This window comes from Bacillus cereus group sp. BfR-BA-01350, assembly GCF_022663775.1.
GTDB classification, from domain to species: Bacteria; Bacillota; Bacilli; order Bacillales; family Bacillaceae_G; genus Bacillus_A; species Bacillus_A paranthracis.
Genome location: NZ_JAKUGD010000001.1, coordinates 692,057 through 807,399, shown reverse-complemented (window position 1 = coordinate 807,399; position 115,343 = coordinate 692,057). Strand labels below are relative to the sequence as shown.

The following is a 115,343-nucleotide window of genomic DNA, read 5'->3' as shown; positions in this document are numbered from 1 at the left end:
GCATTTCATTTTAATTTTATAAAAATATGTGCTAGCCTATCTATAAAGGAGATGAATAAATATGAGTTTATTGCATAACGGTTTAACTTTTTTAAACTTTGATGATACGTATTTATTACAAAATAAACTACATTCTTATTCACATGAAGATATTGATTTTACTCATTTAGAACACGCAAATCTATATTGCGAAAACACTTCTTTAATGCATATAAAAAGAGCATTAAATCGTAGAAAGAATAAAGGAATTACTTTTATAGGTTCTGGAAATTATCATTATGTATCTCATTTATTATTAGAAGAAATAAACAAGCCTTTTACCCTTATACTATTTGATCATCATACTGATATGAACTTACAGGGAGCGAATGAACAGACTCTTATTTCCTGTGGATCTTGGGTATCATTTTCTCTTCGAAATAATGATAATTTAAAGAAGGTAATCATTATTGGGCCTTCTTCTCTTACAATTCATTCTAATGATTGTCCATACGTAGAAATTTTTCCAATTGATATATCACATGAAGTATCCATACATACAATACTTTCACATATTCATACAGAAACAATATATGTAAGCATTGATAAAGATGTTTTAGATCCAAAAGTTACTATTACCAATTGGGATCAAGGGCACATGAAATTATCTAGACTTTTACAATTTATTCATTCTCTAATTATGAATAAATCTATTTATGGTATTGATATTTCCGGTGAACTCCCAGTTTATCCTTCTCAACTTTTCTTACCTAAATATAAAAATGCTATTCATAAAAATGAACAAGCAAACTTACAAATTTTAAAAACAATTTATGAAACGAACTTACATATTCAATATGCATAAAAAGAACGAGTACCTTATAAGGTACTCGTTCTTTTTATGCGCGATTTTCTTTTAACCACTTCGTAATCGCATCTAATCTCGAAACATCAAAACGACTCTCTTCACACACATGTAAACTGTTTAAGTTATTTACAATTTCTAGTTCATTCGTTTTTACACTTTTTGCCTCAATTAATTTACAGTACCCGTCTGTAACGGTATTTAAATTTTCATAATAACGTTGAAACGCTTTTGATATATGTAAATGCTTTTCAAAGTTTCTTCTTCTTTTTGTCTCGTCAGATTCTTTCCGTTTTCTAAGTTCTTCATCATTCGTATATAAATAAAAATATTGATCAGGAAAACCAATTTCCCTATGTATCAGCTTTTCTTTATAAAAGTTTTCTATTAAAGATAATGGCTGATCAAATATTTCAAAATGGAAACACCAATTATAACTAAGCGGCTGATAAATGTCTCCATCAAGTATTATTAATTTATATTGCTCTGACTTCTGCATTGCTATTTTCCAGCGCTCTACTTGTTTTTCAAAATACCATGTTCTATGTTCATTTTTTGGTCTTTCAAATAATAAATTCACTTCAGGTATAATATAAGCACCATAATTCTTTTCTAACTCACGACACGTTGTGCTCTTACCAACCGCACTTGCTCCCTCGAACGCTATAATCCCCATAGTTTCTCCCTCTTTCATTAACTAAAATCTCTTTGTTTCGCTTTTCTCCCCCATAACTGTTTCCATAAAACAATTGAAGCGATGGAGAGCATTATTGTTGTAATGATACTGCCTTCAATACCAAATTTGCCTCCATGCAATATTTCTGGTCCATTTGTTATAGACTTAAAAATCGGAGTGGAATACACATTTGTACCACTAACGGCGAAACCATATACATTATATTGCGCCCAATTCCAAATTGAGTGCCATGCACATATTCCCCATAGACCATCTTCTTTTAATACGTATAAAGCTGCGTATACTCCAACTAATATTATATTCGATATAGATAATATTGTAATTCCCGGATTAAGGAGATGAAGAAATCCAAATAAAAAAGAAGTAACAATTATTCCAACCCATATACGACCTCTAATAGAAAGAACCGGAAATAACCAACCTCGCACAATAATTTCTTCAGTTGCCCCTTGTATTAAAAATGCAACTAAGGATCCTAATATACCTACTATTACTGTTGAGGTAATATGTTGTACTTGTAATTTTACACTTCCCATTAGTAACAGCAAAATAACTGGTATTGAAATAAATACAAACCCTATTAACGCACCTTTTAAATACTTTCTCATCCATTTCTCTTTCCAAAAACCAATGGATGAAAATGGCCTTTTTTCTACAAAACGAATCCATATAAATAAAATGAGTATAGCTCCTCCAAATGTTAACAACATTCTAATATTATCATAAATCCCTTTCATGAATGTTGTTTCAACTTTCGGTAAAAATAACATAAACAACATAAATAGTTCACCTAAAGTCAAAAATATAATGGCTAATATTACGGCAAAGATTGGATGGACTTTTTTTCTCCCTGTTTTTGCTGCTTCAATTATTTTAAATGAATTATTTTTCACTCTCTTTCCTCCTTTTCCTTTATTAATATTTAATTCCCACCAGTTAACAACCATATTTTACCACAAGTGACCTATTAATAATATTTCACTCCATTTTTTACATGATTTTGCATAAACCAAAATTAGGAATAATATATAAATAAAAGAGATGTTTTTGTGTCTTTTACCATCCTATTTCAGACTGGTATTACCAGCACTTGCTATTTCCCACCATTTGTTGTAAGATAGTAATTAAGGTCAATTTAACAGTATATTTTCTTTGCATATTATCAAGTATCAATCAGGAACATTTTATATTCCTTATGGGTTTTTGATAATATGTGAAATTTTATTTTTCATTCAAATAAGGCCGAACATATTGTAATCTTTTTAATTTTTAGGAGGCATTACCATGACATTAACAGGTAAAGTAAAATGGTTTAACAGCGAAAAAGGTTTCGGTTTCATCGAAGTTGAAGGTGGCAACGACGTATTCGTTCACTTCTCAGCTATCACTGGCGACGGCTTCAAATCTCTTGACGAAGGTCAAGAAGTTAGCTTCGAAGTTGAAGACGGTAACCGTGGACCTCAAGCTAAAAACGTTGTAAAGCTATAATTCAAACAATAAAAAGGTTGTTACCAGCACGGTTAACAACCTTTTTAATATATAACTAAATTTTTTTACATAAAAGGAGTGGTTACATGTATCGCAATCGAAAGAACGATGTAGCAGAAGTACCACCAGAACAAACCCCTGTTTGGGAATGTGAAGCAGAGGATTGTTTAGGATGGATGAGAAAGAACTTTTCATTTGAAGAAGAGCCTAAATGCCCTTTATGTAAAAGTAGCATGAAAAGCGGAGAACGTTTATTACCTAAGTTAGGTTAATTTTTACTTAACCCCTCTTATTTAAGAGGGGTTTTTTATTATAAATTTAAATCTTCAACATCCGTTCGAACTATAGAATACAATAATGCATCATGTTGCTTATTTCCTTGATGAATATATCCACGTAATAATCCTTCTTTATGAAAACCTATTTTACATAACATTTTACAAGAAGTAACATTTTCAGGGTATGTAATAGCACCAATTCTAAATAAGCCTAAATCTTGAAATCCATAACGAATAATTTCCCTGGCTGCTTCTGACGCATAACCATTCCCCCAATAACGAGGATGTAAGTCATATCCAATTTCAGATCGTTTACTCCATAATTGTAAATTATTTAATCCAATTGTACCTATTAAAGTATTTGTTTCTTTTAATACAATCCCCCATCGTATTGCCTTTTTCTCAAAGTAATTTTTTGAAAAAGATTCAATCATACGTGAAGCTTGTCCAAACTCTGTAAAAGAATTCATACCGTAATAACACGTTACCTCATCCAATGAAAAGATTTCATATATTTTTTGACAATAAGATTGTTCTATTTCAACTAAACGCAAACGTTCTGTTTCTAATATAGGAAATGCCATAGGATCACTCCTTTCTTTCTACTTATTCATTATAGCAGAAAACATATTTATAATTAGGAAAGTCCTCAATGTCCCATTAATCAAATATTTCAAGAGTAGCCTACCCTCTTAATTCAATACGAACTAAGAGTAACCCTTCTTGCATTTACATGATGCGAAAAATAAAGAGATGATCATAGTACACTGATCATCTCTTTATTCCATACTCACTTTTCCCTTCTAAAACAACACCCTACCCCATACATTTATGGTAAAATATAGTTAAAATAAATTTTGTTATGGAGGTGATATTTTCTATGTATATATTCATCGGTTTATCCCTCTTACTCATATTACTCATATTTTTATTCGCAAAAAAGTTCACTCCAAACTCATTCATGATGACTAGTTTTAAAGGCAATAGCTTTAAAACATTTTTAATCAGCATTTTTATCGCCGCTACTCTTTCTCTTTCATATGGAATCTATCACGCAGCAACATATCAACCTAAACATCTAGATATCACATTACAAAATCAAAACTTTACTGTTTTCGGTAACGTTGGAGAGCTTGGATATTTCTCAGAAGAATTACTAAAAAAAGATACAGAAGTTAAGCTACATTTTGCCTCTTGGAAACCAATGCAATTAAATAATCCAGAAATAATAGTAAACTATCCTTCAGGTAAACAGGAAACATGGAAACCGAACATAACATTACTTCCTGCCAATAAATTAAAAGAGAAACATGGTATAAAAGAGCTTTACCAACTCTCATCATATTCATTTAAAGAATCCGGTAACATAACATTAATGATTACTGAGAATCATACAACGAATAAAAAGATCTCAATTCAAGTGAAATAAATAAAATGTCCCTCCAGCATAACGGAGGGACATTTTATTTATATATGTATGCTATATTAATTTGTCGGTTCATTTAATGTTGCAATGATTTCATTTGCAATGTTCTTTCCATTTCCAATACACGCACCAATACCGACACCGTAATATGAGGCACCTGCTAAGTATACATTAGGATATAGATCCGTCATTTTTTCTTGTAATGTTTGAACTGCTTGATTATGTTCTAAATGATATTTCGGCATTAAATCTTTCCATTTTGTCACTTCAACTACTTCTGGTTCACCTTTAATTCCGAGACTCTTTTCAATATCATATAAAGCGACTCGTACTAGTTCTTCTTCATTATAATTTTTAATCGTTTCATATACCGGATTAGTACTCTTATAAAACATTCTCACTAATAGCTTTTGGTTTCCAGATGTATGTTTCCACTTCCGGCTTGTCCATGTACAAGCATCACAATGTAAATCACTGTTTTCTGTTACGATAAATCCTGTGCCGTCCGCTGGTAATTGTTCATCTAGTATGTCAAATCCTAAGTAAATACTTATAAGTGATGAATTTTTAAATGTATGAAACTGCTCGTTTAACTCATTAGACTGTAATAAAGTTTCTGCGATATCATGCGGAGTTGCTAAAACAACATAATCAGCTTGGATTGATTCTTGATTTGCAAAGGAGACTTCATAGCGATTACCTTGTTTACTTACAGCTGTCGTTACAACACCCTTCTTAACAACCGTCTCAGTCAGCACTTCTTCTAAACGATCAATAATCGTAGATAATCCACCTTTAAATGATACGAACTTTTTATTTCCTGCTGATTGAAACTGCTTTTTATTCTCTTCAAAACCTTTAATAATACTTCCATATTTATTTTTATAATCCAGTAAATACGGTAGTGTAGACGCCATAGTAAGCTCATTCAATTTACCAGAATATACACCTGAAAGCACCGGAGCAATTTGTCTTTCTACTAACTCTTTCCCTAAAAAGCTTTCTAAAAATACAGCAAGAGAAGTATCCTTCGTAAACTCTTTATTTTTCGTTATGAAATCTTTTAAAGCAACAATTTTCCCTTTCGTTGATACTAGCGTACTGCTAAACAACGACTGGACACTCATCGGTATCCCAAATATAGTATCAGAAGGAATTGGATGTAAAGTATTATCAGAATATATGTAAGAAATACCCGTTTCGTTATACACCATTTCTTCTTCTAAATTTAAATCCTTTATAAGCGGCATGACATGTTCATTACGAGCAACGATAGAATCTGCTCCGGATTCCATAATAAAATCCTTTTCTTCTACACTATGGATTTTCCCACCTAAGTACTCTTCTTTTTCTACAAGGATTAAATTTAAATCTATATTATAATCCTTTTTTAATTTTTCTAAATAAAACATAGTAGAAAGTCCCGTTATACCTCCACCGATAACAACAACTGTTTTCATATGTATTGCGCTCCTAACCGATACAATTAATAATTCCTTTATTATTATACCCAAAAGTCCTTATATTCGACTAGCAACTTGCGCATTCTGTAAGAAATTAGACAATATATCCGAATAAATTTTCGGTTGATCATTATGTACTAAATGATCGGCAAACGGAATAACGGCAATATGAATATTTCCGTTTAATTGTTTGAACGTTGTAGCAGCTGTAACTTCATCTTCTGAATCTCCCCCAACAATACAGAGTGTAGGTATTTGAAGATTCGCTACATCACCAGTTTCATCGAAAGGATACCAATCTTTAACTTGCCACGATTCAAGCAATGCTTTCCAATCACTTTTTTCATGAATTTGATTCATATACGTTATAACTTCTTCATTTTTCATCAATTGCTGATGACACTTCGCTTCATACTCCAGAGACTCTTCCCAATTATCCCTCTTAACTGGAAATATACCTGAAAAAGTTAATGTTCTCACTTTCTCTGGATACTTTTTTGCAAATAATAAAGCGACTAATCCTCCTAGTGAAACACCAGCTATATGACATCTATCAATTTGTAGATGCTCTAACGTATCATATAAATCCTGTGCAGAACGTAGGAAATAATTCTCCAATGTCCCCCCTGATTTTCCATGCCCTCTTAAATCAGGACGAATAACTTGATAATTTTGTTCTCCAAAAAGTGCTGCCTGCTCTTCATATTCTACTAAACCTGTCATACCTCCAGAGTGTAAAAGTACAATTGGTTCTCCTTCACCTGAAATGTGTGCATGTAATATCATATATTCCCCTCTCATAAAACAGAATATTCCATCTATTATTAGTATATAGAATATACATCTGAATTTCCAAATAAAAAAGAACTATAACATTTTCACATCATGTCATAGTTCTTCCTATTTTAAAAACATAAAGTAATTAATTAATTTGTCTATTTCTTGACTTAATGCCAATACTTTTTCATGTTGAATTCCGTAATCTGATACTAAATATAAAAGTTCTTCTTTCTTTATTTCAATTACTTTTTCCAATTTCACTAATTCCATGTCGTTTTACTTCTCTCTCCAATACTAAAATGTATGTATTTTAGTATAGCCTATTTACATAATTAGTAAAAGTAAAATACTCATGTAAAATCTTACATATTTTAAAATAATATACTAACAACAAATAAATTTATATTTTTATACCTTAATACAGACCATTAGGCTTCATTACGTATTCATAACAAATCGGAATTTCTCTAAGGTTATATCTTTATATTTTGGAGCCCTCTTAATATGATCAAAGTAACTATATGAGAATTTAAAGACATGTCCAAAATCCCAATCAATTGACAAGCCACCTTTTAAAACAGTTTTATTTTCCATCTTTTTATTCCCCGTAATAAAAATCACTTTATACTCATCCTAAAGATGGCGTCAATACAAATAAAATATGATTGGATTCATCACTTTTATTCAAAAAACGATGTTTCACATTTGGCGGGATACGTACAACATCTCCTTCTTCTAAGAAGTACTCTTTTCCTTCTAACTCCACATAAACTTCTCCTTTCATAACAACAGCAATTTCTTCTTTATCTTCATGTGAATAGTGATTTTCCGTTGTATTTGCTTGTTTATTTAGGTCCATCATTAACATTTCAATACGCGCTTTCATAAAATCAGGTGTTAATACATCGTATACGATGTGATCGTTATTTTCTCGATATACTTTCTTTCTATCTTTCTTCTTAGAAATGAGTGAATCTGTATCAATCTCATTAATAAATAGTGTAAATAGCGGTACATTTAACGCTTTCGCTATTAATTCCAATACACTTAACGAGGGATTCGCATGTCCTCGTTCAATTTGACTAATTAATGAAGTACTAATTCCTGCATAATCCGCAAATTCGCGAATTGTCATCTTATTTTTCTTACGATAACTTAATACAGTTTGTCCAAGCCTATCATGTATCATAGTAAATCCTTCCTTCGTCCATCATAATATATATTTCATCGCTTTTGTGTTGACTTACTAAACAAAGGCAAATAATCCTTTTCTATCGTCTCCGAGACTTATATACTTACCTTTGTACATTTTATCGTATTTAGTTAATTATAATAGACAATCTATCGGAGGGACAAACTTTGAAATCACCTATTCTTTCATATTGCATCTTATTTTTCGGTGTATTCGCCTTATCAACTTCAGCGATTTTTGTAAAATTGGCAGATGCTCCTGCAACTATCATTGCTTTTTATCGATTATTTTTCGCTGCATTAATTCTGTTGCCATTATTACTTTTTAATCGAAACAATCGAAACGAACTAAAAACAATAACAAGAAGACAATGGGGATTCGGATTCATTTCTGGGCTATTTTTAGCTGCACATTATGTACTATGGTTTGAATCGTTACAATATACTTCTGTAGCAAGCTCTACTGTTATCGTAACGTTACAACCTTTATTCTCAATGATTGGTGGTTATTTTTTATTCAAGGAAAGGTTTACGAGAGGCGCGATTATCGGTTGTCTCATTGCTATTTCAGGAAGTATCATCATTGGCTGGCAAGATTTCCAAATTAGCGGGGAAGCCTTATACGGAGATATTTTAGCATTTATTGCGGCAGGAATTATTACCGCATACTTTTTCATTAGCCAATATGTTCGTAAAGATTTGTCACTTATACCGTATTCGCTCATTAGTTATGGAAGTAGCGCCTGTTTTCTTGGTATATTTGCTTATATGAAACACGAATCTTTTATCCATTACTCTACACAAACTTGGCTATGCTTTATTGGTTTGGCGTTTATTGCTACGATTTTAGGGCAAACGATTTTTAATTGGTTATTAAAATGGATGAGTGCTACTGTAATCTCCATGAGCATTTTAGGAGAAACAATTGGGACTTGTATACTAGCGTACTTTATATTAAATGAGACTATTTCTTTACAACAAGGACTAGGCATTACAGTTATTTTTATTGGTCTTGCATTATTTTTATTACAACCAAATTCTAATAAAAAAGCATGACATTATACTGTCATGCTTTTACTATCCATTATGTACAATTAAACCATCAGGTCTAAAACGACTCATCATAATTTCATTAATAAACCTTCCGTGAGCTTTCAAATTTCCTATCTTTACTCCCTCTTCTACAAATCCGAATTTTTCATATAGAGTTTTCGCTTTAGGATTCGTTTCTAAAACACCTAGTTCTACTCTCTCTAACATTAACCAATTATCAGCCAAATCAAGCATTTTTGTAAGAAGTGCTTTTCCAATGCCTTTATTATGATATTCACTATCTACCCCTATAAACAAATCACCCGAATGAGATCTACGTCCAGGATTTTGGGTTAACCCAACAAATCCTACAACTTCCCCATCATACTCTGCGACAAATTCAAATTGATTTGGTGCTAAATTTCGAATTCTATTTTCCATCGCATCTACACGCATGCTAGGTAAGAAAACCATATAAGGTAAAACGTCATCTTGTATGCATATACGGTGAATCGCTCTGGCATCTTGTATTTCTACTGCTCTTACTTTGATCGTCATATTTTCTTCCCTCCATATTCTTAACAATACATATATTCATTCTAGCCTCCTGCATGAAACCCCTTCTCTCCTTTATTTCTTTATGTTATTTTTATATAATTATTTCGGCATAATATTAGATTTGCGAACAAACTTATCTACATTAGGTTAACTTTTTACTTTATTATATAATGCAAGCAGCTTTTCCATTGGAATACCATTTACTTTCATACCGGCTATATCACAATTTTCTATTTCAATATTCTTCAAGTTACTATTATGTATTACACTACCTTGTAAATCACAATTATCAAATAAAATAGGTTCCTTCTCATCTCCAAGACTTGTATCTTTAAATTGAACTCCACCTAAAGTCACCAAACTAAATTTACTGCCAGAAAGATTTAAATCTGCAAATAAAGATCTTTTAAAATTTATATTTCTAAACTTAGATTGGCTTACATTACAATTACTCATATTCATATGCATTATATTACTACCAATAAATGCACTGTTTTTTAAATTCACTTGATAATACTCTGTATTTGCTAAATTACAGTTTTCATATTGGCTGTTTTTTATATTTTTATTTTTTATTAGGTTCTCTTCAGCTGACTCTACAGTGATTCTTTTTACATAACAATACTCATCATCAGATTTAAAAATTATTTCATAGCCCATTTTTTTATAAAAATGATGATTATTAAGTTGTCTACTAGATGTTTCAAGATCCCAAATCCTTATGCTTGGATATTCCTCTTCTATTAATTTAATAACATTCGATCCAATTCCTTTCCCTTGATAAACAGGCTCTACAAAAATACGATCAATTCGGCCATATGACTTACCTGAGATCGTAACTATAATTCCCCCGATTATTTTTCCATCCATTATCACTTTGTAACAATTCAATTCTTCGATTGAATATCTCATCATTTCTACTGAAGAATACCCTGGTGGTTGGATGTTATAGTCAATAACATCACCTTGACCACATAACCATCGTTCTGCTTCTTCATCAAATGTTCTTGTCATTATTTCTGTTAACTTTTCTGCATCTAAAATTGTAGCTTTTTCTATAGATATTATTGTCATTTTTGTTTTCCCCTTTATTATTACAAGATAATATTTTTGTAAACAATACAGTTATAAAATAAAGAAAATTAAAATTAATCACTCTACTTATTATTAAACTACAAATCAACCTATATTTTCCACTGTTCTTTAGATGAATAAAAAAGAGACCATGCAATATAAACATGATCTCTTCTATTATTTATTTTCACTTGTATATAATTTAAAATTAGTTTTTATTTCAGCCACTCGTTGCAACTATTACTTAAATCCTGTAAATCCTCTATAAATCGACTTGCATGATATCCATCACAAACCGAATGATGTACTTGCAATGAAACTGGTAGCATAACCTTGTTTCTTTCGTTAAAATATTTCCCACAAGTTATAATTGGCAATAGAAAATCAGCATCATTATTAATATTAAGGTTAAATCCAGTAAAACTAGTCCAAGGTATACTAGAAATCGGAAATACATTAGGCGGAAAATTTTCTTTCGTGAAAAGACCATGAACACTAGCATAGCATCTTATATCTTCTTCATAATTTTTATAGAAAATGCGAAAATCACTTGAATAATCCGTCCATATACTTGAAAAAGACTTATCATCTTTATGAAAGATTGTATAACTCGGGATCATTTCCTCCCAATAGCCTAAAACTCCTACATCGTTAAAACATGTTCGAAATTCTTTATGTTTATTTATTATTCTCGAAATTATATAAATAAAAGTCGGATAAAATTTAATTCCCTTTTGATGTACTTTCTTTATCAAAAGCGTAATATCAACATTTACTGTCATACTAAACGTACATTTTAATTCTAAATAGTGTTCAAAATACTGCTCTCTATTCCAATTTTCTCTATCAATTACGTGAAACTTCATTTTAATAGCCTCCTAAAATTTTCTTTTTATTTTAGAAGGCTAATTTTCTTGCTTTCACCATAATTGTTCACTCCTAACTGTTTATATTTCACCCTAATTATTTATTTAATTATATAACATCTGCAAGAGTCAATTCACATATTTCTGGAAATCAATCCACATACTATAGGTAAATCAAATGAAATTTGGAGGATTCACACATGAATAACAAAAATGTAAATAAAAAAGAAAATGTTACCGAAAACGCTACACCTATTCAAAATGATAATACTGCAAATCTTACTATCGAAGAACAAGCAATGAATGGCTTATATGGAATGCCAGAAACAACAATTGAAGATGCTGATCACGCCGCAACTGATGATTTGACTTCAAAAAATTAATTACATTGAAAAAGCCAAGGAAAATATCCTTGGCTTTTTCAACTATGCATCCACTTTTTGTATTTCTTCACTCTTTCTTGAAAGTTTTCCTGGCCAAAAAGCAAAGCGGCCTAACACAACTGTGATTGCCGGTACAAGTAATGGTCTTACAATAAACGTATCTAGTAATACGCCAATTGCTGTTACAATACCAAATTGAACGAGCACTTGAATTGGAAGTGTACCTAACACTGCAAAAGTTCCTGCTAAAATTAAACCTGCAGATGTAATGACACTACCTGTTTGTATAACACCATTTTTTACTGCATCCAAATGATTTTGTGTTTTTCTATTTTTCCATATTTCTGAGACCATAAAGATATTATAATCTTCCCCTAAAGCAACTAAAAATACGAATGCGTATAACGGTATCGCACCTTGAATGGCCGGAGCTCCCATACCATAATGAAGTAGTAGCCACCCTGCTCCTAGTGCCGAGAAGAACGATAATACAACAGTTACAATTAAATAAATCATCGCAACAATTGATCGTAAGTAAACAAGTAATAATAAAGCTATAATGCTAATCATTACTGGAATAATAACCGCTTCATCACGTTCTGTAATTTGCTTTGTATCATATAATGAAGCTGTTTCTCCGCCAATCCATAGTCGATCTTCTGCATTACTAATCCCAGCATCTTTGAATACTTTTTCTACACTGTTTTTCAATTTAGGTATTTGATCTAACGCTTCAATTGAGTATGGATTTTCAGCTAAGGAAACCTCATACATTTGTATTTGCTTATTTTCTTTACCCTCTTTTGGGTCTTTAACTGTATTTACAAAAGAAAATTTCTCTAGTTCTTCTTTTATAGGAAGCTCTTTTCCTTTCGTGTCAACAACAACTTTTACTGGCGCTAGTTCACCAGCTGAGAAATGATTACTAATTAACGTAAACCCTTCGCGTGAAGGCATATCTTTAGGAAACGATTCTAATAAGTCGTATGTGTATTGAATACGTGGTACAAATGATGCCAATCCACCTAATACAAATACAGTGAGCATAATGATTGTCCACGGTCTTCGTACTACAACATCTCCAAGTTTTTTACTAAAGGCGCCTTTTGATTTTTTAATTTTTACTACTTTCTTTTTCCTTCTTGCTAATTCTTCATTCATCGAAGTTGTTCTCGGTATAAATGGGAAGAATGCAGTTCTACCGAAAATTAATAAAAATGCTGGTAAAATCGTTAAAGCAGCAATTCCCATTATAAATACAGCTACACTAAATGGCACTGCAAATCGATGAAAGGCACCATAATGAGCAAGTAATAATGTTCCTAATCCAAGTACAACTGTTAACGCACTCATTATAATTGCTCCGCCAGAAGCTTTAATTGCAAGTTGCAATGCCTTATATTTACTTTCTTCTTCTAGCAAGTATTCCCGATATCTCGAAATTAAAAATAAGCAATAATCCGTTCCAGCACCAAACAATAGTACAGTCATAATTGATATCGCCTGTGCATCTACTTTAATCCATCCGTGATCAGCTAAAAACCCAAGCGTCGGACTAATAATACCGTATGCAAAGCCAACAACAAGTAAAGGTAAAATTGCTAAAATTGGCGAACGGTACAGTAAAATTAATAGGACTAATACGAGTAATACAGTTGCAATTAATAATTTCACATCTGCTTGACTAAACAAACTAACTGCATCTGTTTGAATGCCTACTGGTCCAGATAATCGAACATGTAATCCAGAATCACTTATTTTTTGTTTAAATGGATCTACATCCACCTTACTATTCACTATCTTTCTTAAATCATCAAGATTTCCTTTTAATATATCTGTTCCAGCTGACTTGTTAAAGAATACTGGTGTAACAAATGATGTACCATCTTTTGATGCACTTTTTGATAATACTTGTTCCGGGATTGTATCAAATGGTGGTAACGTTGATTGTTCCTTTAAAGGACTAGCTTTTAACTCTTTATAAACGTCTTGTATGAGTTTATAATCCTGCGACTGTAATCCACCATCTCTATACCATACTACTAATAAAGGATTCCCTGCATTATTCGGAAACTCTTTTTTCATAAGTGCTTCCGCTTGCTGCGACATAGCTGTTTCGGGTAAATTTTTCGGGTTCGGTTCTTTCGTACTATTTACTTGTGGTAACGTAAATGAAAGTAATAATGTAATAAGAATCCATACCGATAAAGTGATCCATTGCGTATTTTTCCCTGCTACAAGCCTCCCTAACATATGTAACGGGTGCTTTTTCATAAAAAACCCACCTTCCTTTTTTCCTCCACTATTAATTATATATACTGGTCGGTTAATTAATCAAGAATGAATAAAAATTATGTTATAATTATCTAAACAATACATGTCAGGAGCGAATGGATTTGGAACAAAAACAACGCCCTCTTGGAAGGCCTCGTCAAAATAAAAATACAAAATCTACAAAAGAAACCATTTTAGAAGTTGCAACTCGGTTATTTCTTACTCAAAATTATCAAGTCGTTTCTATGGAGGAAGTAGCAAAAGTTTGTGGTGTTACGAAAGCAACCGTCTACTATTACTATTCAACAAAAGCAGATTTATTTACCGCTACTATGATTCAAATGATGGTACGTATACGTGAGAATATGTCGCAAATCCTTTCTACAAATAAGACTTTAAAAGAAAGATTATTGGACTTTGCTAAAGTTTACTTACATGCCACAATGGATATCGATATGAAAAATTTTATGAAAGATGCAAAACTATCTTTATCTGAAGAACAATTAAAAGAATTAAAAAAAGCTGAAGATAGCATGTATGAAGTATTAGAAAAAGCACTCGATAAAGCGATGCAACTTGGAGAAATCCAAAAAGGAAACCCTAAATTTGCCGCTCATGCATTCGTATCTTTATTATCAATTGGGAATTTTAAAGATGAAAATGACAATCCTATTCTTACAAATATAGATGAATTAGCACAAGAAATCGTTTCTTTTTATTGGAACGGATTAGGACGTTAAAATTACATGGGTTTCCTTTAATAAAAAAGCATGTTTGTATTTCTTCAAACATGCTTTTTTATCATTTTTTACAAATTTTGAAGTTGAATCTTTATATTCCCCTTACTTAATCCCCCGTGGTAACAAACTACAGATTCAATATCTAGATTTAAATACTTCTTCAAAGACTGCCGTGCTTCCATAATATTTAAAGTTGTTGGAGCATGAACTCCTCCTAACTTTCCATTCACACTATACATCGAGTCTCCAGCGACAAGAATTTTGCTTCGTTTCAAATATAAACTAATATGCCCCGGAGTATGCCCTGGAGTATGGAGAATTAGTATCCCACCGCAATACGGAAGTTCTTGCCCGTCAATCACTGTGTCACTCACTTTTCCTTTTGGTGGATTCTCTACATGTACATCTTTCAATAAAGGTAAATCTCCCTCAATATATGACTTATCTAACTCGTGCGCATATACTTTAATATCGCTTACACCATTCTCCAATACATTAGGAAGGCTACCTATATGATCTATATCCTGGTGTGTCAAAATCACAACTTTTAGCTTATCAACAGATACCCCAACTCTCTCCATCTCTACTTGTATATCTTCAAATTGTCCAGGGAAACCAGTATCTATTAAAACTGCCATTTCATCATCCCATAAAAGAATTGGGTGAATGATAAATTCTTGAAACTCAAGCTGTAACATTTCTACTCCTTTAGCAATCTCCATACAGCAATTCTCCTTTATAACTGAAGTTTGAAAATATGTACGAGTAAACTGAAAATATAAAGCACCGCTATCTCATAATATGTTTTGTCATCCCAATAGAGAATGCTTCAAACCCTATAGATTCATAATAAGATTGCAATTTTTCCACACACATAAGTTGCGGAATAACCTTGTTTTGTTCGCAGTGATGGATTAATCGTTTCACTATGTCTTTTCCAATACCAATATACTGATACTCCGGCATTACACATACACCACAAATAACGCCTGTTATTACTCCATCGGATATAACACGCCCCATCCCAATTAATTGTTCCTCTTTAAATGCATATATTGCATACCAACTTTGTTTACACATTTGTTCTAATTCATTCACTGTTAATTTAAGAGAATTCCATCCTAAAGATTCATATAAAGCTAATAATTCATTAAATTTTGTAGGATGTTCACTTGTGTAGTGTATACTATTTTTCATGTAAATACTCCTTATTCTATAGTTTGTTAATGTTCCATAAAATGCCCCTTATGAAAATTGCGATTGACGTGAAAATAACTAGAACAAACTTCAATAAGAAAAATAGAATTCCTTCTCAACATAAAATAAAAAGAAGTTATCTCACTTGAGATAACTTCTTTTATATAAGACTCTCATTATATTATTAACCAAAAATTATACAACTACATACGATAAGCACAAACAAAACTAATAAACCATTTGAGAAATACCCCATTGAATACTACCCCTTTATTAAATTATGTAAAAGATTTTATCATAAAATGATTTACAACTTAATAACTGAAAAAGACATTGTATTCATTAGTTACGTATATTTAGTAATATTTTAATTTCTATTCATATTCTCCTTACTTTATTGTACTAGAAACTAAAAAGAATTCTCTTTCCCTTTTCATCCCTCAACTAAAATTCAATAATACAAATTTCAAAATGTTAATATATGATAAAATAAATTTAACAACACTTTACTTACAATAATAAGGGGGCCTGCTCATGAAGGCGAATCTAGGAACAATAAAAGAACACTTAAACAGTGAAGAAGATATTCTTTCTACACTCTACTGCGTAATAAATTTTGGTTATATCAGTAGATCTGGCATTTTAGCTGCTACAAATAAAAGATTATTGTTCTGTTCTGATGCTATGTTTGGAAAAGGACTAAAATGGGAATTCAAATATACTGAAATAGAAGATTTCAGTCATACGGATGGGGTTGTATTAGAGATGTCTGCAATTCCCTTTATCAAAAAAATAACCATGAACCATGGAGACGATTTTATTGTCTTTGATAATTTTTCAAGCCCACAAAACGTACAATCCTTTTTTAAGTTGGTTCAATCCAAGCAATAAACCTATCAAGACTCTTACATATACCATATTCTTTGGCACGGTAAAGCTTATAGAATGTAAAAAGAGGGTTGCATTTGCACCCCTCTTTTTATATGTCACTGTTTTACTTTAAAATCTCTTTTTCACACATAGCTCTACTTATATTTTTTTGACTCATAATACCTTCTTAATTTTCATAATGTTTTCACCTAACTAAACGTATGATTTAGATTATCTTCATTATGCATGCTACAATCTTTCAATAGACCACATTTAACATTATATAATTTTTATAATTAGATAATACAAATTTATTTACGCTACTTTTACAGCTTTATTCTTCAAAATAAACTTTCCAAATAAGAAACGCACAAGCGGCCCCATAATAATTAATTGTAATGGATACGCCATAATGAAGTTTTTAATAAAAATCGAGAAATACATTGAAACAAAAGATTCACCATGTAATCCATTATGAAAATACATCATTGCCATTCCATAAAACGACATGAAGAAAACCATTCCAATAACCATAGCTGTCGCCATCGCAATAATAATATTTACTTTTTTCGATTTATCAAATGGCAACATGAATACAATTTTTTTCGCACAAGGTCCAACGATACATATTTCAATTAATAGCGCAATAATAAATCCAATTAGTAGTTCTAATGCAATCTCCTTAATATGAATTGGCCCTCCTGATCCATTCGTTAGTAAATTGTAAAACGTCATTACGATAACCATCCCAAGGCACATCATCATACCAAATTGGAGGTTTTCCTTTCTTGTTGTTGGCAAAATTCATCATCCTTTCTCTTTGAGTCTTTGTCATTATATCGATATTGGAAACCTCTTCGTAAGTGAACATTTTGTGAACAAATTTAAAACGTTTTCATATATTTTCTTTGCTTTCAACTCAAATTCTCACTTTTACTTATAAAGGTTTTATATATTTCAATGTTGAATTACTAAATTGAAACATTACTACTAGGAGGAGAACCATGAATGAACAAGGATTTTTCGTATATCATATCGTAACAAGGAAAAAAATGAAGATCGGACAAAACATTCAATTTAATAAAAATCAAACTAATACGCTATTCCACTTCTTTTTTGAAAGAAAACATTTAAATTCTAGTGGTGAAGATTCTATACAAATTTTAAAAGAACATTATACAAATGAAGAATTACATATAAAGAATGAAAATGCTACAGTCGTTATGAATTACATGGATCAAACAATTAGAGCCATTAGAGAAACGATTGTGGAAATGGTTAGACTACAAGAATATCCTAATTATCCGTCAAGATTGTCTTGTTTATATGCTGCTAAAAGCTATGAAGATGCTTTAAAATGGAAAGCATTATTTGACTCTTACAATCGAGAAGTTTTACAAATTGTTAAACTACGAGTAATTGGAAGTTCTTTTGAAGGTGACGGTAACCTTTTACCGAAAGAAGATGGGATTCCTTTCTCTCAAAAAATAGAACAAGCTAGAGAGTATTGGAAAGGAAATAGCAAAAACGAATTACCTGAGCTATTGATTAATGGAAAAATTGAGGTAGTAGAAATAATCAATGATTTTTCCAAAATGAAAATTTAATTTCTAGTTAAATATTAGAGAATGGAGATTACAATGATGAAAAAAGTGTACTTCAATCATGATGGTGGTGTAGATGATTTAGTTTCACTATTTTTATTACTCCAAATGGATAATGTAGAACTTACAGGTGTTTCAGTTATCCCAGCAGATTGCTATTTAGAACCAGCAATGTCTGCAAGCCGAAAAATTATTGATCGCTTCGGCAAAAATACTATTGAGGTAGCAGCTTCTAATTCTCGTGGAAAAAATCCGTTTCCAAAAGATTGGCGGATGCATGCATTTTATGTAGATGCTTTACCCATTTTAAATGAGTCTGGAAAAATTGCAACGCACGTAGCAGCAAAGCCTGCGCATCATCATTTAATTGAGACTCTTCTACAAACTGAAGAGAAAACAACTTTATTATTTACAGGTCCTCTTACCGATTTAGCCCGTGCACTATATGAAGCACCTATAATCGAAAATAAAATTAAACGTTTAGTTTGGATGGGCGGTACATTTCGTACTGCAGGCAATGTACATGAACCTGAACATGATGGAACAGCCGAGTGGAATTCATTTTGGGACCCTGAAGCAGTAGCTCGCGTATGGGAAGCAAATATAGAAATCGATTTAGTAACTCTAGAGAGTACAAACCAAGTTCCCCTAACTATAGACATACGTGAACAATGGGCAAAAGAGCGAAAGTATATCGGTATTGATTTCCTTGGTCAATGTTATGCAATTGTTCCCCCTCTCGTTCACTTTGCAAAGAACTCTACCTACTATTTGTGGGATGTATTAACTGCTGCCTTTGTTGGGAAAGCTGACCTAGCAAAAGTACAAACGATCAATAGTATCGTCCATACATACGGACCAAGCCAAGGACGTACAGTGGAAACTGATGATGGGCGGCCGGTACATGTTGTTTATGATGTAAACCACGATCAATTTTTCGACTATATAACTCGGTTAGCAAAGAAAGTCTCTACTTAAAAGCTTCTGTATATAAACAACAAAAAAATGGTGTAGCTTCAAATTGTACGTAGTAAAAAATAATTGGAAATTGGTTGGAACTTAATATTAAAAAGAGTATTGAATTAACTTTCAATACTCTTTTTATGTAGTCTAAAATTATTTGATTAAAGTTGTATTTTATAGATTCACCATTTCATAACCATTGACAAAATACGTTATTGTTTCTAATTCATCTTCATTTAATTCTCTATCTAGCTCTTGTTTATATGCTGCCTTTATCTTCTCTTCATCGCCTTTATGAGCTTCTGTATAAGTTCCTACTGTTTTTAGCAAATGAATTTCTTGTAAAAATTCAGCTCGATCTATTGCTTCCCCATGAGAAAGAATATAAGTTTCAGCATCGAATTTCTCCAATTCTTCTATTAATTTAAACGTTCTTTTCGTCGTATAGTTCCACTTAGAAGAAAAAATATCTGCATATAGACAGTCTCCTAAAAACAATATCTTTTCTTCTTTTATATACATAACAACTGAATCATGTGCATGATCCCCGCCCACATGTTTTAACACGCAGGTCACTTCACCAAGGTCCAATTCAAGTTGATTCTCGAATGTTAAAGTTGGAGGGATAATTTTAATATTTCTCGCTTTTTCATTAAACTCTTTTTTGATACAATCCGCACAAAACTCAATTTCAATACCTTTTTTTACACGTGCATCCAATGCTTCATCTGTCCATTCATAAGAAACAAGTGTACTCATCTCTTTTTTCGTTTCAGAATGTGCAATGGACAATGCATCTTGTAGTATAGACAATCCAAAAATATGATCCCAATGCCAATGCGTTAATGCTACGAAATCAGGATGTGATACATTTTTTTCTTTTAACATTTCTAAAAATAATTGTGCATGTTCCTCTGAATTCCCTGCATCGATCATTAACGTTTTTTCTTTTCCAATGACCATTCCTAATATAGGTCTATCTGTTTCAGAAACTGGTGTCATATACCAAAATGAGTTTCCTATTTTTTTAATTTGCTGCATAACAAATCCCTCCATTTAAAAACACTCTCTTCAATTATTATCTTTTTAAATTTTTTTCATCTAACATATTAAATACTTTACACTCATACTTTTAAACCATTCTATTATTTCTTCCGGCAAACAACTACCATTGAATAGCAATCTTCCCCTAACTCATTTCCTTCCCAATCATTATATATATGTAATAATTCAAAACCATTCGCTACTAGTAATCTTTCTAACTCCTGAGGATACGTATAGCGAAGATCAATCGGTGTTTTTAGTTCTTCTACTAGCGTATCCCCCTCATAAAACTTTCTTGTTGTTATGTAGTGCTGTATTTGCTGAATTGAATCATATGTCATTTCAGTATATAGATCACATTTCCTCCCCTTTTCATCACTAATTGTTGTCCAATATTCTTCTGTAGAAGGCTGTATTAATTCTTCTTTTGAAGGAAAGCGTGTATCGAATATAAATATACCATTCTCTGCTAACACATGATGAATAGATGTTAATAACTTATTTTGATCTGTATTCGTAAGGAAATGCTGGAATCCGTGCCCCACCATAAATGCAAACGGAATCGTTTCATTCATGCTTAATTGTAAACAGTCTTGTTGTAACCATTTTACCTTCTTACAATCCGTAGTTTTTTTCTTCGCTTCAGCAAGCATACCTTCATGTATATCTACACCAATCGTTTGATATCCTTTCTCTATAAAGGGAATTGTAACCCTTCCTGTTCCACAGGCAATATCTAAAATCCATTCATTTTGTATATGTAGTTTTTGTGCCCATGATAGTAAGAACGGAAAATCTGACAGACTCTTATTTTCTATATCATATCGTTTTGGATTTTCGTATTCAGATAGACTCCATTTTGTTTGCAAAATTATTCCTCGTTTCATATTTACACTTAAATTTAATATATAAATTATAACGAATCGTTAGTTTTTTCTCTATAATCAAACACAATTACTTGGACTAATCTAACTTTCCTTTTCGTAAGCTAAAAATAAGGTGGAAGAATCGGAGTGTGATACGATGGAACGATTATGGATTCCAATGATTGTTACGTTTTTTTCATTTAGTGGATTACTATTAGGCGGTGCTGTTGGCATTGCTACACGCCAGCTAATTGAAGAAAAGATGCACCGTTTATACGCATTATGTGGAGGGATTTTGCTTGGGCTTTTATCCCTTGAAATTATTCCTGAAACATTTTTAAGCTATGAAATAATTGGTCCTATACTTGGTATAGCTATCGGCATTTTAGTTATGAGCTTATTAGATAACTATTGTCATCATCCAATGATACATAAAAAAGATCAACAAGCTTGGCAAACTTTCCTTTTCCTCTCTTTCGCTATATTTATTCATAATTTACCAAGTGGCTTTGCTTTAGGTACAGCTTTTATTAATTATGCAGACTCTGCCATTCCCTTTTTAATGGCAATCGTCATTCACCATATTCCAGAAGGATTAGCTTTAATTATCCCCTTTCTCTTTACAAAGCATAAATATATTTCCTTTTTATTAACAACTTTATTACTTTCTCTTATTCTCGGTACTGGTACAGTTTTTGGTATTTTGATGGAAGGAAAAGCTCTTCACCTGCAAGGACTCATTATGGGAAGTGCTATCGGTTCACTTGGCTATGTTACAATTCATGAAATGCTTTGGAAGGCAAAGAAACAGCTATCTTTCTTTTCATTTCTAACGTGGGCAACAGGTGGATTTTTACTAATAACAGTATTTACACTATTCACTGGTCATCATTAAAACTAAAAATATTATCAATTGTATATTTTTCCTTTTTCTTCAAAACATAATAGTATCTACCTAATTATAAGGAGGAAAAATTATGTTTGGGAAAACAGCCGGTGAAGCACTAGTTGACCTATTAATTGACTGGGGCGTAGAACACATTTACGGAATGCCTGGAGATTCTATCAATTCTATAATTGAAGCTTTAAGAAAAAAACAAGATAAAATCAAATTTATTCAAGTACGCCATGAAGAAGCTGGCGCACTAGCAGCAGCTGCCTATGCTAAGTTAACAGGAAAACTCGGCGTTTGCATGGCAATCGCAGGGCCCGGTGCTATACATTTATTAAATGGTTTATATGATGCGAAACTCGATAAAGCCCCTGTTCTAGCAATTTCAGGTCAAGTAGAAACCGATTTACTCGGTACGGATTTTTTCCAAGAAGTAAACTTAGAAAGATTGTTCGATGATGTCGCGGTTTATAACCAGCGCATTATGTCGGCAGAACAGCTACCTGCTGTCGTGAATCAAGCAATTCGAATGGCTTATACGAAAAAAGGTGTATCTGTTCTTACAATTCCGGATGATGTTCCGAAATTCGAAGTAAAGAATGGTGCTCGTGTTACAAATACTTCTTTTACATTACCTGAGTTATTTCCGCAAGAAGAAGATTTACATGCTGCCATACTCGCAATAAATGAAGCGAAAAAGCCTGTTATTTTAGCTGGAAAAGGTGCGAAACATGCAAGAGAATCTTTACTTACATTTGCAGAACACATTGGTGCTCCAATCGTACTTACATTACCAGCTAAAGGGATTATCCCTGATGAACATCCACTTTGTATCGGTGGGTTAGGATTAATTGGAACGAAACCTTCTTATGATGCAATGAAACATGCAGATACTTTAATTATGGTTGGTACTTCCTATCCTTTCACCGGTTTCTTACCTGAAAAAGCAAAAACAATTCATATCGATACTGATCCTGCCCAAATCGGAAAACGGTATGTAACAGATATCGGCTTAGCTGGTGATGCTGATAAAACATTACGATGGTTAATTGAAAATGTTGAAGAACACACAGACCATTCCTTCTTAGAACATCACCAAGACATGATGAAAAAGTGGGAAGAAAAATTACACGATCAAGAAGAAGACTCTTCCATTCCAATTAAACCACAACGCGTTATGCATGCTCTGCAGCAAGTAGCACATGATAACGCAATTCTATCAGTCGATGTCGGAAATGTAACAGTATGGACCGCAAGGCACTTCCGTATGACAAACCAGCAATTTGTCATTTCTAGCTGGCTCGCAACACTTGGTTGCGGTTTACCTGGTGCTCTTGCTGGAAAAATTGCATTCCCGGATAAACAAGTATTTGCAGTTTGTGGTGATGGCGGATTTGGAATGACGATGAATGACTTCGTAACAGCTGTAAAATATAAATTACCAATCGTTGTCGTCGTATTAAACAATAATAAAATTGCGATGATTAAATTCGAGCAAGAAGTGATGGGTAATATCGAATTCGAAACAGACTTAACGAACCCTGATTTTGCAAAATATGCAGAGGCTTGTGGAGGTATTGGATACCGTGTTGAGAATTTAGATGAACTACTTCCCGCTTTCGAAAATGCAGTAAAACAAAATAAACCGTGTATTATTGACGTAGTTGTAGATGCTAACGAAGCACCAATGCCAGCAAAAATCACATTTGGTCAAGCCGCTGGTTATACGAAGCATATGATAAAAGAATTATTTGAAGAAGGTAAGATTGATTTACCACCACTATAAACAGAAAAAGATAGCTGAAAACAAGTTGCTTTCAGCTATCTTTTTATTTTTGTATCTCTCTATAAAAAGAAAAGTCATTCGTAGTTGGTTGTACTTGTTTCTCTGCTTGCACTTCTCTACCTTTCCGCTCTGGCCTTCTCGTATTTCCTAACTTAATCGCATCTTGCATACTATTACTAACTAGATTTCCTGCGAGAATTGTCATACTATAAAAAGCAATCGGTATAAGTACAATCCATGTATGTGTAGTTAAATGGCGGAAGTTTTGACCAATTAGGCCAGTCCATTCTTTTGTTACACTATCTGGATCCATTCCACTGAAGGTTATTGTTCCGCCAAAAAATAATTGTAACAAACCAAGATGTAAAAGAAGTAATAACGTACTTACAAATTGTTGTGCTACTAATAAAAGAAATGGTGGTAACATATGAGGCCATATATGGCGCTTCAACCTCTGCCACTTACTACCGCCGAGCACAGTGGCTGCCAACATAAATTCTTCTTTCTTAATACGTTTTACTTCTTGCGCTACATACAACATCACTGTTGGTACAGCGAGACATACAAGAACTATAATTTGAAATGCCACACGCAAATATAACGGCACAACTTCTGCTCCACTATCAAACGTTAATACTTCATTTAACATAAAATAAGAAATCATAACCATCGGTACAATACTAAAAGGATCAAAAAAGGATGAAATAACTGGAAAAGAACGTTTACCATACATACCAAGAAATAAACCAATTCCCCCTCCAACTATAACTCGTAAAATCGCTATAATTATACTTGCACCAACTGTCCATTTTGCACCTTCTATTATTAATTGAACAAGGTCACGACCTTTCACATCACTTCCAAACCAAAATTTACTTGATGGTGCAAATGGAGCTGCCTCTAGTTCCCCTTTTTCGTTATACATCATCGTAAGTTCACGAATAGTCCCATCAAAAAACACCGTATATCCAATACTAACAATCATTAGTACACTCAAAAAAGTAATACCTATCCAAAATCTCACATCTCTTTTTACAACTTGCCACATGTTACACACGCTCCTTTATAACATTTTGTAAAAGCGTATGTAATATACGAAATAGTATAAAAAGCGGTACGTATAATATTACTAGACTCACCGTAAATATTTCTAATTTTGAATTTTCTTTCACAAAAACAAACATACCATATGTATTAAATATCCATTCAATAATATATAAATTGGAAAGCATAAATAAAATATTTGTTTTCGCGTAATAAATTGTCGTTAATAAAACATTTCTTGAAATATGATGTGTCAAAATATACCGTAAGCTTAGCCCTTTACTCTTGGCAAACAAACTATAATCTTTCTCTAATTCTTCTTTAAACCGTAATAACAACAGTTTAATAAACAATAATGTTGTTGGTATTGTAAGACATATAATTGGTAACAAACGTATCCTTTCTTCCCCTAATCCAGCCAGTTTGATCGGCATAAATCCTGTTTTTTGAAACATAATTACGACAAGAAGTTGCGATAATAAAATAAGTAATATATCTGGTATACTCTCAAGCGTAAGAAAAATCCCGTTCCACATTTTCTGTTTCATATGAGAACGCTGTAATACCCAAACGACAAGTATATACGCTATAAGCAACGAGAATAAAAAAGCTGAAAGAAATACAATCATCGTTTCAATATAATGAATCCATATTTGCGGAAATAATTTTCTTGAGTCCCGAAATCCATATGTAATTTCACCCGGTTGAAGTAACTTTCCTCCAAGAAATACAATCGTGTTCCAAAAACCGATTAAATCAATTTGCAACCCCTTAAATAAACGCGGTAGTGCACCTAGGCAGAGTATACATAAGATTGCAGCTACTAGTTGTAAACAAGTAATCCCACACCACTTAACCATTCGCATCAACATAACAATTTCCCCTTACCATACGGTAGAATATTCAGAAATAAAAAACTAAATATATCACATCTCTTTAGCTACTGCATGTACTTGCTTTTGCCCACTTGGTAGAATAGCTTGATATAAACATGTAACAAACAATAATAAACCAAATAAAATAATATACAATGTATCTGCAAGAATCCATTTTGGGAATAACATCGCTATCGCACCGAGAGATAAAAGCTGGAATCCTGTCGTTAATGGACTAAGCAAGCTTTGTACACGCCCCATGAATGACTCTTCTACAATTTCATACATCCAGCCCGATATTGCAACATTAATAAACGGTAAAAAGAAAGTCGCTAAAGCGATACATACATAAAAAGACCATACGTAATTTACAAAGTAACACATACCAAAGAAGACTCCTGAGCCTGCCATACCAAAAACTATAATAGATTTTGGTGCATATTTCTTACCTATACTCGTTGCTACTATGCTTCCAATTAGTAATGAAATACCCCCAACTACACCACCCACCATTGCTAAACTTTCATACGTTGCTGGTGCCAATTTGTATTTTAATATGTAGGTAGTAGATACGCTTAAAATACCATTTAATAAACCAAATACGATAAATCCTAAAAGTAATTTTTTTAAAGTTTCATTTTGGTATATATACTTGATCCCTTCTTGAAACTCTGTTATTAACATTTTCAAATTAACTTCTTTCCATTTTGTTATACCGTTTGGCAAACGCACTTTTTCTGGAATGGAGATTGTTTGAATTAAAATACCACTCATAATAAAAGTGAGCGTATTTACTAAAATACTCCCGTATATTCCAAAAGTCCAGTACACTATCGTTGCAATTCCTACACCAAACAAAGCATACAAACTATTCACCATTTGATTCACACCTGCTGCTGCACCGTATTGGTCGGATTCAACTACACCCTGTATCATCGACTGTTCTGATGGAGAGAAAAATTGTATACATGCATTTTCCAAAAATAAAAATATAAAGACGAGTATAATCATCCCGTAATAAAGCGAAATTAGGATTCCAATATTACAGAGCGAGCAACATATGTTACTTACTGTACATATACGTTGTCTATCAAATCGATCCACTACTGTTCCTACCAATAGAAAAAAGATTAATGCAGGTAATGCAATCATAATTTGTGTCATCGTTGCGTAAACTGGTTGTTTTCCGTATTGATCTAGCAAATAAAACATTAAAGAAATTCCAGCAATCATAGAACCGAGTCGCTCTAAAATATTTGCTAGAAAAAAGCGTGCATACACTTTGTTGCGAAATAACTGTAGCATTTCTTTCATCCTTCGTATCCTTTCTCTCGACAAAATAGTATTATTTCAGTCATTTCTTGGAAGTTACATTATATTTTTCGACCATTATCCAATCTTTTCCTTCTATATAAAGAACAATAAAAAAAACTCTTGTTATCTATACAAGAGTCTTTTTTATTTAACTTCGCTTCATGTAATGATATATCTCGCTAACTTTTTAATTCTCTATAGTTTGGATACACTTTATTTATTTTACAAATGTATCGGACATCCACTCATAAAACTTTTCCTTCTCTTCAAATTGCGGATAATGCGCGGATTTTTCAAAAGTAATAAATTCTTTTTTCTCTGCTTCAATCGTATCAAAATATGCTTTTGCCGCATGAAATGAAGTATTATAGTCATATTTCCCCATAAGGAAATAAAACGGTAACTTCAGTTTCTTCACCTTAGTAGGTAGTAGAAAAACTTAATCACATGTATTACAAATATAGAAAAAAGCCCTTGTTTTCAAACAAGGACTCTTTTCATAAACTATTTAGCTACTTCTTCTTTCGGCATTACCATTCCTTTATACAATTGAACTGTTATCCAGTAATAGATGAAATAAATGACTAAGAAAATCCCAATTGGCACCCACACTTTTACAAACGGGTCAACTAATATGAAGCTAAATAAGTTTAGCCCTACTAACACGTGGGAAATTCCAATAATTGCTGGGAAGATAAATAAATATGAAATTTCTTTATATATACTTTTCGTTAACATACTACGTCTCACACCGATTTTTCGTAACATTTCATAACGGCGTACATCACGAGAAGCACCTGTTAATATTTTGAACATAAGGGAACTTGCCATCATTGCTAAAAAGGCAATTCCGAGGAAAAATCCCATAAACATCGTTCCGCTCATGAAACTGTTCATAAATTGATAAATTGTCATTTTCGTAAATAAGTCTACTTTTGCACCTGTTGTTTTTTCAATTTGTTCTTTTTGTCTCTTATCTATTTCGATCAACAACGGTTTATACTTTTTCATATCATCTACTTTTGCTAATATTACAGTGTGTTCTGTTCCTTGAATTCCTTTATAATGTGCTTCATCTGCAATTCTTACAGGTTTTCCGTTAAATTGATTATGTGTAATTTGTATTTCTCTTACAATTGCATCTTCCCAATCTCTCGGCATACGAGGGAATTTTGCTAATTCAGGAGCCTCTAAAGCAGAATATACAGGTTCAGTTAAAGGTTCAGTCACACGTTTACGAACAGGCTCTTTTAAAGTTTTTGTATCAAAGTGGTCTGAAACAAGTGGCGGTTTCGCAGTTAAATCGTTACGTAAGTAATAAACCGCTTCTCCATCTACTTTATACTTGTACTTGCTTTCTTCCACAATTTCCATTTCTTTTAATGCAGCTGTATCTTCTTCATTTGGATCATGAATTACGACATCATACACACGTGAGAAGTCTGTCATAATACCTACATTTTTTTGGAACGCCATACCTGCTGTCATCGCACCTGCTCCTAATGCAATTAACATTGCTACAGTACCTAATACTCTCGATAAACTATTTACTCGAAAGCGTAGCTGTGCATATGTAAAACTATTTAAGCCCGTTTCATTTCGCTTTTTATTCCCTTTAATTTTCATCACAAAAAATGGGAGCAATGAACTAAAGATAAAATATGTTCCAAGCGTTGTAACGATTGTCGCTATTATAAAACCAAATTCAGCATATATTTTTACGTTAATCATAAAATAGTACCCTGTACTTACTAGTAATACACCAAGTACAGTCATTATAATAATGCGAGTTTTACTTTTCTTCACTTCATCTAGTGTTTCATCTTCACGTATTAATTCTAATTCTGTTTTACGTAATAAACGGATGCTATTCATTAAACCAGTAATAAAAAATAGTACTAAAAAGAAAATAGCTGTAACTATGATTGCTGGTGTATATACAGATGAATAACTACCCTTTGCTGAAATTTCCATACCATTCATTAAAAAGTTTCCTGCTACACTTGCTAGTAACATCCCTACTAAAATCCCGATAATAATACTAACAATACCCATACCGAATGTTTCAATAAATAATAATTGTGCTACTTTTTTCTTTTTCGCACCAAGCATCATGTACATACCGAGTTCTTTTCTTCTTAATGTGAGTAAGAAAGAATTGGCATATATAATATAAAATACAGTAATGAAAGATAATAGTATTGCACCTACCCAAAATACGAGTCTAATACTACTAATGAGACTATTATCTTTCGTAAATTCACTATTCATCGCCATCGTTTGGAACATGTAGAAAATACTAATGCTAATAACGAGACCGATAAGTAAAACCATATAATCTTTTAACATCTTTTTCATACTATGACGTGATAATTTGAATAACATAGTCTCGCCCCCTACTTAGACTCAGCAGCTGAGCCCATATGAGCGAGCACACCTAAAATGTCTTGATAGAAACTTTCTCGCGTTCCTTGACGCTTTAATTCTTTATATAAAAGACCATCTTGAATAAATAAAATACGTTCACAATAACTGGCACTAAATGCATCGTGTGTCACCATCAAAATACTTACATTGTGATTTTCATGTAAATCTTGCATCGCTTCTAATAAGCTTTTTGCATTTTTACTATCAAGCGCTCCTGTCGGTTCATCTGCTAATACGATTGCTGGATTATGTACTAAAGCTCGTGCTGCCGCTGTTCTTTGCTTTTGCCCACCAGAAACAGCAGTTGGATATTTTGTTAAAATTTCAGTAATCCCTAATTTCTTCGCAACTTCGTCCACCTTTCCAGTAATTTCACTTGAAGGTACGCCTTGCAGAGAAAGTGGTAAAGCGATATTTTCATAAATTGATAAGTTTTCAAGTAAGTTAAAATCTTGAAAGATGAATCCTAATTTTTGAGATCGAAAATCTGACAATGCATTCCCCTTCATAGAAGTAATATTTGTACCAGCTATTGTCACACTTCCACCTGTCGCTTGATCCAATGTACTAATCACATTAAGTAAAGTCGTTTTTCCAGACCCAGAAGGACCCATAATCCCGACGAATTCCCCTTCTTTAATATTTAATGATACGCCCCTTAATGCTTTTGACTGATTCTCATTTCTTTTCCCATACGTTTTTTCTACACTTTCTACAGTAACTACATTTGTTGACATCTCTTTCACTCCATCCCTTTTGTATAAATTTAATTTCTCACACATTTCTTATCTTTTTCTCATGTAAATTCTTAAGAATTTTTTAATTCTTCAAACTAAAAAGGTTATACAGATAACATGAACCTATTTCCTACTTCATATTCTCATCTTTCTACAACTCGTTCCTTCGATTTCGCTTACATTTACCTTACATTTTTGTAAGGTAAAAAAGAAAACACACCATTATGAATTGGTGTGTTTTCTCTTTAAACTCTATTTCCGATTATTTATTTCCTCTTTCATACTTTCCACAAATCCATTTAGTTCAACAACTTCTGATTTTTCTTCCCCATATTTACGTACATTTACAGCTCCGTTCTCCATTTCCTTATCCCCAATAACAAGTACATAAGGAATTTTTTGCATTTGTGCTTCTCTAATTTTATATCCTAATTTTTCATCTCGTACATCTCGTTCGACACGAACACCAGCTTGTGCTAATTTATCCGCAACCTCATCTGCGTATTGTACATGGACTGCATTCGAAACTGGAATGACCTTCACTTGAACTGGCGCTACCCATGCCGGGAATGCGCCTCCAAAGTGCTCAATTAATATCGCTAAGAAACGATCTAAAGATCCTAATACTGCCCTGTGAATGACAACTGGTCTTTTCTTTTCATTCTTCTCATCTATATAATTTAAATCAAACTTCTCTGGCATTTGGAAATCTAGCTGGATTGTTCCGCACTGATGACTTCTATTTAAAGCATCTTTAATATGGAAGTCAATTTTCGGCCCGTAAAATGCACCGTCACCTTCATTTAGTCTATATTTATAATTTAATGATTGTAATACGTTTTCTAATGACGCTTCTGCTTGCTCCCATAACTTATCATCACCCATTGAATCTTCTGGACGAGTAGAAAGTTCTACTTCATATTCAAATCCAAAAGTTTTATATACATAATCGATTTGCGCCATTACAGATTTGATTTCATCTTCAATTTGTTCTGGAGTTACAAATAAATGTGCATCATCTTGGCAAAAAGTACGAACTCTTAATAATCCATTTAATGCACCGCTAAATTCATGTCGATGCACTTGACCGAACTCACACATACGGATTGGCAATTCGCGATAAGAGTGTAATTTATTTTTGAACATTAACATATGGCCAGGACAGTTCATTGGCTTTAATGCAAAGCTCTTATTATCTACTTCTGAGAAATACATATTATCTTTATAATGTCCCCAGTGCCCTGATCTTTCCCATACTTCTTGGTTCATCATGAATGGAGTGCGTACTTCTTGATAATTATATTCTTTTTGAATTTCTCTTAAAAAAGCTTCTAATTCATTACGAATAATTTGGCCTTTCGGTAAATAAAACGGCATTCCCGGAGCCTCTTCAGAAAACATAAATAACTCCAGTTCATTGCCTAACTTACGATGGTTTCTTTTGGCTGCTTCTTCAACGAAATGTAAATACTCTTCTAATTCTTTCTGGGAAGAGAATGCAACACCATATATACGCTGAAGCACTTGATTATTACTATCTCCTCGCCAATATGCACCGGAAACGTGAGTTAATTGAAATGCTTTCAAATAACCTGTAGATGGTAAATGTGGCCCTCTACATAAATCTACAAATTCACCTTGCTTATATAGTGTTACACTTTCCTCATCAGGGATTGCTTCTAAAAGTTCTAATTTCAAACGATCATTCATTTCTTGAAATAGTTTTGCTGCTTCTTCTCGAGAAACCTCAACTCGTTCTATTTTTAAATTTTCTTTTATAATATTTTTCATTTCTATTTCGATTTTTCGTAAGTCTTCTACATTTACACTACTTGGAAGATCCATATCATAATAAAACCCATTTTCAATAACCGGTCCTACACCAAGGTTTACATTACCATAAATTCTTTTTATAGCTTGCGCTAAAATATGTGCCGCAGAGTGCCTTGCAATTTCTACACCTTCATCTGAATCTAAAGTAATGATTTCTACTTCCGCATTTTCTTCAATATTACGGCGTAAATCATATAACTCATCATTTACTTTCCCAGCGACTGCTTTCTTTTTTAAACTATTGCTAATGGATCCCGCAATTTCTTCTAAAGTAATTCCTTTTACAAATTCTTTCACACTACCATCTGGAAATTTAATTTCAATCATTTGTTCTTTCATTTTTCATCTCTCCATTTCATAATAAAAAGCACACTCATCCCTAAAATAGGGACGAGCGTGCTTATACCCGTGGTTCCACCCAGATTCCCATCATAAAAAACATAATGGCTTCATTTACGGTAACGTCGTTTACACGGCACTAGATACTTCATTTCCCCAGTGCAGCTCTAAGGTGGTAAGTTATTTTTCTGCGTTAGGAAGTTCTCAGCTTTCCTTCCTTCTCTGTATAACCGGGGAAAATAACTCGTGTCCTTTTCTTCGCTTATTATGAAATTGAATGCAAAAAAGCATATTCATCCCTAAAATAGGGACGAATATGCTTATATCCGTGGTTCCACCCAGATTCCCATCACAAAAAACATAATGGCTTCTTTTGCGATAACGTCGCTTACACGGCACTAGATACTTCGTTTCCCTAGTGCAGCTCTAAGGTGGTAAGTTATTTTTCTGCGTTAGGAAGTTCTCAGCTTTCCTTCCTTCTCTGTATAACCGGGGAAAATAACTCGTGTCCTTTTCTTTGCTTTTTTTAAATACATCCATTAATTGTTATTTACTATATCTTATTCATTTTATTTTTGCAAGTGTTTGGAAAAGATTTTTTATTTAATAAAAAAAGAAACCAAAAAATGTTTTTGGTTTCTCCTTCTCAATTTTACCACTCTTGTGGTTCGTAATTTAAGTCTGCAAATAGACGTCGTTTCTCTTTCTTCGTTAAATCTCTCCACTGTCCAACAGGTAAATTATTCAATTCAATATTCATAATTCTCGTACGTTTTAACGTGTATACTTGATAACCTAAAGCTTCACACATACGACGAATTTGGCGATTCAACCCTTGCGTTAAAATAATTTTGAACTCATATTTTGATAACTGTGTGATCTCACAAGGAAGTGTTTTTGTACCTAGAATTTTAACACCCGCTGCCATTTTTTCTAAGAAATCAGGTGTAATTGGCTTATCTACTGAAACGATATATTCTTTCTCATGTTTGTTTTCAGCACGTAAAATTTCATTAACAATATCACCATCATTCGTTAACAAAATTAAACCATCTGAGTCTTTATCAAGACGTCCAATATGGCTAATTCGTAAAGGGTGATTCACTAAATCGATAATATTACCTTTTACTGATTTTTCACTCGTACATGTAATACCTACTGGTTTATTTAAAGCGATATATACGTGATCTCGAGCAATGCGAAGTTGCTCTCCATTTACGCGTACATCATCACCTGGATTCACTTGGTCACCAATTTTTGCAACCTTACCGTTAATAATTACTCTTCTCTCATTAATTAATTTATCTGCTCCACGTCGAGACGCTTTTCCAGCTTCACTAATAAATTTATTGATACGCAAATTAGGCACATCCTTTTCTAAAAAAATTTCAAGCTCACACTGCTTCTACCGTACAATACAAAAGGGTAAGCCTCCTATTATAACTTAAATATATTAACATGAAAGGGCATATAACGTCTTCTATTAATTACTTATTTATAAGAAAATATCTTTATTATACATTCATTTATGCACTTTTTCCGTGCTTAATATACAAGCCATTCTTCCTTACATACAGCTTGTTTTCCTCTTATATCTTCTATATCTTCATGAATATTAGCTAGTTTATACAACTCGGGGAAATTTTCTTCTACATAATGCTGATGCGCTTTTTCATCTTTCCAATAAGTTAACACGATGTAACGGTTTTCATTTTTTAAAGACTTCCCAACTACTCCACCTAGCATGCCTTTTATATTTTCCATTCCTTTATTCCAAATTGTTTCTTGTTTATGTAAAAATTGCTTTTCTTTTTCTTCCTTTACATCACATACAGCCGCCCTTACGAAGGATCCTTCTGTAACAACGTCTTTCAAAGACACTTCTGCTATATCATACAATGTTTGAAATAATTCGATTTCACATGAAAGAAACGTATCCTCTTGATTACTATTTACATAAATGGTATCGTGAGCACCATTCATAAATGATTGATATGTATTTCTATCTTCCCATAAAGTAAATACACATGCCTCATTTTCATTCCATCCACCAAATTGTCCATAAAAACCATCTAGGTGCTGTATATCACGCCATTTTTCTTGTGCCATTGAAAATAACTCTTTTTTCTCTTCTTCTACTTTACAATAGATTGTTTTTAGTAGCATTTTTAATTTCCCCTTTAGCATATAATTTATCTCCTTCTCACAATAATTAGTTCACATAATATTTTTATAATCACCCTAATACTCTTTATAGATATATAGAACTAATCATATTTAGCACTACATCTATCAAAACATCTATCGAATTTAATTTCAAATAATTCAGAATGCAAAAAAGATGTAACTCTTAATGAATTACATCTTTAGCTAATCTCCCTTATTCATCTTTTTCTCAAATAAATAATACGTAATTTCTCCCGGATAATGTAATACAGTTACCTTCCGCTCCCCTTTTTTAAAACTAACAGTATGCCCGTTTTCACCTAATTTCTCCCATCCACTTACCTTTGTAATAGGCATTACACTTATATATTTATAATCCTCTTCCTTATCATCGTTAATATGTATTGCTGACATTGGTACTGGAAAATCTTTAATTTTAGATTCTTTATTCATAAATATGAATGCAATTAAACCAACTAATAACATAGCCATTGAAATATTTGAAACTAGTTTTCTTCTATTCATTTCTACTAAAAATCCTCTTTTCTTACATATTACTTTCATCATTTTACTAACTTTAATTATTTATGTATATAAAATATATATATATTTTATACTTTCTAACCTATTTTCTCTACTTAAAACAATATTATTGTTATATATTATAATTATAAGTTTTTAATTTTGGAGGCGTTACATATTGCAAAAATTACTTTTTACTAAATGGACAGTTGTTATTTCTATTTTCATCATTTTCGGTACAATTTTCTACGTTACTAATGTTAAAAATAACAAAGAAAAAGCACCTGTAGAAACAACGGATACAAAAACTTTCAAAACGAAATTACAGCCTAAAATTAATGAATTGACTACTAATTATAATGATATCATCGAAAAAGATTGGTTGCCTGCCTGGGAAGAGATTAACACGAACGGTGATTCAGTAGACAGAGATAAACTATTAGTTACAATGAATGCTGTTTCAAAACAATATGAAAACATTATGAATGAAATAGACATTTTGAAAATTAAAGAAGATATATCAGAAGTACAAATACAAGAACAACTTCTTTATTTCACAACTGAATTTAAGGCTGCTTCTAAATTTATGAAAAACGCGGCAGATTTAATTATAGACGGAGCCACTAACTCTACTCCAAACAGTGCAACAATTGAAAATACGAAACATGCTTTAGGGCTTGCAGATCAACATATTGTCATCGCTTTATCTACTTTAACTGAAGTTGAAGAGAAATTAGGACTTTCGAAAAAATAGAATTCTTTACTATTTTAAAATAAAAAATGATTGCATTTCATTAATTGTATATCTATAATGTTTTTATTGATTCTATACACATTCAATGCGTATAGGTTATTAATTTTATAATTCGGATGAACCATTCAGGAGAAGGTCTATTGATCTACCGACGGGGCAAAAAGTTGTTAACCGACTTTGAAACTCTCAGGTCTTGTTTACAAGTAGAACTGCATGGGGACGAATCTCTGGAGAGACTCCCTCCCGCTTTAAATAGCGCGGAGGAAAACGAGCACCGAAGGAGCAAATCCGCTACTATAGCGGATAATCTCTCAGGTAAAAGGACAGAGACAAGCGAAAGAAAATGCCGATTTGTATCGGTTTATTTTTCTATCCCTTGTTTCTCCAGAGACCATTTCATTTACTTGAAGTGGTTTTTATTTTTTCTAAAAAAGGAGAATAAAGATGGAGACAGTAAGTAAAGTATTAGAACAAATCAATCACTATGTGTGGGGATTACCAACGTTGTTGTTACTCGTTGGTACTGGTATTATTCTCACAGTGCGTTTAAAAGGTTTACAGTTTAGTAAACTATTATACGCTCACAAACTAGCTTTTAAAAAATCAGAAGATACATCTTCCTCTGGAGATATTAGCCACTTCCAAGCACTTATGACAGCTATGGCGGCAACGATCGGTATGGGAAATATAGCTGGTGTTGCAACTGCTGTGACGATTGGTGGACCCGGTGCCATCTTTTGGATGTGGATTACTGCTTTGTTCGGTATGGCAACAAAGTATGCCGAAGCAATTCTTGCGGTGAAATACCGTGTTAGTAATGAAAATGGCGAATATTCAGGTGGACCCATGTACTATTTAGAACGTGGTTTAGGTAAGAAATGGCTTGCAGTTTTATTCGCTATATTCGGTACAACTGCTTCTTTCGGTATCGGGAATATGGTGCAATCTAATTCAGTGGCAGAGGCAATGCGAATTAATTTCTCTTTCCCTCCTGCTTTAACTGGTATAGTAATGTCATTTTTAATCGCTATCGTTATTTTAGGCGGTGTAAAAAAAATCGGGAAAGTAACAGGATATGTTGTTCCTATTAAAGCTTTCTTTTATATCATTGCTGGTCTTATTATCATTTTCTATCACTACGATCAAATTCCTGAAGCATTTTCACTTATTTTTTCTGGTGCGTTTAATGGTACTGCAGCTGCTGGTGGTTTTATCGGTGCAACAGTTGCATCAGCTATTCAAATTGGAATGGCGCGCGGCGTATTTGCGAACGAAGCTGGTTTAGGGAGTGCCCCTATTGCCGCGGCGGCTGCAAAAACTGATTCCCCTGCAAAGCAAGCTTTAGTTTCAATGACTGGTACTTTTCTAGATACGTTTATTGTATGTACAATTACAGGGCTAGTATTAATTACTACAGGTGCATGGAAGTCTGGTAAAACTGGGGTTGAAGCTACAACACTTGCGTTTCAATCTGTATTCGGTACTGCTGGTAGTATGATTCTTGGTATCGCAATTATTTTATTCGCCTACTCTACTATTTTAGGCTGGTCGTATTACGGTGAGAAATGCGTGGCTTATTTATTTGGAGAAAGTGCTGTTAAATATTATAAAGCAATCTTTATTGTCATGATTGCTATTGGTGCGAATTTAAAATTAGGCATCGTATGGACATTTGCGGATATTGCAAATGGACTTATGGCGATTCCAAACTTAATTGGTCTTATTGGGTTAAGTGGTATTGTTGTTGCTGAAACGAATCACTTTTTACAAGCAGAGAAATTGAAAGAAAATAATAAAAAACAGGCAAGTTAATCTATGAAAAAAGGAATGACTCATACATGATGAGCATTCCTTTTTTCATCCCCTCTTTTACTTTATTACTATCATTAAAAATATATTTATATCAATGTTTACTCCTTTTTATTCCTCCAAAAGTTTTTCACATAAATGTCATAAATCGTATGGTCTAACTATATAGTTGAAAAGGAATGCGACATTAAAGTGTCGCTGAAAAACTCATCCAAGAAAAGGGAGGAAAAATCTTTTGAAAAACAAAATCATTGTTTTCCTATCTGTTTTGTCATTTATTATTGGTGGTTTCTTCTTTAACACGAATACTTCAAGCGCTGAAACATCATCTACTGATTACGTTCCTAACCAATTAATCGTTAAGTTCAAGCAAAATGCATCTTTAAGTAATGTGCAATCTTTTCATAAATCTGTCGGAGCTAATGTCTTATCTAAAGATGATAAGTTAGGTTTTGAAGTCGTTCAATTTTCAAAAGGTACTGTAAAAGAAAAAATAAAGAGTTATAAAAATAATCCAGATGTGGAATATGCAGAACCGAATTATTACGTTCACGCCTTTTGGACTCCAAACGACCCATATTTTAAAAATCAATATGGATTACAAAAAATTCAAGCTCCACAAGCTTGGGATAGCCAACGAAGTGATCCTGGTGTAAAAGTAGCCATTATTGATACAGGAGTTCAAGGCTCACACCCTGATTTGGCTTCGAAAGTAATTTACGGGCATGATTATGTTGATAACGACAATACATCTGATGATGGGAATGGTCATGGTACACATTGCGCTGGAATTACTGGAGCACTTACGAATAACAGCGTCGGAATTGCTGGTGTTGCCCCACAAACTTCCATTTATGCTGTTCGCGTATTAGATAATCAAGGAAGTGGTACTCTCGATGCTGTAGCGCAAGGTATTCGAGAAGCTGCTGATTCGGGTGCAAAAGTAATTAGTTTAAGTTTAGGAGCTCCAAATGGTGGTACTGCATTACAACAAGCCGTTCAATATGCATGGAATAAAGGCTCTGTTATAGTTGCAGCTGCTGGAAATGCTGGAAATACAAAAGCTAATTACCCTGCTTATTACAGCGAAGTGATTGCAGTTGCTTCTACAGATCAATCAGATAAGAAATCTTCATTTTCTACTTATGGTAGCTGGGTTGATGTTGCAGCACCAGGTTCAAATATATATTCCACATATAAAGGAAGCACGTATCAATCATTAAGTGGTACATCTATGGCAACACCTCATGTCGCAGGAGTTGCTGCTCTTTTAGCAAATCAAGGATATAGCAATACACAAATCCGCCAAATTATTGAGTCAACTTCTGATAAAATTACTGGTACAGGTACGTACTGGAGAAACGGTAGAGTCAATGCATATAAAGCTGTACAATATGCGAAGCAATTACAAGAAAATAAAGCTTCTTAAGAAATAAAGTAAAACTTTAATCAGTTGATCTACCATTCATGCGGAATAAAATAGAAGGAGAGACTTCTACAATGAAAGCCTCTCCTTCTTATAAATAATATTACTCTTTCTGCTTTTTAACCATATGTAAATACAATACAAAATCCATCATTGTCGACGAATGACCAAGTTGACGGATCATCGCTGTTATATTTCCTCTATGATATGTACCATGATTTACAACATGTTGTACTAACTCTAAAATTGAAGTTTCTAATTTTCCTACATATGGATTCTCGATAACAAATACAGCATTCACATCTTGTATTGTACTTAAAAAGTCTTTATATTGATTTGCCATGTTTTCAAACATTTTTTCTAATTCATGTAACGATTTGTTTTCCATTTGTTTTCGTAAATCTTCTCGGCCTTGTATTGCTTCATTCATACTTTTACCATGCAATATGTGTAACCACACTTGATCTGTAATATAAATATGGGCAAACGTATCCTTGATTGATGGAAATACACTCTGCATCTGTTCAGTAAAAATCATCTCATAGTTTGGTAATTCTTTTAGTCGATTGAATAATCGTAGATTAGCCCAAGCATGGTAATCCACTTGTTTTAACATGTACTCTTTCAATCGAAATCGCCTCCTTATTGTATGAAACGAATAGTTTGTTTCTTTATTTCTGATTCTCTATCAGCTTTTGCAATTCCTTTTTCTTCAATTTCTTGTTTATTTATAGTTTTATATTTTACATACGTATGAAATTCCGTTTGAAATGGAAACGGTGTAATCCGAATTGTTTCCTTGTCCACCCATTCAGCTTGTATAGGTTTCTCCTCCTTACTATTAAACATTTCTGTTCCTTCAAAACCATCTTTAAACAAATCAATTTCCTCTTCCTTTTCTACACCCGGTTTATTCATACAGACATATAAAGAAAGTTCATCGCAAAACTTTAATAATCTATAATGTTTATCGAACATCGCAAATTGTTCTTTTGTTAGCGTCGTCAATATTCTTTTTTGTCGTTCCAATTCCCCTGTATAAAATGACATCATCTCTTCATCTTCCTCATTTAATGGAAATGATAAAAAATGCTTACTACAAAGTAATGCTCCGTATGGATTGGAATCTTCAATTTCATTCAAACCAATCGTATAAAAGACAAAACGTAATGAACTTGGACAATCCATAAATGTATATGGGATATTTTTAGCATCATTTAAAATTGGTACTTTATCAAGTTCTATCCATCCTCTATCATGCTCATATATTGCATCAATTGTCTCTTTTAAATATGTGTCATCTTCAAAAAAATCTTCTTTTATATGCTTTGCAATCTCTCCAGCTAAAAAACCATGATCATGTTGACGAATTAATGTACTTTCTTTCTCATCCTTTTCACGAAAAATCATCCGTATACTCCCCCTCATCCTCATATTATAGCGTTTTGTATGCATCATTTCTTAATTAATCCCTAATTATTAGCAGGGATTCAGTTTCCTGCAACGAAATTAACATAACTATATAGCATTCTTTCTAACAATATAAATAGCTTTATCTTTACTATCTATTATACTAAATCATTCATTCCAAAAAATTTTTTTATGAGGTGAAAACATGAACAAAACAGAATTAATTAAAAATGTCGCACAATCAGCTGATATTTCTCAAAAGGATGCTTCTGCAGCTGTACAATCTGTATTTGACACAATTGCTACTGCATTACAGTCTGGCGATAAAGTTCAATTAATCGGCTTTGGAACTTTTGAAGTGCGTGAAAGATCTGCTCGTACAGGACGTAATCCACAAACCGGCGAAGAAATTCAAATCGCTGCTGGTAAAGTTCCTGCATTTAAAGCAGGTAAAGAGTTAAAAGAAGCTGTGAAATAAACAAGAAACCAGCCATTTTATAGGCTGGTTTCTTGTTTTAATTTAGTAATTGCTTTATATTTTCTGCATGATACACCTCGCAAATATAAAATATGCATCTGCAGTTACTTACAATTTGATATTTTCTTGTTGGATACACATGCGCCGAAACAGAGCATCCATCAAATAATTCAATAATATTCCCAGAAGGCTGATATCCTTCATATAATACGTTCCTTCTTACTTCCATCTTTTCTATAAGTTTTTCAACTGGAATGTTTCCACTCTCTAGCTCCCTCTTTATTGTATTTGGTAAAAACGAGGTATCCGCAAAAATGAGATTTTCAGATAATACTTTCCCTTTATAACTAATATTGGATACACGGTAAAGAAATGTTCCGTTTTTATCAAAGAAACTCTTTGCTTCTTTCGGGATATACTGTCTATCCAGCACCTCTTGTTCTAGAACATCAAACTGAACTGTATCATTCAATAACTTTTCTAAAGCATGAATAGATGATGTATCTCCAGAAAATAAAATATTTTTAATTGCTTGTACATTATAAGTGGATTCATTTGTTCTATTTTCCGCTACTAGCATGAGGAACACCTCTTCTATAAAATATTTTATTAAACTTATTTATAATTTAAAAGCGCTACTGCATCCAGCTGTATGATTTCGGTGACTTCTTTACTACATATTGCAATTGAAGCTATATAATCTATACTTGGCCTTAAATCTCTCATCACTGTATTTTCTACTAACTCTTGTCTATCCTGAAAAACTAACAAGTTTGGAGGATCATTTGGAGCTGATATAGTAATATCCACTGGTGGAATCATTAGACCTTCACCTGTCGCTTTGAGCACAGCTTCCTTTCTAGTCCAATATGTTAAAAAACCTTCTATTTTTTGTTCATTAGGTAACTTCATAACTTGCGCTATTTCAATGTCGGTTAATACGCCTTCTGCCATTTTCATAACATCAACATCTGGATTCATTTGTTCAACATCAACGCCTACAGGTGCAGACTTTGTAAATGCAACTACAACCCACTCACCCGAATGTGAAACCGATAACTGCGGCATCCCCTCTGGTAATTGTGGTCTACCATGTTGTAGCTTACATACTGGGCACATTCGATTAATTGGAACTTGAACTGGCGACATAGAAAGCATTTTACCTAGAACTAATCTACTAATTACACAGCCTATTATAAAACGGGCACGATCTGCCGAATGATGATATGAATTTGCTTTTTCTCGTTCAACATCATTTAGTAAATTGTAATGCCATGATTGTAAATCCGAAATCCTTCCCCACCATATTTGACAATCATTCTCATTCAAAATTGGTATAGAATCTACAACTTTACTTTCTATCATGTAAACTCTCTCCTTCTAGATACCCAATGTAGATTAATTCCAAAATACTATTACCAAACTTATTCATTGACAATTTCTTTCTCTTTTTGTAATACAGGTAACGGTTTTTTCTTCTTTTTTGACATTACCTCTTTATCAGAAATACGTAAAGAAAATAGTAATGCTACGAGTAAAAATATTGCTGATCCAATTAATGCTGCTTGATATGGCAATAAATCTGAATGAGTATTATGTTGTACACTGCTATTTCCAAAACCGGCTAGTATACTAGCTAAAACAGCAACTCCTATCGCTGAACCTAATCGATTTTGCACATTAAATATAGTAGTTGCTCTCCCCATAGAAGGCGGCGTTATATTGTTAAATGCAGAAAATTGAACTGCTCCAACTGATTGACCTAAGAAAATACCTATGCCAAACAATAATACCCGTATTTGCCAAGGGTTCGTATCGTGATTTACAAAACTTAATAAAATAAAGATAATCGCCGTACAAATTAACCCTATAGAAATTACCTTACGAGCTCCTAATTTCTTATATGACCATGGTACGATCTGTGACGATATCATTAATCCAATGGCCTCTGGGAATGTAGTAAGGCCTGATTCCAGTGCGGATACCCCTATTACATTTTGATACATAAGCGGAAAAACAAATAACATTCCTAGTAAACCAGCTGAAGAAAACAATGAAATAAGACTCATTTTTCTAAAGACTGGTTCTTTTAATAAGTGTAAATCTAGCATCGGTTGCTTTACTTTAAGTTCTACAATGATAAACAGTGTAATAAATACAATCCCAGCTATTCCAGTACTTATAACCTCTGTAGAAATCCAGTCTCTTGATGGCCCTTGACTGAGCGCATAGATTAGCATCGCAAACCCTGGTGCTGAAAAAACAAAACCAAGGTAATCAAAGCGACCAGCTGATTTTTCAATATGCTCTTTTAAAAATAGAAGACCGAATAGTAACGCCATAATTCCAAATGGTAAATTAATATAAAATGCCCAGCGCCAAGACATTTGATCTACAAAAAAGCCCCCAATAATTGGTCCTACTGCCGGTGCAACAGCAATTGGCAACACAATAAACCGAGAAATTTTCGGCCTTTCCTCTGGTGAAAATGTTCGGAATAACATCGCCATCCCAACTGGTGTTAAAAGCCCCCCACCAGCACCTTGAATAATACGAAAAATATTCAATGAAGTAATATCGTTCGCTATCCCACATAACGCAGATGCGGTTGTAAAAACGAAAAGAGCAGTTAGAAATATCCTTTTCGTACCGAATCGATCTCCTAGCCAACCAGAAATCGGAAGGAAGACAGCTAAGCTAACTAAATACCCAACATTAACTGTCCCCATCGCAGATGGTGGCACTTGCAGTTCCTTACTTATCGTTTGTAGTGCTACATTTACAATCGTTGCATCCATAGCAGCCATAAACATCGCTGTTATATATACGATGCTTACAACTACTTTTGGATTTATTTTTGCTTTCATTATCGTTTTCCTACTACTATTTTTTCACCAGCTTGATTACTTTTTGGATTCAAATCTGTCCAGGTATTTTCAACATATTGTAAGCAATCGTGCCTGCTAGCTTCTTCATGTACGACATTCCACCCAATAGGTACATCAAGAAAGACAGGCCAGAGAGAATACTGGCCCTCCTCATTTATTAATACTTTATATGTGTAATTATCGTTTTCAAATGGATTCGTCATACTCTACTTACCCCTTTCTTATTCTGCAAATATTTCGCTAATACTTGTCCAATTTCCGTAAGTGGACCTGGCTGACATAGATCTTTATGTCTACAGTCAATATCATGCTGCACAATTTTCCCATCTAAATAATTTAGCCATGTATTTGGAGAAATAGGATCAAACCAGTCTGGTATAACAGTAGATCTAAAGAATAAAATATCTCCATTATAAACTTTCGGTACGTATCTCCCTAATAATCCTACCGAATTTACATATGTTTCTTTCAAGTTCAGTATAGTCTCTTCTTCAAGACTTGCTAATGCACTTCCATCTTTACGAAGGATTTCAACTGCACTTTCCATCGTAAGTGGTTTACCATCCATGTTATCTGGGTCATATCCGCCTAAAGCAAGTAATGCGATTAACGCTTCTTCTTCAGTAGGCGCTTCCGTATTCGGTAGGAAGTGACCAGGATAAGAATCTAGCATAACGAGTAATTCTACTTCTTCCCCTTCATTTTGTAGTTGCGCTGCCATTGCATGCACAACATTTCCTCCGAGCGACCAACCGAGTAAACGATATGGTCCGTGAGGCTGTACTTCACGAACGTGTTTTAAATAATCCGCTGCCATTTCCTCTAAACTTCTTGGAAGTTCTTCATTTTTAGCGATACCACGTGCTTGCACGCCGTAGATTGGATAATCTGTTCCTAAAGATTTCATAAGTCCTGCATAGCACCAACTTAATCCACCTGCTGGGTGTACACAAAATAGTGGCAATTGGTTTCCGCTTGCTCGTAACGGAAGCAACACATCGAGTGCACTTTGTCCATTTCCCACTTCAAGTCTTTCAGCAAGGCCTGCAACAGTAGGTGCTGCAAATAAAGTTCCGATATTTAATTCGATCCCAAGTGCTTCTTTAATACGGCTCATAAGCTGCACTGCAAGGAGTGAATGACCACCTAAATCAAAGAATCCGTCATCAATTCCAATTTGAGGTACACTTAGCACTTCTGTAAACAAGTCACATAACATTTCTTCTTGCGGTGTTCTTGGTCCACGACTAGAAGATGATACGATAAATTCTGGAGCTGGCAATGCCTTTCTATCTAACTTACCGTTCGGAGTTAAAGGCAACTCATTTACTACTACAAAAGCGTATGGAACCATATAATCTGGTAAACTACCACTAGCAAACTGACGCATTTCATTCGTATCAATCGCTTCATTATTTGATGCGACGATATAAGAAACTAATCGTTTATCCCCTGGTTGATCTTCCCGTACAATAACTGCTACTTGCTCAACTGTAGGGTGTTTCATTATGACCGCTTCTATTTCTCCTAATTCAATTCGGAATCCACGAATTTTTATTTGATGATCTGCACGTCCTATATAATCTAGCGTCCCATCTTGACGCCAACGTGCTAAGTCTCCAGTACGATACATTCTTGTACCTGGCTTGCCAAATGGATCTGCAATAAAACGTTCTGCAGTTAAACCTGCCCTTCCTAAATATCCACGAGCAAGCCCTGCACCTGCAACATACATTTCTCCAACTACTCCAGGTGGCACTGGTTGTAAATAATGATCTAATACGTATACTTTAAGATCAGGTATACTGCACCCAATTAAACTATTTGCTCGTAAAGAAACGGTACTCTCATCTAGCTCAATATAACTAACATGTACTGTCGTCTCAGTAATACCGTACATATTAATAAGCTTCGGTGCGTTATGAGGATGTCGACTATACCAATCTTCTAATCGACTTAGCTCAAGTGCTTCACCTCCAAAAACAACATATCGTAAAGATAATTGTTGGCCAATCTCTTCATTTTCACGATCTGCTTGCATCAATTGATAGAACGCTGATGGAGTTTGGTTTAAAACAGTTACCTTTTCTTTAACAAGAAGCTGTAAAAATTCTTTCGGCGAGCGACTTACAGTATGTGGAACTACAACTAAACGCCCTCCGTATAATAAAGGTCCCCAAATTTCCCAAACCGAGAAATCAAAAGCATATGAATGGAACATCGTCCACACATCATTTCCATCAAACTGGAACCAATGATCAGTTGCTCCTAAAAGTCTTACTACATTTTGATGAGGTATCATAACGCCTTTCGGTCTACCTGTTGAACCTGATGTATAAATAACGTAAGCAATATGTGATGGAGTTAATGGCTTCACGCGCTCCATTTCATCAATATTGTCTTCACTATGTTTCTCAATTTCTTCTATTACTTTTACATTATCAACTAAAACTTTTAGTGCCTCATTACATTCAATTTCCACTTCTGAATTCGTTAAAACACATGATGGTTTCGCATCGTGTAGCATAAACGAAATACGGTCTGCTGGGTAATCTGGATCTAACGGAAGGTATCCAGCACCAGCTTTAAGAACAGCTAATAAGCTTACAACCATGTTTAATGATCTTGGCATCGCTAAAGCAACGAGTTGATCAGGACCAATTCCTTTTGCTATTAGGAATCGAGCTATTTTATTTGCTTTTCTATTTAACTCTTCATAAGTTAATTTCTTATTTTCAAAGACGACAGCAATAGCATTTGGATTAATATGAACCTGCTTTTCAAATAATTGTGGCAATGTCATTTCTGGTGCAATTTGAAAACCACCATTCCACTTTTCTAACACTGTATTTTTCTCTGCTAAAGTTAATATTTCTAATCTGCCAATGGATTGATCTGGATTTGTCGCCGCATCATCTAATAACAAAATGAATCGTTCTATTAGTTTTTGAACCGTTTCATGTTTATATAAATCGGTACTAAACTCTAGTAATCCATGTAAACCGTTCGGAGTACCATCAACCCCGTTACTCTCACTAATTTCAAATGTTAAATCAAACTTCGCAGAGCCAACACTTTGAATTTCAAGGCTCGCTTCTATATCCGGGACATCAAAGATTGCTTCTGGCGTATTTTGGAAAGCTAACATAACTTGAAATAGCGGATGACTATTTCGAGTACGCACCGGGTTTAACACTTCAACGAGTCGTTCAAATGGAACATCTTGATTTTCATAAGCTGCAAGATTTGCCTGCTTCACTCTATTTAATAATTCTTTAAAACTTGGATCTCCTGAAGTATTTGTACGTAACACTAATGTATTTACAAATAAACCAACAATATCTGAAAGTACATCATCATTTCTTCCAGCAATCGGACTTCCAATTGGTATATCAGTGCCTGCACCTAATCTTGTAAATAGCGCACTTAGTCCTGCTTGCAATACCATAAACAAACTAACTCCGTTTTTCCGTGCGAGCTCTACTAACCTACTATGCATACCTGCATCTATATGAAAATGAATTGTTTCTCCTCTGTAACTCGTTTCCATTGGACGCTGATAATCTGTAGGTAACTCCAATTGATCTGGTAATCCCTTTAACTCTTTCTTCCAAAAATCTAATTGTGTTGAAATGAGACTTTCTTGTGTAGTTTCATCCCCTAACAATTGCTGTTGCCAAAGTGCATAATCTGCGTATTGAACCGGAAGTGTCTCCAGCTGTACTTTGTTCCCTTGACATCGCGCTTTATACGCCGCTGTAAAATCTCTCGTTAACGGTTGTAACGACCAGCCATCCCCTACAATATGATGCAATAGAATTAGTAATACATGTTCGTTTTCATTCACTGTAAATAGTTGCAAACGAACTGCTGGTTCAACATCGAGGTTAAAGCTATATCTTACCGCCTCCGCAAGTACACTTTCTAATTCATTTTTACATGTATTTGTTATAATCATTTCAAGATTTAAGTTTTCCATATGTAAAATTTCCTGGTAGGAACTACCTAATACGTTAGGGAAAATTGTTCTAAGTGTTTCATGTTTCTCGACTACATCATAAAAGGCACCTTGTAATGCTCCCTCGTTCAACTTTCCAGACAAACGAATGACTAACGGAATATTATAAGTAGGACTTGGACCTTCTAAACAATGTAAGAACCATAATCTACGCTGTGCAAATGAAAGTGGAACTTCATTTGGCCTACTTACTTTCTTAATCGCTGGTCTTGCAGTTTTTGCTCGATCCAATTGTTTCGCTAATTCAGCAACAGTTGGCGATTCAAATAGTTTTCCAATTCCTAATTCGACACTTAACGTTTCACGAATTCTTGCCATTAAACGCGATGCAAGAAGCGAATGTCCACCCATTTCAAAGAAATTATCATCAATGCTAATGCGAGAAACACCAAGTACTTCTGCAAATAAATGACATAATATTTCTTCTTTCGGATTTCTAGCAACCCTCTCATTGTTCATTTCATTAAAATCAGGAGCAGGTAATTTCTTTCTATCAACCTTTCCATTTGGCGTTAATGGTAATTCTTCTAGCAATACAAATGCTGATGGCACCATATAATTCGCTAAACTTTCTGAAACATAAGAACGAATTTCTGAAAGATGAATCGTTTCCTTCTCTCCGGCAACAATATACGCAATGATTCGTTTATCATTTGGACGATCTTCTCGTACCATAACCACTGCTTGCTTAACATTTTCATGTCGTTGTATTACCATTTCAATTTCAGCTAATTCAATTCGGAAACCACGAATTTTAATTTGATGATCTGCGCGGTTCATGTACTCTAAAACACCATCACTGCGCCATTTTACTAGATCACCTGTACGGTACATGCGCTGCCCTGGTTTTCCATAAGGATTTGCAACAAACCGTTCAGCTGTTAACTCTGGTTTTCCTAAATATCCGCTTGCAAGTCCTTCCCCTGCAATATATAATTCACCAATAACTCCAGGTGGAACTGGTTGTAACCCTGCATCCAATACATACACTTCTGTATTGCAAATTGGCTTTCCGATAGGAGGTATCCCCTTTTCACTTTCATCAATGTTCATGAAGGTAGACCAAATCGTTGTTTCAGTTGGTCCATATAAATTAGTTAATGAACAACCTAATTCTTTTAATTTATTTGCTAAATGCGCTGGAAGAGCTTCACCACCAACTAGTATGTTTAGCCCTTGTAGCTTCTCTGGATAATCAGTTACTAACGCCTGCCAAAGCGTCGGTGTAGCCTGCATAATGGTCACTCTTTCTTCCTGTAAAAGTGTCGTTAATGCAGAAGGCTCTTGAATGTCTTCCTTTTGCGCAATTGTTAAACTTGCACCACTAATAAGAGGTAAATAAATTTCTAGAGCAGAAATATCAAACGCAAATGTTGTAACTGCTAATAAATGATCATTTTCATGTAATGACAACATATCGTCCATGGCCAATAAAAAGTTACTTAAAGCTTTCATAGGAACAATTACACCTTTTGGGTTACCCGTTGAGCCTGAAGTATATATTGTATAGGCTGGGTTTAAAAGTGATACATCATTCTTACATTCTATATTCATGCGAGAATATGTATGTAATGCTAGTTTCGTTTCTTCGTCATCTAATACAATTTTTTTCATATCATTTTCTATAACTAACTTAGATGAAACAGATGAATGCGTTATGATACAAACTGGTTTTGCATCATTTACTATATAATTTATTCGCTCAGCTGGGTATTCTGGATCTATTGGTAAATACGCTGCACCAGCCTTTAAAACTGCTAGCATACTAGTTACCATTTCTATTGATCTTGGAAATACTAAAGCTACAAACTGATTTGGTCGTATTCCTTCTTCTACTAAATAATGTGCTAGTTCATTCGCTCGTTCATTTAGCTCTTTATACGTAAAGTTTACACCGTCACAAGTAATCGCTAGTTTATTTGGAGTTTTTTGCACTTGTTTTTCAAATGATATAGGTAGACTGATTAACTCATCGTCTTCCTTCGTTTCATTCCATTCCAATAAAACTTTATGATTTTCTTCAGGAAGAGTAATATTTATTTTTCCAATCGACTCGTCTTTTTGATAAGCATTTATCATTAATTCTAATAATTGCATAAATCTTTCTTTATGCAATGCTAGCTCCACACCATTATATACTTCCGGATTCGCATCAAAATGAATCATTAGCTCATTTTGATCAAAACGTTTATATACATTTATTGATAAATCATCGACAGGTCCTGCTGATAAATTATGTGTAATACCACGATTCCCACCAAAGTTAAGCCCGTAATCAAAAGGCATAACATTCACTAACGGTCCAAATAATCTTTGATTTTCACCTAATAACTTTAAGTCTCTTCTTAATTCCTCATGACGGTATTTATGATGGCGACGTACATCTTGGATTTCTTTAGAAACTTGCTGTAATAATTCTACGAGAGTTATATTTGGAGTTACAGTAAGACGAAGTGGTACTAAATTCATTACCATACTCGGTGTATGAATAGATGCAGAACCTAGACGCCCCATCATCGGTAAACCTAAAACAATATCATTTTCACCTGTTAATTTATGCATATAAATACTTGTTACAGCGACAATGAATTCCGGCCAACTTGTTAACGAAATATTGATATTTTCTAGTAAAGTTTTCGTACTAGAACTAGATAAATAAGCTGTTTCACGTAAAAATCCATTCGATGTTCTCGGTGCTCGTTCTGCCAAACTTACAACTTCTGGTTCATCCGCAAATTTTTCTAACCAAAAAGCACGATCTTCCTGAAATTGTTTAGACTCACGATACTCCATATCTTCTTGCACAACTTTTGCAAGAGAACCAAATGTCTTTTCATTCTTGTTTGTTTCTTCTATAAGTGATGTATACTCATTCGCTACCTTTTGGCTAAGAAGTGAAAATCCATAGCCATCCATCACAATGTGATGGATGCGCTGATACCAAAAGAAACGGTTATTTTCAACTTGAATAAGTGCTTCAATAAATAAAGTATCTTTTTTCAAATCGACTGGCATAGATAAATCATTTTTCATCCATGCTTTAGCAGCCTCTTCAGGATTTTCTTCTTTACGAACGTCAATAAAATGCATATGAAACTGTGATTCTTCAATAACTTGCCATGGGCCAATTTCATCCTCTTCGAAGCGAACATGAAGTGCTTCTGCTTCCATTACAACTTTACGTACAGCTAATTCAAAAATGTCTTGATGAATATTTCCGTTTATTTCTACATATTCCCCAGTATTATAAATTGGATTAAGTGGATCTAATTTTTGCGCAAACCACATACCAGACTGCGCAGATGATAACGAATGACGAACCTTTTGACTATTAGGCATTCTTCACTACCCCTTTATTATGTAGTCTATATTAAAGTACACGTTCTGTTTGCAGAGATAATAAGCGATGCCAATCAACAACCGTTGGGTTCTCTGCTAAATCCGCAAAAGTAATCTCCTTTCCTTCGCGACGCCACTTCTCTACTAAACTCATAATTCTGACCGAATCAAGTCCTCTATTTAATAAATCTTCATCAGTCCCAACACTCTCTACTGGTTCACGAAGTAATTGTGCAACTAGTTCATGTACTTTTTGTAAAGTGATTTCATCATCATCTTTTAAACCTTGTAACTCTGTTAACAAACTGTTAGTTGATGTCGTTACTGCACATCTATTTGACGCATACTCCAACGCTTGTTTATGATGTTCTAGTGAAAAATCAGCAACTGCATCCGCTACAAAGAACGGCTGAATTCCATCCATAAATGCTTCACAAGCTGTTAAAAGGCAGCCAATATGCGCATAAATACCGCAAATAATGAGTTGATCTCTTCCTTGTTCGTTTAAAATTTCTAATAGATTTGTCTTTTTAAATGCACTATATCTCCATTTTGTTAAGAATATATCATCCTCATCAGGAGTAAGTTCATCGACAATTTTCTTTTTATCTGGTCCAGCAGGAATACCGTCCCCCCAAAAATCTTGTAATAACCCTCGTTGTTCTAACGTTTGTCCACCTGGTTGAGCTGTATAAACAACTGGTATACCAAGTTCCTTACATTTTTCTCTTATCACCTTAATATTTGAAATGAGTTCTACTTTCGGTGACTCTTTATCGCTATATGCATCAAGAAAATATTCTTGCATGTCATGGATTAGAAGAACCGCACGTTTCGGATTTGGTTTCCAATCCACTTTATTTTTTGGTAGTTCTGATTCAATTGGCATTTTATATACTGAAATAGATGGGATAGCCATCCAATCACTTCCTTCCGGTTTTTATTATTGTTTTACTGTAATAAGTTTTTCAGCAATGACTTTACGTAATTCTTTTTTGCTTACCTTTCCAACGCCTGTTTGCGGGAATGATTCAATAAATTCAATTCGATCTGGAATCTTATAAGCCGCTATACCACGCTCTCTTAAAAATTTTTTTAATTCACTTACTGCCGGAGCTTGTCCGCGAGCTATAACAAATGCACAAGTACGTTCTCCTAAATAATCGTCAGGCATAGATACAATCGCTACATCATGTACTGCATCATGTGCTAATAGATGATTTTCAACTTCTTCCGCGGCAACTTTCTCACCACCACGATTAATTTGATCTTTATCTCTTCCTTCTACAATGATGTAACCTTGTTCATTTACTTTCACAAGATCTCCTGTGCGATAAAATCCATCCTTTGTAAACGATTGTGCATTATGCTCTTCTGCTTTATAATAACCACGAATTGTATATGGCCCTCTTGTTAATAAACTACCTACTTCGCCAGGTTTTACATCGTTGTCATTTTCATCAACAACTCGTACTTCATCGAGTGCAGACATTGGTCTACCTTGTGTATGAATAATAATTTCTTCAGGATCATCTAATCTTGTATAGTTCACTAATCCTTCCGCCATACCGAATACTTGCTGTAATGTACATCCAAATGTAGGGCGTATACGTTTTGCAACTTCAGCACTAAATTTCGCGCCACCTACTTGAATCACTTCTAGACTCGATAAATCGTTATTACGTGAAGATGCAGCATCAAGCCATATCATTGCTAATGGCGGTACGAGAGCAGTAATCGTAACTTTTTCTTTTTCAATAAGTGCAAATGCCTCATCTGGACTACCTCCAGTTGCCAGCACTACTTTTCCACCCGCATAGAAAGTTCCAAATGTTCCAGGAGAGCTCATCGGGTAATTATGTGCTACTGGAAGAACGGCCATATAGACACTCTTTGCACTTAAATTACAAATTTCAGCGCTAACACGTAAACTATAAATATAATCATCATGCGTTCGAGGAATTAATTTAGAAAGTCCTGTTGTCCCCCCTGATAATTGGAGAAACGCAACATCACTCGGCTGAACTTCTGGTAATGGAACGGGATCTATATATAAATCACTTATGTTCACAAATTCTTCTTCTTCTCCCACTACAATTACATGTTGTAAAGTTGGCACTTTCTCTTTCACTTCTCTTGCTAGTTTTCGATAATCAAAACCGAGAGCTTTATCTGAAATAACGTAAGCACTCGCCTCACCAAACTCACAAAAATAACTAATTTCACTACTTCGATGTGAAGGTAATGCAAAAACAGGAAGTGCCCCAATTCGAAATAGCGCAAAACATACTTCGAAAAACTCAATAACGTTAGGTAGCTGGATTACAACTCGATCCTCTTGCTTTATTCCTAAATTCAGTAGCCCTGAAGCTAATCGATCTACTTTTTTATCAAACTCACTATACGTAATATGCGTATTACCACTTACAACTGCAATTTGATCGCCATATTTTTCAGCTCGCTCTCTTAACATCCCGCCAAATGTTTCCCCAAGCCAACACCCTTCCTCTCGATAACGATCAGCAAATTCTTTTGGCCATTTTGTATAACCTGTTAGCATTCTTTCTGCCCCCTACTTTTCATTAAGTGAACTATCATTTAATCCTAATGCTTTCAACATTGTTTGGAACTTAGCTGATGTTTCTGCTAATTCATCTTCTGGTTTTGACTCAGCAACAACGCCCGCTCCTGCATATAAACGGAGTGTATTTTCTTGTACTTCAGCACAACGAATTGTAACAATCCATTCACCGTCTCCATTTAAATCACTCCACCCTAGCATTCCTGTAAAGAATTCACGGTCAAATGGCTCAATTTTTTGAATCGCCTCTCTCGCTTCTTCCATCGGTGTGCCGCAAACTGCTGGCGTCGGATGAAGAGCAATTGCTAATTCCAAAGAAGTAGTATTCGGATCCTTTAGTTCACCTTTCACTTCAGTAGATAAATGCCACATCGCTTCACTATGAATAACGGATGGCTTTTCCGGAACATGTAATGTATGACAGTACGGACGAAGCGCTGTAGCAACTGCTTCTACTACTACCGCATGTTCATGTAAATCTTTTGGAGAAGAAAGTAATTCCTCTGCTCTTCTCTTATCTTCAACTGAATCCTCACTACGTGGCCTTGAACCAGCTAACGGATTAGAAATAACTTGCATACCATTACGTGAGACGAGTAATTCAGGGCTCGCTCCAATTAACGTCTTACTATTCTCATTTTCATCTTTCGATACATTCACAGCAAATGTATATCCATGCTTATTATGCGCTGCTAATTCTCGAAGAAGTTTTTGCTTATCAATCTTTTCGGAAGAATTAACATCTAACGATCTGGATAGAACGATTTTCTTTAAATCCCCGCCCTTTATTTTTGCAATTCCTTGCTTCACACCATTCATATACACTTCAGGCGCTGGTACAGGCGTCATTTCGAATGTTAAGTTCTCATTTATTTCAAGCTGATTTGTTGTATCCAATTGTAATCGCTCAGAAGTCCTACTATATTCTGGTACGATAAGTTGGACTTCTTTTCTACGATCAAATGGCAAAGCACCGACAACGATAGGATTCGGATTTCCGGCTTGTTTTGCATTACATAATACTGCTTGTACAAGTTTTGGGAAACTTTCAATTTCATGATGCTTTACTGTAGTAAACTCTCCTTCTGCTAATATCGTTCGAGTTGGTGAAGCGAAAAAGAATGAAGATTCAGTCTTATAATCTTCTAGTAATTTTTCTGACAGTTCCTTTACAGCCGTAAATTCCTTCATTGTATAGTAACCCCCTGAATTTTTTATTAAACGCCTAATGTAGCTCCGCCATCAACACATAAATTATGCATTGTAATATGACTAGCTTTATCTGAAGCTAAAAACAATACTGCTTCAGCAATTTCTGAAGGCTGTGCAATTTTTTGTAACGGTATACCGAGTCTATATGTACTTTGAGAACCAGCAATTATATTTTTTTCTCCATTCTCATCAGCCCATAGTAGCCTTTGCATTTCAGTTTCAGTAGAACCTGGAGAAACTACGTTACAGCGAATGTTATACGCTGCAAGTTCTAATCCTAAACATTTCATAAACATCGTCGTAGCAGCTTTTGATGCAGCATATGCAGCCATCTCCATTCTCGGCGTATTTGCTGCATTTGAACCAACTGTAACAATTGCCCCTGACTTTCTTTGCATCATATGTTTACTTACTGCTCGGGACATATAGAAAACTCCTGTAGAATTTACAGAAAACGTTTTATTCCAATCTTCATCACTTAACGAGTGAATCGCTCCCATACGTAAAACCCCTGCAACATTTACTAATATATCTATTGGCGCTATTTCATTTTCAATATCATTTACCATCTGTTCAACTGCGGTACTATCACTCACATCTAAGCAAAACGTTTTCAAATGTATTTCATTTAAGAGTTCGTTTAATCCCTCTTCATTTTGATCAACCGCAATAACTGTAGCTCCTCTTTCTAAAAACATTTTAGTAACAACACTACCTATACCTTGAGCTGCACCTGTTACTAAAACAGTTTTCCCATCAAATTCCCCTAAGTTCATTTCCTCTATCCTTTCATTTAAAAATCAATCTAATTAAACAAAAATAATAATGATTATCATTATCAATGTAAAAAATAATACACTTACTAAACTAATTGGTCAAGTGTACTTTTCATTAAAATATTATTCATTGATAATGTTTTTCATTTAACGTTCTTACACCGAAATGATAATCTTTCTCAATAAACTTGTCAACCTATTTTTATTTTTCAGATAAAAGTTTTAGTGCTTTTCAATACAATTACATCTAAAAGTATTAATAAATACTTACATTAATACTTACATTAATACTTTAATTCTTACTCCTCTTTGTAAAAATTGAAGATGATAAACTGAAGGTCTCTTCAGTTACAAAGCCTTAACAAAAAATCGAGCATTTATTTTCTCAATATTTGTCTGAAAATATATCTTGCAAACATCAATTCATATTTTCTTTATTATTTAAGATTTAATACATATTTCGAATACGATGTATCGATTTATTATATTCCAATATAATCCAAACGGATATTTCACTCACTTTTATATCAAAAAAATAAAAAGTAATTTAACCTTGTTAAAATAACTCAAAAAAGCACCCTATTTAACAGGATGCTTTTTCGTAACTATAGTGTTATAGAAGATTTATATACTTATGCTACGCTGCGATACTCTTCTTCTTGTTCTTTTTTCTGTTTAGGTGCTCGAATTAAAATTGCGATAATGAATGACACGACACATAGTACGCCAATCACCATAAAAGTTGGTTTGAATCCACCTAGAAGTGCACCGATAAAGGAACCTGCAAGCGCTCCAAATCCAAATCCTTGATACACAATTCCGTAATTCTTACTATGGTTTTTCATACCGAAGAAATCACCAACAATAGCTGGGAAAATAGTAATATTTCCACCAAAGCAAAACGCTACACTTGCTACACATACGAAGTAGATACCGTAATTCAAATCTACGAAACTTAGAACTAATACCGAACTCGCCATAACCACAAAAGTACCCGTAACGATTTTCAAACGACCAATTTTATCTGATAACGGTCCTAGAATAATACGACCTAATGTGTTAAATATTGCAACCATAGCTACCGCATTAGCTGCTGTCGCTGCACTAAGCCCTACAAGTTGAACACCAATGTCTTTTACCATACCAATTAAGTATAAGCCACTCATACATGATGTAAATAACATGATGAATAATAAGTATACTTGTTTTGTGCCTAACATTTCTTTCACTGTATATTCATGAGTGTTTGTTTCCTGAACTGCACCTTGATCAGCAGCTTGATGGATTAAACAAGCTCCAAGGACAATCATAGCTGTAACAATTAAACCCCAATATATAAACGCTTGCGATACACCAACGGAATCGATTAACTTTGCATTTATATATTTGAAAATTAAGCTACCTGTACCATATGCAGCTACAGATATACCAGAGATTAAACCTTTACGTTCAGGGAACCACTTAATTAAATTAGATAGTGAAGTAATATAAGCTGTACCATCTGCGTAACCTACAACAACTCCTGCTAGTACATAAAGCAATATTAACGAAGAAGCTTGTGAACTAAGTACTAATCCTAGTCCTAATGCTAGTCCAGCTATCATAATAAGTTTACGAAGTCCCCATTTTTCTTGCAATTTACTTGCAAATAAAGTTGAAAATGCTAAGGAAAGACTAGTAATTGAGAAAGTTATCGCAACCGCGTTAAGACTCCAACCGTATTTACTAACTAAAGGCTGATTGAATAAACTCCATGTATATATCGTTCCAAGTCCCATTTGAACTATGACTGTACCAAGGACAACAAGCCATGGATTAACCTTTGATTTTTTCATACCTTTCTGCCTCCTCTTTCTATTTCAATGCTTTTCGCTAAGTCTTGTTTTTTATGTTCATTTTGGTCATCTCTTTTGATTTAACACCTTCATTGTATAAGATGTTTTCAGTTATGTAAGCACTTACAAGACAGGACGTCAAAAACATGGAATCAGTTACAGAAAACGAAGGATGAAATACAAAAAATGTTTTTTAAATACGTAATAGTTGTTCATATTGTTTTGTATAAGTTAAATTTACATATGTTTTTGAATCCTTTTTTCAATAGTAAAACAATAAAACCGTCTCTTTAATAAATATTAAAGAGACGGTTTTATTAAATTAATTCATAAGCCTGACTTTCTTTATACATTTATAATTGTTTCTTGAAATGTAATAATTGGCTCTACAAATTCCATCATAATAAAAGCATTTTCAATACGTCTTGGTGAACTACCCACCACTTAGTACCTCTTACGAGCTTACCCAAAGTAGGGGCTTCTCGGTTCATCGCTACTTTTGATAGCTAACGAATTTGTCCTAGGACAGCCGAGCTAACTCCCTTGTTCCAAAGGTTATTTTATTACTATTTATGCCAACACTAATAAGCGGATGGCTTCCTTTTTGATATTGATGGCTGATTATAATCACGGCCAATTGTGAGTCCACACAAACACGCATACGTGCGTTCGCGTAATGGCATTTCTTTTTTATTTCCACAATTACTACACATCTTTGTAGAAGGAAACCATTTATCTATTTTTACAAGCTGTTTTCCTTGTTCTTGTAGCTTATATGCTAAAAATGTCGTGAACATCCTCCAACCGTTGTCCGCTACACTCTTACCAAATCTAAATGCTCGTGACATTCCTTTCATATGTAAGTCTTCGATTGCTACAACGTCAAAACTCGTAGCTAATTCTTTAGACTTATGATGAAGAAAATTTTTACGTTGATTGGCGACCTTTTCATGCAATTTCGCTACACGAATGCGTTGTTTATTCCAGCGCTCTGAACCTTTCACACGTCTTGCTAATACTCGTTGTGCCTTCGCTAATTTCTCTAACATCTGACGATAAAAGCGAGGATAATTTGCTTTCTCATCTTCGCTACTCACGTACAATTCAGCCATTGAGAAGTCTAATCCAACTACACGTTCTACTTCTTTTGGAGTGATTTCTTTTTCATATTCGGTCAAAATAGACACGTAATACTTACCAGTAGGTGTCATCGAAATCGTACACGATTTGATGATATGTTTTGGCGGGATTTCTCTATGTTGCTTCAGTTTCACCATTTTCAATTTTGGTAATTTGATATAACCATGAAATAACATAATATTTCCGTTTACTCGATTCGTTGTATAGGATTTTCTACTCTTTTTACTTTTGAATGTAGGAGAATCACTTTGACCACTAAAAAAATTCTTATAAGCAGTTTGCAAGTTTAATTGCGCGTTGGCTAATGCCAATGAATCAACTTCTTTCAACCATTCATACTCCGATTTGTATTTTGCAGGAGTAGGAAATTTTTGCTTCTTCAGTTCTTCCTTATTCGCTTTGTGTTTTTCATATACTTCCTTTCGTTCAGCCAGCATTTTATTATATACAAAGCGCACACACCCAAACGTTTTGCGTATGAGATGTGCTTGTTCTTCTGTTGGATACAGACGAAACTTGTACGCCTTATTCTGCTTTTGCATATCCATTCACCTCATTTTCTGCTTCATTTCCCATAAGCTATAACGGTGATTACACAACCTGAACACTATAAGATTGTTATCTACTTTCATTGTTATACCAAAATTCCCCTCTTATAAGACTGATTATATCAGAGGCGAAATAAATAGAAAAAAAAAGTTTGGCTACGCCAAACCGAAATTCATCTCCCACCTGCCGCTAGACTATCGTCCTTCACACGCCTGAGGAAGGAGACTTCTTTCGGATAATATGTTAAAACTTCTTTTAATTCTGCACACATAGACTACAAATATTTTTTTGATAAATAAAACTAAATATTCACTAATATACTTATACGTGGTTTAATATATATAATAAAAAATATTTCTGTCTTTAATGAGGAGGTACTATGAAAGCAAACGTAGGGGATACTATACTTTTTCAACGAAACAATTTAAAGATTACAGGATCTGTATTAAAACTTTATACTGAATCGGTCTTAGTTGAAATTACAAATGTAAGCGGTGGTACTTTTGAATTTGATCGAACAATTGTAAATCATAAAAACTATAAAGTTTTAAATGCAAATACATAAAACAACACAAAATAGCCCCTGCTAAACAGCAGGGGCTATTTTATATAAAAATATTTCACTAGTTTATATACCCTAAAACATTAACAATCTTACTCGCTTTTAAATTGTTAATATGATAATAAATTTCTAAACCTCTTCTCTCTGCTCGTAACACTTTACCCTTCATTTTTGATAAATGTTGTGAAACAGTAGATTGCGGGATGTTCAGTAACTCGGTTAATTGTGTTACATTACAAGTTTTTCTTGTACTTAATTCATTTACAATTTGCAGTCGGATTGGATGCGCCATAATTTTTAAAATATCTACATCTTCTTCTGAAACTAAAGTTTTTTTCATTTCACTTGTATATGTTGTCATAAGACATTCCCCTTTTATATGAATTCCATTTTTATAAGATCTATTTCCAAAATTTTTAAAACCCTCGATTAAAACTTTCATATAGAAATAAAAGGATTTTAAATTTTTGAAAACAGAACTTACATTCACTTTATTTATTTGGTACATATACATAATACAATGTTAATATGTGCTCTATGTGAAGTTAGCATAAATTTATAATGAAGATTTTTCAAATAATTCACATCTAACTATATACTCCCTCATAACACTATCCAGTGATTTTAACATATTTTAGGCGTTTGTATATACTATCTACAAAATAAATGTTATTTAGGGGGAATTCAAATGCCTACAATGTTACAAGAAGAAGTTGAAGAAGCGCGCGAAACATATGTCAGTCGTATCATTTTGGTCGGTGGATCGGCTTTATTTTTAGTAGGCGGTGTTATCTCGGCAATTTCGGCTTTTAAAGCTTATAATCGTTTGGAAAATACGCCGTCTTCTACAGATAACTCATAGGTGAATTATCTAATTTTGAATAACAAATAAAGAGGCTGTCCCAAAAGATGCTTTTTAGCCAAAATCGTATAAAAAGTGAAAGGCAGAAATGTTTATTTTATAACATTTCTGCCTTTTCGATTTCATGTGATCTTACTTCGAAAGAGACTTATGAGACAGCCCCTTTATTTTATCAAAAGTTCTATACTAAAGAATCGCAAATAATATGAATTACAATTGAACTTACTTCACCACAAACCGTGTCTGACTACAACCATCCTTCTGCTTCGTTACTTCTAATACAGCTGGCATTGCGTTTTTCAGCTCTTGAACGTGTGAGATTACACCAATAAATCGACCTGATTTTTGTAAGTCAATTAAGGCGTCAACCGCTTTTGTTAATGACTCCTCATCTAATGAACCGAATCCTTCGTCGATAAACATCGTTTCGATTGAAATACCGCCTTCATACGCTTGAATAACGTCTGCCATGCCGAGCGCTAAGCAAAGTGAGGCATTGAATTTCTCGCCGCCAGATAATGTTTTTACATCGCGTGTTTGGCCAGTATATGCGTCGTATACATCTAACCCTAATCCACTTTGACGATTTCTCTTTTCAACTCGTTCACTTCGTTTTAAATAAAATTGTCCATTTGATAATTTACGTAATCGTTCGTTTGCAATTTGAACAATTTGTTCTAAATACTCAATTAAGATGTAACGTTCAAATGATATACGGCTTTCGTTATCACCTTTCATTACTTCATATAAGTCAACAAGTTCTTGGAAAGCTTTTTCTTCCTCATGAATTTGCTCATCAATACGTCTAATATTTTCATGTAAATCAGAAATATATGTTACCGCATTTTGCGAACGTTGACGTTTTTCTTTAATGATATCAAGGTTAATTTCTAGTTCTTTAATGTGTTCACCTAACGCCGTAATATCCATATACTCTTTATCTTTTAATTCAGCATGTAACTCTTCAATTTGTTTTGCAAGTACTTCAAGAGATGAATAATAGCTTTGAATTTCTTTTTGTAACATATCCATCTCGGCATCACTTAATTTCGCTTCTTTATACGTAATTTGATCTGTAAATCCACTCTGTTCAAGCTCTTTCATAAAGCGCGTGAAAGTCTCTTCTTTCTTCGATTTTGCACTTTCAAATTGATTAGAAGCACCTTCCTGTTCTGCTTGAATACGTATATTTTCATTTTGCCAATGTTGATACGCCTCCTGCACTTTCTTCCATTCGTCCTCCATTAATTTGAGCTCATGCATAGCTTGGTCAAACTGGACTTTCCAAGCTTGGACTGTTTGTAAGTTTTCAGGAATGTTTTTCTTATCATGTTCATATGACGTACGAAGCTGCATACAATCCATTTCTATACGGTGCTGTTCTGTTTCTACCTCATGTTTTTGTTTCTGAAGTGCATCTACTTTTTCTTCTATGCTTTTTATTTTCACAGCTGTTTGCTTACGCGTTTCTTCACTTGCTTTTAACATATTCACTTCAGTTGCTAATTGTTTTCCTTTTTGAACAAGCGCACTATATGTTTCAGCTAATTCTTCTGAGCGATAACCTCGCTTCTTAACCTCTTCTATTACTTGTTCATATTGAAGATGATAGAAATTCCATTTCTCCTCTACTTGCACATGTAATTTTTCAGCAATATTCTTCTTGTCTCTTAAATCATTTAACTCTTTTTCATTGATGGCATCACTTTGCTCTGAAGCTTTTTTCGGATGGTTCGTGCTGCCACATACTGGACAAGATTCACCATCATGTAGATGAAGAGCTAATATACCAGCTTGTTCACTTAACCAGCGACGTTCCATATTCTCATATGCACGAACTGTCTCTTGCATCTTAATAAATGCAGTTTCTTTTTCTTGCTCGAATTTTTGTTTTTCTTGCCATACGTCATATGCTTGCTTTAAAACTTTTGCATCTTCTCGCATATTCGTTAGTTCTTCTACTTTATCTACATATCGTTCAAGCGCTCGCTCTAATTGCTGTAATTCACCAGACATTAGCTGTTTTTGATTTGTATGCTCTTCTAATTGTCGATCTAAGTTTTGCATACTTTCTTTTAATTTTCCTAGTTGAATTTCTGCATTTTGTAAATTCAACTGTTTCTCAGCTAATGATGCAATAATCGGTTGTAACTCTTCTAATCTTTGAACAAGTTTTTTTGCATTTTCTCTCTCAGGTTCTTTATTCTTTACTGCTTCATATTTCTCCTGAGCAAGTTCAAAATTATTCATTATATTTTCTTTTTTAGCGATAATTTGTTTTAACAAACTTTCAGCTTTCTGCTCATTTTGCATTGCTTCTTCGTACCACTGTTCAAATGGTAATAAGCGCTTCGCTTGTTCCGCACGCTTAAAAGATAGTTCTTTCATTTCAATTACTGAACGTTTTTCTTGTAAAGTATTATATTTCTCATTCTTTTGTTGTAAATCTATAAATTTCTCATTTACAGACTTCGCTGCATGAAAACGTGTTTCAGCATCCTTTAATTGCTTCGTTTGAATATCTTGTTCTACTTGTAATTGCTCCACCTCTGCCTTATACGCAGCTGTCTCTTGTTCTAATGCCTCTACTACTTGATGCGTATTTACATGTTCTTGTTCCACTAATGTCTCTAATAATGCTCCATCACGAATTGGTAATTTAAAAACATTACGGAAATATAACTCTCGCTCTTTCTGTTTTTCTTGTAAGACGTCTTTCCATTGTTTTCGTTTTTGGTCAAGTAACTCACGCATTAACTTATAACGATCTGTTTTAAAAATACGACGCAAAATTTCTTCTTTGTTTTCTGTCTCAGATGTTAATAGTTTTCGGAATTCCCCTTGCGGTAACATAACAATTTGACTAAATTGATGTTTACTTAAACCAATTAAATCTTCTACTTTTTTATTTACATCCGTTACATGGAAACGATCAACAGCCGGAATCTTCTCTTCATCAATTACTTCATATAATTCTACTGCATGTCCCGTAACCGTCTTGTTCCCTTGTTTTTTATGTCCCAGTTGTCGTTTTATTTCATAACGTTTCCCTTTTAACTGAAAGGTTAATTCTACGCTTGTATACACATTATCATCAGCAAATTGACTGCGGAGCATGCTCGTATCACTTCGTTCTTCTCCGCTTGCCTCACCATATAAAACATAACAAATCGCATCAAAAATCGTTGTCTTTCCGGCGCCCGTGTTTCCAGAAATGGCGAAAATACGATGCTCTCCCAAATCGTCAAAATCAATTACTTCTTTCTGTTTATATGGGCCAAATGCCGTCATAATAAGCTGAATCGGTCTCATCCTCGTTCACCTTCCCGTTCTTGCACTGTTTGTAATACTTCTACAAATAGATGTTCTTTCTCTTCTGATAAATCTAAGCCTTTCATTTCTTTATAAAAAGCCTTTAATAATGATAAATCATCCATTTTATGTCTTGAAACAGTTACTTCATTTGACTCAGTGAACTCTCGTCTTTGAATGGCTCTTTCAACATGCATTGCATTTGGATAAACAGAGCGTATTTTTTCCATTGGCTGCAAGACAGGATTTTCATCTAATAATTTTACAAACACGTAATCTTCACTTACTGGATGTTGTAACAATTCATCTATTTTCGCTTCTACTGTTCGCATTTTACGGCGTGGTGTAAGTAACCTTTTTTCAATTGTTACTTCACCTTGCTCGTCCAATTCCACAATATAATATCCTTTTTTATGTTTTTCTTCAGAAATAGAATATGCAAGTGGAGAACCTGAATATCGAATTGTCTCATTACGTACGAAATGCGCTTGATGTAAATGTCCAAGCGCTGTGTAATGAAACTTATCAAAATAATGACTATTCACGTATTCAGCACCACCAATTGAAAGCGGTCGTTCAGCATCACTTGTATTCTCTTCCGCTTCGCCCGCAGAAGTTACAAATGCATGACCAACAAATACATGTCTAGCTTCTTTATCCATCGTTTCAGAAAGCTCATTCATAAAAATACGCATCGCATCATCATGAGAACGTACGTCTTCGTTTTTCAATACATGTCTCACTATGCTTGGATCCGCATAAGGAATGAGATGGAAGTGAACCTCCCCATATTCATCATTTAATATAATTGGCTCATATGGAAATTGAAATTGCCCCACAATAAATAATCCTTGTTTCTTCATTAAACTACTTCCAAAATGAATACGATCTGGACTATCATGGTTTCCTGCGACTGCAATAACTGGTGTTTGTAAATCAATCACTATTTTTTGCAGCACATCATTTAATAAGTCTACTGCTTCCGTAGGTGGAATTGCTCGGTCATATAAATCCCCTGCAATAATTACGGCATCTGGTTTTTCTTCTTCAACAGCTTGTACAAACTGATCTAATACAATCTTTTGATCTTCAGTCATATACACGCCATGAACAAGCTTTCCTAAATGCCAATCGGCTGTATGAAATAACTTCATGGTTTCCTGCTCCTTTTAATTTACTGAATTTAGTGATACAAGTTGATAGTTTATTGTAGTTTTTCCGTTCTCCCATTCTAACTTTTGTATCATTGCACTACCGATTCTTTCTTCATTTGATTTATATAAAGGTAATATTTCTTGAACTGTAAATAAGTGATAACCATCCAATTTTAATTGAAATATGTTTTCTTCTATATGTAATCTTACTTCTTTTTCATTTGAAATAATTTTTGTGTGCATCTCAAATTTCATGATAGATACAACCCCTTTTTCTAATCTCTACACTATTAATAGTATATTGGCTATGCAAGATTGACAAGTAAATACACGGTAAAGTACATACTTTTCTATTGCGATATGTTTTTTTAATTTCACATATAATACGGTATGTGAAATTTTATTCTTTCCAAAAATAAAAATGTCTCATATGACATCTTTATTTTTGGATAAATTCTTTCATTACATAATATAAAACTGTAATGAAAACAATCGCTACAAAAAATGAAAATACTGCAACAATGTACCCATCTTTATTTAATAAAATGCAAAAAGAAATAGATATGATAAAAATCGGAAATACAAGTCGTACTTTATCCTTCACTTCCTCTGTCGTATCTGTATGATGAAAATACTGCGTTATCCCTATCATTAAAGAAGACAAAATAATCACCGACAATAGTAAAGGTACTGGCATTCCGATTTCTCCTTTCTCTATTTCTAATGAAAAGCAATTTTTTTTTCATTATAATCACTCTTTTCGAAGTGATTATGTACAATTTACACATATATAATAGCGTGTTTATCATGGTAACTTCAAATAATTACAATTACAGTAATGTTGTAATATTCATTTTCAACCTCCAAAATCCTGCAAATATAACTCGTCAAAATATGCAGTGGATAAATTAACATATACCGCCAACTTTAGACAAAATTTATAAAGGACATTTCAGTACGTATAAAGAATTAAGAATAAGAAGATATGTAAGGGAGGATGAATTATGACTGAACACGTTTTATTTTCTGTTAGCGAAAACGGCGTTGCATCAATTACTTTAAACCGCCCAAAAGCACTTAATTCTTTATCTTATGACATGTTGCAACCAATTGGGCAAAAACTGAAAGAGTGGGAACATGATGAACGAATTGCGCTTATCGTATTAAAAGGAGCTGGCACAAAAGGTTTTTGTGCAGGTGGCGATATTAAAACTCTTTATGAAGCACGTTCAAATGAAGCTGCATTGCAGCATGCGGAACGTTTCTTTGAAGAAGAGTATGAAATTGATACATATATTTATCAATATAAAAAACCGATTATCGCTTGTTTAGATGGAATTGTAATGGGTGGTGGTGTCGGTCTTACAAATGGTGCGAAATACCGAATTGTAACTGAGCGTACGAAATGGGCAATGCCAGAGATGAATATTGGCTTCTTCCCTGACGTCGGTGCTGCTTATTTCTTAAATAAAGCTCCAGGGTATGCCGGCCGCTATGTCGCTTTAACAGCATCTATTTTAAAAGCTTCTGACGTATTATTTATAAACGCTGCTGATTATTTTATTGCATCTGATTCATTACCAAATTTCCTTACTGAACTGGAAAGTGTAAATTGGCCTAAAGAAGATGATGTACATACTCATTTAAAAGAAGTCATTCGTACATTTGCAACTGCTCCAACATTAGAAAGCGAGCTTGCTCCTTCATTAGAAGAAATTAATTCACATTTTGCATTCGATACAATTGAAGAAATTATTCATTCATTAGAGAAAGATCAAAGTTCCTTTGCTTTAAAAGCGAAAGAAACGTTATTATCAAAATCTCCTATTTCACTAAAAGTAACATTAAAACAGTTTATTGATGGACAAAATAAGTCCGTTGAAGAATGTTTCGCTACTGACCTTGTACTTGCTAAAAACTTCATGAGACATGAAGATTTCTTTGAAGGAGTACGATCTGTTGTCGTTGATAAAGACCAAAATCCAAATTATAAATATAAGCAGTTAAGTGATGTTTCAGAAGAAGATGTAAACCGGTTCTTTAACTTACTTAATGCGTAAAGTGAGAATTTAATAAGTAGGGTTTATCTCCCTCTTATTATTAGTAGAAGCAATCGCCCTTTCATACGGGATTAAATTGAGGCTATATAGGCGTATAATTACAAGCCTATATAGCCTTTTTCCTATTTAATAAATTTTAATAAAATTTAATTTTATTAAATCGAATTATGTGCTACACTATTTTTAATTAAATATTCTAAAAATAAAAGAAGGAGGAGCGACTATGATTGAAAATTATTTTCTTTTCATCATTATGTCTATTTGTCTTATTATTTTACCTGGTCCTGATACTGCAATGGCTACGAAAAACACATTAGTTGCTGGTAAGGTAGGTGGGGTGAAAACAGTGTTCGGTACATGTGTTGCACTATTGATTCATACTTTAGCAGCAGTAATCGGACTTTCCGCACTTATTGTAAAGTCAGCTCTTTTATTTTCTATTTTCAAGTACGTTGGAGCTCTATATTTAATTTATATTGGTATTAAAGCCCTTTTAGCAGTAAGAAATAAAGAAGGCATCAATACGAACGATATATCTTTGAATAACGCAAACGAGAATACTTCTTGCTTTCGCCAAGGGTTTCTTACAAATTTATTAAACCCTAAAATCGCGGTCTTCTTTTTAACATTTTTACCGCAATTTTTAAATCCAAATCATAATACGTTTATCCAACTTCTTATAATGGGCCTTACTTACCTAGTTTTAACAGTTATTTGGTTCGCTTTTTATATATTTTTAATTGATAAAATTAGTGCTTTTATGAAAAAACCGAAGACACAACGTTATATTCAAGGGTTAACGGGAATTGTCTTAATTGGTTTTGGTATTAAACTAGCTTTTGAAAAAAGCAATTAACAAGAAGAAAACCACCACTATTCATAGTGGTGGTTTTCTTTTAACAACTGATTTGGCTGTCTACTTTATATTAAAACCAGCGCTCAGTTACAACTTTTTTACGTGTATAGAATTGAACGCCATCTGTACCATTTGTACCTAAATCACCAAAGAATGAAGCTTTATTTCCTGCGAATGCGAAGAATGCCATTGGTGCTGGAACGTTTACGTTTACACCGATCATGCCCGCATCGATGTTATCACGGAACGTTTGTGCATGTTTACCGCTTGATGTATAAATAACCGCACCATTTGCAAATTTAGATTGATTTGTTAGTTTAATACCTTCTTCTAAATCTTTAACACGTACAATGCTTAATACTGGAGCAAAAATCTCATCTTGCCAAATTTTCATTTCTTGATTTACACCATCAAAGATTGTCGCACCTACAAAGTAACCTTCTCCAACTTCTTCCTTAATTTTACGACCATCTACTAATAAAGTAGCTCCATCTACTACACCACTATTAATATAGCCTAATACACGCTCTTTATGAGATTCACGAATTAATGGTCCAACATAATTATCTTCGTGGAAACCGTCACCTACTTTTAACTTCTTCGTCTCTGCTACTAGTACGTCGATGAATTCATCCGCAATTTCATCAACTACTGCTACTACTGAACATGCCATGCAGCGCTCTCCGCTACTTGCAAATGCAGATCCAATTACACCTTGTACTGTTTTCTCAAGATTGCAATCTGGCATAACAATCGCATGGTTTTTTGCACCAGCTAACGCTTGTACACGTTTTCCGTGTTTCGTACCTGTTTCATATACGTAACGAGCTACCGGCTCAGATCCAACGAACGAAACAGCTTGAATATCTTTATTTTCTAAAATGCTATTTACAACATCTTTTCCGCCTTGCACTAAATTTAATACGCCTTTCGGGAAGCCAGCTTCATAGAATAACTCTACAAGTCGCTCTGCTAAAAGTGGCGTTCTTTCAGATGTTTTTAATACGAATGTATTACCGCAAGCAATTGCAAGTGGGAACATCCATAATGGAATCATCATCGGGAAGTTAAACGGTGTAATACCAGCGACAACTCCGATTGGGTAGCGCCAAATTGATCCATCAATGCCGCTAGCAATATTCGGAAGTGCTTGTCCCATCATTAAATTTGGTGCTGACGTCGCAAGTTCTACCGCTTCAATACCACGCTGCACTTCACCAGTTGCATCCGTTAATGTTTTACCATTTTCTAGCGTAATGATTTTTGCAAGTTCTTCTTTATTTTCTTGTAAAAGCTGTAAATATTTATACAATTGTCTTGAACGATTCGGAACTGGTACTTTAGACCATGTTTCGTATGCTGCTTTTGCGGCTTCAACAGCTTTTTCAACATCTTCTTTCGGAGATAGCGGAACGTAAGCGATAATTTTTCCAGTCGCCGGATTTGGAACTGCTTCTACTTCTGTACCAGTAGATTCTACCCACTCACCATTAATATGATTTTTTACTCGTTTAATTTCAGTTGTAATCATTATATTCTCTCCTTTTTTTATGATGTTTATAAATCTATTATTTTTGATTAGAAATTAATTGTTCACTAACTTTCTTATATAAAGCAGCCATATCGTTTTCACCATACCCAGCTTCACTTGCTTCTTCATATACATTTAATAGCATTTCGCTTACTGGTAAGTGAAGTTCACTTTCTTTCGCTAAATCTACTGCAAACCCTAAATCTTTCTTTAATAAATTTACAGTAAAACCTGGCTCGTAGTTTTCTGATGCAATAAAACTTTTATAATTGCGCTCATAAATTCTACTTTGGCCGTAACTTACATTTAAAATATCAAACATTTTATCCAAATCCATATTGTTCTTTTTCGCTAATGTTAATGCTTCACTTACACCAGCTGTATAAAAACCTATTAATAGGTTATTAATTAATTTAACAGTTGTACCACTATCAATTTGCTCACTAACATGGAAGATGTTTGCACCTAATACACCCATGATAGATTCCGTTTTTTCATATACCTCTTTTGATCCACCAACCATAAACGTTAATGTACGGTTTTCGGCTCCAATTACCCCACCACTTACAGGGGCTGCTAAAAAGTCTACTTTCTTTTCTTTTGCCGCTTCCTCTAACTGTTTGTTTAACTGTGGAGATACAGTACTTGTATCAATTAAAACTACATTCGAATGACTATTTTCAAATAATCCTTCTTGTCCAAAATACACCGCTTCAACAGCACGAGGTGAAGGTAAACTTGTAAAAATCACATCGCATGTCTCTGCTAATTTTGAGATTGATAAGCCAATAATTCCTCCTTCTTTTTCAAAGGAAGCTTCAGCATCTTTATTTAAATCCACTCCATATACTGTGTAACTTGATTTAACTAAATTTTTAGACATCGGAAGACCCATGTTACCTAAACCGATAAAACCAATCTTTTTCATATCGCTTTCCTCCTATTTACACAATATACTTTCCGCGATTTATAATAGCTTTCGCAATTTTTCTCTTTTTTGTAAATACGTTCGTGTATAAAGGCACTAATAATTGACGAATTTCAGTTAAAATCACGTGTCTATCTTGTTCTTCTGTAATAGCCGCGGAAAGTATAGAAATCGCTGCTTCTTCCACTTTGCGATAACCTTCTTCACAAATAACGTCAGTTATCATTTGTTTCGTACGCTCTTTTTCTGCACCATTTTTACTAATTGCTTTACTCGTACGTAAAAATGCTGATTCCATGACGTACACGTCCGTTAACATATTTGATAATACACGTGAATATTCTTGCTCTTGATCAATTTTTAAACCTGGAGTTTTAGAGAGCGTTTTCAAAGATTGTTTCAACAATTTTTTCGCTAATAAAATGTAACGATGGTTTCTTTCGACATTTTCTACATCAATCTCTATTTCAGTATCTTCAATTTGTTCCATTTGCTTCATTAACATTTTGGCAACTGTTAATCTATTAATTTCGTTCGTCCCTTCAAAAATACGACTAATTCTAGCATCACGGTATAATCGTTCTACTTCATACTCTTGCATATAACCGTAACCACCATGAATTTGTACAGCTTCATCTACGATATGACCAAGTGTTTCAGAAGCATTTACTTTATTCAGTGCACATTCAATTGCAAATTGGGACATTTTCTTCATAAGATCTTCATCGCTCTCATGAATTGCTTCATCAATTACACCTGCTGTACGATACGCTGCACTTTCTGCTCCATATGTAGCAATGATCATATTTGCAATTTTCTCTTGAATCATCGTAAAGTCTACTAATTCCGTTTGAAACTGTTTACGTTCTTTTCCGTATTGAACGGACAATCCAATTGCTTGCTTTGCTGTTCCAATATTTCCAAAGGCAAGTTTTAATCTAGCAAAGTTAAGAATATTAAGAGCTACATGATGCCCTTTCCCAACTTCCCCTAAAACATTTTCAGCAGGTATGACAACATCTTCTAAAATAAGGGTAGCCGTTGAAGAACCTTTAATCCCCATTTTCTTTTCTTCTAGCCCAATAGATACCCCTTCACATGTTCTTTCGACAATAAACGCTGTCATTCCTTTATTTGTCTTCGCAAAAACAACGTATACATCTGCCATATGAGCATTTGTAATCCATTGCTTTTCACCATTTAGCTTCCAAGCAGTACCATCTTCATTTAATACTGCACTCGTTTTTGCACTTAAAGCATCAGAACCAGCATTTGGTTCAGTTAAAGCATAAGCCCCAATCCATTCTCCTGATGCAATTTTCGGCAAATATTTTTCTTTTTGTTCTTTCGTTCCATAATATATGTAAGGCAATGTACCTACACCTGCGTGTATATTAAATGAAACGCTAAATGCACCAGCGTATCCCATTTTTTCTGCTACAAGCCCTGAAACTGCCTTTCCTAATTCAAATCCGCCATATTCTTCTGGAACCTCAATACTTAATAATCCAAGTTCTCCAGCTTTCTCAAACAATTGACGAGAAACTTTATAGTTATGTTGTTCAATATTCTCCATTTGTGGAACAATTTCTTGTTTAACGAATTGTTCTGTCGTTTTTGCGATTAAATCTTCATCTCCTGAAAAATCTTCTGGCGTAAAGAAAGCATGATTCACATCTTTATTAAGTGAAAAAAATTCATCCCACGGTAACTTCGTTTTCTCCATCTGAATCCCCCTATCATTTCGGCCTTACTTACTACTACATATGCTCGTCTACGATGAGTGGAATATCTTATTTTTGAAAACAGAAGGCGATGAATTTTCACATCAAGCAGTTCGTCTTGCTAAAGATGTATTCTCATCGCCTTAGTTGTTTTATCTATTGATCCTCTGATAATACTGTTTTTGCAATTCCAGTATCTAGTTCTTCAAAGTCATGATATGAAATTGTTTCATATAACTCACTTCTCGTTTGCATATTAGAAAGTGCATCTTTTTGAGAACCTGTTTCCTTAATTAAAGTAAACACATTCTCATACGCTTTCGCTGCAACACGAAGTGAAGTTACAGGATAAATAACCATTTGGAAGCCCATATTCGCAAATTCTTCTGCACTATAATACGGTGTTTTTCCGAATTCAGTCATATTCGCTAATAAAGGTGCATTTACCTTGCTATTAAATAGACGGAATTCCTCTTCTGATTGTAGCGCTTCTGGGAAAATTGCGTCTGCACCTGCTTTTACATATGCATTCGCTCTTTCAATTGCTTCATCTAATCCTTCTACACCACGAGCATCTGTGCGCGCTACAATATATAAGCTCGGTGCAACTTCTTTAATCGCTTTAATCTTTTGAACTAATTCTTCTGTCGTAACGAGTTTTTTACCATTTAAATGGCCACATTTCTTTGGTAATTGCTGATCTTCAATTTGGACAGCTGCTACCTTCGCTTCCACCATTTCTACAGCAGTTCTCGCTACATTTAATACACCACCAAACCCTGTATCAATGTCAACAAGAACAGGTAAATCTGTAGCTCTTACTAAATCTCTTGCTCTCTCTGCTACTTCAGTAGACGTTACGATTCCTAAATCCGGTAGCCCTTTACTTGCAGTATAAGCAGCTCCCGATAAATAAAGAGCTGAAAAACCTGTATTTTTCGCAACAAGAGCTGCCATTGCATCATGAGCACCTGGAATCTGTAAAATTTCATTTGCTTCTACTAAAGCTCGGAAGCGATTCGCAAGCTCTTCTTGTGTTGACTGTTTATCCACAACCCAAGCCATTCTAGATTCCCCCTATTATTAAATTAAGAATAGATCTACAAATTCATTTACATTCATATTTTCTAGTTTCTCTTCATTTAAACAAGCTTCATGAATTTGTTCTTGTTGCTTACTAGAATAATGGCCTGCCATATTTGCAGTGAATTTTTGAACAACTTTTGGAATCGCTTCATCTCTACGGAAACGGTGACCAAGTGGATATTCACATTCCACATTTTCTGTTACAGTTCCATCTTTGAAATGAACTTGAACAGCGTTGGCGATTGAGCGCTTGTTCGGGTCAAGGTAATCTAAACTGTACTGTTTATTTTCAACAACAACCATCTTATTACGTAATTCATCTACACGTGGATCATTTGCTACTGCATCCTCATAATCATCCGCAACGATATCCCCTTTTAATAAACCAATTGCCGTAATGTATTGTAAGCAATGATCACGATCCGCTGGGTTATTTAATGGACCTTCTTTATCAATAATACGAATTGCTGATTCATGCGTTGTAATTGTAATACGGTCAATTTCATCTAATTTTCCTTTAATTTCTGGATGTAATTTCACAGCACATTCTGCAGCTGTTTGTGCATGGAATTCTGCTGGATATGAAACTTTAAATAATACATTTTCCATTACATAAGAATCTAATGGTCTTGCTAATTTTAATTCTTGTTTATTGAATAATACATCTTGGAATCCCCAGCCCGGTGCAGATAATGCTGTAGGGTAACCCATTTCACCTTTTAGAGCAGTCATTGCAAGATGAACACCGCGGCTCGTTGCATCACCTGCTGCCCATGATTTACGTGATCCCGTATTTGGAGCATGACGATATGTACGAAGACTAGAATTATCAATCCATGCATGTGATAATGCATTAAAGATTTCTTCACGTGTTCCGCCAAGCATTTTTGCAACTACTGCAGTTGTTGCTACTTTTACATATAATACGTGGTCAAGGCCAACGCGATTTAAGCTGTTTTCTAAAGCAAGTACACCTTGAATTTCATGAGCTTTAATCATCATTTCTAATACTTCACGTACTTTTAACGCTTCTTTTCCTTCTGATATACGAACACGGCTAATATAATCTGCAACTGCTAAAATTCCTCCTAAGTTATCAGATGGATGTCCCCACTCTGCTGCAAGCCAAGTATCGTTATAGTCTAACCAACGGATCATACATCCGATATTAAATGCACCTTTGACTGGATCTAGTACATAAGACGTACCTGGTACTCGTGTACCATTTGGCACGATTGTTCCTGGTACAACTGGTCCTAATAATTTCGTACACTCTGGATATTGTAACGCTAAAATTCCGCATCCAAGTGTATCAAGTAATACGTAACGAGCAGTACTGAATGCTTCTGCACTTGTTACCTCTTTATTTAATACATAATCCGTAATCTCTTCTAACAATGCATCTTTTTGTTTAATTTCATTTGTTTTAATCATGCTATTCTTCCCTTTCTGTCGAAAATTCGTTATTATTAATGATGGGTGTCGGTCAAACACCCATCTGGCGGGCGGTGCTAACAACTCCCCAGTTGTTCTTATTTACTAAGTACTAAGCACATGTCGCTCGCCAATATAATTTACACGTGGACGGAACAAACGATTGTTCGCATGTTGCTCAATAACGTGCGCACATAGTCCTACTGTTCTAGAGCTAAAGAAGATTGGTGTGTACAGTTGAATTGGAATACCAAGCATCCAATATACTGGAGCTGCGTAATAATCAAGGTTTGGATAAATTCCTTTTTCCTTCTCCATAATCTTTTCTCCAGCTTCACACATTTCATATAGTGTATAATCACCTTTTACATCACATAACTGCTTTAAAGCTTCCTTCATCATTAAAGCTCTTGGATCCATCTTCTTCATATATACGCGGTGTCCAAAGCCCATAATTTTTTCTTTGTTATATAGTTTCTTCTGTAATAACTCTTCAAACTTTTCAACATTACCAGCTTCTAAAAGCATGTACATAACCGCTTCGTTCGCACCGCCATGTAAGCTACCTTTTAAAGATGCAACCGCACCTGTTAAAGCACCATATAAGTCGGATTGCGTAGATGCAATAACGCGCGCTGTAAATGTAGAGTTTGGCATTTCATGTTCACTATATAAAACAAGGGAACGATCAAAGATCTTCTCCTCAAGTTCAGTTGGTTTTTTACCTGTTAACATATAGAAGAAATTCGCGCTATATGATAATTCCTTAAGTGGCTCAATTGGCTCTTCATTATTTAAAATATGATAGCTATTCGCTACTATGTTTGGTACTTTACTCAATAATTTGTATCCGCGGCTTTTGTTTACTTCTAACGAGCGGTTTTCAATATCATTATCGTAACCAGCTAATGCGGACACACCTGTACGCAATCCATCCATGGGGTGCGTTTCTTTCGGTAATGCCTTCAGTACGTTAAATACACCTTCTGGTACCGCGTATTCTTCTTTTAATTTCTTTTCAAGCGTTGCTTTTTCATCCTCATTCGGTAGATGTTCTTCCAATAAAAGGTGCACAATGTCTAAATACTCTTTTGTTTTTGAGAGTTCGATTAAATCATACCCTTGAATTACAATTTCACCTTTCACTGTGTCAAGAAACGAGATTTTCGTCTCCGCTGCCACTATACCATCTAATCCCGGGGAAAATTTTTCTTCAGCTTTCATCATTATTTCCTCCAATCCTAATAGATCTTCGTGCACATAACTGTAAGCCTTTACAATACTGTGAAACTACATTTCTATTTCAATGTATCAGAGTTTTTAGAAGATTTCAATTTATTTTATAATGATAAGTTTCCTACACTTTTACCGATGTAACAATACAATTTTTTAAAAATAATTTTCATATTTTATAAAGAAAGGACAGACTTCTCCTTGTTTATCTTTAAAACAAAATATAAAGTTAATTCATATAACCCAGTTAAATATATACCTACTTTACAATTTCTTTTACTAAATAAAAAAACGAGCTGTATTCATATACAGCCCGTTTTTTGCATTATATTTATTTCACTATTCTCTAAATATAATTTCCATATAAAATTTATTTATTTTTAATAAAGTTATTATTTTACGTAATTAAATTGAATTTCTTCTATTTCCTCATGATAACCTACAACTAAATCATAATTTTGAAAGTACCAAAGATCATCAACATCTACAAAAAATATAATACCTTCCTTCTCAACTGACACGATTTCCCCATCTGGTTTCTCTGCAACAATCCCTAAAGAATAACCAGGCTGAATGGAGCTATCTCCGCCGTATCTTACATTAAACCGTATAGACTCACCATGTTTTATACGTAATTCTTCTTGAAACCATTGTAAAGCTTTATGATCAATTGAAATCTTCATCTTTGTTCCTCCCGTTTACGCAAATTCTTTTTTACCTAATCGCTGTTTTACAAAAACGACAAAAATAATGAAAGCAATTAATCCTGAAATTGCACTACCAGCAAATAAAATACGGTAACCAAACATTTGTGAAACAACTCCAAGTAAAATTGCACCAAGTCCAATCCCTAAATCAAATGCTGTAAAGAATGAAGCATTAGCAACTCCTCTTTTACTCGGATCAACAATTGTAAGCATCGCCGCTTGTAATGCTGGCTGTGCTGAACCGAATCCAACACCATATAATGTAGCTGCGATAACTACACCTATTAAATTATTCGAAATCGTTAGCACGACTATTGCAATAACAGTAATGCATAGTGCCGGAAGTATGATAAATACTTCTCCATACTTATCTAATAGTTTTCCTGAAATTGGCCTTACGATTGTTAAAGCAATTGCATATACAAGAAAGAATGTCCCCGGATTCACATCAATTGACGATGCAAATAGCGGTAAAAACGTCGTAATCCCTCCATATGCAAATGATAAAAAGAATACAACTATCGTAATGGATAGAACAGATTTTTCAAACAGTTGCATTTTCCCTTTTTCTTTTTGTGGTGTGAATGGCATTTTCGCCATTAACGATAATAGGACTGCCATAAAGGATAAAAGAGTTGCTAACAAGAATAGGCCGTGAAATGAATAATTTTGTACAACCGATAATCCAATCATTGGACCGATTGCCATTGCAATCGTCATAGCCATCCCATACCACCCCATACCTTCACCACGTCGAGAATCTGGAATAATATCAGTTATCGCTGTTCCAACAGCTGTTGTAGAAACAGCCCATGTTATTCCGTGAATAACACGTAAAACAGCTAAAAGGACAATAGTCGTCGCTAAATGATAAGAGTACATCGTTAACCCAAAAAAGATGAGTCCGAAAATAATAAAGGATCTTCTACCATATTGATCCAACATCCCTCCAATAATCGGTCGTATTACAACTGCCGCTATTGTAAACATTCCCATCATGAGTCCAACTTGTGATTCATTGCCACCTATCTCTTTAATAAAGAGTGGGAGCGTTGGAACAAGTAAATAAAATGCTGTAAATAAAAATAACATTGCGAAAGTCATTTGAATAAATGATTTCGTCCATAATCGTTCCATTCATATTCCTCCATAAACACGTAAGTTATTGCAATTAACACCTCCATTTTACAGTTTCTTCGTTCCTTTTCCCTCCGTAAATAGACGTATCTTTTTATAATAAATGGTCCATCATCATTTTAAATTGGTCTTACAACTTTATACGTATGTTTTAGCCTAAAGTCCCATTTATTTGTACCTTTATATGTGTGAAAAGAATATACTACTTTATTATTGCAACTTAGGAGTGAATATTTTTATGTGGGTATCATCAAGAGTAACTGCCGTAGTTCCTTCGACTCCTGGGATACACGTTCCCGCCGTTCATACAGCTAGTTCCGATGTCGGTATTGAACTTCCCGCAACTTGGCAACACTATCAAATTCCCGGTCAAATTACCCCCTCATTTTGGCATCATGGCGCACATCCAAGTAGTACCACCTTTCAAAGCCACAGTTATCCTCCGTTACCTCAATCTCAAGTTTTTTATCATTTTCCTTCAATTTATTTTCAAAATTTCTATGGTACTTTTAATATTTAAAATACATTGCCTCATAGCTACTGCATTTAAAAGAAAACAGCACTTAAGATTATAATTTTTACAAATCTTAAGTGCTTTTTAATATTTTTTATAAAATTTTCTTATTGTCCATTATTAGCAGGGGCCTCTCCTGCATTACCGCCAGTTTCTGGTTGTGTGGTCGCTGGTGGAGTTGTATTTCCTTGGCCTCCTCCATTATTTGCTGGAGGTGTCGTATTTCCTTGACCTCCACCGTTATTTGCTGGAGGTGTCGTATTTCCTTGGCCTCCTCCGTTATTTGCTGGAGGTGTCGTATTCCCTTGGCCTCCTCCATTATTTGCTGGAGGTGTCGTATTCCCTTGGCCTCCTCCATTATTTGCTGGAGGTGTCGTATTCCCTTGGCCTCCTCCATTATTTTGTTCATTTTGTTTCTTTTCTTCTTCTTGTTTCTTTTGCTCTTCTAGTTTCTTTTGTTCTTCTTGCTTCTTAAGTTCCTCTTGTTGCTTTTGTTCTTCTTGTTTTTTCAGTTCTTCCTGTTTCTTTAATTCTTCTTGCTTTTTCTCTTCTTCAGTTTTTTGCTGTTGATCTTGTTTTGGTTTTTCCGTTGTATCCGGTACGCTCGTATTTGGAGAAGAATCACGTTTTTCACCTTTTATACGCAGCTCACTACCTTCTTGAATTACACTACTTGGCATTTTAAATCTTGATTTATCTGTAGCCATCTCGCTCATCATTGCTTTAAAGATCAACTGTGCAATTTTCGTATTTTTACTACTAATATACTCGTCTTTACCATCTTTCATATACCCAGTCCATACTGCCATCGTATATTGCGGCGTATAACCTGCAAACCAACTATCACGAGTTGCACTTTCCGGAATGTTAAATTTCGCTAATTGTTTTGAATCATAGTTTGTTGTACCTGTTTTTCCAGCTACATCTAAAGAACTTATATTTGCTGCTGTACCAGTACCTGATGTCACTACTGAACGAAGCATATCAGTAATCATATATGCTGTAGAGTCAGCTATAACTTGTTTTGGTTTTTGCCCGAAACTTTGTGACTTACCGTCTGGATAAACTACTTTCTTAACAAAATGCGGTTTTGCATACTTTCCACCATTACCAAATGTCGCATAAGCACCCGCTATTTCAGTTGGTGATACTTCGTTTGTACCAATAGCTGTAGATTCTGCTGGCGCTTTATTAAATGTAATACCTAATTTCTCAGAGAATTCCTTTGATTTATTAAGTCCTACTTCTTTTGCAGTTTTAACTGCTGGAACGTTACGTGACATTTTTAACGCCTCACGCATAGTAATTGGACCTAAATGACTTCTGTCTGCATTTCGAAGTTCTTGTCCAGTTGAATATTTAAATGGAGAATCATCAATTTGATGATACGTAGCCCATTTTAAGTATTCAATTGCAGGACCGTAATCAAAGATTGGCTTCATCGTCGAACCAGCTGCACGATCTAATTCAATGGCCATATTATGCCCTTTAAATACGGCTTTATTTTCACCGCGCCCACTACCTATAGCACGAATCTCACCTGTTTTCGTATCCATAAATGTGAAAGCACCTTGGAATTTATCATTTGGATAATTAATAATATTTTCATTTAAAATCTTATCAGCAAAATCCTGTGCTTTCGTGTCTAATGTTGTATAAATTTCTAAACCGTCAGAACCAATATTAGCATCTGGCAATTCTTTTTCAACTTCTTTCACAACCGCATCCATAAATGCAGGATATGGCATTGCTTGTACAGTTGCAGTCTTAAGTCCATCTGTTACTTTAACTTTCGAAGCTTCTTCCATTTCTGCCTTCGTAATATAACCATGTCGATTCATTAATTTTAGTACAACATTTCTTCTTTCTGTTGCTCTTTCAATATTTTCTGTTTTCGTCGGATCATAGTTATTCGGTGCTTTTGGTAAACCTGCAAGCATCGCAACTTCTGGTAAAGTTAAATCTTTTAATTCTTTACCGTAGTAGTTTTGTGCTGCTGTTGCGATACCATATGAACGATTACCTAAATTAATTTTATTTAAATACATTTCTAAAATTTCATGTTTTGAATATTGTTGTTCTAGCTTATACGCTAAATATATTTCCTGAACCTTACGTTTTGATGTTTTTTCCATCGATAAGAAGTAATTTTTAATAACCTGCTGTGTTATCGTACTTCCACCTTGTGAACCGTAATCGCCTTTAAGACTCACCAAAACAGCACGAGCAGTACCTTTAAAGTCTACTCCACTATGCTCGTAAAAACGTGCATCTTCTGTTGCTAAAAATGCATTTTCTACTAATTTAGGAATTTGATCATACGTAACATTCGTCCGTTTTTCTTTCCCGTATTCATATACCAAATCGCCATTTTTATCATAAATTTTTGAGGATAACGGATTAACAAGTTTTGCTTTCTCAAGTTTTGGTGCATCCTTAATCATTACGAAAAAGGTAGCAACTCCCCCCACTAAACCAACAATACCAAGTAATAAACAAGTAATTAAAAACTTGCGAAAGAATGATGTTTTACCTTTTGGTTTTTGTGTTTTAGAAGCTGGTTGTTTTTTCTTTTTAACTTGTCGTCGCTCCTCTCGAGAACGATAATTTTCTGACATGTTACTTTCTCCTGCCTTTCAATTCTCCCGTTGATTTACTTAAAAATATTGAGGTCACTTTCTAAAATGAATTAAATTAAGAAAGTATATTGACCTGGAGCATTCAATATTTTCCTAATTCACAGATTATAAATTTTAGAATACTTCTTATACTAAGTATTTTCACTTCTATTTTTCTAATAATGCTGCCCCTTTAAGCATAGAATATAAAAAGTGAAATTTTAATACCTCGTATAAATAATATACCTTTTTTTCAAATGGTCAATATTTTCTTATTTATAAATCAAAGGTGAAATAAAAATAGCACAACGATATGTACTTCGTGTGAACTTCCTTATAATTACGTATAACGAACATTTAATATATTGCATATAAGTATAATACCTCTTTAATTATAAAGACTTCAACACCACAACCTCAACATCTATAAGAAATGATTAAAAATGAAAAGTGAGGAGTTGCGTAATAATGGAACTATCTCCCGTGATTTCAAAAACTATAGTTGCTGTTGGCTATAATCCTTTTTCTATGATTTTACGCATTCAATTAAAGCATGGACTGTATGATTTCTTTAACGTTCCTGAAAACATTTACACCGGTTTATTAAACGCACACTCCAAAACGAATTATCACAATACTTATATTAAAAATTCTTACCGCTACATTAAAATTTAAACTTAACTAGAATGAAAAAAGAAAGGAGGTAGTCCCCCTTTCTTTTTTAAATCATTTCACAACTCGGCTATCTTCTGTTCTTTTTATTTATTTCATCATATGCTTGAATTTGTTTTTTTAAACGCCGATCTGCTTTTTTATCATGTACAACTAATATCGCATGAATAACACCTGGAACCCAAAATATTAATGTTAATATGAAATTAATTACTGCTTGAAATGGTTTTCCGCAAAATAATACGGCTACAGGTGGTAGAAGAATTGCCAACAAATACATCATCTCTTGAAAACTCCTTGTTTTGTATTTTTCTCTCTCCATACACTATAAAAACCAGTGACTTTTACATTTCCGATATTTTTATTACCCATTAATAACTGTTCTACCATTATATATTCTATTTCAATGCAAAAAAACCTACCACTTCAACTTTTCTACTTATGTAAAATTGAAATTTTACATACCATCTTTCCATGAACAATTTCATATGATTATTTTTTCTAATCTTTTTTCTTTCTCTATTATAGTTAATCCAATTGCCGCTGTAAGATTCCCTCCTACTGAAACCATGCTCCTGTCACTTTTAAACCATTTGGATTCATTCTTATCACCTATTTAGAAATTTTCTAGTGCTTTCGAAATACATAAATGGCATCCTTTAACTCATATTTATTTTCTATATGTAATTTTGTGCATTCTATAATGTGTTAAAAATACAAAAAAGAGTAACCCATAACAGTTACTCTTTCCTATATATCAAAAAAATCATTATTTATTTCGTTATTGCTTTTAAATTTCAACTTCTCTTTCCCGCACTTCTCACACCTATACACATAAGCTACACCTAGCTTACCACTTTTGAAATCTTCATTATCCTGCATCTTAATAAAACTATATTTATGTTTACAGTGAGATTCGTCTAAAAAATTTTTAAACCATTTTTTCAACATAGAACTGTTCACCTCTATGCAAGAATCTTCCTCTTGCCTTATTACATACTTTTACTTAAATACTCAATCTCATGTTGTAACTTTTTAAATTGTTCAAAATGCATAGTGATAGATTGACTGTTTCCATACTCAGCACTATGCTTCACCAATAAAACACCCGTGTCATGAAAAAACGCGTCAAGCTCTTTTCTAATGGATACTTTCATTATATGCGCTGTTTTAATAGCCGATAAAATTGCAATTTCATTAAACTTTAATTTTATTTCCTTTGGACAAAATGCTTCTTCCACCAATATAACTTCATTGCTATAAATAAGTGCAACAAGATTACTTGACTTTGCATCTGTTAAATCTACTTTTCTTATAACTTTATTCATTACATTTTGCCTCCTTTGTTTTCATATATGACAATTATACAATTTCCATTTTTAATTACGTAACCTTACATTCAGTTTAACACACTTTTATTATGGGATTAAGCTACACTTCAAACGTTTTATTATTCCGCAATTTTCTTTAGATGAACCATTTGGACTATAAGACCATATAGTAGTGTTAACAAATGATTGTAAAGTGGGTGAGAACTATGCCCTCAGTTGTAGGGAATTTAGTTGTACAAAATAGTAACGGTTCATTTAATTTAGGTGATTTCTATAACGTTTCTCCAAAAGAAAACACGAAGGCTTATAATGGATCTGGTGCTTCCAACGTTGGTTTTGTTGTTAATACTTTTAATGGTGTGAGTGCGACTAATACGTTTGATTCTGACCTTGCGGATCAAAACCAAGTCGGTACAGCTTAACCCTATTTTTTCATCGTTCTGTTTAAGAATTTTTAATTTGTCCATACTATAATCAGGCTGTTAGACAGCTATTGTTGATTTTTGGAGTACCCTATCTTTTTCTCCCTTTCCCTGGGGCTTAGCAGCTAGTATGAAGCTAGCTGCTTTTCCGTTTCATTTTTTCTGTTTCACATCTAACATAGCTTACTTTACGCTATTTCAATAATATTCGTGGTATTAAATACGTAAGTTTTATAAAACGCGTCAGTACACATTACAATGTGCTTTAGCGGATTTATATGTACAACTGTCATGTAGCTTGTGAGTATGTATCCATCTTCAAAATATGTCACCAATATTTCTTTCTCAGACAATAATGACATTAATAATTTATCTGAAATTCCCTCTTTTGCTTCTTTTGTTAAAAATGGTTTTTGCACTTTAAATTTCTCCCCAATAACCTTTCGCATACTTAATAACTGTTCCGACATTACTGTAAATGGAACCCATTCTCTTTTTGCTCTTTGCATCTTTACATCATTCATTTCTCTATCTCCTCGATTATTTATCCATTCTATTTCAAACATATTGCGCTTCGATTATTCTTTAATAATTGCTCGGCTCATATTTCCCCCGCATGAACAGGTAAGAAATCTCCCACCTCAAAATTCAAGACATACAAGGAAAGTAAGTCGAAGATCAACTTCCCGTAAACACCCGCTAATTACAGTTTCACTTTATTTCTAAATCTTATACTATCTACATTTACAAGAACATTCGTTCTAATTATACACGAACTTACGTTCTTTTGAGAAGAGATTTATTTTTTCTTCATCAAATGATCTTTTCACTTCCTATTAAATGGGAGGTGAAAAGATCAACTAAACAGTTTTAATTTTTTCGAGTTTATTAACCATCTATAAATGAAAGCATATATTATAAAGAACGAACTCACAAAATTTAAGGGATTTATAATGGACCTCCATTCGTTCCTTATGAATTTCTATGAAAAGAGAGCAATTTAAACACTCTCTTTTCGTACATACTACATAAAACTATTCATTAATAATTCACTCTAATTACTAAATATATTTTGGTTGTACTATTATATGTAACTCCCTCTCTGTTACTGCTTTTTTCGGGTTTCGAAAATACTCTAATTCGTATTTTAATACCTCATATTCAACCATCCCGATCTTAATCCCTTTCGTTTCTTTTAAAATAGCTAATAGGTTATTTATATCTTCATCATACGATTCAAAAATTTTCCCTCCGTCTTCTCTTTGAAAAATTACTTTCACATTTTCTCCCCCTACATCATTTATTTATCTATCCAATAATTCATTCTTCACCTTAAAATTTCATACGAAAAAGAACATCCATCTTAATAGAATGCTCTGCTTTTCACTTCATTTAACGTCAATATATTTCAATCTTATTGTATGTTTCATTCTGCAAATTATGTTTATCCACTTCTATAAAGTGAAACTTTAATCCACTCAAGCTTTGTTCATTCCTGACTAATAATTAGCCTACGCAAATCTTACTGTCTACAAATAATGGGCTAAAATTAATTAATTCGTTTTATATTTAATGAGATGAAACAAAATATTATAATATCAACATTCTATGAAGTGATGATTAACCTACTTCAAAACAATTACATAAATTTCCATTGTAATTCTTAATATTTATATGTAATATTGTATTGTCTTACTATCTATTTATAACTCACACACTAACTAGAAAAGGGAACCTTTAAAGGTTCCCTTTTCTAATTACAGTCATTATTTCTTTTCTAGAAATTCAAATGTATTTTTAAACTCTTTATCATTCACCTTAATATCAGCATCTTTCAATAATTCATTGACTACTTGTTGTTTCCATTTACCTGTCGTGTCTTGTAGTCTTTGCTGTTCTATATCTTTACGAATTGAATCTTTTACTTCATCAAATGGCTTTAATTCTTTTTTATCTGTCACTTTAATAATATGGTAACCGTAAGTTGTTTTTACTGGTTCACTTACTTGTCCTGCATCTAATTTATATGCAGCTTCCTCAAATTCTTTTACCGTTTGCCCTGGAGCAAAACCAGTGATTTCCCCGCCCTGTTCTTTTGAACCAGTATCCTCTGAGTATTGCTTCGCTAAAGCCGCAAAGTCTTCACCATTACTTACTTTCTCTTTCACTTCTTTAGCAGTCTTTTCATCTTTTACTAAAATGTGACTTACCTTCATTTCTGGTTTATAGTTATCTTTTACATCTTTTTCTGTAACAGTCGCTTTAATCGCTTTCTCAAATGCAATTTCTGGCTTCATTTTTTCTTTTAATTCATCTTCATTTTTCAATCCAAGTTGTTCTAAAGTCGCTTTAAAGTTCTCACCCATTTTATCTTTTGCTTCTTCTACTTTCTTTTTTGCTTCCTCATCTGAAACTTTATATTTATCGAGCAACGCCTTACTTAACACCATTTGGTATAAAGTACTTTCCCCATATTTTTGTCTTAATTCTTTACTTAACTCTTTCTCTGTAACATTTCCTACTTTTGATGTTACTACGTTGTCTGAGGAACCACATGCGGATAATGCCAGTACTACGCATGAAATAATTGTTCCTAAAAATAGCTTTTTCTTTTTCAATTCAAAATACCTCACTTTTATTATTATATAAGAATAACTATACAGTGTTGTTGTGTATACAATGTGTTTTCTAGATGTAATTCATTTCATTTGAATAAACTATGTATCAGTAAAGGGACTCTTTACGTATTCATAACACATGTAGTTAAATGCTCTTCTAGTATCCAATTATTTTATCCAATATGTACCGCATTTTTCGCTCTGCCCACACATGTAAAAATTTTGATTCATTAATATTCCCTTAATAATTTATACATTCAGGCTCTGCATAGTAGTGAACTTTATATCATTATCAACTAAAGATTCATATTATACTAATATGCCTTTATAATCTAAACAAAAAACGCAGTATACAATACTGCATCATAGGAGCTGATTTCATGGAGAAAAAACCTATTGTTTTCAAAGTTCCACCAAATTCAAAATTAAAAGTTACATTTTTCGGTCCTTGTAACGAGGTCATTACAAATGTTTCTATAATTAATCAACTTTCCACACCTAAATGTCAAACTATTACACAATATCCAAACTATACGAAATATGAAACTGAAGTACGATCATTATCCAGTTGTTAATCTATTCTATACAAAATCCTTACAATTTGGTTAAATACACAACTTTATAAATAGACTAAAATTACTCATTTCATGATATTCCATTGATAATTTATTGATTTTTTACACGTTTTTATTAGCCGAGCATATATTATCGTATGGAGATTATCCACTCATAAAACCTATCTTTCTTTAGAGCGTACTTTTTATGTATGCTCTTTTTTATTTATCCCTTATTCTGTACATATAAATCTGATCACTTTTATATTTCACGTCGGGTAAATCGGCCTGCCCTTTATAAATAATCTAGTCAAGGTGTCCCCCATAATACTTCTTTATTTATTAGACATTCACTACTCTATTAAATTCGTGTATCCATTCAAGCACCATTTATCTAATATATTTTCCTTCTAAATTCACCAAAGATGTATTAAAATTCTTTATATACTCAAGGAGGTCAAATATGTTCAAGTTGCATCCCATACTACTCATCTTAGGATTTATTTTATTTTTATATAGTGTACTTGCCTTCATGTTATTCCTTTCCATACAATAGTAATACCTGCACAAACCGATGTTAAATATGTAATTTCTATATAGTAATGAAAAAGCCTTTAATTATACGGACATAAATTAAGATGTCTTTTTATACCGTTAGGCAACTAGCAAATGTAACGCCAAAGAACTTTTAAAACCTTGTTACTTACTCTTTTTATTACCTGCAGAAGATCTAATACTTAAAATAAGATAGCCCTTTCGACATCAAAACTGTAAAAAATAATTTTTAAAATTTACCTTTCATCATTACATCTTTAGCATGTGAAATTTTCATGAAACAAACTATATTTAATCGATTCACTTGTATATTTTAAATAAACAATAATAATCCCCCACCATTCGGTACAGGGGATTAACTAGACCTACTGAAAAGTATTTTATTCTCTTCGTTATTTAATTGGAGAAGGGAATCTTGCTGCTTCAAAATGTGAGCCGTCTTCCGAAGTACTTAAAACTCCGTCTATACTACTTTGTGCATAAACCTCAACTTGATCTCCTTCATGCAATTGAATAATCGTCGAAACACTTACTACATTTCCAAAACCTATTGGACCAAAAAAGTCATTATCTATAGCTATTGCTGCATTGCCATTCACACGAATTTCTACCCGTGCTCTATAATTTAAACTTGGATCGTTAGGAAAGAAACCAATCGTTCCAATAAAAGAATATACTCCTTTAGTCTTCGGTATAAAAATAGATGTTTCTGGATTATACTCATTCGCTAAATCAAATTGTTCATTTTGGAACAATACTTTTACAAAAGTATTAGCAGGAACAGGTTGATTCACCGTATTTCTAGCTCTAAATGCTGATGCCCTAACAAGACTATCCTTGTTGTCATTACACTTACTATTGTTCTTACAACAGTTATGCTGTTTCTTTTTATATTCTTTACAATACTTACAGTAGTAATAGCAAGACATACTCGTTCCCCTTTCATGCTTATTACTCCATATTATGTAAAAGAGATTCACAATGTTTGGACGAACTATTGTTTCCCCCCTGTACTTGTCGCCTATTTATATACACGTAAGCGGAAGACATTTCAATAACACAACAACCTAGTAGTATAGTAATCTCTATTCAAATTTGATAAATCCCTTTCCTTTCTATTTTACTTTTTATGCATAAAAAAGAACGAACTTACATTCGTTCTTTCACACATTTTTATGGTCCAAAGCTTATCATCCAACCTAACATAAATCCAAATATAGAAAACAATAGCATAAAAAGATATAAACTACATGCCCACAATGCATATTTCCGACTTTTTCTTTTTGTGATCATTCCTATGACTGAGCATACCAATCCAATACCAACTATTTGCAGAAAACCTTTACCTATAAACGTTTCTTGTATAAGCAATATAATGTTCAAATATAATAACGCCAGAAAGGCAATAATTAATGAAATAGTCCCCATCCACGTTTCCTGTTTATAAATATGATTCTTTCTTTTTTTTAAGAATGCCAATTCCATAACCTCGCTTCACCTACTTTCAATTTTCTAACTTTTTCGTGGCTCATTAATTTTTCAACTTCTGCTTTAGGTCCTGTTACAACTGCCCCATATGTTTTTACCCCATTTTTTTCAAGGAAAGAAATACGCTTTGACAACTCTAATACTTTCGCTCTAGATAGCTTCACTGCTAAATTTTCATGCTTCTGTAATGACTTTAACACATCAATAAATTGTTCCTCATGAGGTGAATCACTCACAAAAGCACCACTTGGTCTTGAAATCATATCTGCTGGAAAGCCAATCGGAGCAACATACATACCCTCGTCATTCGTTTGCTTCTCCTCTAACCCTGTATTAACGGCATACCAGACGATATCAATAGTGGGAAACATATTCGTTACCTCTTGTACACTCAACAATTCTCTAAAAGATATAAATGCTTCTACAACAGATTCTTGCGGAAGACCCTTTAATACTTGCGCTTCTTCACTACTATTATAGGATGAATTATAATTATTAGGATAAGACAATACCTCGTTATCTATATATAGGACTTCCGGAATTTTTTCATCTGTTGTATATTCACGGCTAACTTTCGTTGCTCTACTAAATATATAATCTGTTTTCTCTTCCCCTATTCGAATATCTTTCTTCCCTACCCTTTTATACAAATCAAAATGCAATTGTAAACTAAGCGGTAACAATGTTTGCTCCATGTCCCTATCTTTCAAAAATACATTTGGTTCTGTTACACTTAATGTTTGATTTACTACATTCCGTATCTCCATTGCGTTTGTAGGTGCAAATCCATAGTATGCGAGAGTAGATATATATAATATAGGTTGAATAAGTAATAAAAAAGTAAATACAATTAAAACATTCGTAATACGCGCTCTTTTTTTCCCTATTTTCATCACTTGCTCCTGTTTTCCATTAGAAAGTGCATCCGGCCTTTGATGAAGAGCTTCTTGTAACAATTCTTTATAATCATCTTGTTCAGAATGAGGTTTATCATTTGTCATTTTGACTCTTTTCCTCCTTTAACAATTCTTTTAATCTCTTTCTCCCGCGAAATATGTGACTTTTATACGTGTTTAACTTTAAATCTAATACAGAAGCACCCTCTTCGTACGTTAATTGATGTACGTCACATAATAAAATAGCTTGCGCCTCTACCACTGGTAAAGTATGAATAATCTGAATTAATTTTTCATAACTATTTTTTGCGACTACATACTCTTCTGTAGATTCACCTGCTTGAATTGTTTCTAATTCCTCCGTTCCTACAAAAGCTACTTTTTTCTCTTTCCTAACAAAATCAATAAAGGTATGATATGCCACTTTAAAAAGCCATGATTTCACCTTTTGGTTTTCATAGTCTTCTAGATAAAGAAACGCCCGATAAAAAGTCTCCTGCATCAAGTCCTCCGCTACATGATGGCTACGAGAAAGGGAAAATAAATACCGGTACACATCGTTTATATAAACTTTATATATTTCTTCAATCTCCATCCCCCTCCTCCTTTCATATATAACACGAATAAACAAATTAAAAAGTTGCATTATTTTTCCTTTTTATTCATAAAAAATATTTATACATTTCAATAACTATTTACAATTATAAACAAAACATAAGATGTTATGGCTATAAATATACTTCAAAATGGGGAAAAACGATCCGGATGTTCTCCTGCTCTTGTAAATTGATAGTCATAGGACAATCTTCCTGTACGATATAACCACAGATAGGATTTCGTTGCTACCTCTCGTCCTGGTTCGCGTTAGTAAATGTTCATGTATCTTTTCATATAGTGCCACTATCCATCATTTGTCATGATAAGATAATTCTCATTCTTTCTTCGATCGACGATATTTTCTTACCAAAAAACAACTTGTAGAGTATGTACAAAGATTATCTCATCAGCTATTTACAAATTGTAGATGGAACTATTTGACGCTTACATATACACTCACCTTCCGCTATTTGCGGATACCTCAAAATTCGGCATCTGTGATAAAGGTAGGTGGGAGCTGGGTTACCCGTATATATCCAATTGGTAATGGTTAGGTTAATAATCGGTTTGGGATACCTGCTCCTATTCATAAAATTTTCAGCTTATAGATTGAAGACAGTTCCATATGGAATCGTAAGAAAAGAACTTCCATACGGTGTGATTTGATGCACTGGATAAAAATACTCCATAGATGAATAATACGGCTGGATACCTTGTTGTTGCATTTGCATTTGTTGTTGCATTTGTAACGCTTGTTGAACAGCTTGAACTGTACTTTGTGCTCCGCTAAACGTTATTGATGTACCATATGCTGGTCGCATACCCGCTTGAGAATAAAAATACGAATAAAACATTTTTTTCAGCTCACTTTCATATAAGTTATTACAAATTATGTTATGATTCTTTATTTCAGTGGGTGCTGAAAGTTAGTCTATTAGCTTTGGTTAGGTTTAAAAATTTCTATTCTCTCTTACACTTTCATATTTCATTTACAAAGTTTATCTCCTAATACTAATTTAATTTTCGGAGGGGCATTTCATTTACAAGTTTTCGATAATTATTTTACAAACTAAAAAGGTAAAAAATTCACTATTTCTAATTCCATTCGATTACCTTCAAAACTATACAAATGAATTTTTAAGATTATTAAAGGTAATTTATCTATCTATACATCCTCCACAAAATAAAAGCACCCTAAACGGATGCTTTATTTTTCACTACTATAATTTCTTAGCAATAATTCAATTGTCCACGAATTTCACCATTAGGATGTTGTACTGTATGAACATTAATATAAATGTTTCCAGATATGATTTCATTTACAAGAGTAGCTAATGTTTGACCCGCTAACGGCCCAACCAAATCTTCTTGAGTAATTATTCCCGTAAGCGTTGCACACTCTATTGAAACCGGATTTGTTATAGGTCCAAATAAAAAAGCTACAACAGGACCATTAGTTCCTTTTGCTCCAATATGCAGATGGGCAACTACTACATCCTCTATATCAAATAAATCCAACTTAAATTTTAGGCTAAGCTCGTCCTGGCTTAATTTAAAGAAAGCCTCCCCTCGAGCGTCTGTTTCTACTGGTGGAACTTCATTTCTACCACGTAGCTTTGCAAAAAACATATCTATCACTCCTATGCTTTTATATACTACTAATATATTCATACCCTTTATATAAGGTGATAAAGAAGCAGTTGTTAGACCAATAAAAATTCATTTTATATGATAGATTAATTTATCAATTTTATAAAATTCATTAATTTAACTATAACGTTATTTAAATTTAATTCATATATTGTAGTAGATTACTAGAAGGGAGGTGTAAATATGGAAAGTTGTGTTTTGTTTGTTAATGGACAACCTCTTTTAGTGGTATCAGTTGCTGGAATCGAAATTGCTAGATTAGAACTTTCTCTTCAAGTAGCATTGACTTTAATAGCATTAGGAATTCCAATCTGTGCATAAAAGTTAGGCATTTATAAAAAGAGGGCTTAAGCCCTCTTTTTTATTTTTACCTTTCCTTCACAACAAAAAAAGACGCCATTAAAATCACGGCATCACGTACAATAATTGCGATTTGTTTTATCATTACTTCACTAGCAACCCTAATTCATGTAGAATTTCTGAGAACGAATAGCCATATGCAAAACCTATAATACGAATCCCTGGGGTCCATCTATGTTCTAAATTTTCATTGTATGTTTTCTTATAATACTTTAATTCAGAATCTATATTATATTTGTCGTTAATAATTATTTCCTCACTATGAAATCCATCTATTTCAATCTGAACAGCTACGTACTCTGCTCCCTCAATTAAGGCTTTAATATAACACTTTTCTAATTCCTCTAATGTCATCCCCATTATTAACCTCCTATCATAATGGGCGTTTTGTTCGATAAAAAAGAACATCTGGATCAGTAAATACGAAGATATACAAAAGGTAATCTCATTGAGTATTCAATAGTTTATAAGCTGTTTGCTTGTCCCACAACATATTATATGATTTTTATATAAAAATAGTTCATCCAAAAAAAATAAAAATTACCATTTATTATTTTAAAAGATAGTTACAATCTTATTTTTTAAGCTAGTCTATCAATCGCTCCCTTGTGTTAAAAGAAGCAACTAATTATATTTATGAGTTTAAAAACAGTCACAAATTATCTATATCACGCTCTAATCTTATTTTCTTAACCTCATTAAATTCCTTTACAAATTAAAAAAGCAGCTGTTACGCTACTTTACATTCATTTTATCCCCAAGAGAAATGATAAATATATTCTCCCGTTACATTTTGATTAATCCCAGTAATTCTAGCAAACCTCATTAAGTCTGCCCCTTGAAGAAAATACATCGCAAGCATTACTGGTACTTGCGACCACATAAATTGATAAAAATCCTCGACTCTTTCGTTTGTTGAAACAATTAAATCATTTACAGGCCCTTGATTCCATACAGAAGTACTAACTAAACGAAACGGAAGATCTTTCCCATTAACTACTATTCTTGCCATGCTTTGAGTTATGTCCACATCAATTCCCTCCATCATTACAAAAATCGGACCTGTGTATTTACTCCTATGGTTATAAATATTCTTGACTTTCATAAATGACTAAGGCAAACCTCTATTTTTCACTTCTATTCAAATGAATTTATTACAGTAAAAAACAAATGAAATTTTAGTATTACTCTCCCTCAACTTCCGTATTATTTAGATCATTTATACCCTTGTTCGCTTTTACAATCCGGTATGCAAAATTACATATCTTATTATCTCAATATCACTTTATTAACTACAATTTGATAGAAATTCATTTGTATCACCTGATAAATCAGCGTTTGTAATTTAATTCCTTATTTAAAATTCCACCCTTTTATTTTTAAACACTATATTCGAATAATTATATTGGAATTTCTTGTTGTATACACATCTATCTTTTTCATGTATTATATACGAGAAGAGTAAGGTAAGAGTTACTCTTTGCCATTTTAGGAAAGGTCCTGTTGGAAACAACAGGACCTTTTTTCGTATTAGTAAAAGCAATCTTGATTTACTCATTTAACCCACTCATTACTTCCCCAAATATAGTTTCAACCATTTTTGCTTTAAGCTCTCTGACCTGAAATGCTATACGTTCTCTTCTAAGTAATCGACTACTCGTACTATGCGTGCTTCTCTTTACATACCTAACTTTCCGTACAGCTTGTTTCTCTTTAAAGTATTTCACATAATACAAACAAAAGAGCCGTTCTTGTTCCGTCAACTCTTCATCATCTAGCATCTCGTTCACCTCCTTAAAAATGCAGGATTTCCCTTTCCACTATCGAATTAGTAATGTTCGGAAAGGGGGTGTAACATGGCGGAAATTAAAGTGGGACTTACACAATTTTTAGACTTTACACTGAAAAGTAGTGCAGCTAAAACAAATTTTGTAAAGAATCTTAAATCTCAACCTGAATATCACCCGGTTTTTGATTACTGGAAACAATTACGAGAAACTGTTATTAAATTCCATAAAAACAAACTAGCTTTTGACTGTTTTGAGACATTAGTACAGACTGTTGACCAGAAGAAAAAGCAAAACTACATTGATGTTATAAAGCAGTATAAAAAATTTATTAAAAACAAAGACGTCTCTTGGTTTGATCCAGGTAAATCACATTGGTTATCACATAATTTAATCGTCCGCTCATCACCTGAACTTGGTTTGCTCATTAATGATGAGCCACATCTTATTAAACTGTTTTTCAAAGGAAAAAAAGAGCGAATTGATAAATATAACATCAACTCAACATTAACATTATTAAACGAATCAACATTTTCGAATGAACATAACAATGTGAATTATACGGTCCTTAATATCCAAAAGAACAAAATGTATACGAATAACTCTATTAATAATGATCATGTAATAGCTCTTGAATCAGAAGCTCACCAGCTTTGTTATTTATGGAATAAGATATAAAGGGTTTAGGAATCTCTTTATATGTCTTGTTCATGCGTAATTTAGGAACATTTTTCACAAACTACATTCATTTCGTTTAATTAAAGCTCACCTTCTTGTTTCTCACAAACAATGCAGGGTGGGCATTTTAAAAAATTAATTTCTTTACCCATTTCAACATCCTAGTTACCCCCTTTGAAAAAATAATGTAATACTGTCTTTCTATCACATCTACATTCCCCCTGACTTCTACCGCTAAATACTTCCTAACATGTTCTTACGATTCCTTTCTCGCTCCATATCATGTTTTTCTTTCACTCTATACAGTGCCGCAATTTCCCTTCTTGTTAGCCTTGCTTCTTTTACCTGCATTACTTTATTTAGGTGTAATTGTTGCTGGAACTCCGCTAACACCACTTAATCTCTTCTCTCACAACACCTCATAAAAATATATGGGGAAAAGAACTTTATAGCAATGGCTATCATGCATACAATTTACCTTACTAATAAATAGTAGCCTTACAATTTCAGAAGTTTGACACAGCTCACGAAAAAGCTTATAAAGAAAAGTGAGGTTCCTAATATTCGTTACTAGGATTTAAGGTGCATATAAGACTAGGACATAAAAAGTAGAATCACACTGGATATCTACTCATATGTACCAGGACTTCAAGAAACTGCGGTGGATCAATTTGCTAACGAATTTTTCGAAAAGAAAGGTTCTCGTTATAAGTTTTCCTTTCACAGCAAATACACCAACTAAATAACCAAAAATATTGATAGTGAAAAAGGAGAAACTAACATGAAAGAAATCAAATCTGAACAGGAATTCAAAGACATCATCGCAAGCGAGGAGCCAGTAGTTGTTAAGTTCTTTACTACATGGTGTCCAGATTGTGTACGTATGGACAACTTTATCGGAGATGTAATGGAAGAGTTCAATAAGTTTGAATGGTATTCTATTAATAAAGATGAGTTCCCAAATATCGCTGAAGAGTATCAAGTAATGGGTATTCCAAGTTTACTTGTATATCAAAATGGCGAGAAACTAGGCCACTTACATAGTGCTAATGCAAAAACTGAAGAGCAAGTTACTGAGTTTTTAGAAGCATACTAAGATGAAAACCCTCTGAAAAATATTTTCTAGAGGGTTTTTATTTTTTCCAAATCAGCTGTCAGAAGTATACATATTTGTACTCCCTTCCCCTTTCCCGGTTATACATAGATCTAAATCGCTTGCATACCCTAACTTTGCACTTTACAACATGTTTTTCCTTCACGAAACTTTGTTATCCGCTTCTTAAAAAGCTATAAAACGTCAACAATGTTTGTATAGACCCACACGACTTTCGTTTGATACTCTATTTATAGAAAGAAATTCCTTGTAGAAAGGTGAGTGATTAAAATGGATACTCTTTCTAATAAAGAAGCTGATAAGGGTGCTATTGTCAGCATTTTGGCCTACATATTTTTATCCTCTATGAAAATCATCATCAGTTATATTACCCTTTCTAGCGCATTACGTGCTGACGGTTTAAATAACTTAACGGATATCGGTGCTTCTTTAGCGATATTAATTGGTCTAAAAATCTCTCGGAAACCTCGTGATCCAGATCATCCATATGGGCATTCGCGTGCAGAACAAATTGCATCACTTGTTGCTTCTTTTATTATGGCAACGGTCGGATTAGAAGTTGTTATTAGTGCCATTCAATCTTTTTTAAATCCAAAACAAGCAGCACCTAATGTACTTGCTGCATGGGTAGCTTTATTTTCTGCTGTCGTTATGTACTGTGTGTATTTGTATACGAAAAAGATTGCAGCACGCACAAAAAGTAAGTCATTAGAAGCCGCTGCAAAGGATAATTTATCAGATGCTCTCGTAAGTATTGGTACAGTAGTAGGCATTGTCGGTTCACAGTTCCAAATGCCTATTTTAGATCCTATCGCTGCTTTAATTGTCGGCCTTATTATTTGTAAAACTGCATGGGAGATTTTCGTAGAAGCTTCGCATATGCTAACGGATGGAATCGATCCAGATAAGATGGAAGAGTACGCTGATGCTATTGAACATATTGGTGGCGTGGAAAATATCGTAGATATTAGAGCGCGTATGTACGGGAATCAAACGTACGTTGATATTACAATTGAAGTAGATGCTCGTATGGATGTTGGTGAAAGTCATTGTATTACTGACAACATTGAGGCTATGCTTCGGAAAAAGTTTGGCATTTATCATGCACACATTCATGTTGAACCAATGGAAAAAGAACCTATTATGACATAGGTTCTTTTTTTATGAACGTTTTATGAAATATAACACATAAAACGAGCCAGCTACCGCCCGCTGCCCATCCTGCTAATATGTCAGATGGATAGTGAACGCCAAGATATATTCGGCTAACTGAAATAGATAATACAACAAAGCTCGCTATAAAAATAATCAACAATTTTTTATGCAATGTAATACGTTCTTCTGTAATTGTGACGTATGCAATAAATCCTAAAAAAGCAGTAGCATTCATCGTATGACCGCTCGGAAAACTATATCCAGTTGCAGTAACAAGTTGTGTTACATCAGGTCTTGCTCGTTCGTACCATAGTTTAAGCATACTGTTTAAATAACGAGATCCATAATAATTAATTGTTAGAAGTAATGCACTAAGCAATTTTTTTCTAACGAGAAAATACATTACAAGAATGATGAGTAACGGAAAATATATTCTTTTGGAACCGATAAAAGACATCCAAGTAAAGTAGGCTGTCAAGTAGTCGTTTCGAAAACTTTGAATAAAATGCGCGACTATATTGTCAAATCTCTCAATACAAGCGGTATGATACGAAAGTGATAATACGACAAAACAAATGAGTAGCGTAAAACTTAACAAGTATAAATGTCGATATCGTTTCACATACATAACCTCACTATGCAAAAAAATGGAGCGGTTGTTTTAGTTTTCCTCTCCATTTCTTTTTTATGCATAGTTTATTAAAAAATATAATTGTTAATTGTTTCTTTCATTGTTGGAATATCTTCATTCGTTACTGTAAAGCGAATCACTTTCTCATCAAGATCAAGTGCTTCTGCAAATAAACCTGCTAATCCGCGAGATTTTCTGTCTACTTCCATAATAATCTCTAGGCGATCGTAAGCACTTGGCAAGATCAACAATTCTAGTTCATCTAATTTCCCATAATACTGTCCGGAAACAGGAACAAACTCAAATTCTTGTGCGAATGGAACTTGCTTACGTAGTCGATACGGTAATTCTTCACACTCAATATGACGCGCTTTAAAGCCTAATTGATTGACACTCTCTAACACACTATTTAATAGTGCATTTGGCAATACTTGAATGTAATCACGATCACTTGGATCTATACTACGTTTAATATCAAGGCCTGTGTGTATCCAAACTGTTTTCATTCCAAGAGTAAGCGGTGTTTCAACTGGCATTTTAAATGAAAATGGAATTTCTCTTTTTTCATTCGGCTCAACAGAAAAAGGTTCTGTTAAACGAACTCGCTCTAAATCATATGTTGTTGTTATTTTTTTATCATCCACTTCTCGAATATACGATGTTGATAACGTTAAGTAAATGCTTTCAATCTGTTGGCTAACGGAACCCCCAGTTATGTGAACCTTCCCGAGTATCTCTTCTCCTACAATATACTCATCTTTTTCAAGAACTGTATCTACTTTTGCATTACCGATACCAACGCTTGCTAAAAACTTTTGAAACATGGATCCTCCATCCTTTCTAAAGCAAAAGCTACATCTTTTTTTAAATCTCGTACATTCTCATAGTACGGCGTTTTTATTTGTAACATACGCATCAGCATTTCACGGTTGTAATTTTCCAAAGTTAATTCGTCATACCATGGTTTTTCATATTTTTCATTAGATTCATAGCCTGCATATAATAAAAATAATGAGAAATGACCAAGCGCATAAAAATCGCTACGAAAGTGAACTTCTCGCATCAAAGCTTGTTCACCTTCATACGTTGTAGCTCGTTCATCACCCTCACCTTTCAATTTCGCCAACCCAAAATCAATAATACTAATTTGGTTTTCTTTCATTAATATGTTTGGAATGCGTAAATCTCGGTGAATAATACCTTTACTATGAAACACTGATACAATTTCTAATATTTCATATAAAATTTTTAAAACTTCACGTTCTGTATATACATGTCCATCTAAGAAAATATAATCTTCAAAATTTTTACCAGGCATATATTCCATCACAAAAAAGCTTTTTTTCTCCCATACGAAATGATCATATAAACTAGGAATTGCATGATGATTTAATGTTTGTAAAATCATTTTCTCTTGTTCAAATGATTTTCTACCAGACTCATATCTTTGTTTACTTTGTCTTAATTGTTTTAAGACTTTATATCTATTTATTTGTAAATCATTAACGACATATGTAACCCCATAACTACCCATTCCAATTACTGATTCAATTTTATAACGTTCTACAACAATTGTATTTTTTCGCAGTGGTCTATCAAATAAAGCTAGTATACGACGCCATTTCATCAGCTACTTGAAAAGAAGCTACGGCTTTTACGTTTTCTTTTATAATGATGATGCCCATAACCAGATGAACGTCGTTTATAATCGCTACTTGAATAAGAGCGACCTCTATGGCGATAATCACTACTAGAATACGAACGATATTTTTTCCTTCCTAATAAAGAATCAATAATTTTTTTGAACATCCCTTCACCTCTTGAGTAAAATTTTCTTTTAATTATACCAAGTATTGCTGGCTACATTTGTGACAAGTTTGTAAAGAGTAAAAAACGACGAGTTAAGCCCGTCGTTACTTTCACTCATCCTCTTCATCAAACACTTCATCAATCATACATTTCTCTAATAAATACTCGAATGTAATATCTGCGAGATCTTCAATTTCTTCTCGTTTTGGGACGTATCCTCTTTCAATTAGTTGCTCATAAAAAAACTCCGCAATCTCTTCCGTATCAATTACGACTTCAATTTCCTTCATGAGCATCACTCCTTTATTTCTGTTTTATGAAAAAATCTCAAAAATATGTATATGAGATTAGAAAAATAGTTTTTCTTTTTTATAGGTCATATCCTTTGGACAAGGTGCATACGATGGTAGTACAAGCTATCAAAAAGGGGGATATAATTATGGAATATCAATACGAGGTAAAGCAAGAAGTAGGACAAACAAAAGAAGAGTTCATGCATGAAGATCAATGGGCAGACTCTCTTATTAAATGGCTTTTTATTTTTTTAATAATTGTAGGCATACCTTATACTGCATATGTTGTTGTTCAATTCATTCTCTCTTTCTAGTTAACTATTTTTTCTCTGTCAATTTAACTAAATAATTATGAACAACATCCATAACAATTTTGTATTCTTCATCTTTAAATGTATCAAATAACAATTGATAATCGTTATAAATATCAAGTAATCCATCAATGATTTCTTGACGATTTGTCTTAACACTCACTTTTTTCGAGTTGTTAATTGACTTTAATTTTCCTAAATCTAATTTATTCATACCTGCTTTATCTTGTTTCATTTTCTTCAAAATTGCATTTGCCGTTTGAGCATTGGCAAGTAACGTTAAATCTGACTCATCCGCTTCTAACCATTCACCATCCGTAATTCGTGACAGTTCATATATTGTATCTTCCCATGCGTCATTTTTATATCTCCATACTTCTGTACGAAAACCAACAATTCGAAACACATCTTTATCGTATCCTGTTACTTGCACGAGATCACCAAATGTGAAATTATAGTTTAATTCAATCCACTCAGTTTCACCTTTTTTCATATCTTGCTCTGTAACGTGCTGCAATGTTTGCTCTACGTAAAATCCATCGTGATTATTGACTTCGTATACGTAAACTCCATCTAAAACCTTCATATTTGTGATTTTACCAACGGTTCCATATAGCGTAATCACGACTATGTCCCCTACGTTATATTTAGGTTGCTTTTTCCTTGCCATCTATATCTCTCCTTTTTTTGACGTCGTGATTTTGATAACAGTATATGCAACCTACATAAAAACGCTTATCACAGAAGCGTATATTCATAAATTTTTTCAATAAAAAATATCACCATATGAAAATTTATTTACAACGTAAAAAAAAGCTAGCAAATAGACTAGCTTCTCGTCAAAAAAAAGTTCTTATAGTTTTATCTATCTTGTATGTATAAATCCCACGCTTCATCAAATATAGACATACTTTCTAGCATTCCACTTAGCTCTAAGTATGAACTAATTTCATCGTAATCTTCAGATTGCTTCGGAAAACTTAAATCATCATACATTGCCTCTGCTAAATTCGATATTTCATTACTAAATAAAGCTGCACGATGCTTCATCATATAGTGGTAAAATGTCTTTTTCAAAAATATTCCCTACCTTTCTAGCTTGGGTACATTATACAAGGCAAAAAAGAAAAAAACCAGCATAAAAGCTGGTTAAAAGTCGAAATAATTTCTTTTTAATAGACGTGGTCTTCCCATTAATTCTTCATATGTTAGTTGTTTTGGTAAGTCTTTCGTATAAATTAGAAACAATTGATCTTCTATTTCTTTCACTGTTTGATCTGATTGATAGTCCATACCACATGAGGAACAAGAAATGCATGGTGTCTCTTGGATTTCAATGGCTTTCGTACCATCTGGCAATTCCCAATATACAGTATTTAAGCTTTCTTTTGCTTCTGTACTGTCACACCACATACAATTCATACTGCATCACCCTCAGTTTTTTTGTCGTTTTCTTCTAATTTAGCCATTTGTGCTTGATATTTTTTATCTTTCAATTGGTCGCGCTTATCACGTTTATCTTTTAATGTTGCATGTGTTTCATTATCCTCATAGTCTTTACGACGGTTCATACGCTGTAAATCGTCTGGAACAAGATTAAATTTCTTATCGCTCATAAGACCCGCGATACCAACATCTGAACGTTTTTCTTCGTAGTTTGGATAGATTTCTTTAAAGTATCCTTCTGCTCTTCCTGGAATGTAGCTTTCTGGCTCTGGATACGTTGTAATAACACCTTCAAAGTTACGAAGTACAACTTTATCTGCACTTTGCGAGATTAAATAGTTTGGCTGAAGCGCAATTTTACCGCCTCCTCCTGGTGCATCAACAACGAATGTTGGTACTGCATAACCAGACGTATGTCCGCGTAAACCTTCAATAATTTCAAGACCTTTAGAAACTGGTGCACGGAAATGGCCAATACCTTCAGATAAGTCACATTGATAAATGTAGTATGGACGTACACGGATTTTTACTAAGTCATGCATTAGTTTTTTCATAATTGGAACGCTGTCGTTAATACCAGCTAAAATTACTGCTTGGTTTCCGACTGGAACACCAGCATTTGCTAACATTTCACATGCTTTTTTCGATTCTTCAGTAATTTCAATAGATGTATTGAAATGTGTATTTAACCATACTGGATGATATTTTTTAATAATGTTACATAAGTTTTCTGTAATACGCTGCGGGAATACTACCGGCGCTCTCGTTCCGATACGAATAATCTCAACATGCGGAATCTCTCGTAAATTTTTTAATACATATTCTAAAATTTTATCGTTAATAAGAAGACCATCACCACCAGAGATTAATACATCTCGTACTTGTGGTGTTTCACGAATGTAAGCAATTGCATCATCTAATTGTTTCTTCGGCACACCCATTCCAATTTGTCCACTAAAACGGCGGCGTGTACAGTAACGACAATACATAGAACATTGATTCGTTACTAAGAATAGTACGCGGTCAGGATAACGATGTGTTAACCCTGGAACTGGAGAATCTTCATCTTCATGAAGCGGATCTTCTAAATCATATTTTGTTTTATATAACTCTTCCGAGATCGGTACAGATTGCATCCGAATCGGACAGCGTGGGTCATCAGGATTCATTAACCAAGCATAGTACGGTGTAATATTTAACGGGATCGTTTTCGTTGAAATTTTAACGCCCTCTTCTTCATCAGGTGTTAAGTTAATCACTTTCTTTAAGTCATCTAACGTTTTGATCGTATTCGTTAATTGCCAAACCCAATCATTCCATTGCTCTTCAGTAACATCTTTCCATAATTCGATATCCTTCCAGTGACGATTTGGTTTGTATACATCATGTAACATTGCTATTCCCCCTTTTTATACGCTCATCCTTTATATAAGCAATAGTTATGCCAACTTTACTTTATTGATAAGTAAATGTGCGGAGAACCCTATTACATAAGCGAAAAAAATTTTTAAAGCACTGTATGAAATTCATACATACTATCATATTCATTACTTTACATATATGTAAACGCTCTTTTATTCGTGCAAACACACAAAAACCGCCAATTATTCGGCGGTTTTGTCGTACTTACTCAGTTTATATTGAAGCGTTTGACGAGGGATGCCTAACATTTTTGCAGCTTGTAGTATATTCCCTTCCGTTTCAATTAACGCTTGATCTATTAATTTTTTTTCCGTTTGATGAAGTGCTTCTCTAAGAGGCAATATGCCCTTCTTCTTTGGAAAACTCTCTTTCCGAAATGTACGCGGTAAACAATTGGCTGTTAATGTATTCCCTTCTGCAATAATGACAGCATGTTCAATCGTATGTTTTAACTCCCGAACATTTCCAGGCCATTGGTAAGCTTGTAGTCTTTCTTTCGCTTCCTTATCCATTTGAAGTACACCTTTTTTATAACTTTTATTATATTCTTTCAAAAAATAAGACGCTAACAATAATACATCCTCCGTTCTTTCACGGAGCGGCGGAATATATAATGAAAAGACATTTAATCGATAGTATAAATCAGTGCGAATTTTATTCTCTTTTAAACATATTTCTGGTGGCTGATTCATTGCGGTAATAACGCGAACATCTACTTTTCTCGTCTTATTATCACCAATACGACGAATAACACCATCTTCTAATACACGTAGCATTTTCGCTTGTAAATCGAGTGGCATTGAATTCAGTTCATCTAAAAACAATGTCCCTCCATCTACAAGTTCAAATAATCCCGCTCGTTCAATTGCCCCAGTATAACTACCCTTCGTCGTTCCAAACAATAAACTTTCTAATAGAGACTCTGGCAAAGCTGCGCAGTTTTGTGCAATAAACGGCTTGTTTTTCCTTTTAGAAGCTTCATGAATCGCTTGTACAAATAACTCTTTCCCTGTTCCTGTTTCCCCATATATTAAAACATTCGCATCAGTTGGAGCAACTTTTTGTGCTAATTCTTTCGTCTGTTTAAACCGAGCGTCATTCGTCACGATTGTCTCAAATGCAACATGCTTTTTGATCGCTTTTTTTCTAGATGACCGCTTTATTTTCGACTGCAAATCGACTATTGTATCCGTAAGTTTTTGAACTGTGGAATAATCCTTTGCAATTTCAACAGCACCAGCAATGTTTCCATCTATAAGAATAGGTAACGTCGTATTTACTGTGCAAATGTCTTCTCCATTTAAATTTTGATAATGCTGCACTTGATGAACGATTGGTTTTTTTGTATCTAACACTTTCATCAACGTACTTGTTTCCCTAGATAAAGAAGGGAACGCTTCTAACAAATGTTTACCTAACACTTTTTCAATTTTTGATCCATCGTGTTTTGCAGCTACAGTATTATAGAAAATTGTAATACCATTTTCATCTACTGCGTGTATAGCCTCATCAATACTGCCCAAAATCGCTTCAATGACTTCTTGTGTCGAAACTGCTAGCAATGTCATCCCCCCTCTTGCCGAAAATTCAGCAAATACTATGCCGAATTTCCGGCATACCTATGTGCGATTATAAGCATGACGTTTCCGTTCTATTTTTATAACGTACTATTTAGACAAATCTTTTACCCATATATTCATATCTTCTAGCTTATCGAAAATGTAGCAATTGTTCGCCAATCTTCCTGTATACGTATAGCCTAACTGATAAAAGGCTGCATTCATTCCGAAAGAAAGCGATCGAGCAATTGTATAAGAACAGAAAATCGATTTCTCTTGAAGTTCTTCTTCTAACTTAATTAATAAACTTTTCATAAACCCATGTTTACGATATGCAGGTAAAGTAGCACAATTCGTTAATTCTGCATTTCCTTCTTTTATATTCATTTCTGCAGACGCTGTACTAATTATTTTCCCCTCGAATTCATACACATAGTAAATTGTATCGTCTTCTTTCATCGTTTGTTTTACATAACTCGCTTCGTTTAAAGGAGTCGGATACACTTCAAATACTTCTCCAAAGACAGCCGCTAATTCTTCTGCGTCCTCTTCTGTCGCTTTTCTTAATAGGAATTTTTCCGGAACTATTTTTTCCTTTACTTCTTTTGCTTTTACACCGCTTAAAATGGTATCTTCCTCAGCCCAATGAATACTATTTCGTCTTTCATCATTATTAAATTTCACGAAAAAGTATGCATCGTGACCTTGAAAATAATGTGGTAATGTTGCTTCTAATAAAAAACCGAAAGAGAGCCATGTGGAAACATGCTCTCCCTTTCCTTTAACAATACATTTAGTGAAAGAATGTTTCTCTGCTAATTCATCAATTGTTTGGATAATCCTCTCAACATTTCCTGTGTAGTGGTCTACTCGAATACGTTTATTAAAATAGTCCAAAACACCTTCTACTGTATAGCCATTCGTCTGTTCTCTAAAAGATTCATAGTATTTCATTTTTTCACCTCACACCAATCTAGTAATGTGCATGCAATAATTTTTGCGGCAGCTATCATTTTATCAACTTCTATATATTCGTTTGGATAATGCGCTACTTTCGTTTCTCCTGGGCCAAATACTATCGTTGGTACACCTGCGATTTGTGTAAATAAGCCTCCATCAGTCCCCCACGGAGATGCTTCAATAATCGGTTTGTTCCCTTCGATTTCAACAAAGTTATGCTCGAGCGTTGTCATTAACTCATGATTTTCTTCCAGTTCACCTGGAACCCATCTTGCTCCAAACCATTCTACTTCTACAGGATTTTCAACAAACCAATTGTCCACATCCTTTAATTCCGTAATCCAATTCTCAAACTCTTCTTTTGCTGCCTCTATAGTCTCATTCGGCGCAATACCGCATCTTCCTTCTAAAATTAACGAATCGGGAACAGAACTTGGCCAGCTCCCGCCTTCAATTTTTCCAATATTAATTGGAATTGGAATCGGGATTCCTTTAAATAATGGGTCTGTAATTCGGTCATTTCTCTTCTCTTCCAGCTTTCTCAAATGATCTACAACAAACATACTTTTTTCAATTGCACTTACTCCTTCATAACGCGTTCCACCGTGTGCAGCTTTCCCTTTCACATGTAGACGAAACCACATGGATCCTTGTTGTTTCGGGAAAAACTTCATATTTGTCGGCTCTGGAATAATGACACCATCTGCTTTATATCCTCGTAATATCGTAGCTAATGTTCCTGCTCCGCCGCTTTCTTCTTCTATTACACTTTGAAAATAAATATCTCCTTTTAATTCAATACGAGATTCAATAATTGCTTCCATCGCAAGCATTAGCGCGACATTGCCGCCTTTCATATCCGTTGTTCCACGGCCGTATATACGATTTCCTATTCTCTCACCACTATAAGGATGATGGTCCCACTGGTCCACATCTCCTTCTGGTACAACATCAATATGTCCATTTAATATCATAGATTTCCCGTCGCCGTTTCCTTTAAGGGTTGCCACAATGTTCGGGCTATCCGAAAAACTTGTACGTGGTGATACAAAATAAGGATGATCTTTCATTTTAGAAAATGAAGGTTCCCAAATATCAAGATCTAAACCTAACTCGCGCAATTTTTCAATCACAATTGCCTGTGCACCACTTTCATCACCAGATACGCTCTTTTCTTGAATTAATCGTTTTAAAAATTTTACGCTCTCTTCTTCTTGACTCTCAATATAATCACAAATTTGTTTTTTTAATTGCTCCATATATTACATCTCCCCTCATTCAATTACTAGTAAGTTAGAGCCAATTTTAAAATTTGCTTCTGTATGTTGCTTTATATCTTCCACTGTGTAAGGGCTCATCAATTCTTGCAAAATAAGTCCACTCTCCGTTACTTCCATTACTGCCATATCCGTAATAATTAAATCTACACATTTTTTTGAAGTTAATGGTAATGTACACTCCGAAACAATTTTTGCATTTCCGTATTTATCGACATGATTCATCACAACAACGACCCGCTTCGCTTTTTGAGCTAAATCCATTGCTCCTCCAATACCTGGAACACGTTTCCCTGGAACAATCCAGTTTGCTAAATCACCATTCTCGCTTACTTGTAATGAACCAAGAATCGTTATATCTAGTAAACCTTTTCGAATCATCCCAAACGCTGTGCAACTATCAAAATAACTTGCTCCTGTAATAAGAGAAGTTGGCAAACCTGCTGCGTTACATAAATTTTCGTCTTCATTTCCTTTGCTTGGTGTAGGGCCCATACCTACAATTCCGTTTTCCGCATGAAACATAACGTTTATATCATCAGGCAAATGGTTTGGTACAAGCGATGGTATACCAATACCTAAATTTACAATCATGCCATTTTGTATTTCTTTCGCTGCACGTCTAGCAATTTTATCTCTCACTTCTACGCCCATACCCATTTCCAATTCACTCCTTCCGACGGTACGATATAATTTACAAATACTCCTGGGACAACAATTTCTTCTGGATCTAAACTTCCAAGTGGAACAATTTCTTCTGCTTCTACAATCGTTATATCCCCGGCCATAGCAACGTGAGGGTTCATGTTACGAGCGCTCTTATCAAACACAAGGTTACCAAATGGATCCGCTTTTTTCGCATATACAATCGCAACCTCAGCAGTTAATGCTGTTTCAACTAAATATGTCTTACCATTCATTTCAACAGTACGTTTTCCTTCTTCTACAATTGTATCAACACCTACATCAACTAATACGCCACCAAGTCCTACACCACCAGCGCGAATACGCTCTGCTAATGTTCCTTGAGGAGAAAACTCAATTTGTAATCTTCCTTCGTTTAGCTGTCTTCCTGCATTTGGGTTTGAACCGATATGAGAAGTAATTAATGATTTTACTCTTTCATTCGTAACGAGACGACCGATTCCTACATCAGGAAATCCTGTATCATTTCCTATTAAATTTAAATTTGTAACTCCTTTTTCTAAAATCGCCTGTATTAAAGAAGGAGGGGATCCAATCCCTCCAAATCCTCCAAACATTAATGTCATATCATCGTGAAACAAAGAAATTACTTCCTCTATCTCTTTTAATTTATCGAATGTATTTGTAATAGTTGTCATGCGATACTATGCCCTCCTTTTTGCATCATTTCTTCTACACTTTTTGCAAAAATTGAAAGTAATTCATCTAACTCGGAATATGTAGTTGTCATTGGCGGTGCCACAAGCAGTGCGCTATCTTCTTTTCCTGCTTGCCCTGAAACAGCTTGATATAAAAGAAGACCATTTTTAGCTGCAACTGAAATAAGTTCCGACGCCTTTGTAAACGGTTGCAATTCTACTCCAATCAGCAATCCTTTTCCACGCACATCAGCAATGATTGTCGATTGTTGCTGAACTTTCTGTAATCCCTTTATTAAATACTCTCCCTTTTCTGCTGTTTTTTCAGGTAGATTATGTTTCTCCATATATTCAATAACAGCTAAAGCTGTTGCTGCAGATAATGGATTTGCACTTAACGTATGCCCACTCATAACAGAACGTGTTCCCCGTAAAATCGGCTCCATTACACGGTCACTTACAACCGTCGCTGCCATCGGTGTGTATCCAGCTCCTAACCCTTTACCAAGGGTCATAATATCCGGTTCTACCCCCCAATGCTCCATCGCAAACCATGCGCCAGTACGACCAAGCCCAGTCATTACTTCATCAGCAATAAATAAAATATCGTAATGACTACAAATGTCTTTAATAACTTTATAATATTCTTTCGGCGGAACGACTGCACCTCCAGCTGCTCCAATAATCGGTTCAGCAATAAAAGCCGCAATATGTTCTGCTCCAATCCTTTCAATTGATCTTTCTAGTTCAGTCGCACAAGCAAGCTGACAAGTTGGATATACCTTTTGTACCGGACATCTAAAACAATATGGAGCTGGAATAGTTGGATAATCTTCTAAAATTGACACGAAACGTTGTCTACGCAGTGGATGCCCAGACATTGATAAGGCTCCCATCGTAATACCGTGATAACTCATCCATCGTGACAATATTTTATGCTTCCCTTGAATACCCCGCTCTTGAAAATGCTGAATTGCAATTTTCATAGCTGTTTCATTTGCTTCCGTACCACTATTTACAAAAAAGCTCCAGTTCAAATCTCCTACACTTAAATCGCTTAATTTCTTAGCTAATTTTTCAGCTGGTTCACTCGTAAACTGTGATCTATAAACGAAAGCAATCTCCTCAGCTTGCTTTTTGATAACGTCCGCAATCTCCTTTACGCCATGCCCAATACCTGCCGTAATTGCTCCTGACGAGCCATCAAAATATTTATTTCCGTTTTGATCATACAAATAGACACCTTTTCCATGTGAAATCATTGGATACGGCTGACCAACAAGTGGTTTAATTAAGTAATCGCGCATAGCGCTCCCCCATTTCTCCAATTTGTATATATATATGAAGAAAATTGACGTTTCTTTCATAAAAAAGAACCCTCTGCGAAAGCAGTGAATTTATCAAAAAACTATTATAAAATATACAAATGAGTGCTAAATACCAATTTTAAAAACAGAAAATTCAGAACTTAACTCAAAGACCAACCCTTATCTATACGCTCAAATAACCCTCCCTTATATAAAATTAACGCTTCACTAAATGTTTTTCTAACATAATGTCAGCTTCCCTCAAATGCCGACATTGTGTAAACTTCGACGAAACTCCCTTTAAACTCCTTCCTGTTCTCCTACTTTATATTGCATATTTTTAAACAAATCTCGACAATTAATCCTACTAAATGTATAGCAATTATTTTAAAGAAATCAATATTTCACATACAACTCCATCCGTTTTATACAATAAAAAAAGAACCGATTAACCACATTAATCAGTTCGGCACGACGCTCTTTTATCAGTTAATACCGTCACTTGCTAACATAAATAGAAACAATAGTATTACAAAATCACAATTCATCCTACAGTATAAAGCACAAAACCGTCCATAACTCCATTCACAATTCCTTGCGGGATATCCCCATCCCAAGATTTCATTCCTTTCCTCAAATTCAAACTACCTTTCCTTTATAATTTATGTAGGACAATTATCACTTTGTATGTGTATTTGCCTATAATTAAAAAAATCCCTAGTTTTCTAAGGATTTGGGACATGGTTTCGAAATATCACGTGTTATACTCTTACATTATTCATTTCAAAATACACACTTTATCAGCCAATATGAATGATATATTGTTGTATCCTCAAGAAAATTATTACTCTCGTTCACCTAAACTTAACTTATCCTAAAAAAATACTTACTATTAATTTTCAACCTTTCTCCTTTAAAAAACAAATTTTTTCGCATAACCTCTTTCTTGCTAAGCATATAGTTTTAATGATGACAAAGGAGGAATGTTCATGTCTCAATCTGAAATCGAAAAATATGGACAAGAAGCTGCACGTTACGAACAGCTCGCTCGATACTATCAATTTCATAATCCGAAAAAATATGTAGAACTATATATGAAATATTATGATGCGCTTACGAAACTTGTACAGGCATATGAAAAAAGAGATTCACAAGAAGCTACTTTACCATCACATATAAGGTTTTTTCACTCTGCTTCAAGTACACCTGCCGTTGACATTTTAGTAAATGGACAAAAGGTTATTAAAAATATTTCATTTAAACAATTTAGTCCCTATTTAACATTAGTACAAGGTAAGTACCGAATAGATATTGTTCCTGTCGAAAGTGAAACTCCCATCTTTTCAGCTTTAGTACCGATAATGGGAAATCACTCTTATACTTTTGCTGCAATAAATAGTGATCATCATCTACAATTACAACCTATTCTCGATAATACTCATTTACCATCAGGTCAAGCAAAAATACGCTTTGCACACTTTTCTCCCGATACCCCTGTTGTAAATGTAAGTTTAAAAGCTGGCGATCATTTATTTGAAAATGTACTCTTTAAACAAATAACAGATTTTTTAGAAGTTAGCCCTGGTACAGCGGATATAGAAGTTTCACTCGCAGATCATCAAAGTGTCTTACTAACTATACCGGATTTCAAAGTCGAACCGAACATTATTTATACAATTTCAATTTTAGGTTATTCAACGAAAGATCCTAAATTAGAAGCCGTTATACTTACGAATTAAAATAGTCTACACCATTCATTTGGTGTAGACTGTTTATTTTTGAAATGCAATTTGAAATTCTGTCCAATCGTTATCTGAACGACACATGATGGACCCATTATGTTTTTCTACAATTTGTTTACATACAAATAACCCAATACCAGTTCCTAACTTTTTAGTAGTTACAAATGGTTCAAAAATCGTTTCTACATTTTCAGCTGGAATCATTGGCCCGTTATTTTTTATTACAATCCGAATCGATTGATCTTCTTCAAATACATCAATGATAATTTTTCGTTCTTCTTTCATTGATTCAAGAGCGTCAATTGAGTTCATTAATATATTTAAAAATACTTGTCTCACTTCACTCCGATAACCAGTAAGCGGAATTGGATATGGCAAATTCTTTTCAATAGAAACATTTGCATTGACCAAACTTGGATATAAGAACTGTATAATGTCTTGAAACAAATCATTTAGCCAAAACCGTTCAGATTCAGTCCACATTTCTTTTTTCGATACGAGTAAAAATTGCGAAATGCGAAAATTTAATTGGTCTAATTCATGAGAAATAATATCTAAATACGATAAACTAGGATGGTCTGCCTTTAATAATTTGACAAACCCCATAATGGAAGTAAGCGGATTACGAAATTCATGTACAAAACTAGCTGACATTTGCCCTAAAATCGTCAGCCTTTCCTTATGTGTTTCGTTAATATATTGCTGTTTTTCCTCTAAATTTCTTGATATAATTTCCGAGTATTTTAAAACAGTGTAATAAATTAATTTGTCAAAACAAGTATGTATTTGGGCCATAATTGGTTTCAATTCACGTGCACTAACATCTAATTCACACATCGCTTCGAAAAGCTCATTTCTTCCTACATTTGCATTATAAACAAAATCACCTATATTCGCATCTGCTCCTGCACGTTCAATAGCAATTTTCTCGCATAATGGCTGAAGATAATTTATATCTTTTTCTTCCATAGTAAGTTCAATAATAAACTCTAATAAATCCTCTCCATTTTGAACTGCTTCTAGTCTAAATGGATCTTTATCGGAAATTATCATTTTGTTTTTCCAGTTCTCAACGAATTGGTGCCTGTTGTTTTTCAAGTGCGAACAAAATACTTCTTTAATATCCTTATCGATTGGAAAAACCTCCATTCCTCCATTTCCATGCGACGAACACCCTTTATATTTTGAATATTAACACAAAAAACATGATTCGTTAATAGATTATTGTCACATTTTGTTAATATGTGTTGATAAAATTTTTATAACATTATTAATTGTTTAGATTGTTACATTCCATTTTCCTTCCTTTCATTCAAATTTTTTATATTTGATGCGACTTTTTTTGCATCCTGCTTCATTCTTTCGTACAATAGAAAAGGAAAGGTGTGAAAAATATGGTAAATAAAAATGTGGAAGATTATCTCCAAGAAGGCATTTACGGCCAAAAGCAAAACAAACCAGAAGAACGTAATATGTATTTAACTACATTACGTGAGCGTGTAGAAATCGCTTTAACTATCGGTCAAGTAATGCAAAGTAATGTATATTCTGAAGTAGCTAGTAGCATGCGCTCTTCTCAATCATTACAAATATTCCTAAATGGTGGCATTGCTTACCCACATTTATCAAAATACATTAAATTAGCGAACGAAAAAAATGTTCCTTTTACAATTGTTCAAAATAAAGGTACAGAAACACCAATCGGTTTAGTATTATCTCATAGCACTGCTGTCGACAAAGAACAAATTTATGTAGAAGATGCTATTTTCAAACAAGAAATGAAGTAAAAGGTACACTTGATTAAATGAAATCATTCTAAGAAACGCCAAATAAACAAAAAAAACGAGTATGGAATCGTAAACATTTCCTACTCGTTTTTTTGCGATGTTTAAGTTCTAGTTCCTTTATTTTTTAATACACACTAATTTCATTTCTGTCATTTCTTCGATTGCATATTTAATTCCTTCACGCCCCGTACCACTTTCTTTCACACCCCCGTAAGGCATATGGTCTACTCTGAACGTTGGAATATCATTTATCATGACACCACCAACTTCAAGCTCATCAATTGCACGCATAGCTTTAAACAAATTATTTGTAAATACACCTGCCTGTAGACCGTAACGTGAATGATTTACTTGCTCTATAGCCTCATCAAATTCTTTAAATGTATTTACTGTCATAAGTGGACCGAATACTTCTTGGCACTGTACAGATACATGCTCTGGAACATTCGTTAATACAGTTGGTTCAAAAATCCTTTCATCACGTTTGTTACCACCATACAAAACGTTCGCTCCTTCTTTAACTGCTTCTTGCACCCAGTTATCGATACGCTCGACATCTTTTTTCGAAATTAAAGCCGATACATCCGTTTCCTCCATCAGCGGATCACCAACAACAACTGTTTCCATCGCTTTCTGTAACTTAGATAAAAATTCATCTATTCTCTCTTCATGTACAAAAACGCGTTGTACGGAAATACAAACTTGTCCATTATTAACAAATGCTCCCCATTTTACACGTTCAATTAATTCATCTGTTAATTCTACATCTTCATCAATAATAACTGCAGCATTTGATCCTAGCTCTAACGTAACTCGCTTTAACCCAGCCTTTGCCTTAATTCCAATTCCAACTTTCGGACTTCCTGTAAAAGTAATGGAAGCAACATCATCATTTGTAACTATTGCTTCGCCTACAGTTGAACCAGGACCAGAAATAATATTTAAAGCCCCTTTTGGCAATCCTGCTTCTTCAAATAGTTCAACTAATGCATAAGATGATAGAGGCGTTTGATCAGCTGGTTTTAATACAACTGTATTTCCAGCAGCAATTGCAGGGCCCACTTTATGTGCCACTAAATTTAATGGAAAATTAAATGGTGTAATCGCCCCTATAACCCCAATCGGTTTTCGTATTGTGTATGCAATGCGCCCATCTGCACCAGGTGCTGCATCAAGTGGCAGTGTCTCACCGTATATACGCTTCGCTTCTTCAGCTGCAAATTTGTATGTCTGAACGGTACGATCTACTTCTCCCCTTGCAGCACGTATTGGTTTTGCAGCCTCTTTTGCAATAATCTCTGCAAATTCTTCTCTTCTTTCATCCATTTTTTGTGCGACTTTCTCTAAAATAGTCGCACGATCATATGCAGATAACGCATTCATTTCTGTCATTGCACTTTTTGCAGCAATAACAGCCTCTTTTACATCTTCTTCCGTTCCTTGCGCGATTTCCGCTAATGTTTCTTCAGAATATGGTGCATATAATGGTTTATACGTATTTACAGACTTCCAATCTCCATTTATATATAAATGCTTTTTCATAATTCTTCTCCTTTCAAATATATGTATACAACAATACTTCACCTAGTGAAAGGTCTGACTTATGTCATTGTAACATAGCCCTTATTCTGCCAAAAACATTATGCTCAAAAAAACTCTGCCATCTAGCAGAGTCTACGAACTAATTTGTTCTTGTAATGAAATTTGTTGTTCATCTTCTAAAATAACAATTGATTCTACAGTTTTTGTAACTTCTAGTCTCTTTATATAGTGTCCATCTAATTCTTTTACGCAAAACTTATAATTTTCGATTTCAATGAAATCCTCTTCAGCAATTTCTATATTCTTCGTTAAAATCCATCCACCTATTGTGTCAACACCATTATCATCAATCGTTAAACCTAATAACGTATTTACTTCACTAACAAGTACTTTTCCCTCTAGTATTGTTTTTGTTTCACTAACTTGTTGAATTTCTGGCTGTTCATCTGTATCAAACTCATCTTGAATATCTCCAACTATTTCTTCTAAAATGTCTTCAACAGTAACAAGTCCAGACGTACCACCATATTC

117 protein-coding genes, 3 pseudogenes, 1 riboswitch and 2 other annotated features (1 of these 123 cut by a window edge) are annotated in these 115,343 nt (G+C 33.9%); of the genes and pseudogenes, 32 read left to right on the top strand and 88 right to left on the bottom strand.

All coding sequences use genetic code 11. From position 1 onward, the window contains the following. Positions 1-61 precede the first annotated feature (61 nt). Positions 62-844, top strand: a complete 783-nt coding sequence (locus MR147_RS04080) for an arginase family protein (protein ID WP_074610290.1) — start codon at positions 62-64, stop codon at positions 842-844. A gap of 34 nt (positions 845-878) precedes the next feature. Here the strand turns inward: MR147_RS04080 and MR147_RS04075 are convergent, their stop codons facing one another. Further along, positions 879-1,538 carry a nucleoside/nucleotide kinase family protein gene (locus MR147_RS04075; RefSeq protein WP_139302902.1) on the bottom strand — a complete coding sequence of 220 codons (660 nt, stop codon included), beginning with the start codon at positions 1,536-1,538 and terminating at the stop codon, positions 879-881. After that, positions 1,538-2,434: a CPBP family intramembrane glutamic endopeptidase gene (locus MR147_RS04070; RefSeq protein WP_074610289.1), complete on the bottom strand. Its 897-nt coding sequence runs from the start codon at positions 2,432-2,434 to the stop codon at positions 1,538-1,540. Before MR147_RS04070 ends, MR147_RS04075 begins: the two co-directional genes overlap by 1 nt. Positions 2,435-2,825: 391 nt before the next feature. On the opposite strand from MR147_RS04070, the gene cspD reads away from it, so the two are divergent. Both cspD and MR147_RS04060 read left to right on the top strand, forming a co-directional pair. After that, the gene (gene cspD / locus MR147_RS04065) at positions 2,826-3,029 is read left to right on the top strand and encodes a cold-shock protein CspD (protein WP_000176368.1); all 204 of its coding nucleotides are present in this window, start codon (positions 2,826-2,828) and stop codon (positions 3,027-3,029) included. Positions 3,030-3,115: 86 nt separating this feature from the next. Next, positions 3,116-3,301, top strand: coding sequence for a cold-shock protein (locus MR147_RS04060; protein WP_000286198.1), 186 nt, complete (start codon positions 3,116-3,118; stop codon positions 3,299-3,301). 38 nt (positions 3,302-3,339) lie between these two features. On the opposite strand, the gene MR147_RS04055 is transcribed toward MR147_RS04060, so the two are convergent. Beyond that, positions 3,340-3,891, bottom strand: coding sequence for a GNAT family N-acetyltransferase (locus tag MR147_RS04055; protein WP_000885380.1), 552 nt, complete (start codon positions 3,889-3,891; stop codon positions 3,340-3,342). Positions 3,892-4,187: 296 nt separating this feature from the next. Between MR147_RS04055 and MR147_RS04050 the strand changes: the two genes are divergently transcribed. Continuing rightward, positions 4,188-4,736, top strand: a complete 549-nt coding sequence (locus MR147_RS04050) for a hypothetical protein (protein ID WP_074610287.1) — start codon at positions 4,188-4,190, stop codon at positions 4,734-4,736. A gap of 56 nt (positions 4,737-4,792) precedes the next feature. On the opposite strand, the gene MR147_RS04045 is transcribed toward MR147_RS04050, so the two are convergent. From MR147_RS04045 to MR147_RS04025, 5 genes are all read right to left on the bottom strand, one after another. Then, positions 4,793-6,193, bottom strand: a complete 1,401-nt coding sequence (locus MR147_RS04045; RefSeq protein ID WP_074610286.1) for a protoporphyrinogen oxidase — start codon at positions 6,191-6,193, stop codon at positions 4,793-4,795. Between the two features lie 60 nt (positions 6,194-6,253). Beyond that, entirely contained in the window at positions 6,254-6,982 is a 729-nt protein-coding gene (locus MR147_RS04040; RefSeq protein ID WP_074610285.1) for an alpha/beta fold hydrolase, read from the bottom strand. Between the two features lie 114 nt (positions 6,983-7,096). After that, the gene (locus MR147_RS04035; protein WP_000424361.1) at positions 7,097-7,246 is read right to left on the bottom strand and encodes an aspartyl-phosphate phosphatase Spo0E family protein; all 150 of its coding nucleotides are present in this window, start codon (positions 7,244-7,246) and stop codon (positions 7,097-7,099) included. Between the two features lie 168 nt (positions 7,247-7,414). After that, a complete protein-coding gene (locus MR147_RS04030; protein ID WP_074610283.1) occupies positions 7,415-7,597 on the bottom strand; it encodes a hypothetical protein in 183 nt (60 codons plus the stop codon). Between the two features lie 7 nt (positions 7,598-7,604). After that, positions 7,605-8,165, bottom strand: coding sequence for a helix-turn-helix domain-containing protein (locus tag MR147_RS04025; protein WP_000581022.1), 561 nt, complete (start codon positions 8,163-8,165; stop codon positions 7,605-7,607). A gap of 170 nt (positions 8,166-8,335) precedes the next feature. On the opposite strand from MR147_RS04025, the gene MR147_RS04020 reads away from it, so the two are divergent. After that, positions 8,336-9,223, top strand: a complete 888-nt coding sequence (locus MR147_RS04020) for a DMT family transporter (protein ID WP_074610282.1) — start codon at positions 8,336-8,338, stop codon at positions 9,221-9,223. Positions 9,224-9,244: 21 nt separating this feature from the next. On the opposite strand, the gene MR147_RS04015 is transcribed toward MR147_RS04020, so the two are convergent. From MR147_RS04015 to catA, 3 genes are all read right to left on the bottom strand, one after another. Next, entirely contained in the window at positions 9,245-9,757 is a 513-nt protein-coding gene (locus MR147_RS04015; RefSeq protein WP_074610280.1) for a GNAT family N-acetyltransferase, read from the bottom strand. A gap of 147 nt (positions 9,758-9,904) precedes the next feature. Beyond that, positions 9,905-10,831 (bottom strand): GNAT family N-acetyltransferase, encoded by a 927-nt coding sequence (locus MR147_RS04010; protein ID WP_074610278.1) that lies wholly within the window; start codon positions 10,829-10,831, stop codon positions 9,905-9,907. A 215-nt stretch (positions 10,832-11,046) separates the two neighbouring features. After that, the gene (gene catA / locus MR147_RS04005; RefSeq protein WP_074610277.1) at positions 11,047-11,697 is read right to left on the bottom strand and encodes a type A chloramphenicol O-acetyltransferase; all 651 of its coding nucleotides are present in this window, start codon (positions 11,695-11,697) and stop codon (positions 11,047-11,049) included. A 200-nt stretch (positions 11,698-11,897) separates the two neighbouring features. Between catA and MR147_RS04000 the strand changes: the two genes are divergently transcribed. Continuing rightward, positions 11,898-12,080: a DUF4021 domain-containing protein gene (locus tag MR147_RS04000; protein ID WP_074610275.1), complete on the top strand. Its 183-nt coding sequence runs from the start codon at positions 11,898-11,900 to the stop codon at positions 12,078-12,080. 42 nt (positions 12,081-12,122) lie between these two features. On the opposite strand, the gene MR147_RS03995 is transcribed toward MR147_RS04000, so the two are convergent. Beyond that, entirely contained in the window at positions 12,123-14,354 is a 2,232-nt protein-coding gene (locus tag MR147_RS03995) for an MMPL family transporter (protein WP_074610274.1), read from the bottom strand. A 116-nt stretch (positions 14,355-14,470) separates the two neighbouring features. On the opposite strand from MR147_RS03995, the gene MR147_RS03990 reads away from it, so the two are divergent. Continuing rightward, the gene (locus tag MR147_RS03990; RefSeq protein WP_074610272.1) at positions 14,471-15,094 is read left to right on the top strand and encodes a TetR/AcrR family transcriptional regulator; all 624 of its coding nucleotides are present in this window, start codon (positions 14,471-14,473) and stop codon (positions 15,092-15,094) included. A 68-nt stretch (positions 15,095-15,162) separates the two neighbouring features. Here MR147_RS03990 and MR147_RS03985 read toward each other — a convergent pair whose 3' ends face one another. Both MR147_RS03985 and MR147_RS03980 read right to left on the bottom strand, forming a co-directional pair. Then, on the bottom strand, positions 15,163-15,816 hold the full coding sequence (locus tag MR147_RS03985; RefSeq protein ID WP_000401487.1) for an MBL fold metallo-hydrolase: 654 nt from the start codon (positions 15,814-15,816) through the stop codon (positions 15,163-15,165). A gap of 67 nt (positions 15,817-15,883) precedes the next feature. Continuing rightward, positions 15,884-16,291 (bottom strand): GNAT family N-acetyltransferase, encoded by a 408-nt coding sequence (locus MR147_RS03980; protein ID WP_000797949.1) that lies wholly within the window; start codon positions 16,289-16,291, stop codon positions 15,884-15,886. A gap of 534 nt (positions 16,292-16,825) precedes the next feature. Here MR147_RS03980 and MR147_RS03975 point away from each other — a divergent pair. Continuing rightward, a complete protein-coding gene (locus tag MR147_RS03975) occupies positions 16,826-17,182 on the top strand; it encodes a PH domain-containing protein (protein ID WP_000646618.1) in 357 nt (118 codons plus the stop codon). Between the two features lie 294 nt (positions 17,183-17,476). Here MR147_RS03975 and MR147_RS03970 read toward each other — a convergent pair whose 3' ends face one another. Next, positions 17,477-17,962 carry a DUF2798 domain-containing protein gene (locus MR147_RS03970; RefSeq protein ID WP_074610271.1) on the bottom strand — a complete coding sequence of 162 codons (486 nt, stop codon included), beginning with the start codon at positions 17,960-17,962 and terminating at the stop codon, positions 17,477-17,479. A 203-nt stretch (positions 17,963-18,165) separates the two neighbouring features. Between MR147_RS03970 and MR147_RS03965 the strand changes: the two genes are divergently transcribed. Then, positions 18,166-18,768: a DUF2441 domain-containing protein gene (locus MR147_RS03965; protein WP_074610269.1), complete on the top strand. Its 603-nt coding sequence runs from the start codon at positions 18,166-18,168 to the stop codon at positions 18,766-18,768. Positions 18,769-18,801: 33 nt separating this feature from the next. Further along, positions 18,802-19,743, top strand: a complete 942-nt coding sequence (locus tag MR147_RS03960) for a nucleoside hydrolase (RefSeq protein ID WP_139302901.1) — start codon at positions 18,802-18,804, stop codon at positions 19,741-19,743. Between the two features lie 159 nt (positions 19,744-19,902). Here the strand turns inward: MR147_RS03960 and MR147_RS03955 are convergent, their stop codons facing one another. Then, the gene (locus tag MR147_RS03955; RefSeq protein WP_074610266.1) at positions 19,903-20,769 is read right to left on the bottom strand and encodes an MBL fold metallo-hydrolase; all 867 of its coding nucleotides are present in this window, start codon (positions 20,767-20,769) and stop codon (positions 19,903-19,905) included. A gap of 104 nt (positions 20,770-20,873) precedes the next feature. Next, entirely contained in the window at positions 20,874-21,659 is a 786-nt protein-coding gene (locus tag MR147_RS03950; RefSeq protein ID WP_074610264.1) for a class I SAM-dependent methyltransferase, read from the bottom strand. 136 nt (positions 21,660-21,795) lie between these two features. Between MR147_RS03950 and MR147_RS03945 the strand changes: the two genes are divergently transcribed. Then, a complete protein-coding gene (locus tag MR147_RS03945) occupies positions 21,796-22,533 on the top strand; it encodes a ZIP family metal transporter (RefSeq protein WP_074610262.1) in 738 nt (245 codons plus the stop codon). 82 nt (positions 22,534-22,615) lie between these two features. Next, a complete protein-coding gene (locus tag MR147_RS03940; RefSeq protein WP_074610261.1) occupies positions 22,616-24,316 on the top strand; it encodes a pyruvate oxidase in 1,701 nt (566 codons plus the stop codon). Between the two features lie 43 nt (positions 24,317-24,359). Here the strand turns inward: MR147_RS03940 and MR147_RS03935 are convergent, their stop codons facing one another. From MR147_RS03935 to MR147_RS03890, 10 genes and pseudogenes are all read right to left on the bottom strand, one after another. Then, a complete protein-coding gene (locus MR147_RS03935; protein WP_074610259.1) occupies positions 24,360-25,364 on the bottom strand; it encodes an ABC transporter permease in 1,005 nt (334 codons plus the stop codon). A 1-nt stretch (position 25,365) separates the two neighbouring features. Further along, positions 25,366-26,232: an ABC transporter permease subunit gene (locus MR147_RS03930; protein ID WP_139302900.1), complete on the bottom strand. Its 867-nt coding sequence runs from the start codon at positions 26,230-26,232 to the stop codon at positions 25,366-25,368. Between the two features lie 54 nt (positions 26,233-26,286). Next, positions 26,287-27,558: an MFS transporter gene (locus MR147_RS03925; protein ID WP_313897173.1), complete on the bottom strand. Its 1,272-nt coding sequence runs from the start codon at positions 27,556-27,558 to the stop codon at positions 26,287-26,289. A 208-nt stretch (positions 27,559-27,766) separates the two neighbouring features. After that, positions 27,767-27,979 (bottom strand): annotated as a pseudogene (locus tag MR147_RS03920) (alpha/beta hydrolase); the annotation flags it as partial. A 74-nt stretch (positions 27,980-28,053) separates the two neighbouring features. Next, entirely contained in the window at positions 28,054-29,934 is a 1,881-nt protein-coding gene (locus MR147_RS03915; protein ID WP_074610256.1) for an FtsX-like permease family protein, read from the bottom strand. 11 nt (positions 29,935-29,945) lie between these two features. Further along, a complete protein-coding gene (locus tag MR147_RS03910) occupies positions 29,946-30,713 on the bottom strand; it encodes an ABC transporter ATP-binding protein (protein WP_074610251.1) in 768 nt (255 codons plus the stop codon). 252 nt (positions 30,714-30,965) lie between these two features. After that, entirely contained in the window at positions 30,966-32,885 is a 1,920-nt protein-coding gene (thrS, locus tag MR147_RS03905) for a threonine--tRNA ligase (protein ID WP_074610249.1), read from the bottom strand. Positions 32,886-32,929: 44 nt separating this feature from the next. Then, positions 32,930-33,153 (bottom strand) — a binding site (T-box leader). Between the two features lie 35 nt (positions 33,154-33,188). After that, positions 33,189-33,412 (bottom strand) — a binding site (T-box leader). 125 nt (positions 33,413-33,537) lie between these two features. Further along, complete coding sequence (rluF, locus tag MR147_RS03900) at positions 33,538-34,245, bottom strand: 23S rRNA pseudouridine(2604) synthase RluF (RefSeq protein ID WP_001222168.1); 708 nt, start codon at positions 34,243-34,245, stop codon at positions 33,538-33,540. 185 nt (positions 34,246-34,430) lie between these two features. Then, entirely contained in the window at positions 34,431-35,051 is a 621-nt protein-coding gene (locus MR147_RS03895; protein WP_074610302.1) for a DUF4937 domain-containing protein, read from the bottom strand. A gap of 204 nt (positions 35,052-35,255) precedes the next feature. After that, entirely contained in the window at positions 35,256-35,618 is a 363-nt protein-coding gene (locus tag MR147_RS03890) for a hypothetical protein (RefSeq protein WP_074610247.1), read from the bottom strand. A gap of 133 nt (positions 35,619-35,751) precedes the next feature. Between MR147_RS03890 and MR147_RS03885 the strand changes: the two genes are divergently transcribed. The 3 genes from MR147_RS03885 (at position 35,752) to MR147_RS03875 (ending at position 39,565) form a co-directional block, all read left to right on the top strand. Beyond that, positions 35,752-36,327, top strand: a complete 576-nt coding sequence (locus MR147_RS03885) for a hypothetical protein (RefSeq protein ID WP_074540004.1) — start codon at positions 35,752-35,754, stop codon at positions 36,325-36,327. A gap of 217 nt (positions 36,328-36,544) precedes the next feature. Then, positions 36,545-36,664: riboswitch (glycine riboswitch) on the top strand. A 107-nt stretch (positions 36,665-36,771) separates the two neighbouring features. Further along, positions 36,772-38,139, top strand: a complete 1,368-nt coding sequence (locus MR147_RS03880) for an alanine/glycine:cation symporter family protein (protein WP_074610245.1) — start codon at positions 36,772-36,774, stop codon at positions 38,137-38,139. Between the two features lie 232 nt (positions 38,140-38,371). After that, positions 38,372-39,565: a S8 family peptidase gene (locus MR147_RS03875; protein WP_074610243.1), complete on the top strand. Its 1,194-nt coding sequence runs from the start codon at positions 38,372-38,374 to the stop codon at positions 39,563-39,565. Positions 39,566-39,665: 100 nt separating this feature from the next. Here MR147_RS03875 and MR147_RS03870 read toward each other — a convergent pair whose 3' ends face one another. Together MR147_RS03870 and MR147_RS03865 are read right to left on the bottom strand one after the other, a co-directional pair. Continuing rightward, on the bottom strand, positions 39,666-40,190 hold the full coding sequence (locus MR147_RS03870; RefSeq protein WP_074610241.1) for a DinB family protein: 525 nt from the start codon (positions 40,188-40,190) through the stop codon (positions 39,666-39,668). A 14-nt stretch (positions 40,191-40,204) separates the two neighbouring features. Then, a complete protein-coding gene (locus MR147_RS03865; protein ID WP_000577275.1) occupies positions 40,205-40,972 on the bottom strand; it encodes a DUF3891 family protein in 768 nt (255 codons plus the stop codon). A gap of 205 nt (positions 40,973-41,177) precedes the next feature. Between MR147_RS03865 and MR147_RS03860 the strand changes: the two genes are divergently transcribed. Next, positions 41,178-41,450: an HU family DNA-binding protein gene (locus MR147_RS03860; RefSeq protein ID WP_001043907.1), complete on the top strand. Its 273-nt coding sequence runs from the start codon at positions 41,178-41,180 to the stop codon at positions 41,448-41,450. A 37-nt stretch (positions 41,451-41,487) separates the two neighbouring features. Here the strand turns inward: MR147_RS03860 and MR147_RS03855 are convergent, their stop codons facing one another. The 11 genes and pseudogenes from MR147_RS03855 to MR147_RS03805 all read right to left on the bottom strand — a co-directional run bounded on the left by MR147_RS03855 (position 41,488) and on the right by MR147_RS03805 (position 59,781). Next, on the bottom strand, positions 41,488-42,030 hold the full coding sequence (locus tag MR147_RS03855; RefSeq protein WP_000959145.1) for a hypothetical protein: 543 nt from the start codon (positions 42,028-42,030) through the stop codon (positions 41,488-41,490). 35 nt (positions 42,031-42,065) lie between these two features. Further along, the gene (gene sfp, locus MR147_RS03850) at positions 42,066-42,815 is read right to left on the bottom strand and encodes a 4'-phosphopantetheinyl transferase Sfp (RefSeq protein WP_074610239.1); all 750 of its coding nucleotides are present in this window, start codon (positions 42,813-42,815) and stop codon (positions 42,066-42,068) included. Between the two features lie 59 nt (positions 42,816-42,874). Beyond that, positions 42,875-44,317 (bottom strand): MDR family MFS transporter, encoded by a 1,443-nt coding sequence (locus MR147_RS03845; RefSeq protein ID WP_074610237.1) that lies wholly within the window; start codon positions 44,315-44,317, stop codon positions 42,875-42,877. Further along, entirely contained in the window at positions 44,317-44,541 is a 225-nt protein-coding gene (locus tag MR147_RS03840; RefSeq protein ID WP_000184064.1) for an MbtH family protein, read from the bottom strand. Before MR147_RS03840 ends, MR147_RS03845 begins: the two co-directional genes overlap by 1 nt. Beyond that, positions 44,538-51,695, bottom strand: a complete 7,158-nt coding sequence (locus MR147_RS03835) for an amino acid adenylation domain-containing protein (protein ID WP_074610235.1) — start codon at positions 51,693-51,695, stop codon at positions 44,538-44,540. The genes MR147_RS03840 and MR147_RS03835 overlap by 4 nt, the downstream gene beginning before the upstream one ends. A gap of 31 nt (positions 51,696-51,726) precedes the next feature. After that, the gene (gene dhbB, locus MR147_RS03830; RefSeq protein WP_074610232.1) at positions 51,727-52,614 is read right to left on the bottom strand and encodes an isochorismatase; all 888 of its coding nucleotides are present in this window, start codon (positions 52,612-52,614) and stop codon (positions 51,727-51,729) included. Positions 52,615-52,638: 24 nt separating this feature from the next. Continuing rightward, positions 52,639-54,255, bottom strand: coding sequence for a (2,3-dihydroxybenzoyl)adenylate synthase (locus tag MR147_RS03825; RefSeq protein ID WP_000955342.1), 1,617 nt, complete (start codon positions 54,253-54,255; stop codon positions 52,639-52,641). Positions 54,256-54,267: 12 nt separating this feature from the next. Continuing rightward, the gene (gene dhbC, locus MR147_RS03820; protein WP_074610230.1) at positions 54,268-55,467 is read right to left on the bottom strand and encodes an isochorismate synthase DhbC; all 1,200 of its coding nucleotides are present in this window, start codon (positions 55,465-55,467) and stop codon (positions 54,268-54,270) included. Positions 55,468-55,493: 26 nt separating this feature from the next. Further along, the gene (gene dhbA, locus MR147_RS03815) at positions 55,494-56,264 is read right to left on the bottom strand and encodes a 2,3-dihydro-2,3-dihydroxybenzoate dehydrogenase (protein WP_074610227.1); all 771 of its coding nucleotides are present in this window, start codon (positions 56,262-56,264) and stop codon (positions 55,494-55,496) included. 632 nt (positions 56,265-56,896) lie between these two features. After that, complete coding sequence (locus tag MR147_RS03810; RefSeq protein ID WP_242303661.1) at positions 56,897-58,099, bottom strand: L-lactate MFS transporter; 1,203 nt, start codon at positions 58,097-58,099, stop codon at positions 56,897-56,899. Between the two features lie 570 nt (positions 58,100-58,669). After that, positions 58,670-59,781: pseudogene (locus tag MR147_RS03805) on the bottom strand (RNA-guided endonuclease TnpB family protein). A 386-nt stretch (positions 59,782-60,167) separates the two neighbouring features. Between MR147_RS03805 and MR147_RS03800 the strand changes: the two are divergent. Continuing rightward, entirely contained in the window at positions 60,168-60,353 is a 186-nt protein-coding gene (locus tag MR147_RS03800; protein ID WP_000646792.1) for a YkvS family protein, read from the top strand. Positions 60,354-60,411: 58 nt separating this feature from the next. Here MR147_RS03800 and MR147_RS03795 read toward each other — a convergent pair whose 3' ends face one another. Further along, a complete protein-coding gene (locus MR147_RS03795) occupies positions 60,412-60,711 on the bottom strand; it encodes an ArsR/SmtB family transcription factor (protein ID WP_000214794.1) in 300 nt (99 codons plus the stop codon). 327 nt (positions 60,712-61,038) lie between these two features. Between MR147_RS03795 and MR147_RS03790 the strand changes: the two genes are divergently transcribed. Beyond that, on the top strand, positions 61,039-61,212 hold the full coding sequence (locus tag MR147_RS03790; RefSeq protein ID WP_001142747.1) for a hypothetical protein: 174 nt from the start codon (positions 61,039-61,041) through the stop codon (positions 61,210-61,212). 222 nt (positions 61,213-61,434) lie between these two features. Here the strand turns inward: MR147_RS03790 and MR147_RS03785 are convergent, their stop codons facing one another. The 4 genes from MR147_RS03785 to MR147_RS03770 all read right to left on the bottom strand — a co-directional run bounded on the left by MR147_RS03785 (position 61,435) and on the right by MR147_RS03770 (position 66,375). Continuing rightward, entirely contained in the window at positions 61,435-64,524 is a 3,090-nt protein-coding gene (locus MR147_RS03785) for an AAA family ATPase (RefSeq protein WP_074610427.1), read from the bottom strand. After that, a complete protein-coding gene (locus MR147_RS03780; protein ID WP_074610425.1) occupies positions 64,521-65,678 on the bottom strand; it encodes an exonuclease SbcCD subunit D in 1,158 nt (385 codons plus the stop codon). Before MR147_RS03780 ends, MR147_RS03785 begins: the two co-directional genes overlap by 4 nt. 15 nt (positions 65,679-65,693) lie before the next feature. Then, the gene (locus MR147_RS03775) at positions 65,694-65,933 is read right to left on the bottom strand and encodes a DUF2584 domain-containing protein (protein WP_000667348.1); all 240 of its coding nucleotides are present in this window, start codon (positions 65,931-65,933) and stop codon (positions 65,694-65,696) included. 184 nt (positions 65,934-66,117) lie between these two features. Next, complete coding sequence (locus tag MR147_RS03770) at positions 66,118-66,375, bottom strand: hypothetical protein (protein WP_001145041.1); 258 nt, start codon at positions 66,373-66,375, stop codon at positions 66,118-66,120. A 307-nt stretch (positions 66,376-66,682) separates the two neighbouring features. Here MR147_RS03770 and MR147_RS03765 point away from each other — a divergent pair, with 307 nt between their 5' ends. After that, on the top strand, positions 66,683-67,738 hold the full coding sequence (locus MR147_RS03765; protein WP_074610423.1) for an enoyl-CoA hydratase/isomerase family protein: 1,056 nt from the start codon (positions 66,683-66,685) through the stop codon (positions 67,736-67,738). Between the two features lie 223 nt (positions 67,739-67,961). Then, positions 67,962-68,594, top strand: a complete 633-nt coding sequence (locus MR147_RS03760) for a LysE family translocator (RefSeq protein ID WP_048556983.1) — start codon at positions 67,962-67,964, stop codon at positions 68,592-68,594. A gap of 70 nt (positions 68,595-68,664) precedes the next feature. Here MR147_RS03760 and MR147_RS03755 read toward each other — a convergent pair whose 3' ends face one another. From MR147_RS03755 to MR147_RS03720, 8 genes are all read right to left on the bottom strand, one after another. Beyond that, complete coding sequence (locus tag MR147_RS03755; protein WP_074610422.1) at positions 68,665-70,125, bottom strand: CoA-acylating methylmalonate-semialdehyde dehydrogenase; 1,461 nt, start codon at positions 70,123-70,125, stop codon at positions 68,665-68,667. Positions 70,126-70,162: 37 nt separating this feature from the next. After that, positions 70,163-71,053, bottom strand: coding sequence for an NAD(P)-dependent oxidoreductase (locus tag MR147_RS03750; protein WP_000719422.1), 891 nt, complete (start codon positions 71,051-71,053; stop codon positions 70,163-70,165). Positions 71,054-71,069: 16 nt separating this feature from the next. After that, complete coding sequence (locus MR147_RS03745; protein WP_074610420.1) at positions 71,070-72,779, bottom strand: acyl-CoA dehydrogenase family protein; 1,710 nt, start codon at positions 72,777-72,779, stop codon at positions 71,070-71,072. Positions 72,780-72,933: 154 nt separating this feature from the next. After that, positions 72,934-73,842: a methylisocitrate lyase gene (gene prpB, locus MR147_RS03740; protein WP_000312630.1), complete on the bottom strand. Its 909-nt coding sequence runs from the start codon at positions 73,840-73,842 to the stop codon at positions 72,934-72,936. Between the two features lie 18 nt (positions 73,843-73,860). Further along, complete coding sequence (gene prpD, locus MR147_RS03735) at positions 73,861-75,297, bottom strand: 2-methylcitrate dehydratase (protein WP_070805956.1); 1,437 nt, start codon at positions 75,295-75,297, stop codon at positions 73,861-73,863. Positions 75,298-75,402: 105 nt separating this feature from the next. Then, positions 75,403-76,524: a citrate synthase gene (gene mmgD / locus MR147_RS03730; protein ID WP_074610418.1), complete on the bottom strand. Its 1,122-nt coding sequence runs from the start codon at positions 76,522-76,524 to the stop codon at positions 75,403-75,405. Positions 76,525-76,922: 398 nt separating this feature from the next. Continuing rightward, positions 76,923-77,213, bottom strand: coding sequence for a HesB/YadR/YfhF family protein (locus tag MR147_RS03725; protein WP_074610417.1), 291 nt, complete (start codon positions 77,211-77,213; stop codon positions 76,923-76,925). Between the two features lie 15 nt (positions 77,214-77,228). Further along, on the bottom strand, positions 77,229-78,374 hold the full coding sequence (locus MR147_RS03720; RefSeq protein WP_074610415.1) for an MFS transporter: 1,146 nt from the start codon (positions 78,372-78,374) through the stop codon (positions 77,229-77,231). A gap of 238 nt (positions 78,375-78,612) precedes the next feature. Between MR147_RS03720 and MR147_RS03715 the strand changes: the two genes are divergently transcribed. After that, a complete protein-coding gene (locus MR147_RS03715) occupies positions 78,613-78,894 on the top strand; it encodes a hypothetical protein (RefSeq protein ID WP_074610412.1) in 282 nt (93 codons plus the stop codon). A gap of 101 nt (positions 78,895-78,995) precedes the next feature. On the opposite strand, the gene MR147_RS03710 is transcribed toward MR147_RS03715, so the two are convergent. Continuing rightward, positions 78,996-81,506 carry a PBP1A family penicillin-binding protein gene (locus MR147_RS03710; RefSeq protein ID WP_074610409.1) on the bottom strand — a complete coding sequence of 837 codons (2,511 nt, stop codon included), beginning with the start codon at positions 81,504-81,506 and terminating at the stop codon, positions 78,996-78,998. A 468-nt stretch (positions 81,507-81,974) separates the two neighbouring features. Here MR147_RS03710 and MR147_RS03705 point away from each other — a divergent pair, with 468 nt between their 5' ends. Further along, positions 81,975-82,181 (top strand): KTSC domain-containing protein, encoded by a 207-nt coding sequence (locus MR147_RS03705; RefSeq protein ID WP_074610407.1) that lies wholly within the window; start codon positions 81,975-81,977, stop codon positions 82,179-82,181. A 67-nt stretch (positions 82,182-82,248) separates the two neighbouring features. On the opposite strand, the gene MR147_RS03700 is transcribed toward MR147_RS03705, so the two are convergent. The 3 genes from MR147_RS03700 to MR147_RS03690 form a co-directional block, all read right to left on the bottom strand. Continuing rightward, a complete protein-coding gene (locus tag MR147_RS03700) occupies positions 82,249-82,461 on the bottom strand; it encodes a YqaE/Pmp3 family membrane protein (RefSeq protein ID WP_000990231.1) in 213 nt (70 codons plus the stop codon). Between the two features lie 467 nt (positions 82,462-82,928). Next, complete coding sequence (locus MR147_RS03695) at positions 82,929-83,129, bottom strand: hypothetical protein (RefSeq protein WP_074610405.1); 201 nt, start codon at positions 83,127-83,129, stop codon at positions 82,929-82,931. 41 nt (positions 83,130-83,170) lie between these two features. Continuing rightward, complete coding sequence (locus tag MR147_RS03690) at positions 83,171-83,506, bottom strand: hypothetical protein (RefSeq protein WP_242303660.1); 336 nt, start codon at positions 83,504-83,506, stop codon at positions 83,171-83,173. A gap of 209 nt (positions 83,507-83,715) precedes the next feature. On the opposite strand from MR147_RS03690, the gene gerPF reads away from it, so the two are divergent. Next, positions 83,716-83,931 (top strand): spore germination protein GerPF, encoded by a 216-nt coding sequence (gene gerPF, locus MR147_RS03685; protein WP_001141565.1) that lies wholly within the window; start codon positions 83,716-83,718, stop codon positions 83,929-83,931. Between the two features lie 188 nt (positions 83,932-84,119). Here the strand turns inward: gerPF and MR147_RS03680 are convergent, their stop codons facing one another. The 3 genes from MR147_RS03680 to MR147_RS03670 all read right to left on the bottom strand — a co-directional run bounded on the left by MR147_RS03680 (position 84,120) and on the right by MR147_RS03670 (position 86,549). Continuing rightward, positions 84,120-84,455 carry a YolD-like family protein gene (locus MR147_RS03680; RefSeq protein ID WP_074610404.1) on the bottom strand — a complete coding sequence of 112 codons (336 nt, stop codon included), beginning with the start codon at positions 84,453-84,455 and terminating at the stop codon, positions 84,120-84,122. Between the two features lie 537 nt (positions 84,456-84,992). Next, positions 84,993-85,211, bottom strand: a complete 219-nt coding sequence (locus MR147_RS03675) for a hypothetical protein (RefSeq protein WP_000864286.1) — start codon at positions 85,209-85,211, stop codon at positions 84,993-84,995. A gap of 486 nt (positions 85,212-85,697) precedes the next feature. After that, positions 85,698-86,549, bottom strand: coding sequence for a peptidylprolyl isomerase PrsA (locus MR147_RS03670; RefSeq protein WP_074610401.1), 852 nt, complete (start codon positions 86,547-86,549; stop codon positions 85,698-85,700). Positions 86,550-86,929: 380 nt separating this feature from the next. Here MR147_RS03670 and MR147_RS03665 point away from each other — a divergent pair, with 380 nt between their 5' ends. After that, complete coding sequence (locus tag MR147_RS03665; RefSeq protein ID WP_000412568.1) at positions 86,930-87,124, top strand: hypothetical protein; 195 nt, start codon at positions 86,930-86,932, stop codon at positions 87,122-87,124. 926 nt (positions 87,125-88,050) lie between these two features. On the opposite strand, the gene MR147_RS03660 is transcribed toward MR147_RS03665, so the two are convergent. The 6 genes from MR147_RS03660 to MR147_RS03630 all read right to left on the bottom strand — a co-directional run bounded on the left by MR147_RS03660 (position 88,051) and on the right by MR147_RS03630 (position 92,268). Then, positions 88,051-88,587 carry a C1q-like domain-containing protein gene (locus MR147_RS03660; protein WP_025991667.1) on the bottom strand — a complete coding sequence of 179 codons (537 nt, stop codon included), beginning with the start codon at positions 88,585-88,587 and terminating at the stop codon, positions 88,051-88,053. 244 nt (positions 88,588-88,831) lie between these two features. After that, positions 88,832-89,143 (bottom strand): hypothetical protein, encoded by a 312-nt coding sequence (locus MR147_RS03655; protein ID WP_000417668.1) that lies wholly within the window; start codon positions 89,141-89,143, stop codon positions 88,832-88,834. Continuing rightward, positions 89,125-90,147: an anti-sigma factor gene (locus MR147_RS03650; RefSeq protein ID WP_074610399.1), complete on the bottom strand. Its 1,023-nt coding sequence runs from the start codon at positions 90,145-90,147 to the stop codon at positions 89,125-89,127. The genes MR147_RS03655 and MR147_RS03650 overlap by 19 nt, the downstream gene beginning before the upstream one ends. Continuing rightward, positions 90,137-90,637: a sigma-70 family RNA polymerase sigma factor gene (locus tag MR147_RS03645; RefSeq protein ID WP_000401919.1), complete on the bottom strand. Its 501-nt coding sequence runs from the start codon at positions 90,635-90,637 to the stop codon at positions 90,137-90,139. The genes MR147_RS03650 and MR147_RS03645 overlap by 11 nt, the downstream gene beginning before the upstream one ends. Before the next feature lie 604 nt (positions 90,638-91,241). Next, positions 91,242-91,493 (bottom strand): DUF3947 family protein, encoded by a 252-nt coding sequence (locus MR147_RS03635; RefSeq protein WP_000500111.1) that lies wholly within the window; start codon positions 91,491-91,493, stop codon positions 91,242-91,244. A 376-nt stretch (positions 91,494-91,869) separates the two neighbouring features. Further along, on the bottom strand, positions 91,870-92,268 hold the full coding sequence (locus tag MR147_RS03630; RefSeq protein WP_000464534.1) for a CHRD domain-containing protein: 399 nt from the start codon (positions 92,266-92,268) through the stop codon (positions 91,870-91,872). A gap of 204 nt (positions 92,269-92,472) precedes the next feature. Between MR147_RS03630 and MR147_RS03625 the strand changes: the two genes are divergently transcribed. Continuing rightward, on the top strand, positions 92,473-92,610 hold the full coding sequence (locus MR147_RS03625; protein WP_000443219.1) for a DUF3956 family protein: 138 nt from the start codon (positions 92,473-92,475) through the stop codon (positions 92,608-92,610). A gap of 123 nt (positions 92,611-92,733) precedes the next feature. Here the strand turns inward: MR147_RS03625 and MR147_RS03620 are convergent, their stop codons facing one another. The 3 genes from MR147_RS03620 to MR147_RS03610 all read right to left on the bottom strand — a co-directional run bounded on the left by MR147_RS03620 (position 92,734) and on the right by MR147_RS03610 (position 94,430). Continuing rightward, on the bottom strand, positions 92,734-93,009 hold the full coding sequence (locus tag MR147_RS03620) for a hypothetical protein (RefSeq protein ID WP_080493769.1): 276 nt from the start codon (positions 93,007-93,009) through the stop codon (positions 92,734-92,736). A 391-nt stretch (positions 93,010-93,400) separates the two neighbouring features. Next, complete coding sequence (locus tag MR147_RS03615; RefSeq protein WP_033670822.1) at positions 93,401-93,754, bottom strand: hypothetical protein; 354 nt, start codon at positions 93,752-93,754, stop codon at positions 93,401-93,403. 445 nt (positions 93,755-94,199) lie between these two features. Then, positions 94,200-94,430 carry a terminase small subunit gene (locus tag MR147_RS03610; RefSeq protein ID WP_074610396.1) on the bottom strand — a complete coding sequence of 77 codons (231 nt, stop codon included), beginning with the start codon at positions 94,428-94,430 and terminating at the stop codon, positions 94,200-94,202. A 75-nt stretch (positions 94,431-94,505) separates the two neighbouring features. Between MR147_RS03610 and MR147_RS03605 the strand changes: the two genes are divergently transcribed. Further along, complete coding sequence (locus tag MR147_RS03605) at positions 94,506-95,114, top strand: hypothetical protein (protein WP_000807973.1); 609 nt, start codon at positions 94,506-94,508, stop codon at positions 95,112-95,114. A gap of 234 nt (positions 95,115-95,348) precedes the next feature. Here MR147_RS03605 and MR147_RS03600 read toward each other — a convergent pair whose 3' ends face one another. Next, positions 95,349-95,507 carry a hypothetical protein gene (locus MR147_RS03600; RefSeq protein WP_242303659.1) on the bottom strand — a complete coding sequence of 53 codons (159 nt, stop codon included), beginning with the start codon at positions 95,505-95,507 and terminating at the stop codon, positions 95,349-95,351. A 112-nt stretch (positions 95,508-95,619) separates the two neighbouring features. Between MR147_RS03600 and MR147_RS03595 the strand changes: the two are divergent. From MR147_RS03595 to MR147_RS03585, 3 genes and pseudogenes are all read left to right on the top strand, one after another. Next, positions 95,620-95,856, top strand: a pseudogene (locus MR147_RS03595) (hypothetical protein); the annotation flags it as partial. A gap of 12 nt (positions 95,857-95,868) precedes the next feature. After that, positions 95,869-96,210, top strand: coding sequence for a thioredoxin family protein (locus MR147_RS03590; RefSeq protein WP_255256062.1), 342 nt, complete (start codon positions 95,869-95,871; stop codon positions 96,208-96,210). Between the two features lie 288 nt (positions 96,211-96,498). Further along, the gene (locus MR147_RS03585; protein WP_000380396.1) at positions 96,499-97,380 is read left to right on the top strand and encodes a cation diffusion facilitator family transporter; all 882 of its coding nucleotides are present in this window, start codon (positions 96,499-96,501) and stop codon (positions 97,378-97,380) included. Here the strand turns inward: MR147_RS03585 and MR147_RS03580 are convergent. The 5 genes from MR147_RS03580 to MR147_RS03560 form a co-directional block, all read right to left on the bottom strand. After that, entirely contained in the window at positions 97,370-98,005 is a 636-nt protein-coding gene (locus MR147_RS03580) for a phosphatase PAP2 family protein (protein WP_139302906.1), read from the bottom strand. The genes MR147_RS03585 and MR147_RS03580 overlap by 11 nt on opposite strands. A gap of 77 nt (positions 98,006-98,082) precedes the next feature. Next, positions 98,083-98,838, bottom strand: a complete 756-nt coding sequence (locus tag MR147_RS03575) for a sporulation protein (RefSeq protein ID WP_000486596.1) — start codon at positions 98,836-98,838, stop codon at positions 98,083-98,085. Beyond that, the gene (locus MR147_RS03570) at positions 98,820-99,641 is read right to left on the bottom strand and encodes a serine/threonine protein kinase (RefSeq protein WP_044790680.1); all 822 of its coding nucleotides are present in this window, start codon (positions 99,639-99,641) and stop codon (positions 98,820-98,822) included. The genes MR147_RS03575 and MR147_RS03570 overlap by 19 nt, the downstream gene beginning before the upstream one ends. Then, positions 99,641-99,823, bottom strand: coding sequence for a hypothetical protein (locus MR147_RS03565; RefSeq protein ID WP_029438161.1), 183 nt, complete (start codon positions 99,821-99,823; stop codon positions 99,641-99,643). The genes MR147_RS03570 and MR147_RS03565 overlap by 1 nt, the downstream gene beginning before the upstream one ends. A gap of 110 nt (positions 99,824-99,933) precedes the next feature. Further along, entirely contained in the window at positions 99,934-100,113 is a 180-nt protein-coding gene (locus MR147_RS03560; RefSeq protein ID WP_000658451.1) for a YozD family protein, read from the bottom strand. Between the two features lie 149 nt (positions 100,114-100,262). Between MR147_RS03560 and MR147_RS03555 the strand changes: the two genes are divergently transcribed. Continuing rightward, the gene (locus tag MR147_RS03555; RefSeq protein WP_000456537.1) at positions 100,263-100,430 is read left to right on the top strand and encodes a DUF3930 family protein; all 168 of its coding nucleotides are present in this window, start codon (positions 100,263-100,265) and stop codon (positions 100,428-100,430) included. A gap of 4 nt (positions 100,431-100,434) precedes the next feature. On the opposite strand, the gene MR147_RS03550 is transcribed toward MR147_RS03555, so the two are convergent. The 10 genes from MR147_RS03550 to MR147_RS03505 form a co-directional block, all read right to left on the bottom strand. After that, complete coding sequence (locus tag MR147_RS03550; protein WP_000101501.1) at positions 100,435-101,097, bottom strand: hypothetical protein; 663 nt, start codon at positions 101,095-101,097, stop codon at positions 100,435-100,437. Between the two features lie 191 nt (positions 101,098-101,288). Then, positions 101,289-101,504, bottom strand: coding sequence for a YozE family protein (locus tag MR147_RS03545; protein ID WP_000750724.1), 216 nt, complete (start codon positions 101,502-101,504; stop codon positions 101,289-101,291). Positions 101,505-101,576: 72 nt separating this feature from the next. Continuing rightward, positions 101,577-101,849, bottom strand: coding sequence for a YokU family protein (locus MR147_RS03540; protein WP_000995764.1), 273 nt, complete (start codon positions 101,847-101,849; stop codon positions 101,577-101,579). Further along, positions 101,846-103,267 (bottom strand): lysine 2,3-aminomutase, encoded by a 1,422-nt coding sequence (kamA, locus tag MR147_RS03535; protein WP_000902136.1) that lies wholly within the window; start codon positions 103,265-103,267, stop codon positions 101,846-101,848. Before kamA ends, MR147_RS03540 begins: the two co-directional genes overlap by 4 nt. Positions 103,268-103,477: 210 nt before the next feature. Then, positions 103,478-104,863, bottom strand: a complete 1,386-nt coding sequence (gene rocR, locus MR147_RS03530) for an arginine utilization transcriptional regulator RocR (protein WP_074610394.1) — start codon at positions 104,861-104,863, stop codon at positions 103,478-103,480. A 99-nt stretch (positions 104,864-104,962) separates the two neighbouring features. Continuing rightward, on the bottom strand, positions 104,963-105,808 hold the full coding sequence (gene ablB, locus MR147_RS03525) for a putative beta-lysine N-acetyltransferase (RefSeq protein ID WP_000878620.1): 846 nt from the start codon (positions 105,806-105,808) through the stop codon (positions 104,963-104,965). Continuing rightward, the gene (locus MR147_RS03520; protein WP_074610392.1) at positions 105,805-107,073 is read right to left on the bottom strand and encodes a peptidase; all 1,269 of its coding nucleotides are present in this window, start codon (positions 107,071-107,073) and stop codon (positions 105,805-105,807) included. Before MR147_RS03520 ends, ablB begins: the two co-directional genes overlap by 4 nt. 15 nt (positions 107,074-107,088) lie before the next feature. Beyond that, positions 107,089-107,751 carry a CoA transferase subunit B gene (locus MR147_RS03515; protein WP_074610390.1) on the bottom strand — a complete coding sequence of 221 codons (663 nt, stop codon included), beginning with the start codon at positions 107,749-107,751 and terminating at the stop codon, positions 107,089-107,091. Next, positions 107,736-108,434, bottom strand: coding sequence for an acetate CoA-transferase subunit alpha (gene atoD, locus MR147_RS03510; RefSeq protein ID WP_000208097.1), 699 nt, complete (start codon positions 108,432-108,434; stop codon positions 107,736-107,738). Before atoD ends, MR147_RS03515 begins: the two co-directional genes overlap by 16 nt. Continuing rightward, positions 108,431-109,741, bottom strand: coding sequence for an aspartate aminotransferase family protein (locus MR147_RS03505; protein WP_074610387.1), 1,311 nt, complete (start codon positions 109,739-109,741; stop codon positions 108,431-108,433). The genes atoD and MR147_RS03505 overlap by 4 nt, the downstream gene beginning before the upstream one ends. A 989-nt stretch (positions 109,742-110,730) precedes the next feature. Here MR147_RS03505 and MR147_RS03500 point away from each other — a divergent pair. Next, entirely contained in the window at positions 110,731-111,480 is a 750-nt protein-coding gene (locus MR147_RS03500; RefSeq protein ID WP_074610385.1) for a DUF4397 domain-containing protein, read from the top strand. A gap of 33 nt (positions 111,481-111,513) precedes the next feature. Here the strand turns inward: MR147_RS03500 and MR147_RS03495 are convergent, their stop codons facing one another. After that, a complete protein-coding gene (locus tag MR147_RS03495; RefSeq protein WP_000451748.1) occupies positions 111,514-112,632 on the bottom strand; it encodes a BA2291 family sporulation histidine kinase in 1,119 nt (372 codons plus the stop codon). Between the two features lie 245 nt (positions 112,633-112,877). Here MR147_RS03495 and MR147_RS03490 point away from each other — a divergent pair, with 245 nt between their 5' ends. Beyond that, a complete protein-coding gene (locus MR147_RS03490) occupies positions 112,878-113,270 on the top strand; it encodes a YueI family protein (RefSeq protein WP_000247572.1) in 393 nt (130 codons plus the stop codon). A 117-nt stretch (positions 113,271-113,387) separates the two neighbouring features. Here the strand turns inward: MR147_RS03490 and MR147_RS03485 are convergent, their stop codons facing one another. Both MR147_RS03485 and MR147_RS03480 read right to left on the bottom strand, forming a co-directional pair. Next, on the bottom strand, positions 113,388-114,812 hold the full coding sequence (locus MR147_RS03485; RefSeq protein ID WP_074610384.1) for an aldehyde dehydrogenase family protein: 1,425 nt from the start codon (positions 114,810-114,812) through the stop codon (positions 113,388-113,390). 132 nt (positions 114,813-114,944) lie between these two features. Further along, on the bottom strand, positions 114,945-115,343 hold the 3' end of the coding sequence (locus MR147_RS03480; protein ID WP_048556973.1) for a hemolysin family protein. It continues 957 nt past the right edge of the window; only the last 399 of its 1,356 coding nucleotides appear in the window; its start codon lies beyond the right edge, outside the window; it ends in the stop codon at positions 114,945-114,947.

Bases quoted from the DNA above. Each gene is read 5' to 3' on its own strand.
- MR147_RS04080 (WP_074610290.1), top strand. From the start codon at position 62: ATGAGTTTATTGCATAACGGTTTAACTTTTTTAAACTTTGATGATACG.
- MR147_RS04075 (WP_139302902.1), bottom strand. From the start codon at position 1,538: ATGAAAGAGGGAGAAACTATGGGGATTATAGCGTTCGAGGGAGCAAGT.
- cspD (WP_000176368.1), top strand. From the start codon at position 2,826: ATGACATTAACAGGTAAAGTAAAATGGTTTAACAGCGAAAAAGGTTTC.
- MR147_RS04060 (WP_000286198.1), top strand. From the start codon at position 3,116: ATGTATCGCAATCGAAAGAACGATGTAGCAGAAGTACCACCAGAACAA.
- MR147_RS04055 (WP_000885380.1), bottom strand. From the start codon at position 3,891: ATGGCATTTCCTATATTAGAAACAGAACGTTTGCGTTTAGTTGAAATA.
- MR147_RS04050 (WP_074610287.1), top strand. From the start codon at position 4,188: ATGTATATATTCATCGGTTTATCCCTCTTACTCATATTACTCATATTT.
- MR147_RS04045 (WP_074610286.1), bottom strand. From the start codon at position 6,193: ATGAAAACAGTTGTTGTTATCGGTGGAGGTATAACGGGACTTTCTACT.
- MR147_RS04040 (WP_074610285.1), bottom strand. From the start codon at position 6,982: ATGATATTACATGCACACATTTCAGGTGAAGGAGAACCAATTGTACTT.
- MR147_RS04035 (WP_000424361.1), bottom strand. From the start codon at position 7,246: ATGGAATTAGTGAAATTGGAAAAAGTAATTGAAATAAAGAAAGAAGAA.
- MR147_RS04025 (WP_000581022.1), bottom strand. From the start codon at position 8,165: ATGATACATGATAGGCTTGGACAAACTGTATTAAGTTATCGTAAGAAA.
- MR147_RS04015 (WP_074610280.1), bottom strand. From the start codon at position 9,757: ATGACGATCAAAGTAAGAGCAGTAGAAATACAAGATGCCAGAGCGATT.
- MR147_RS04010 (WP_074610278.1), bottom strand. From the start codon at position 10,831: ATGACAATAATATCTATAGAAAAAGCTACAATTTTAGATGCAGAAAAG.
- catA (WP_074610277.1), bottom strand. From the start codon at position 11,697: ATGAAGTTTCACGTAATTGATAGAGAAAATTGGAATAGAGAGCAGTAT.
- MR147_RS04000 (WP_074610275.1), top strand. From the start codon at position 11,898: ATGAATAACAAAAATGTAAATAAAAAAGAAAATGTTACCGAAAACGCT.
- MR147_RS03995 (WP_074610274.1), bottom strand. From the start codon at position 14,354: ATGAAAAAGCACCCGTTACATATGTTAGGGAGGCTTGTAGCAGGGAAA.
- MR147_RS03990 (WP_074610272.1), top strand. From the start codon at position 14,471: ATGGATTTGGAACAAAAACAACGCCCTCTTGGAAGGCCTCGTCAAAAT.
- MR147_RS03985 (WP_000401487.1), bottom strand. From the start codon at position 15,816: ATGGAGATTGCTAAAGGAGTAGAAATGTTACAGCTTGAGTTTCAAGAA.
- MR147_RS03980 (WP_000797949.1), bottom strand. From the start codon at position 16,291: ATGAAAAATAGTATACACTACACAAGTGAACATCCTACAAAATTTAAT.
- MR147_RS03975 (WP_000646618.1), top strand. From the start codon at position 16,826: ATGAAGGCGAATCTAGGAACAATAAAAGAACACTTAAACAGTGAAGAA.
- MR147_RS03965 (WP_074610269.1), top strand. From the start codon at position 18,166: ATGAATGAACAAGGATTTTTCGTATATCATATCGTAACAAGGAAAAAA.
- MR147_RS03960 (WP_139302901.1), top strand. From the start codon at position 18,802: ATGATGAAAAAAGTGTACTTCAATCATGATGGTGGTGTAGATGATTTA.
- MR147_RS03955 (WP_074610266.1), bottom strand. From the start codon at position 20,769: ATGCAGCAAATTAAAAAAATAGGAAACTCATTTTGGTATATGACACCA.
- MR147_RS03950 (WP_074610264.1), bottom strand. From the start codon at position 21,659: ATGAAACGAGGAATAATTTTGCAAACAAAATGGAGTCTATCTGAATAC.
- MR147_RS03945 (WP_074610262.1), top strand. From the start codon at position 21,796: ATGGAACGATTATGGATTCCAATGATTGTTACGTTTTTTTCATTTAGT.
- MR147_RS03940 (WP_074610261.1), top strand. From the start codon at position 22,616: ATGTTTGGGAAAACAGCCGGTGAAGCACTAGTTGACCTATTAATTGAC.
- MR147_RS03935 (WP_074610259.1), bottom strand. From the start codon at position 25,364: ATGTGGCAAGTTGTAAAAAGAGATGTGAGATTTTGGATAGGTATTACT.
- MR147_RS03930 (WP_139302900.1), bottom strand. From the start codon at position 26,232: ATGTTGATGCGAATGGTTAAGTGGTGTGGGATTACTTGTTTACAACTA.
- MR147_RS03915 (WP_074610256.1), bottom strand. From the start codon at position 29,934: ATGTTATTCAAATTATCACGTCATAGTATGAAAAAGATGTTAAAAGAT.
- MR147_RS03910 (WP_074610251.1), bottom strand. From the start codon at position 30,713: ATGTCAACAAATGTAGTTACTGTAGAAAGTGTAGAAAAAACGTATGGG.
- thrS (WP_074610249.1), bottom strand. From the start codon at position 32,885: ATGAAAGAACAAATGATTGAAATTAAATTTCCAGATGGTAGTGTGAAA.
- MR147_RS03895 (WP_074610302.1), bottom strand. From the start codon at position 35,051: ATGCTACTAAAAACAATCTATTGTAAAGTAGAAGAAGAGAAAAAAGAG.
- MR147_RS03890 (WP_074610247.1), bottom strand. From the start codon at position 35,618: ATGATGAAAGTAATATGTAAGAAAAGAGGATTTTTAGTAGAAATGAAT.
- MR147_RS03880 (WP_074610245.1), top strand. From the start codon at position 36,772: ATGGAGACAGTAAGTAAAGTATTAGAACAAATCAATCACTATGTGTGG.
- MR147_RS03865 (WP_000577275.1), bottom strand. From the start codon at position 40,972: ATGATTTTTCGTGAAAAGGATGAGAAAGAAAGTACATTAATTCGTCAA.
- MR147_RS03860 (WP_001043907.1), top strand. From the start codon at position 41,178: ATGAACAAAACAGAATTAATTAAAAATGTCGCACAATCAGCTGATATT.
- MR147_RS03855 (WP_000959145.1), bottom strand. From the start codon at position 42,030: ATGCTAGTAGCGGAAAATAGAACAAATGAATCCACTTATAATGTACAA.
- sfp (WP_074610239.1), bottom strand. From the start codon at position 42,815: ATGATAGAAAGTAAAGTTGTAGATTCTATACCAATTTTGAATGAGAAT.
- MR147_RS03845 (WP_074610237.1), bottom strand. From the start codon at position 44,317: ATGAAAGCAAAAATAAATCCAAAAGTAGTTGTAAGCATCGTATATATA.
- MR147_RS03840 (WP_000184064.1), bottom strand. From the start codon at position 44,541: ATGACGAATCCATTTGAAAACGATAATTACACATATAAAGTATTAATA.
- MR147_RS03835 (WP_074610235.1), bottom strand. From the start codon at position 51,695: ATGCCTAATAGTCAAAAGGTTCGTCATTCGTTATCATCTGCGCAGTCT.
- dhbB (WP_074610232.1), bottom strand. From the start codon at position 52,614: ATGGCTATCCCATCTATTTCAGTATATAAAATGCCAATTGAATCAGAA.
- MR147_RS03825 (WP_000955342.1), bottom strand. From the start codon at position 54,255: ATGCTAACAGGTTATACAAAATGGCCAAAAGAATTTGCTGATCGTTAT.
- dhbC (WP_074610230.1), bottom strand. From the start codon at position 55,467: ATGAAGGAATTTACGGCTGTAAAGGAACTGTCAGAAAAATTACTAGAA.
- dhbA (WP_074610227.1), bottom strand. From the start codon at position 56,264: ATGAACTTAGGGGAATTTGATGGGAAAACTGTTTTAGTAACAGGTGCA.
- MR147_RS03810 (WP_242303661.1), bottom strand. From the start codon at position 58,099: ATGAAAAAATCAAAGGTTAATCCATGGCTTGTTGTCCTTGGTACAGTC.
- MR147_RS03800 (WP_000646792.1), top strand. From the start codon at position 60,168: ATGAAAGCAAACGTAGGGGATACTATACTTTTTCAACGAAACAATTTA.
- MR147_RS03795 (WP_000214794.1), bottom strand. From the start codon at position 60,711: ATGACAACATATACAAGTGAAATGAAAAAAACTTTAGTTTCAGAAGAA.
- MR147_RS03790 (WP_001142747.1), top strand. From the start codon at position 61,039: ATGCCTACAATGTTACAAGAAGAAGTTGAAGAAGCGCGCGAAACATAT.
- MR147_RS03785 (WP_074610427.1), bottom strand. From the start codon at position 64,524: ATGAGACCGATTCAGCTTATTATGACGGCATTTGGCCCATATAAACAG.
- MR147_RS03780 (WP_074610425.1), bottom strand. From the start codon at position 65,678: ATGAAGTTATTTCATACAGCCGATTGGCATTTAGGAAAGCTTGTTCAT.
- MR147_RS03775 (WP_000667348.1), bottom strand. From the start codon at position 65,933: ATGAAATTTGAGATGCACACAAAAATTATTTCAAATGAAAAAGAAGTA.
- MR147_RS03770 (WP_001145041.1), bottom strand. From the start codon at position 66,375: ATGCCAGTACCTTTACTATTGTCGGTGATTATTTTGTCTTCTTTAATG.
- MR147_RS03765 (WP_074610423.1), top strand. From the start codon at position 66,683: ATGACTGAACACGTTTTATTTTCTGTTAGCGAAAACGGCGTTGCATCA.
- MR147_RS03760 (WP_048556983.1), top strand. From the start codon at position 67,962: ATGATTGAAAATTATTTTCTTTTCATCATTATGTCTATTTGTCTTATT.
- MR147_RS03755 (WP_074610422.1), bottom strand. From the start codon at position 70,125: ATGATTACAACTGAAATTAAACGAGTAAAAAATCATATTAATGGTGAG.
- MR147_RS03750 (WP_000719422.1), bottom strand. From the start codon at position 71,053: ATGAAAAAGATTGGTTTTATCGGTTTAGGTAACATGGGTCTTCCGATG.
- MR147_RS03745 (WP_074610420.1), bottom strand. From the start codon at position 72,779: ATGGAGAAAACGAAGTTACCGTGGGATGAATTTTTTTCACTTAATAAA.
- prpB (WP_000312630.1), bottom strand. From the start codon at position 73,842: ATGGCTTGGGTTGTGGATAAACAGTCAACACAAGAAGAGCTTGCGAAT.
- prpD (WP_070805956.1), bottom strand. From the start codon at position 75,297: ATGATTAAAACAAATGAAATTAAACAAAAAGATGCATTGTTAGAAGAG.
- mmgD (WP_074610418.1), bottom strand. From the start codon at position 76,524: ATGATGAAAGCTGAAGAAAAATTTTCCCCGGGATTAGATGGTATAGTG.
- MR147_RS03725 (WP_074610417.1), bottom strand. From the start codon at position 77,213: ATGAAGATTTCAATTGATCATAAAGCTTTACAATGGTTTCAAGAAGAA.
- MR147_RS03720 (WP_074610415.1), bottom strand. From the start codon at position 78,374: ATGGAACGATTATGGACGAAATCATTTATTCAAATGACTTTCGCAATG.
- MR147_RS03715 (WP_074610412.1), top strand. From the start codon at position 78,613: ATGTGGGTATCATCAAGAGTAACTGCCGTAGTTCCTTCGACTCCTGGG.
- MR147_RS03710 (WP_074610409.1), bottom strand. From the start codon at position 81,506: ATGTCAGAAAATTATCGTTCTCGAGAGGAGCGACGACAAGTTAAAAAG.
- MR147_RS03705 (WP_074610407.1), top strand. From the start codon at position 81,975: ATGGAACTATCTCCCGTGATTTCAAAAACTATAGTTGCTGTTGGCTAT.
- MR147_RS03700 (WP_000990231.1), bottom strand. From the start codon at position 82,461: ATGATGTATTTGTTGGCAATTCTTCTACCACCTGTAGCCGTATTATTT.
- MR147_RS03695 (WP_074610405.1), bottom strand. From the start codon at position 83,129: ATGTTGAAAAAATGGTTTAAAAATTTTTTAGACGAATCTCACTGTAAA.
- MR147_RS03690 (WP_242303660.1), bottom strand. From the start codon at position 83,506: ATGAATAAAGTTATAAGAAAAGTAGATTTAACAGATGCAAAGTCAAGT.
- gerPF (WP_001141565.1), top strand. From the start codon at position 83,716: ATGCCCTCAGTTGTAGGGAATTTAGTTGTACAAAATAGTAACGGTTCA.
- MR147_RS03680 (WP_074610404.1), bottom strand. From the start codon at position 84,455: ATGAATGATGTAAAGATGCAAAGAGCAAAAAGAGAATGGGTTCCATTT.
- MR147_RS03665 (WP_000412568.1), top strand. From the start codon at position 86,930: ATGGAGAAAAAACCTATTGTTTTCAAAGTTCCACCAAATTCAAAATTA.
- MR147_RS03660 (WP_025991667.1), bottom strand. From the start codon at position 88,587: ATGTCTTGCTATTACTACTGTAAGTATTGTAAAGAATATAAAAAGAAA.
- MR147_RS03655 (WP_000417668.1), bottom strand. From the start codon at position 89,143: ATGGAATTGGCATTCTTAAAAAAAAGAAAGAATCATATTTATAAACAG.
- MR147_RS03650 (WP_074610399.1), bottom strand. From the start codon at position 90,147: ATGACAAATGATAAACCTCATTCTGAACAAGATGATTATAAAGAATTG.
- MR147_RS03645 (WP_000401919.1), bottom strand. From the start codon at position 90,637: ATGGAGATTGAAGAAATATATAAAGTTTATATAAACGATGTGTACCGG.
- MR147_RS03635 (WP_000500111.1), bottom strand. From the start codon at position 91,493: ATGTTTTATTCGTATTTTTATTCTCAAGCGGGTATGCGACCAGCATAT.
- MR147_RS03630 (WP_000464534.1), bottom strand. From the start codon at position 92,268: ATGTTTTTTGCAAAGCTACGTGGTAGAAATGAAGTTCCACCAGTAGAA.
- MR147_RS03625 (WP_000443219.1), top strand. From the start codon at position 92,473: ATGGAAAGTTGTGTTTTGTTTGTTAATGGACAACCTCTTTTAGTGGTA.
- MR147_RS03620 (WP_080493769.1), bottom strand. From the start codon at position 93,009: ATGGGGATGACATTAGAGGAATTAGAAAAGTGTTATATTAAAGCCTTA.
- MR147_RS03615 (WP_033670822.1), bottom strand. From the start codon at position 93,754: ATGAAAGTCAAGAATATTTATAACCATAGGAGTAAATACACAGGTCCG.
- MR147_RS03610 (WP_074610396.1), bottom strand. From the start codon at position 94,430: ATGCTAGATGATGAAGAGTTGACGGAACAAGAACGGCTCTTTTGTTTG.
- MR147_RS03605 (WP_000807973.1), top strand. From the start codon at position 94,506: ATGGCGGAAATTAAAGTGGGACTTACACAATTTTTAGACTTTACACTG.
- MR147_RS03585 (WP_000380396.1), top strand. From the start codon at position 96,499: ATGGATACTCTTTCTAATAAAGAAGCTGATAAGGGTGCTATTGTCAGC.
- MR147_RS03575 (WP_000486596.1), bottom strand. From the start codon at position 98,838: ATGTTTCAAAAGTTTTTAGCAAGCGTTGGTATCGGTAATGCAAAAGTA.
- MR147_RS03570 (WP_044790680.1), bottom strand. From the start codon at position 99,641: ATGAAATGGCGTCGTATACTAGCTTTATTTGATAGACCACTGCGAAAA.
- MR147_RS03565 (WP_029438161.1), bottom strand. From the start codon at position 99,823: ATGTTCAAAAAAATTATTGATTCTTTATTAGGAAGGAAAAAATATCGT.
- MR147_RS03560 (WP_000658451.1), bottom strand. From the start codon at position 100,113: ATGAAGGAAATTGAAGTCGTAATTGATACGGAAGAGATTGCGGAGTTT.
- MR147_RS03555 (WP_000456537.1), top strand. From the start codon at position 100,263: ATGGAATATCAATACGAGGTAAAGCAAGAAGTAGGACAAACAAAAGAA.
- MR147_RS03550 (WP_000101501.1), bottom strand. From the start codon at position 101,097: ATGGCAAGGAAAAAGCAACCTAAATATAACGTAGGGGACATAGTCGTG.
- MR147_RS03540 (WP_000995764.1), bottom strand. From the start codon at position 101,849: ATGAATTGTATGTGGTGTGACAGTACAGAAGCAAAAGAAAGCTTAAAT.
- kamA (WP_000902136.1), bottom strand. From the start codon at position 103,267: ATGTTACATGATGTATACAAACCAAATCGTCACTGGAAGGATATCGAA.
- rocR (WP_074610394.1), bottom strand. From the start codon at position 104,863: ATGACATTGCTAGCAGTTTCGACACAAGAAGTCATTGAAGCGATTTTG.
- ablB (WP_000878620.1), bottom strand. From the start codon at position 105,808: ATGAAATACTATGAATCTTTTAGAGAACAGACGAATGGCTATACAGTA.
- MR147_RS03520 (WP_074610392.1), bottom strand. From the start codon at position 107,073: ATGGAGCAATTAAAAAAACAAATTTGTGATTATATTGAGAGTCAAGAA.
- MR147_RS03515 (WP_074610390.1), bottom strand. From the start codon at position 107,751: ATGGGTATGGGCGTAGAAGTGAGAGATAAAATTGCTAGACGTGCAGCG.
- atoD (WP_000208097.1), bottom strand. From the start codon at position 108,434: ATGACAACTATTACAAATACATTCGATAAATTAAAAGAGATAGAGGAA.
- MR147_RS03505 (WP_074610387.1), bottom strand. From the start codon at position 109,741: ATGCGCGATTACTTAATTAAACCACTTGTTGGTCAGCCGTATCCAATG.
- MR147_RS03500 (WP_074610385.1), top strand. From the start codon at position 110,731: ATGTCTCAATCTGAAATCGAAAAATATGGACAAGAAGCTGCACGTTAC.
- MR147_RS03495 (WP_000451748.1), bottom strand. From the start codon at position 112,632: ATGGAGGTTTTTCCAATCGATAAGGATATTAAAGAAGTATTTTGTTCG.
- MR147_RS03490 (WP_000247572.1), top strand. From the start codon at position 112,878: ATGGTAAATAAAAATGTGGAAGATTATCTCCAAGAAGGCATTTACGGC.
- MR147_RS03485 (WP_074610384.1), bottom strand. From the start codon at position 114,812: ATGAAAAAGCATTTATATATAAATGGAGATTGGAAGTCTGTAAATACG.